Genomic DNA, 112,756 nt, shown 5'->3' with positions numbered 1-112,756 from the left:
TCGTCACCGTATTGCAAGCCCTTGACGGCGTCGCGTGTGATGGTGGTGTTGGTGGCGATGACGCCGTCGAGCTTGTGGCGCAGCAGTGCGTCGGCGATGTTCTTGATTTGCTCGCTGTCGATGTCCGGCGCGATCTTCAGCGCCACGGGTACGTAACGCTTGTGCAGGTCGGCCAGGCGCAGTTGCGCCTCCTTCAATTGCGACAGCAGGGCATCGAGTTCGGACGCGCCTTGCAGCTGGCGCAGGTTCTTGGTGTTGGGCGACGAGATGTTGACGGTCACGTAGCTGGCATAGGGATAGACCTTTTCCAGACAGTGCAGGTAATCGTCGGCGGCGCGTTCGATCGGGGTGTCGGCGTTCTTGCCGATGTTCAGGCCGAGCACGCCTTGCTTGCCTTGGTAGAAGCGCGATGCCTGCACATTGGCGACGAAGGCGTCGACGCCGCCGTTGTTGAAGCCCATGCGATTGATGATGGCGTGCGCGGCCGGCAGGCGGAACATGCGCGGTTTCGGATTGCCCGGCTGCGCGCGCGGCGTGACCGTGCCGATTTCAATCGAGCCGAAGCCGAGCGCCGCCAGGCCGTCGATGTAGGAACCGTCCTTGTCCAGGCCGGCGGCCAGGCCGACCGGATTGGGGAAGGTGACGCCCATGATCGTGCGCGGATCGGCGGCCGGCTTGCCGATGAAGCCGGTCAGGCCAAGCGCGGCGGCGCGGCGCAAGGCGGGCAAGGTCAGATGATGGGCGGATTCTGCGTCGAGGGAAAACAGCAGCGGACGGGCAAGGGCGTAAAGGAATTTATCGGACACGATGATGAGCTGGACAGGGGAGACGGCAATGAGCCGCAAGAAAAAGTGCCGCTATTTTAACGTGTCCGGGGTGCTTTTCCGCGCAAAACCGCTTCCAGGCTATTCGCGCAATGCGGTCCAGTTGCCGTCCTGCAATGCTTCCAGCGGCTGGAAGTTGGTCTTGTAGGCCATCTTGGCGCTTTCCTTGATCCAGTAGCCGAGGTAGACGTAGGGGATGCCAAGCTGGCGGGCTTGCTCGATCTGCCACAGGATGTTGTAGGTGCCGTAGGACGAGCCTTCGACATCGGGATCGTAGAAGGTGTAGACCGATGATAAGCCGTCGTCGAGCACATCGATGATGCTGACCATGCGCAGGGTGCCGTCGGCTTCGCGGAATTCCACCAGGCGCGTGTTGACCTTGCTCTGCAGCAGGAATTGCGCGTACTGGTCGCGGCTGTCCTGGTCCATGCCGCCGCCGGCGTGGCGCACCGACTGGTAGCGCAGGTACAGCTCGTAATGCTCGTAGGCGTAAGTCAGGTTGGTGACCAGCGTGACCAGCTCGCTGTTCTTGTTCCAGGCGCGGCGCTGGCTGCGGTTCGGGCTGAATTCGGCTGTCTTGATGCGCACCGGCGTACAGGCCTGGCAGCCGTCGCAATACGGACGATAGGTGAAGATGCCGCTGCGGCGGAATCCGGTCTTGACCAGTTCGGAATAGACATCGGCGTTGATCAGGTGCGACGGCGTGGCGACTTGCGAGCGGGCTTGCTGGTTATCCAGATAACTGCAGGGATAGGGAGCCGTTGCATAAAACTGCAACGTGGAAAACGGCAGGTCTTTGAGGTGCGTCATGGGCGTCCTGGTGTTGCAATCATTGGCAGCCGCTTCGCTGGGCGCGGCGGTGTAACGATTTCGTCACGATTCCCTGTAATTTACACTACTTTGAGGCGCTAGTAACTGCACCGGCCGCAGGGCTTCAAGCCAGGCGTCAGGCCGGGGGAAACAGGTCCAGCGGATGCCAGAAACCGATCTGCGGCGCCTCGATGGCTTGGCGCAGGTGTTTGATGAAGTCGCTGCGCGCAATCGGGATCGCACCCAGGGACGCCAGATGCGGCGTCTCCTGCTGGCAATCGATCATCTGCACGCCGTGGCGGCGCAGGAAATGCACCAGGTAGGCCAGCGCCACCTTGGAGGCGTCGGTCACGCGGGCAAACATCGACTCGCCGTAGAACATCTGGCCGATCGATACCCCGTAGGCGCCGCCGACCAGTTTTCCCTCCAGCCAGACTTCCGCCGAATGCGCATAACCGGCGCGGTGCAAGCCGCAATAGCCGTCGACGATGTCCTTGGAAATCCAGGTGCCGGCATCGTCGCGGCGCGGTCCGGCGCAGGCGCGCATGACGTCGCGGAAGGCCGAGTCGAAACGGATCTCCCAGCGCCGGTCGGTGTGGCGGCTGCGCTCGACCTTGCGCAGGGTTTTCCTGAGGCTGTCGGAGATGATGAAACGGTCGGTGTACAGCACCATGCGCGGATCGGTGCTCCACCACAGGATGGGCTGGCCTTCGGAGAACCACGGGAAGATGCCGTGGCGGTAGGCTTCGAGCAGGCGTTGCGGCGACAGGTCGGCGCCGGCGGCAAGCAAACCGGCCGGCTCGGCGAGCGCCTTGGAAACATCGGGGAAGGGCGAATCGACATCCAGCCAGGAAATCATGCGCGGTCCTCGCTCATTTCACGCTCTAGTCAGGCTGTTCCGGCTGCACCATGCGTTTGCGGATATCGTCGGTGTGCAGGCCGAAAACGCCGTCGCCGGTTTTGACCCTGGCAAGATCGGCAAAGAAGGAACGCAAAGTGTATTCCACCGTCGGGAAGGCGATCTCGGCCCAGGGAATCTCGTCCTCCCGGAACATCGTGACTTCCAGGCTTTCCGTACCGGCGGCGTAATCGAGGTCGAGCAGTTCGGCCAGGTAAAAGAAATGCACCTGATGCACGTGCGGCACGTTGATCAGCGAGAACAGCGCACCCAGCTTGATGCGGGCGCCGGCTTCTTCTTCGGTTTCGCGCTCGGCCGCCTCGGTGGTGGTTTCACTGTTTTCCATGAAGCCGGCCGGCAACGTCCAGTAGCCGTGACGCGGTTCGATGGCGCGCTTGCACAGCAGCACGCGCACTTCGCCGTCACGCTCCCAGACCGGGATCGAACCGACCACCATTTTTGGATTCTGGTAGTGAATGGCGCCGCAATTGCCGCAGACGAAGCGGGGGCGATTGTCATCGGGAGGAATCTGCAACGAAACCGGATGAGCGCATTCAGAACAAAATTTCATAAAAGGCGGCAGGCGTGTTTTTGTAGGAATGTCCGACGGCGAACAAGACGCCATCGTCTGTATGATGATTCACGGCAAATGCGAGGTAGAAGTGTATCACTGTCGCCAGGAGGGCTACTCTTTTATGCATGCATGCTTTCCCCAGCAAATTGCGATGCTTCTGCAAGGCGCGTGGGCCCTGAGGCACGTGCGCCATGCAAAGTATTCTCAGAGGAAGTTTGCACGGGAGTCGGATATGTCGTATAATCTATTTCTTCAGACGCGGGGTGGAGCAGTCTGGCAGCTCGTCGGGCTCATAACCCGAAGGTCGTAGGTTCAAATCCTGCCCCCGCAACCAAGATTCAGGCGAAAGCCCCGACTTCCAAAACGGATCGGGGCTTTTTGCTTTGTGGCGTGGACGACGTTGATCTGCATCCGCCGCGTCATGGGTTATTACGCCGCACCTGCGCAGTACAAACAAAAAAGCCACGCGAACGTGGCTTTTTTCATTTCTGCGCTCTCTAATACTAATACTGCGAGCATCGCCGGCATCGCCGCCGGCGCACCATCATGCCGTGACTTTGGCGCCGTCGCTTTGCACGATGGCGGTGGCGCCGTTGGTTTGCTTGGTTGCGGTGTTGGTGTCGGTCTTGATGTCGCCGCCGGCGTTGGCGACCAGCTTGGCGAAGTCGACGGTGGATTTGCGTTTGGATGCGGCTTGCTGTTGCGCGTGGACGTTGGCGGCAGCAGTGCTCGAAGATACGGTGTTGGTCATGTGGTCACCCCTATGAAAACTAATGGACGAAAAGCGAACGGACGAATTCTGTGTTCAGTTCCAGCGAAGCCAGTATAGGGGAGGACATCCGCGCGCCGGATGCCGTGCGGGAAAACTTACACAGCTTTACGAGCGTGAAGAGCCGGCGTCTGTTCCTTGCAACCACACTGCGAGCTCGGTTCGGGATCGTTCTCGTCATGGTCGTCGCTCTCCAGCGCCAGCATGGTTTCATACGCCTGCACCGCAGCGCGGCGATAGGCAAGGGAGTTGCTGCGGCGTTCGGCGGGCGAAGGGGCAATCGCGGGAGCTTTGACGATGCGACGCGACGTGGATGGCCGTGGCGGCAGTGGTGTAACCGGACGCTCGCGCGTGAGCCAGCTTACGAAAACAGGTAACAGCAGGATCGGCCAGAGCAGGAAAATGAATTGCATGACGTTGTGGGTGCTTGAAAGAGATGTCTTGCATTGTCTCCAGTCCGCGCGTCGCGCCATATAGGAAAAATCTCAAACTCCCGTGCCGCGGCGCGGGCGAGCAACGCATTGCAAGGCGGCAATGAGCCAGGGACAAGGAGTGGCGATTGTGTTCCAATGTCGGATCCCATTGTTGAGAGAGAACGTGATGAATTCATTGCGTCGCGCCGCGCGCCTGGCGCACCTGAGTGTGCTGTTGCAAGCCTTCGTTCTGGCATTGCTGCTGGCCGGCTGTCAATCCGTGCCGACCACGCCGGACGATGCCGCGCGCCAGAAAATCGACGGCTTGCTGATACTGATCGATCAGCGTCTCGACGTAGCCGTGAAAGTCGCGCAGACGAAATGGAATTCCGGTGCGCCGATCAATGATCCAGCGCGCGAGCGGCAGATACTCGATGACCTCACGACGTCGCTGAAGACCTCGGATGCGCAAGACAAGTCGTTCATGCGGCGCTTCTTCCAGGCGCAATTCGATGCGGGGAAAATCATCCAGCTTGCGCTGCATGCGCAATGGCGCCAGGAAGCGCATGCGCCTTTCGCCAATCCTCCCGATCTGGCGCGCGACATTCGCCCCGAGCTTGACCGCTTGACGCCATTGCTGATTGCCGCTGTGAATCAGGTGCGCCCGCTGCTGCAACAGCCGGCTGCGAAACGGTATCTGCAGCAACGCGCCGACACGCTGGTACGTGGCGACAGCAATGGCGCGGTGCGCGCGGAGGCGCTGCGGGTGTTGCTGGAGTAGTGTTGACGTTGTGCGGGCGAGCGCCGCTTCAGCGCTTGCTCAGTCCGGCACAAGCCTTGCGGCGCATCACGGGACTCGGCATGGCGACAATGTCGCTGCGCTGCATGCACGCGCCATAGCCTTGCGCATAGGATGCAAATTCGGCGCGTGCTGCGTCCTTTGGCAGCGCCACGAGGCGGGCGATGAAATCGCGGCTGCCGATTTCAAAATGCTGATAGTCGATCGGCTGTTTCCAATACCCGCCCCAGATCAGGAAGCCGTGCCGGAAGAAGACGTCCAGCACTTGTTCCGCCATGCCCAGCCTCGCTTCGCGTGAGACATACGCGCTCGCCGCCGGCGGCAGCACCATGACCTGTCCCGCTGCGTCCTTGCCAATGTACGGGTTCTGCAACGGATTGATGTCGATGGCGACGCCGTAGGCGTGCTTGGACCAGGCTCCGCCACCGGTGATTGGACGGCCGTTGAAGGCAGAACTGTTGTTGTGATCCATCGAGGCCTCATCGTCGCCGCGATAGACCTCCATCGGCTGCGCCCGCTGCAACGGGAAGTTTCGTTCCAGCAGTTCGGCGAAGATCGCCTGCACCTGCGGCGCAACGGCGTCGAGTACGACCATGCTGCCGTCGTCATGCAGCTCGCCCTGGAAATCGCGATAGGAGAACGTGACCAGCGCGAGGCGCTCGCAAGGCACGGGATTGGCCGCGCTCACTACCTGGTTTTCTTGCATCGCCGCGCATTGTCGGCTTGTCAACTGCGTGACGCCGGCCACGGCAATTCCGCTTGCCGCCAGGCCCCAGAGAGTAATCAGAGTGGCAAGAAAAAACGGCCGGCGCGATGGCGGGAAACAAGAGGGCATGAGCAGAAACGGAAAATTATCGGGAGGTTTTGTTGCGGATACTTACACAAAGATGCGCAATTCTCCTACAAGATGGCCGCGCCGGGGCGGGAACGATTGAATGTGAGGGTATCTAAATTTGTGGAGGTAGCAGGGGCTTGCTCAGTCCTTGCCGTACCCATTCTTGTTCAAACAACTCTTGGAGGCACTTATGCTAGTACGCCACGCAGTTTTAGCTTCAGTCATGTTTACAGCCCTGCTGGCTGGTTGCAACAAGCGCGATGAAGCGCCCGCCACGCCACCGCCGGCTACCGATTCGAGTGCGGCTCCGGCTCCGGCCACGCCAACTCCACCAGCGATGACGCCCCCACCGGCAGCGCCTGCCACTCCTGCACCGGATGCAGGCAGCAATGCAAGCACACCAGCAACGCCGCCGGCTGACGCAGGCGGCGCCAACGACAAGAAGCCTTAAGAAGCCGGTCGCATATCTGTAGCGCGAGGCCGCCGGCCAATGGCGGGCGGCACGCGGTCTTCAGTGAAATATGAAAGTATTGGACAAGGGTTTGGAAGAATTGCGAACTTTGTCCGCAAGAGGGAATCCTAAAAATGGTTGAACTGTTCCTTCAACCTCCCTCTTGAAAGGGATTTTGGCCCGCAGAACAGAGTCTGCGGGTCTTTTTTATGGGCGGACGGTTTTGCGGCCCGCCTCACAAGGCCATCGGATCTTCAGAACGCCGGCACCAGCGAACCCTTGAATTCGCTTTCGATGAAGCTGCGCACTTCCGGCGATTGATAGGCCTTCACGAGTTTCCTGGCCCATGGCTTGTCCTTGTCTTCCGTGCGCGTCACGATCAGGTTGGCGTAGCGGCCCTTGGCGTCTTCCACCGCAATGGTGTCGCGCTGCAGGGACAGGCCGGCCTTGACGGCGTAATCGTTATTGATCGATGCCGCCGCAAGGTCGTCCAGCGAGCGCGGCAATTGGGCGGCGTCCAGTTCGATCAGTTTCAGCTTCCGGGGGTTTTCGATCACATCGAGCGGGGTGGCGTTGACGCCGTTTTCACCGACGCCCGGCTTCAGTTTGATCAGGCCGTATTTTTGCAACAGCAGCAAGGCGCGGTTGCCGTTGGAGGGATCATTCTGGATGCCGATGGCGGCGCCTTGCGGCAGTTGATCGACGGATTTGTATTTCCTGGAATAGATGCCCAGCGGCGCAGTGATGGTCAGGCCGACCGGCGTCAGCTTGTAGCCGCGCGCCTTGATCTGGCTATCAAGAAAGGGCTGATGCTGGAAGGCGTTGGCGTCGAGGTCGCCGGCGTTGAGCGCTTCATTGGGCTGCAGGTAGTCGCTGAAGGTGACGATCTGGATCTCGAGGCCGTCGCGCGCGGCGACTTTCCTGACCACTTCGAAGGTCTGCTCGGCGTTGCCGACCGAGACGCCCACCTTGATCTTGTTTTTGTCCTGTGCCGAAACGGCATTGGCGCCCAGCGCCAGCAAAGCGAATAATATGGAAACCGACCAGCGACGCATTTTTTCTCCCGATGATACGTAGTGCCAGGCTCCGGAATGGGCGAGGCGAGCAAGGCGCGATGGTCACATATCGCCCGGCGCGGGAGAACGAAGGTTTTTGCATGTCGATATGCGCAAGCCGCATCGGCCGCAGATCGGTCTGTTTGTCTATCTATTTGTCCGCACTCTTCACCACCGCAATGATGGCCCCGAACGCCGGACCGATATCGGCTTCCAGCGAGGGATACATGCGCGAGATGTTGCCGTCGAGGTAGAGCGCGTCGACGCAGCCCAATCGGTCGCGCAGGAATAGCGCGAAATCATGGAAGCTGATAGGATTTCTGGCGATGGCCAGGATGACTTTCTGCGCGGGATCGATGCATACTGCGTTGCGCACGAACAGGTTGATCGAGCCCGGATCGAAGGCCGCGTTGATCTCGCCGTTGCGCAGCATCAGCGGCCCCGATTGCGTCGCATACACGGCCTGCGACAGCCAGCGCTCGCGGTCGCCGGCGAAGGTGGCCGTGTCGACAATGCGCGCGCGGTCTTCTTCGACCATGAACACGCCGTTGGGCTGCAGGTAGAAATTGCCGTAGGCGTCGCGCCGCGTGTTGAGTTTGCGCAGCGCCACGCCGCCTTCGACGTACAGCCCGAGCGGACGATGTTCCTTGTCGTAGATGCCTGCATTGGTAGCGCAGACCAGTTCCTTGCCTTGCGGGCGCAGCCAGTTGCGCAACGCCGAGAAGGTGCCGAAGACCTGGCCCGCAGGGTCCTTCCAGTACATGCGCAGGATGTCCTGCCGCAAATCGATCGTGCAGGTGTTGATGCTGATCTGCTGATAACGGTATTGGCGCAGCTCGGCCGCATCGGCGTGGGCAGCACGGAACAGGACGGCGGCGCACAGGGCCGCTGCGAGCAGTGGTAACAATCGGCGAGCAGGGTGAAATGGCTGGAGCATGCAGGCGAAGTCAGGCAGGCAAATCGTAAAGAATAACAAAGAGCGCTCAAGAAATCGCCTGAATTGCCGTAAAGAATCAAGTTCGCACGATGCATTCAAGCTTCACGGCGCCACTGTCCTGGCCGGGCGCAAGAAAAATAATACTGGAATGAAAACCTCATACGGAATCCGGCAAGCAGTCCTTCAACATCGCCGGCAAGCCACCAACGCCACAGGGGCAAATATAGCCCCGACGCTGTCTTCTGCTTTCTACCACGCTCCCCTGGCATCGCGGAGCGAGGCAATCGCACTTCCTTGATCCCTAAGAGCATCCCATGAAATGGTTTTACAACTTGAAAATCACCCACAAACTGTTGCTGTCGTTTGTGGCGGTACTGATATTGACGGCGCTTCTCGGCGTCTTTTCGGTCGCGCAGATTGCGCGCGTGAACCAGGCGTCCAACGACATCAGCACCAACTGGCTGCCGGCGATGCGCGCCGCGCTGCAAATGAAGGCCGCACTGAGCCGCGTCCGCGTCGCCGAACTGCAGCATATCCAGTCCGACAACGAAGAGGATTTCTCACGCTATGAGAAATCGATCGAAGGCCAACTGGCCGAGCTCAAGAAATTCGACAGCATTTATGCGCCACTGATTTCGGAGCCGGATGAGAAGATCATCTACCCCCAATTCAAGAAAAACCTCGCCGCTTACCTGGCTGAAAATCAGAAGATCGTAATGCTCGCGCGCGGCGGTCTCAGCGATGAGGCGCGCCTGCTGATTCGAGGCGACTCGACCAGGATCTACCTGGCGATGACCGAGCAGCTCGACCGCCTGAGCGGCATCAATGAAGCCGGCAGCGCCGTCGCCGATCAGACCGCCACCAGCACCTATGAAGCGGCGCGCATCTGGATCGTGGTGATCCTGGGCATCAGCGTGGCGCTCGGTTTGCTGCTGGCGTTCTGGGTGGCGGCGATGGTATCGCGTCCGTTGACGAACGCCGTCGAGATCGCCCAGCGGGTCGCCGCCGGCGACCTGACTGCGCGCATCGACGTCCAGTCGCGCGACGAGACCGGTCAGCTGATGGAAGCGCTCAAGGCCATGAACGACAGCCTGCTCAACATCGTATCGCAGGTGCGCACCGGCACCGACACCATCGCCACGGCGTCGACGCAGATCGCCAGCGGTAATCTGGACCTGTCGTCGCGTACGGAGGAGCAGGCCAGTTCTCTGGAAGAAACCGCATCGTCGATGGAAGAGCTGACCTCCACCGTCAAGCAGAATGCCGACAATGCGCGCCAGGCCAACCAACTGGCGGAATCGGCATCGGCCGTCGCGATCCAGGGCGGCAGCGTGGTCGGCCAGGTAGTCGACACCATGGGGGCAATCAACGAATCCTCGCGCAAGATCGTCGACATCATCAGCGTGATCGACGGTATCGCATTCCAGACCAATATCCTGGCTCTGAACGCGGCGGTGGAGGCGGCGCGCGCCGGTGAGCAGGGCCGCGGCTTCGCCGTTGTCGCGTCGGAAGTGCGCAGCCTGGCGCAACGCTCGGCCGCCGCCGCCAAGGAAATCAAGACTCTGATCGACGACTCGGTCGGCAAGGTTGATTCCGGCAGCAGGCTGGTCGAACAGGCCGGTGCGACGATGGCGGAAGTGGTTGCCAGCGTGAAGCGCGTCACCGACATCGTCGGCGAAATCAGTTCTGCCAGTCAGGAGCAGAGCGCCGGCATCGAGCAAGTCAACCAGGCCATCGCGCAAATGGACGAAGTCACCCAGCAGAATGCCGCGCTGGTGGAAGAAGCCGCTGCCGCAGCACAATCGCTGCAGGACCAGGCAACCACCTTGTCGGAAGTGGTCAGCGTGTTCAACATCGGCCAGGCGCAAGTCCGGGCCGCGAGCGGTGCAAAGAAGGCCGCGCCTGTCGCCGGGAGCGACCTCGGCATTACGCCGCGCATCACGCCGCGCACCACTGCACGGCAGCCCGGAAGCACGCCGAAACTGGTCGTTCCGAAGACGCCGGACAACGAGTCGGATTGGGAGCAATTCTAAGCATCCCGACAAGCCATCCGGAAACGCCGCACTGAGGAATTCAGGCGGCGTTTTTTTCTTGGGCGGCAAGGTTTTCGGGCGATTTCGGGGCGCTTTCGGGCCATTTCCGGCCATGCTGGGTGCGGCGCAACAAGCACGGATGTAGAAATATCGGGAAAGTTTTTTTTGTTTTTTGAACGAAAAATGTAAGGAATCTTGCCGGGACGCGCAAATATCGCAAATATGGGGGTGTCGGTATAAAAAAATCTGTCGTATATGACGGAAATGTTACACTCCTGCCCCATGGTGCCGGCATCGGCAAAGATGTCGCACCTTACCTATTACCTGCTCACGTTATTTACCTGTAACGCATAAATAAATTGGAGGAAATTCAATGAAAACCGCATTCCCTTTGAACCGCCGTCTGACAAAAATCGCCGTGGCCGTTGGTGTTGCCGTATCCGCCGTTTCGTTTGCCGGCGTTGCCCAGGCTGAAACCGTGAAGATCGCCATCGCCGGTCCGATGACTGGTGCAGTCGCCCAATACGGCGACATGGTCAAGGCAGGCGCACTGACCGCGATCGAGCAAATCAATGCAGCCGGCGGCGCTGGCGGCAACAAGTTTGAAGCAGTCCTGATGGATGACGCCTGTGAGCCGAAGCAAGCAGTTGCGGTCGCCAACAAGATCGTCAGCCAGGGCATCAAGTTCGTGATCGGTCATGTGTGCTCGGGTTCGACCATTCCTGCTTCCGATATCTATGAAAACGAAGGCGTCGTGATGATCACGCCGTCGGCGACTGCGCCTCAGCTGACCGAAGCCAAGCCGCACAAGTACATCTTCCGCACCATCGGCCGCGATGACCAGCAAGGTCCTGCCGCCGCCAAGTACGTGGTCGAAAAGCTGAAGCCGAAGAAGGCCGCCGTGCTGCACGACAAGCAGTCGTACGGTCAGGGCGTGGCGACTTCGGTCAAGGCCGGCCTGGACGCAGCGAAGATTCCCGTGGTCGTGTTTGAAGGCGTCAACGCCGGCGACAGCGACTATTCCGCCGTCATCACCAAACTCAAGTCGCAAGGCGTGGACTTCGTCTACTTCGGCGGCTACCACCCTGAAATGGGCCTGATCATGCGCCAGGCGCGCGAACAAGGCGTCAAGGCCGTGTTCATGGGCCCTGAAGGCGTCGGCAACAAGGACATCACGGCCATCGCCGGTCCTGCTTCCGAAGGCATGCTGGTGACACTGCCGGCCGACTTCGCCGCCGATCCTGCCAATGCCGCGCTGGTCAAGGCTTTCGCTGCGCAAAAGCGTGATCCTAACGGTCCGTTCCAGATGCCTGCCTACTCGGGCGTGAAGGTCATCGCCGATGCGATCACCGCCACCAAGTCGACCGATCCGACCAAGGTTGCCGCGTACATCCACGCCAATTCCTTCAAGACGCCGATCGGCACCGTGGACTACGACAAGAAGGGCGACCTGAAGTCGTTCAAGTTCGTGGTCTTCACCTGGCACAAAGACGCGACGAAGACTGAAGCCAAGTAATTTCCATCCCGGCTTGCAGTAGTCGTCCTTACTGACGTCCACCATGCAAATGCCCCATTGCGGTAAGAATGGGGCATTTGCACATCTATATTTGCCAGGTTTCCTATGAATGAACTGCTCCCTCAACTGACCCAGCAGCTTGTCAACGGGCTGAGTCTGGGCGCGATCTATGCGCTGATCGCCATCGGCTACACGATGGTCTACGGCATCATCGGCATGATCAATTTCGCGCACGGCGAAATCTACATGATGGGCTCCTATATCGGGCTGGTCACGCTCACCGCCATCGGCGTGCAGGCCGGCTATCCGCTGCCGCTGCTGCTGGGCGCCGCGCTGATCGTCTCGGTGGTGGTCACCGGCCTGTACGGCTGGACCGTCGAGCGCGTTGCGTATCGTCCGCTGCGCGGCGGACCGCGCCTGGTGCCATTGATTTCGGCGATCGGCATGTCGATCTTCCTGCAGAATTATGTGCAGATCGGCCAGGGCTCGCGCGACATGTCGGTGCCAGTGCTGATCTCGGGCGCCATCGAGTTCCAGATGGGCAGCGACTTCACCGTCACGATTCCGTATTCGCGCATGATCATCGTCGGCGTCACCTTGCTCCTGATGATCGGCCTGACGCTGTTCATCGCACGTTCGCGCATGGGCCGTGCCTGCCGCGCCTGCGCCGAAGACATGGGCATGGCGAACCTGCTCGGCATCGACACCAACCGCGTGATTTCCTTCACCTTCGTGCTGGGCGCGATGCTGGCGGCGGTGGGCGGCGTGCTGATCGCGCTGACCATCGGCAAGCTCAACCCGTATATCGGCTTCATTGCCGGCATCAAGGCGTTTACCGCGGCGGTGCTGGGCGGCATCGGCAGCATTCCCGGCGCGATGCTGGGCGGCGTGCTGCTGGGCCTGGCCGAAACCTTTGCCGCCGGCTACCTGCCGGCCGAGTACAAGGACGTGGTGTCCTTCGCCTTGCTGGTGCTGATCCTGTTGTTCCGTCCTACGGGTTTGCTGGGCAAGCCGGACGTGGAGAAAGTCTGATGCCGATTACACTTAAAAACGCCGTGGCGGCGGCGATCCTGACCGCCATCCTGACCACGCCGATGCTCGGCCTGCAGTTGCAGCTCGAAGGCTATCGCGTGGTACTCAATGCCCACTGGACCCCGGTGCTGATCGCCGTGCTGGTGGTGTTCGTGTTTCAGCTGATCAAGCCGACGCTGGCGCGCAGCACGAAGAAAGTGCGCCTGCCGGCGCTGCCGCAACTGCAGCCGCGCCAGCAGCGCTACGCCTTGCTGTTCCTCTTTGCGGTTGCGCTGGTGTGGCCGTTCTTCGGTTCGCGCGGCAACGTCGACGTGGTGACGCTGGCGCTGATCTACGTGATTCTCGGTCTCGGCCTGAATATTGTGGTCGGTTTCGCCGGCCTGCTCGATCTCGGCTATGTCGGTTTCTATGCGGTGGGCGGCTATACCTACGCCTTGCTGAACCAGTACTTCGGTTTCACATTCTGGGAATGCCTGCCGATTGCGGCCGGGATGTCGGCGCTGTTCGGCTTCATCCTCGGTTTCCCGGTGCTGCGTCTGCGCGGCGATTACCTGGCCATCGTGACCTTGGGCTTCGGTGAAATCATCCGCTTGCTGCTCAACAACATGACTTCGCTGACCGGCGGTCCCGACGGCGTCTCGGGGATTCCGAAACCGACCGTGTTCGGCATCGAAATGGCGCGCAGCGCCAGCGTCGAAGGCGGCACCACCTTCCACGACATGCTGGGCCTGACTTACCAGGGCGGCCACATGGTGATCTTCCTGTACTTCGTCGCGCTGCTGCTGGTGCTGTTCACGTATTTCGTGACCAGCCGCCTGATTCGCATGCCGATGGGTCGTGCGTGGGAAGCCCTGCGCGACGACGAAATCGCCTGCCGTTCGCTGGGCATCAATCCGACCAAGATCAAGCTGTCGGCATTTACGCTGGGCGCGGCGTTCGCCGGCCTGGCGGGCAGCTTCTTCGCCGCACGCCAGGGACTGGTGAATCCGGAATCGTTTACCTTCATCGAGTCGGCGCTGATCCTGGCGATCGTGGTGCTGGGCGGCATGGGCTCGCAGCTGGGCGTGATCCTGGCGGCGATCCTGCTGACCATCCTGCCGGAAGTGGCGCGCAGCTTTGCCGAATACCGCATGCTGATTTTCGGCCTGGTGATGGTGCTGATGATGATGTGGCGTCCGCAGGGCCTGTTGCCGGCGACGCGTCCTCATGTGGAGCTTCCACGATGACTGCGATGATGACAAACAATCAAACCTTGCTGGAAGTGTCCGGCTTGTCGATGCGCTTCGGCGGACTGCTGGCGGTTGACGGCGTGTCGCTGTCGGTGATGGAGCAGGAAGTCTTCGCCATCATCGGCCCCAACGGCGCCGGCAAGACCACCGTGTTCAACTGCATCAGCGGCTTCTACCAGCCGAGCAGCGGCGACATCAGCCTGGGCGGCGCATCGATTGCGCGCAAGCCCAGCCACGTCGTGGCGCAGCAAGGCCTGGTGCGCACTTTCCAGAACATCCGCCTGTTCAAGACGCTGAGCGTGGTCGAGAACCTGCTGGTGGCGCAGCACAATCAGATCAACAACAACCTGGTCTCGGGTTTGCTGAAGCTGCCCGGCTATCGCCGCGCCGAGAAGGAGGCGCTCGATCGCGCCGCCTACTGGCTCGAGCAGCTCGGCCTGACGGCGCTGGCCAATCGCGAAGCCGGCACCTTGTCGTACGGCCTGCAACGGCGCGTCGAAATCGCCCGCTGCATGATCACCAGGCCGCGCCTGCTGTTGCTGGACGAACCCGCGGCCGGCCTCAATCCGCAAGAGAAGCAGGAGCTGCAGCAGCTGATCGACCGTCTGCGCAGCGAACACGGCGTCGCCGTGCTGCTGATCGAACACGACATGAGCCTGATCATGGGCATTTCCGATCGCATCCTCGTGATGGAGCACGGCAAGCCCATCGTCACCGGTACGCCGGAGCTGGTGCGCAATGACGAGCGCGTGATCAAAGCCTACCTGGGAGAAGAATGATGTTGCAGTTTGAACAGGTACATACCCATTACGGCGCCATCGAAGCGCTGCATGGCGTATCGCTGAATGTGGAGAAGGGCGAGATCGTCACGCTGATCGGCGCCAACGGCGCCGGCAAGACCACCTTGCTGATGACCTTGTGCGGCAAGCCGCGCGCCTCGAGCGGCAAGATCATCTTCGAAGGCCAGGACATCACGCAGCGTTCGACGCATGAAATCATGCGCCTGGGCATGGCGATTTCACCGGAAGGCCGTCGTGTTTTCCCGAGCCTGACGGTACTGGAGAACCTCAAAATGGGAGCCTTTTTCGCCACCAATGACGCGATTGAAGAGGGCGTGCAGCACGTGTTCGGCCTGTTCCCGCGCCTGAAGGAACGCGCCAACCAGCGCGCCGGCACCATGTCGGGCGGCGAGCAGCAGATGCTGGCCATCGGCCGCGCGCTGATGAGCAAGCCGCGGCTGCTGCTGCTGGACGAACCGACGCTGGGCCTGGCGCCACTGGTGATTGCACAGATTTTCGAGATCATCCGCACCATTCGCGACCAGGGCGTGACGGTGTTCCTGGTCGAGCAGAACGCCAACAAGGCGCTGGGCGTGGCCGATCGCGGCTACGTGCTGGAAAACGGCCACGTCGTGCTGGCCGACACCGGCGCCAATCTGCTGGCCAACGATGCCGTGCGCAAGGCGTATCTGGGCCACGCTTAAACGGCATTGCCGGTTGCGGGTTGTCGAGTTTTTCGCAACGTGCGGCCGGCATTGTCGCGTGTTTTGCCTCCTGTGAAAAGTCGGCAGGGTCGGGTACAGTAGATCGCTTGCAGGGAGCCTGCATCAAGCCGATCACAGCGAGGGAAACACGTGTACCTACCCAGCCATTTTGCCGAATCCGATCGTGATGTCCTGCATCGCCTGATGCAGGCGCACCCCTTGTCGACGCTGACCACGCTGACGCCTTCCGGTCTCAACGCCGACCATATTCCGCTGTTGCTGAGTCCAGATGAAGGCGCACACGGCGTGCTGCGCGGCCACGTCGCGCGCGCCAATCCGGTGTGGCGCGAGCACGTGCCGGAGAGCGGCGCGCTGGCGATTTTCCAAGGCAGCGAGGCCTACATTTCCCCGGGCTGGTATCCCTCCAAAAAAGAAAACGGCAAGGCCGTGCCGACCTGGAATTACGCGGTCGTGCATGCCGCCGGCCCGTTGCGCATCGTCGACGATATCGAATGGCTGCGCGCGCAACTGACCCGCCTTACGGCGCGTCATGAAGCGGCGATGCCGCAACCGTGGTCGCCGGACGACGCGCCCGCCGACTACATCGAAAAAATGCTCAGTGCGGTGGTGGGTATCGAGATCGTCATCACTTCACTGACCGGCAAATGGAAGGTCAGCCAGAACCAGCCGGCGCAAAACAAGGCGGGCGTGGTCGCCGGTTTGCGCAGTCTCGGGCAGCCGGAAGCGGATGAGATGGCTGCGCTGGTGGCGAGCCGGGCAAAGACGGAATAGGGAAAAGGGCTGGCGGTTCAGGCGCTGCAGGTAGCGACCGACAGCACGACGCTGAGATAGCTGCCGTGGCGGTTGCGCGAGCGCGCCTTTTCCTTTTCCAGGCGGAAGATTTCCTGATAGTGCGATTGAATGCGCTGGCGCAGTTGCGTCAGGTCCTGCTCGGGAAGCGACGACAGCAGGGCTTGCGACTGCTGTTGCAAATCGCGGATCTGGCGGGTCAGTTGCCCTATGCGCTCGGAGATGTCTTCCACCACGGCAGAAGCGGCGTGGGCGGCGTATTTTCCGAATGGAGCGCTGGCAGGCATGGATTTCCCTCGCAGATATGAGTCCTGCTTCTTTTACGGCGCTTCAGGCGATTTCTTGAGGCCGAAATGCAAAACGGCGTGCCGGCAAGAGCGGGCACGCCGTCATGGCATTGATTTTTGATACCGTTAAATCACGCCGCGCCGGATCTGGTCCAGCTCGATCGATTCGAACAAGGCCTTGAAATTGCCTTCCCCAAAACCGTCATTGCCCTTGCGCTGGATGATCTCGAAGAAGATCGGTCCGATCAGCGTCTGCGTGAAGATCTGCAGCAGCAAGCCCTGGCCTTCGGTCGGTGCGCCGTCGATCAGGATCTTCAGTTCGCGCAGTGCAGCCAGGTCTTCCTTGTGGCCCGGGATGCGGCGTTCGACCAGGTCGTAGTAGGTATTGATGGTGTCCTGCAGCGGCACCTTGCGCTGATACAGCGTGCGAACGGTCCGGTAGATGTCGTCGGTGCCCAAGGCGATGTGCTGGATGCCTTCGCCGTTGTATTGCTTGATGAATTCCTCGATCTGCGACTTGTCGTCGGCGCTCTCGTTGATCGGGATGCGGATCTTGCCGCACGGGCTCGTCATCGCACGCGATTTCAGGCCGGTCAGCTTGCCCTCGATATCGAAATACTTGATTTCGCGGAAGTTGAACAGGCGCTCGTAGAACGACGACCAGATATCCATCGCGCCGCGCACGACGTTGTGGGTCAGATGATCGATATAGGTCAGGCCGACGCCGACCGGATTGCGCTCGACGCCGGGGAAAAATTCAAAGTCGATGTCGTAGATCGAACCGCGCTCGCCATAGCGATCCACCAGGTACAGCAGGGAGCCGCCGATGCCCTTGATGGCGGGGATGTTCAGCTCCATCGGACCGAGCTTGGCCGGCACGCCCTCGGCGCCCATTTCCAGCGCGCGCTTGTAGACCGCGGCGGCGTCCTTGACGCGGAACGCCATGGCGTTGACCGAGGCGCCGTGGACCTTGGCGAATTCGATGGCCTTGCTGTCAGGCTCGGCGTTGATGATGAAATTGATCTGGCCCTGGCGGTACAGCGTGACATTCTTGGAGCGGTGGCGAGCCACCGCGGAAAAGCCCATCGATTCCAGCACGGCGGCAATCGGCAGCGGATCCAGCGCGGCGTATTCGACGAACTCGAAACCGTCGGTGCCCATGGGGTTGTCGAACAGATCGGTGCTGCTGCGGGAGGAAGAAATTTGCGTGATTTGGCCCATCGTGGTCTCCTGATGTTCGGAGCGGGCCCGCGCAGTGTCGGCATGAATCCCTCGCACTCGCTCCGTGCTGGTATGTGTAAAGCCAGTTTATTGCAGGAGAAGTGCAAAATGTGATTGTTATTCGCGCATTATTCGCGGTATCATGCACAAATTGTTCAAATTTATGCATAAAAGAGGGCGTTATGAGCACAATCACCGTAGACCGGTTTGATCTGGCCTTGCTGGCCGAATTGCAGCGCGACGGACACATCACCAACAGCGCCCTCGGACAGAAAGTCCATCTTTCCACGTCGCAGATCAGCCGCCGCGTGCAGCGGCTGGAAGAAGCCCACGTGATCGAGCGCTACACCGCAGTGCTGGACCCGGCCGTGATCGGCCTCGGCGTCACTGCCTTCACCAATGTCACGCTGGACCGCCAGGGCGAAACGCGCGGCATCCAGTTCGAAGAAGCGGTGCAGGACATGCCGGAAATCATGGAGTGCTTTTCGATCACCGGCGAAGCGGATTATATCCTGCGCATCGTCGCCCCCGATCTGGCAGCGTTTTCCGAGTTCATGATGACGCGTTTGCTGCGTTTGCCCGGCGTCACCAACGTCAAGTCCAACATCACGATGAAGCAGGTCAAGCATTCGCACGTGCTGCCGCTGGACCACGTCACGCAACCGGCGCAAAGCCGCCAGCGCATCAAGTTTTCTTCCTGAGCGCTTCCTGAGTTCGTCCTGATTTGCTGCACCGGATTTGAAAGCAAGGCCCGGAGTGCCGGGCCGGTTCCTGCTTTCTATACTGCGATGACCGTGTAACCAAAAGGTGTCATCATGTTCAGTATGCCTACCCGCAAGACCAATTCTTCCCCGGCTGTTGCCAGGATCGCCGCCGGCCTCGACGACCAGCGCTGGCAGGCCGTCACGCAACGCGACAAGGCCGCCGACGGCACTTTTTATTACGCCGTGCGCACCACCGGCGTGTATTGCCGGCCATCGTGTCCGTCGCGCCAGGCGCGGCGCGAAAACGTCGCCTTCTACGATACCGGCGTGCAGGCCGAGCAGGCCGGGTTCCGCGCCTGCAAACGCTGCAAGCCGAACGAAGCCGCGCTGGGCGAACGCCAGGCGCAGGCCATCGCCACCGTGTGTCGCGCCATCGAACAAGCCGAAGACTTGCCGTCGCTGGATGAGCTGGCGCAGATCGCCGGCATGAGCCGCTTCCATTTTCATCGCGTCTTCAAGGAAAAAACCGGCGTCACGCCCAAGGCCTACGCCGCCGCACAGCGGGCGCAGCGTCTGCGTGCCGGACTGGTCCAGGGCGACAGCGTCACCAACGCCATGTACGACGCCGGCTTCAATTCCAGCGGCCACTTCTACGCCGAATCCAGCGGTCGCCTCGGCATGACGCCGAGCGCTTATCGCGCCGGCGGCAGCGGCGCCCGGATTCGTTTCGCGGTGGCGCAATGCTGGCTCGGCGCGATTCTGGTGGCGACCACGGAAAAAGGCGTCTGCGCCATCACGCTGGGTGATGATCCCGATCAACTGGTGCGCGATCTGCAAGACCAGTTCCCGCAAGCCGAGCTGATCGGCGGCGATGCGGCGTTTGAGAAACTGGTGGCCAAGGTCATCGGCTTCATCGAGTCGCCGCAAGGCGATCTCAACCTGCCGCTCGATGTGCGCGGCACCGCTTTCCAGCAGCGCGTGTGGCAAGCCTTGCGCGATATTCCGGCGGGGCAGCGCGTGACGTATTCGGACATCGCCGGGCGCATCGGCAGTCCGACAGCGGTGCGCGCCGTCGCCAGCGCCTGCGCCTCGAACGCGATTGCGGTGCTGATTCCTTGCCACCGCGTGGTGCGCATGGATGGTTCGCTGTCCGGCTATCGCTGGGGCGTGGAGCGCAAGCAGGCCTTGCTTGAGCGGGAAGGAGACGGCAAGTCGTGACAGGCGATCTGTTTGCCGCCTTGCGCGCGCCGACCATCGAACACATCGCCGACGGCGCGACCTGGCTGCGCGCCTATGCCGAGGACGACGCGGCGGCGTTGATCGAAGCCATCGCGCAGGTCACCGCGCAGGCGCCGTTCCGGCAGATGCAGACGCCGGGCGGTTACACCATGTCGGTGGCGATGAGCAATTGCGGTGAACTGGGCTGGGTAACGGACCGGCGCGGCTATCGCTACCAGCGCGAGGATCCGCTGTCGCAGCAACCCTGGCCGGAGATGCCGGCCATTTTCCTGGCGTTGGCCGAGCGTGCCGCAGCCGCCGCCGGTTTCCACAACTTCCTGCCGGATGCTTGCCTGATCAATCGCTACACGCCGGGTGCGCGCATGTCGCTGCACCAGGACAAGAATGAACGCGACATGTCCCAGCCCATCGTCTCGGTCTCGCTGGGCTTGCCGGCGACCTTCCTGTTCGGCGGCGCCGGGCGTGCCGACAAGCCGCTGCGCATGCGCCTCGAGAGCGGCGACGTGGTGGTGTGGGGCGGTCCGGCGCGACTGCGTTTCCATGGCGTCGACACGCTGGCGCAGGGAGCGCATGCACTGACCGGCGATTGCCGCTACAACATCACGTTCCGCAAGGCCGGCTGACGCCGCTCCGGGACCGGATGACCCAAAACGGGGCGTCAAAAGACAAGCAAGGCCAACAGGTCTAAAATTCCGGTTTCCCCCAAAATTATCAGACAGGCCATCATGGAGACAGCGCTCAATCCGCCGGAAATGCCGCAGGCAAACCAACAGCAGGCCGTCGAGAAGACCGGCTTCCGCGTTCTCGGTGCGATCAGCTTTTCGCACTTCCTCAACGACATGATCCAGTCGCTGCTGCTGGCGATTTATCCGCTGCTGAAGGGCAACTTCCATCTGAGTTTCGCCCAGATCGGCCTGATCACGCTGACCTTCCAGGTCACCGCCTCATTGCTGCAACCGCTGGTCGGCCTGTATACCGACAAGCATCCGAAACCGTATTCGCTGGCCATTGGCATGGGTTCCACCCTGTGCGGCCTGCTGCTGCTGTCGGTGGCGCCGAATTTCGGCGTGCTGCTGGTGGCCGCCGCCCTGGTCGGCACCGGTTCATCGGTATTCCACCCTGAAGCGTCGCGCGTGGCGCGCATGGCTTCGGGCGGTCGCCACGGCCTGGCGCAATCGCTGTTCCAGGTCGGCGGCAACGCCGGCAGCGCGATGGGGCCGTTGCTCGCCGCATGGATCATCATCCCGGGCGGCCAGCGCAGCATTGCCTGGTTCACCATTGCGGCGCTGATCGCCATGGTGGTGCTGCGCCAGATCGGCCATTGGTATCAGCGCCAGCAACTGGCCGGCAAGACCAAGCCGAAGAAGAAATCGCACGGCTTCGTCGAACTGCCGCGCAACAAGGTCATCATGGCGGTCGGCATTCTGTTGCTGCTGATTTTTTCCAAGTACTTCTACATGGCCAGCCTGTCGAGCTACTTCACGTTCTACCTGATCAGCAAATTCCAGCTGTCGGTGCAGGACGCGCAGATCCACCTGTTCGTGTTCCTGTTCGCGGTCGCCATCGGCACCGTGGCGGGCGGGCCGATCGGCGACCGCGTCGGCCGCAAAGCGGTGATCTGGGTATCCATTTTGGGTGTGGCGCCGTTCACGCTGATGCTGCCTTACGCCAATTTGTTCTGGACCGGCGTGCTCACGGTGATCATCGGCATGATCCTGGCGTCGGCGTTCTCGGCGATCCTGGTGTTTGCGCAGGAACTGATGCCGGGCAAGGTCGGCACCGTCTCGGGATTGTTCTTCGGTTTCGCGTTCGGCATGGGCGGCATCGGCGCCGCGCTGCTGGGCAAGCTGGCCGACGTCACCGACATTTTCTTTGTCTATCAGGTGTGCGCGTTTCTGCCGCTGATTGGTTTGCTGGCGGCTTTCCTGCCCAAGCTGGAGCGGGTGCCGGCCACGGCATAGTTTTTCTCCCGAGGTGTCCGGCTTCCCGATGGAAGCCGGACACCGTCCTGTTTTACGCCGCCTTCTTTTTTCCTGCCTTCGCATCCTTTTGTTCCTGCTGCAAGCGTTGCTGCAACAGCGCCAGCACGGCCGCTTCTTCCGGACTCAGCGCATGCATTTCCTGCACCAGGTTGTCGCGCACCTGGTCCTTGAGCCGGCTGGCCGTCATGCCGTCCAGATACGATGAAATCACGTCCGGATGGACGTAGCATTTGCGACAGATGGTGGGGGTGTTGCCGAGCTTCTTGGCGACATGTTCGATCGCTTGCACGATGTTTTTCTTGGCTTGCGCATGCGAGTCGAATTGCTGGAATTCATCCAGCGCCAGCGCCGCCAGCACCGTCCCGGCCCAGGTGCGGAAATCCTTGGCGGTGTAGTCTTCGCCCGTGATCTCGTGCAGGTAATCGTTGACGTCGCCGGAACCGATGGTGTGCGTCTCGCCTTCTTCGTCGAGATACTGGAACAGGTCCTGACCGGGCAGGTCGAGCAGTTTCCTGACGATGCGCACCATGTAGGGATCGTGCAGCTTGATCGAGTGCTGCACGCCGCTCTTGCCGCGGAAATGGAATTTGATGTCGGGGCCGTCGATCTTGACATGGCGGTTGCGCAGCGTGGTGATGCCGAAGGATTGGTTGTTGCGCGCGTACTCATCGTTGCCGACGCGCATCAGCGTAGCCTGCAGCAGGTACACCACGGTGGCCAGCACCTTCTGTTTGCTCAGGCCCTTTTTTTTCAGGTCGTGCTCAAGACACTTGCGGATCTGCGGCAGCGCATGCGCAAAAGCGATCATGCGTTGGTACTTGACCTCGTCGCGCACGATGCGCCAGCGCGCGTGATAGCGATATTGCTTGCGTTGCCTGGCATCGCGGCCGGTGGCCTGGATATGACCGTTGGCCCAGGGGCAAATCCATACGTCTTCCCATGCCGGCGGAACCGCCAGGGCCTTGATGCGGGCCAGCGTGGCGTCGTCGTCGATGGTTTTTCCATCGGCATCGGTATAGGTGAACTCGCCGTCGCTGCGGGTGCGCAGGATGCCTGGCGTGTCGTCGTTGACATAGCGCAGGCCGCTTTCGCGCGCCATTTGTTTGGCAGTGGGGACGGGCGGCGTCGTGGCGGGAGGGCAGTCGGCGTGACGCTGGGCTTGGGCGTGCATACGAAGGTCTTTCTTCAAGAGGACTTGCGTTTGCGGACAATGAAGGCGGCACCGATAGGCGTGGCGTCTTCGTTATTTTCGTTGTGGCGGCAGGGGGAATTCCCTGCGGCGGATCAATTATCGACTGATTGCCCGTGCGGTAATGTCAGCGTGCGCAGATAGCGCTTGTGAGACTTTTCCTACAGCCGGACACCAGCAGGAAAGGCATCCGCAAACGAAAAAGGCCGAAGCAAGGAGCTTCGGCCCGGCAGGCGGTGCTTGTATCGTATGTAATAGAAATGTACGTGAAGACTTGCCGCGCCTTACGCCGTGACCGCTGAAGAAAATTGCCGCTGCCCAAGATAGCGCGCCACCGATAAATCATCTGAAGCGATCGCCGGGCGCTTGCCCGAAATCAGATCCGCCAGCAAGCGGCCCGAGCCGCATGACATGGTCCAGCCGAGCGTGCCGTGGCCGGTATTAAGGAACAGGTTGTTCAGCGGCGTGGCGCCGACGATCGGGGTGCCATCCGGCGTCATCGGCCGCAGCCCGGTCCAGAAGCTGGCTTGCGCGGTATTGCCGGCGCCCGGGAACAGATCGTTGACCACCAGCTCCAGCGTGGCGCGGCGCTTCGGGTTGAGTTCCTTGTTGAAACCCACCACTTCCGCCATGCCGCCCACGCGGATACGGTTGTCGAAGCGGGTGACGGCGATCTTGTAGGTTTCGTCGAGGATGGTCGAGACCGGGGCGGCTTGCGAATCGACCACCGGCACGGTGATCGAATAGCCTTTCAACGGATAGACCGGGATGTCGACGATGCGGCGCATGAAATTGGCGGAGTAAGAACCCAGCGCCACCACGTAAGCATCGCCGCGCACCAGCTCCTTGCCGCACACGACCCCGTCGATATCGTCGCCGGCCACTGCCAGCGCCTGGATGTCCACGCCGTAGCGGAACTGCACGCCGAGCTCTTCGGCCATTTTCGCCAGCTTGGTGGTGAACAGCTTGCAGTCGCCGGTTTCATCGTTGGGCAGGCGCAAGCCGCCGGTCAGCTTGTGGCTGACTTTCGCCAGTGCGGGTTCGGCGCCGGCCAGCTGGTCGCGGCTCAACAGTTCGAACGGCACGCCGGTCTGGCGCAGCACGGCAATGTCTTTGGCCGCGCCGTCGAACTGCTCTTGCGTGCGGAACAGCTGCAACGTGCCTTGCTGGCGGCCTTCGTAATCGATGCCGGTGGCGGCGCGCAATTCGCGGAAACAGTCGCGGCTGTATTCAGCCAGGCGCACCATGCGTTCCTTGTTGACGGCATAACGGTCGGCGCTGCAATTACGCAGCATCTGCCACATCCAGCGCAACTGCTGGAACGTTCCGTCCGGGCGGATCGCCAGCGGTGCATGTTCTTCAAACATCCATTTCAGGGCTTTCAGGGGAATGCCGGGCGCGGCCCACGGCGAGGCGTAGCCGGGCGAGATCTGGCCGGCGTTGGCGAAGCTGGTTTCCAGCGCCGGACCCGGCTGGCGGTCGAGCACCGTGACCTGATGGCCGGCCTTGGCCAGATAGTAGGCGCTGGTGACGCCGATGACCCCGCTGCCCAGAATGACGACGCGCATGATGGATTCCCCGAAATGATGGTGAGTATGTAGAATATAAAACCATGATATTGGCAATCAACCAGTATTTGTTTTGGTATTAATGTTAAAAAACGAGAATAAATAATGAGAACTCAGCAGCTTTCAGTACGCACCCTCGACAAGCTGGACCGCCGTATCCTGGCGGTCCTGCAAAAGGACGGCCGCATCTCGATGAAAGACCTGGGAGAGCAGGTCGGCCTGTCGATCACGCCTTGCATCGAACGCGTCAAGCGCATGGAGCGCGACGGCGTCATCAGCGGCTACTACGCGCGTATCGATCCGGCCACGCTGGGTGCGACCTTGCTGGTGTTCGTCGAGATCACGCTCAATCACAAGTCGGGCAACATGTTCGAGCAATTCCGCCGCGAAGTGCTGCGCATCCCGGAGGTGCAGGAATGCCATCTGGTGTCGGGCGACTTCGATTACCTGATCAAGGCGCGCATCCGCGGCATGGCCGAATACCGCAAGCTGCTCGGCGATATCCTGCTGCAGTTGCCGGGCGCGGCGCAGTCGAAGAGCTACGTGGTGATGGAAGAGATCAAGGAAACCCTGGCGTTGCCGCTGGAAGAGTGAGGGTAATGAGGGGAGTGAGGCAATTTGCCAACGCAGTATTCTTTCAAGTCTTTTTAAAGTAGTTTTTTCAATCAGGAAAAAATCGGCAGGACCGTGTTGTTCTCGCGGCTTTCAACGATTTTCCAGCTGCACCATCTCGTCTCACGGCCGTGTTCTGCGGCCGATATTTCCTTTGCTTTCAGCAAGCCGTGCGCCCGTATTTTTGCGGCCTGCAACCGTCGTTTCGCGCCGCCCGCAATCTGCCCCGGTTTGGTGACGACCGGACTTTCCTCGCTCGATTTTGGAGCAGTGCAGCATTTATGTTACTTAATAACAGTCCTTGCTTTTTCTCCTTATCGTGCATGGGTAGAGAGGTTTGCTTGTTTTAATGCTCGTTTACTCATTGCTGCGGTAGAGATCGTGATATAAACTACCAAAAAATTTCAGCAAGCAATCCACAGCAAATAACAATGCCAATAAGAAATGAACAGCTGGACGCTGAGACCGCCGCAAGGCGTGTATCGCGACAGTTGGCGAAGCCAGGATTTTTAACCCAGCAGCATCGAGGAGAGGATGATGACAGTGCGAACTTTTTTACCGTCGTTCAACAAGGGCAGGCGTCTGCTATTTCAATGTGCAGTGAGCGCCGCCGTGTTGGTTGCGACGGGCGTATCGCCGCTGGCGCAGGCAGCTCCCGGTGGCGTCGCCAACCTGGCGATGGTGGCCGAGCCGCAAACGCTGGATCCGATGGCCTCGACCACCGATCTGGTCGCCACCATCATGCAGCACGTCTATGAACCGCTGTATACCTTCGACGCCAAGTGGGTCATCCAGCCGATGCTGGCGGAAAGCCTGCCCAAAGTGAGCGCCGACGGCAAGACAGTCACCATCGAATTGCGCAAGGGCGTCAAGTTCCACAACGGCAAGGAGATGAAGTCCGACGACGTCGTCGCTTCGCTCAAGCGCTGGATGGACATCGCGCCGCGCGGCAAGGCCGTATCGAAAGAGATCAAGAGCCTCGACGCCAAGGGGCCTTATACCGTCGTCCTGAGCATGCAGAACGCGTATGCGCCGCTGCTGGCGCACCTGGCGCTGCCATCCGGCTTCGCCGCGATCATGCCCAAGGAGTCCGCCGTCAATCCGCTCAAGGATTTCATCGGCACCGGTCCTTACCAGTTCAAGGAACGCAAACCTGACCAATACGTATTGCTGACCCGCTTCGACGGCTACAGCGCACGCAAGGAAGCGGCCAGCGGTTACGCCGGCAAGCGTGAAGCCCTGTTGTCCGAGCTGCGCTTCATTCCCGTGCCGAATCCGAACACCCGCGTGGAAGGCTCGCTGTCCGGCCAGTACCAGTTCGCCGATCTGCTGCCGGCCGAGGCTTCGCCGCGTCTTGCAGGCAAGTCCAATGTCGTGCCGGTCATCACCGCGCCGTTCGGGTTCCCGTACGTGGTGCTCAATACAGTGACCGGCCCGCTGCAAAAGCAGGGCGTGCGTCAGGCCATCCAGGCTGCGCTCAACATGAAGGAAATCATGACCGCCGGTTTCGGCGATCCGAAGTTCTTCTCCGTCGAAGGCAATCACTTCCCGAAGGGCTCGCCGTTCTATTCGATGGACGGGGTGGCCGCCTATAACCAGGCCAACGCCGCCAAGGCGCGCGACCTGGCTGCCAAGGCCGGGTACAAGGGCGAGCCGGTCAAGATCCTGACCAGCAAGCAGTACGAGTTCCACTACCGCATGGCGCTGGTCATGGGTGAAGAACTCAAGCTGGCCGGTTTCAAGGTGGACATGCAGGTGGTCGACTGGGCGACGCTGATCCAGCGCCGCAACGATCCGGCGCTGTGGGACATCTACATGACGCATTCGGCCTTCCTGCCAGAACCGACCTTGTCGCCGCCGCAGTTGAGCGATGGCGCACCGGGCGGCTGGAAGAGCGCCGGCAAGGACGTTTCGGTCACGGTGTTCTCGCACGAAATGGACCCGGCCCATCGCGGCGCACTGTGGGGCAAGGTGCAGAGCGTGGTCTACGACGAAGTGCCTTACATTCGCCTGGGCAGCTTCAACAGCCTGACCGCTCGATCCGCCAAGCTGCAGGGCTATGTGCCGATGCCATGGCCGTATTTCTGGAATACCAAGCTGGCTGACTGATCATTGCGATGAAGTTGGGCGTTCTGCCCGCCGGTAGAACGCCCAGCGGCAATGTCGTGTTTTTTGTACTGCAGAGGCAAGCGGTTTTCATCCTCGATGAAGCCGCTTGGCCGGCTGCATCCTTCTTTCCTTAACGGATTTCACGTTTATGTTACGTTACCTGTCAGGACGCTTCACCGGCATGGTGATCGTCATGCTGATCGTCGCCGTGCTGGTGTTCTTCATCACGCGCCTGGCGCCGGGCGATCCGGCTGCAATCATGCTGGGCGACCAGGCCACGGCGGCCGATATCGCCAAACTGCGTGCGCAGTACGGGCTCGATCAGCCCTTGCTCGTGCAGTTCGGCTTCTGGCTCAAGGAGCTGGCGCAGGGCAATCTCGGCCAATCGATTTTCTTGCAGATGCCCGTCACCGAAGCGCTGGCGTCACGCACCGAACCGACTTTCTTCCTGACCATTTTTTCGGTGGCGCTGGCCTGCCTGATCGGCATCCCGTGCGGCATCGTCTCGGCGGTGTGGCGCGGCCGCGCAGTCGATCAGATTTTCACCGGCGTCGCGATGCTGGGCGCCAGCATTCCGAGCTTCTGGTTCGGCCTGATCCTGATGCAGATATTTGCCGTCAAGATGGGCTGGTTCCCGGTGGCCGGCTACGGCGACCCGGGCGCCCCATTGCTGGATCGCCTGCATCACCTGCTGTTGCCGGCGGTGGTCCTGGGCGTGCTCAACTCGGCGCTGATCATTCGTTTCACCCGCGCCTCGATGCTCGACGTGCTGTCGGATGACTACGTGCGCACGGCGCGCGCCAAGGGCCTTAACGAGCGCCGCGTGATCCTGCGCCATGCCTTGCGCAATGCGCTCATTCCGGTAGTCACCGTGATCGGCCTGACGGCGGCGCTGATGATCGGCGGTGCGGTGGTGACCGAGACCGTGTTCGGTTTGCCGGGCGTGGGCAACCTGGTGGTGTCGGCGGTGCAGCGGCGCGACTATCCGGTGATCCAGGGCGCCTTGCTGGCGATTGCCGTGATCTACGTGCTGATCAACCTGGCCATCGATTTGCTGTACACGCTGATCGATCCGCGCGTGCGTTATTAATTCCTCGGAACCCAACTTCCCATGTTTGCTTTCCTTTCCAAATTCATGCGGCGCAAGCTGGTCATGTTCGGCGTGTTCACCTTGGTGGCGCTGACCTTGCTGGCGATCATCGTGCCGCTGACTTCTCCTTACGATCCGTCCGCGCTGGACATCATGGCGCGCCTGCAGGCACCGTCCGGCGCGCACTGGTTCGGCACCGACGAGTTCGGCCGCGACATCTTCACGCGCGTGCTGACCGGCGGCCGCTATTCGCTGACCATCGGTGCGCTGGTGGTGGTGGTGGCGCTGGCAGCGGGCGTGCTGATGGGCCTGTGCGCCGGTTTCTTCAAGCGCTTGGATGCGCCGATCATGCGCGTGGTCGACGCCATGATGTCGTTTCCCGACATCCTGCTGGCGATTGCGCTGGTGGCGATCCTCGGTTCGTCGCTGATCAACGTGGTGCTGGCGCTGGCGATCGTCTATACGCCGCGGGTAGCGCGCATCGTGCGGGCCTCGACGCTGGTGGTGCGCGAGCTGCTGTTCGTGGAAGCAGCGCGCGCCCTCGGCGTGTCGACTACACGCATCGTGTTTTTCCATGTGCTGGGCAACATCCTGTCGCCGATCCTGGTGCAGGGGACGTTCATTTTTGCCTACGCGATCCTGGCGGAAGCCGGCTTGTCCTTCCTCGGCGTCGGCGTACCGCCCGAACTGCCGACCTGGGGCACGATGATTTCATCCGGCCAGGCGTACGCCGAACAGGCGATCTGGCTCGTGGTATTTCCCGGCATTGCCATTGTCTTGTCGGCGCTGTCGCTGCAAATGGTGGGCGACGGCTTGCGCGACATGCTCGACCCGCGTCTGCGCAAGAGTCTTTGAGAGGTAGCTGATCATGCAACACATTATTGCGCCCAAGGGGGCGCCGCTGCTGGAGGTGGATAACCTGCAGACGCATTTCTTTACCGAGCAGGGCACCGTCAAGTCGGTCGACGGCGTCAGTTTCAGCGTCAATGCCGGCGAGACGCTGGCGGTGGTGGGCGAGTCCGGTTCCGGCAAGTCGGTGACCAGCCTGTCGATCATGGGCCTGATCCCGGCCGACGCCGGCCGCGTGGTCGGCGGCAGCATGCGCTTCAAGCGCCGCAACGGCGACACCGTCGATCTTGCGCGACTGTCGCAGAGCCAGTTGCGTCAATTGCGCGGCAATGAAATCGCGATGGTTTTCCAGGAGCCGATGACCAGCCTCAATCCGGTCTTCACGCTGGGCGAGCAGATCGCCGAGAGCGTGCGGCTGCATCTCGGCAAGAGTCACCGGGACGCCATGATCCATGCCCAGCGCATGCTGGAGCTGGTCGAGATTCCGGCTGCGGCGCGCCGCTTGTATGAGTATCCGCATCAGCTGTCGGGCGGCATGCGCCAGCGCGTGATGATCGCGCTGGCCTTGTCGTGCAATCCGACGCTGCTGATCGCCGACGAGCCGACGACTGCGCTCGACGTCACCATCCAGGCGCAAATCCTGGCGCTGCTGCAAAAACTGCAGCGCGAGACCGGCACCGGCATCCTGTTCATCACCCATAACCTCGGCGTGGTGGCGGAGATCGCCGATCGGGTCGCGGTCATGTATGCAGGCCGGATGGTGGAGCAGGGCAACGTGCCGCAGATTTTCGACAAGCCGCAGCATCCCTACACCACCGGCTTGCTCAATTGCCTGCCGGGGCGCAGCAAGCGCCATGCGGTCGCCGGCGAACGTCCGCGCCTGGCGGCCATTCCCGGTCAGGTCGCGAGTCCGTTGGCGCCGCCGCCGGGTTGTGCTTTCGAGCCGCGCTGCAGCCAGGCAAGCGACGTCTGCCGCCAGGCGATGCCGTCGCTGACGCTGGGGGCCGATGGCCACAATGTCCGTTGCATACTGAGGGAATCGGCATGAACAACGCCACAAGCACCGCCACAAACAACGCCATCGCTACACCTCTGGTCGAGGTGCGCAATCTGAAGAAGTATTTCAACGGCAAGCAAAAGGATGCGCCGATTCGCGCGGTCGACGACGTCAGCTTCACCATCGCCCCGGGCGAGGTGCTCGGCCTGGTCGGCGAATCCGGCTCCGGCAAGAGCACGGTCGGCCGCACCTTGCTGCGCCTGATGGAAAGCAGCGGCGGCGAAATCCGTTATCAGGGTGAGGAGATATCCACGCTTTCCCCTGCACGCATGCGCGCGCTGCGGCGCGAGATGCAGATCATTTTCCAGGATCCCTACGCCAGCCTGAATCCGCGCCAGCGCGTGCGCGACATCATCGGCGAGGCGCTCGATACCCACGGCCTGCATCGCGGTGCGGCGCGTGGGGCCCGCATCGCCGAACTGCTGCAACTGGTCGGCCTGCGCGCCGAGCATGGCGCGCGCTATCCGCATGAGTTTTCCGGCGGGCAGCGCCAGCGCATCGGCATCGCGCGTGCACTGGCGGTGGAGCCGCGTTTCATCGTCGCCGACGAGCCGGTGTCGGCGCTGGATGTGTCGATCCAGGCACAGGTGATCAACCTGCTGCAGGACTTGCGTCAGCGTTTCAACCTGGCGATGCTGTTCATTTCGCATGACCTTGACGTGGTGGAATACATCTGCGACCGCGTAGTGGTGCTGTATCTCGGCAAAGTGATGGAAATCGCCCCGGCGGCGGCCCTGTTCGAGCGGCCCCTGCATCCGTATTCGCAAGCCTTGCTGGCAGCTTCGCCGAAGCCGGAGTCGGACGCCCGCGAGCAGGCCCTGCTGCGCAAGCCTCTGCAAGGCGATTTGCCCAGCCCGGCCAATCCGCCGTCGGGGTGCGTGTTCCGCACGCGTTGTCCTTACGCACTGGAACTGTGCGCGGCGACGGTGCCGCAGTTGAAGGAAGTCGCGCCGGGCCGTTGGCGCGCCTGCCTGCGCGAAGACGTGCTGCTGTAGGAGGAGGGGGCTCTTCACGGAGCTCTTCGCTGTACTCTTTTTTATCGGGGCGTACTGTGTACGCCGTTCCGATCACGCTGCCTTAAACTGGTCACCATCTGAAATTGTATTGGTGGAGCACACATGGCCAAGGCTGGCAAAGCGAAGATCGAAACCTATAACAATCCCGCAGGCGGGTGGGGCGCGCTGAAGTACGTCGCGCTCAACCTGGTCAAGGAACATGTCGCCGACGGCAAGGGCCTGCGCACTTTGTTGTCGCAAAACCAACCAGACGGTTTCGATTGCCCCGGCTGTGCCTGGCCCGACCGCGAGCATACTTCGACCTTCGAGTTCTGCGAAAACGGCGTCAAGGCGGTGGCGGCCGAGGCTACCAAGAAACGCGTCACCAACGATTTCTTTGCGCGCCATACCGTCGCCGAGCTGATGCAGCAGTCGGACTACGAACTCGAAGATCATGGCCGCCTGACCGCGCCGATGGTCTACGACGCCGTCAGCGACAAGTACGTGCCGATCGCCTGGCCCCAGGCTTTCGAGCTGATCGCCCGGCATCTCAATGCGTTGCCCGATCCCGACATGGCCGACTTTTACGTGTCCGGGCGCGCCAGCAACGAGGCGGCGTTCCTGTTCCAGTTGTTTGTTCGTCAATACGGCACCAACAACTTCCCCGATTGCTCCAACATGTGCCACGAGCCGACCAGCGTCGGCTTGCCGGGCACGGTCGGCGTCGGCAAGGGCACCGTGCTGCTGGACGACTTCGACCTGTGCGACACCTTGTTCCTGTTCGGCCAGAATCCCGCCACCAATCATCCGCGCATGATGGGCGAGTTGCGCCATGCATCCAAGCGCGGCGCCACCATCGTCGCCATCAATCCGCTCAAGGAGCGCGGCCTGGAGCGCTTCGCCGATCCGCAAAGCAAGATGGAAATGCTGACCATGGGCAGCACCCAGATCAGTTCGATGTTCATCCATCCGACCCTGGGCGGCGACCTGGCGCTGATCAAAGGCGTCATCAAGCGCACCATCGAGCTCGACGACGAAGCCGTGGCGGCAGGCGCCGAGCGCGTGCTGGACGTGCAGTTCATCGCCGAGCACACTTCCGGCTTCGAGGAATTCGCCGCCGATGCGCGCGCCCAGAACTGGGAAGACATCATCGGCGAGTCCGGCGTCTCGCGTGCAGACATCGAAAAACTGACCCAGGTCTACGTGCGCGGCAAGGCCGTGATCGCCACCTGGGGCATGGGCCTGACCCAGCACAAGCATGCCGTCGGCACCATCCAGCTGTTGTCCAACATGATGATGTTGCGCGGGAATATCGGCCGTCCCGGCGCCGGCCTGTGCCCGGTGCGCGGTCACTCCAACGTGCAGGGCGACCGCACCGTCGGCATTGATGAGAAGCCGACCGACGCGTTCCTCGATCGGCTGGAGCAGGTGTTCGAATTCAAGGCGCCGCGCCACCACGGCAACGACACCGTGGGTTCGGTGATGGCGATGCTGGAAGGCCGCACCAAGGTCTTCATCGGGCTCGGCGGCAACTTCGCCATGGCCACGCCCGATACGCCGCGCACCTTCGACGCAATGCGCTCGTGCAACCTGACGGTGCATATCACCACCAAGCTCAACCGCAGCCATCTGGTGCACGGCAAGGACGCACTGATCCTGCCGACGCTGGGCCGTACCGAGATCGACCGGCAGGCCGGTGGTGCGCAAGGCGTGACGGTGGAAGACTCGATGAGCATGGTGCACGTCTCCTACGGGATCAACAAGCCGGCCTCGGAGCTGTGCATGTCGGAAACCGCGATCGTCGCGCACATCGCCGAAGCCACCATGAAGCATCGCAACAACGGCAAGAAGATCGAGTGGCTGTGGTACGCTGAAGATTATTCGCGCATCCGCGACGCCATCGAGAAAGTCTACGATTCCTTCAAGGACTACAACCAGCGCATCACCAATCCGGGCGGTTTCCATCTCGGCGTCGCTTCACGCGAACGCGTGTGGAAGACCGATACCGGCAAAGCCAATTTCGTGGTGCATGCGATTCCGCTGGATACGCCTATCCATCGCGCGCGCAAGATCCACGGCGACAAGCTGATGACGCTGATGACCACGCGCTCGCACGATCAGTACAACACCACCATCTATGGCATGGACGACCGTTATCGCGGCGTGTTCGGCCAGCGTCGCGTGATCTTCATCAACAAGCAGGATCTGGAGATGCTGGGTCTGAAGGATGGCGAATGGGTTGACGTGGTCAGCGTCTGGGACGACGGCATCGAGCGTCGCGCCGACGGTTTCCTGCTGGTCGAGTACGACATCCCGCGCGGTTGCCTGGGCAGCTACTATCCGGAAACCAATCCGCTGGTGCCGCTGGAGAGCTTCGCAGACAAGGCGCGCACGCCGACGTCGAAGTCGATTCCGGTGCTGCTGCATCGCGCCGCCGTGCAACACGCCAAGGTCGCGTAGACAAGCTCATGAACGAAGATCCGGAAGCCTTGCCGCCCGAGCTGGTGCGCATCCTGGACGAGTTGTACCAGGAGCACCAGCGCAGCGGCGCGCCGCTGTCGCTGGCGCGCCTGTCCAAGCGCACTGAACTGCGCATGAGCACATTGCGCAGGTTTTTGACGGCGCTGGAAGAGGCGGGGATTGCGACCGTGGTGGTCAACGATGACGGCACCGGCAACGCGACCCTGACCGCCACCGGGCTCAGGCTGCACGGTTAGCGGCGGCGCTAACTCAACTCCGCGACGATCTTTCCGATCGTCTTCAACGCTTTTTCGATCTCGGCCGACCACGTATAGCTGTAGTTGAGCCGGATGAAATTGCTGTACTGATTGGTGGCGGCAAAGATGCGCCCCGGTGCGATCGTGATGCCCAGCACCAGGCAGCGCCGGTACAACTCCATCGCTTCCACGCGCGGCGGCAGCTCTATCCACAGAATGTAGCCGCCGGCCGGCTCCGACACGCGCGTCCCCTCCGGAAAAAATCGCAGCACGAAATGGCGCATCAGGTCGCGCTGCTGCAGCAGGCCGCGCCGTACGCGCCGCAGGTGGCGTTCGTAGCCGCCTTGCGTCAGGTATTCGGCAATCGCGCGCTGCGGGATGGTGGGCGTAGCCAGCGTGTTGAGGAACTTGAGTTTCTCGACCTGGTTGCGGTAGCGTCCCGGGATCGCCCAGCCGACCCGGTAAGCCGAGCTCAGGCTCTTGGAAAACGACGAACAGTGCAGCACCAGGCCGTCGCGGTCATAGGTCTTGAGCGACGTCGGATGCGCAGCGCCGTAGAACAGTTCACTGTAGACCGCATCCTCGATCAGCGGCATGTCGTGCTGATGCGCGAGGTCGACCAGGCGCTTCTTGTTCGCGTCCGGCATCATCGAGCCGAGCGGATTCTGGAAATTCGGCATCACCATGCAAGCCGATATCTTCTGCGTCCGGAGCACTTCTTCAAGCGCATCGAGGTCCATGCCGGTCAGCGGATCGGTGGGGATTTCGACGGCGCGCATGCCCATGCGTTCGATCGCGTGCAGCATGGCGTAGAAGGTCGGGGTTTCGACCGCGATGGTGTCGCCCGGTTGCGCCACGGCCTGCAGGCAGAGGTTGATGGCTTCGGTGGCGCCGACGGTGATGATGATGTCTTCCGGATCGACGGCCAGGCCGGTTTCCAGGTAGCGCCGGGCGATCTGGCGCAACAGGTCGGGATGGCCCGGCGGCAGGTCGGTGAAGACGCTGAAGCTGTCGCTGTTGCGCGTGATGCGGCCGACGTACTGGCCGATGCGCTGCGACGGGAACAGCGCCGGATTCGGATAGGGCGAGCCGAGCGGGATGGTACCGTCCTGCTGGATGGTCCTGAGCGTGGCCAGCACCAGTCGGCTGACGTCAACTTCATGCGGCTGCTGGGTAGCGGGGTGCGAGGGCGGCAACAGCGTCACGGCGCTCGGCGTGCTCGCCGGCATAGCGGTCTTGCGTACGAAGTAGCCGGACTGCGGATGGCTTTCGATGATGCCGCGGCTTTCCAGCAATTCGTAGGCGCGCACGACGGTGGTCACACTCAGGCTGTGCTGCTGGCTGGCGACCCGCACCGAGGTCACGCGCTCGCCGGGTTGCAGCACGCCGGCGCTGATCGATGCCGCCAGTTCATCGGCGAATTTCTTGTAGAGCGGGATCTGGGGCGTTGTGGGTGTGCGCGGCATGCTTTTTTATATTGTGCTGTTATGCTTCTTGGGACGCATTCTACAGAAAGGCGCAGCACATGATCACTGTCCACCATTTGAACAACTCCCGCTCGCAACGTGTACTCTGGCTGCTGGAAGAGCTGGGGCTGGAGTACGACATCAAGTTCTACCAGCGCGATCCCAAGACCATGCTGGCGCCGAAGGAGCTGATGCAGGTGCATCCGCTCGGCAAGTCCCCGGTGATCACAGACGGCGACCTGACCATCGCCGAGTCCGGCGCGATCATCGAATACCTGGTCGAGCGCTACGGCGACGGCCGCTTCATCCCTGCAGCCGGCACGCAGGATCGCCTGCGTTATCGCTACTGGCTGCACTATGCCGAAGGCTCGGCGATGCCCTTGCTGCTGCTCAAGCTGATTTTCAGCCGCCTGCCGAAATCGGTGCCGGCGCTGATCCGGCCGGTGGCGCGCCTGATCTGCGGCGGCGTGCTGGGCCGCCTGGTCGAGCCGCAACTGAAGCGTCACTTGCACTATCTCGAAGGCGAACTGGCCCGCGGCGGCTGGTTTGCCGGCAGCAGCTTTTCTGCGGCGGACATCCAGATGAGCTTCCCGATCGAAGGCGCGCGTTCGCGCGGCGGCCTGGATGCGCACTACCCGAACCTGCTCAAATACCTCGAGGCGATTCACGCGCGGCCGGCTTATCAGCGCGCATTGCAGCGTGGCGGGCCGTACGAGTTGTTGCGCTGACCCTGCGCTAAATGGTCTTCACGTGAAAACGCCGCAGCGATCCTGCGGCGTTTTTCATTGGGTCATTGGGGCGGGGTCTTGTATCGGCGTGCAGCCGCATGTATCGCAAAGTAAATCCCTGATTTGGGTCTGTATTTTTTCTTATAGTAGAAGTTATAATGAGAATTATTATTATTTAGATGGCCTCAGCCGCTCGCAACACATCATGAAGCAAGCCTCCATCGCCGGGAAATTGCCTGACCAGAAGCGCCGCTCGTTCTGGCTCAGGCACCTGCATCAGTGGCACTGGATCAGTTCGGCGATTTGCCTGGTGGCAATGCTGCTGTTCGCCGCCACCGGCATCACGCTGAATCACTCGGCGCAGATCGAGGCGCACCCGCAGGTCTCCGGCAAGCAGGGGCAATTGCCGCATGATTTGCTGGTGCAGCTGAGCGCGCAGGAACACCGGGATAAAGACGCCGTACCGGCGCCGCTGGCGCGCTGGCTCGACCAGCAGTTCGGCATTGACGTCGGTCCGCAGCCCGGCGAGTGGTCGCCCGAAGAGCTGTATGTCTCGCTGCCGCGTCCGGGTGGCGACGCCTGGCTGCGCGTGGACCTCGGCAACGGCAAGATCGAATACGAAAAAACCGACCGCGGCTGGGTGTCGTACTTCAACGACTTGCACAAGGGCCGCAATACCGGCGCGGCATGGAGCTGGTTCATCGACATCTTCGCCGTCGCCTGCCTGGTGTTTTGCATTACCGGATTGTTCCTGCTGCAGCTGCATGCCGGCAACCGCCCGGTCACCTGGCCGCTGGTCGGTCTTGGGCTGGTGGTGCCGCTGGTGCTGGCGATCGTTTTCATCCACTGATTTTTTCCACGATTTTATTCACGAATGAGGTTGAGTCATATGCGCATGCTGGTTCCTGGTCTCTTGCCGACGGCGTTGTCGGCTGCCCTGACGGGCGTGGTGTCGTTGCCGGCGGTTGCGGCGGACCTGAATGTCAAAGTCGAAATCCCGCGACTGAATGTGGCCGAGTATCACCGTCCCTACGTCGCGGTCTGGCTGGAGCGTCCCGACCAGAGCGTCGCGGCCACGCTGGCCGTGTGGTACGACGTCAAGAAGAAGGACAAGGAAGGCGAGAAATGGCTGAAAGACCTGCGCCAATGGTGGCGTCGCACCGGCCGTGAAGTCCACATGCCGGTCGACGGCGTGAGCGGCGCCACGCGTCCCGCGGGCGACCAGCAACTGACCTTGAGCAGCGACAAGGGGCCGCTGGCGCAATTGCCTGCCGGGGACTACATCCTGATGGTCGAAGCGGCGCGTGAAGTCGGCGGCCGCGAAGTGGTCAAGGTGCCGCTGCAATGGCCGCCGAAGACTGCGCAAACCGCCAGGGGCAAGGGAGAATCCGAGCTCGGCGCCATCACGCTCGACTACAAACCTTAACGCCAGGGGACGACATGAAAACCTCTTTCAAACTCGCCGCGATGGCGATGACGCTGGCGATCGCTCTGCCGCTGCCGCTGCCGGCCAGCGCACACCGCACCTGGCTGCTGCCGTCGGCGACGGTATTGTCGGGCAATGATCCCTGGGTCAGCGTCGATGCTGCGGTGTCCAACGATCTGTTCTTCTTTGAAAGTTTCGCGCTGAAGCTCGACGGCCTGCAAGTGATTGCGCCGGACGGCACGTTCGCCAAGCCGGAGAATGCTTACACCGGCAAACTCCGCACCAGCTTCGATGTCCATCTGACGCAAGGCGGCACGTACAAAGTCGCGGTGTTGAGCAACAGTGTGTTCGGCACCTACAAGGACGCCGCCGGCCAGACCAAGCGCTGGCGCGGCACCGTCGAGACCATGAGCACGATCATTCCGGCCGATGCAAAAGATGTGCAGGTGACGCAGATGCAGGGCCGCATTGAAACCTTCGTCACTGCCGGCAAGCCGTCCAGAAAAGTGCTGGACCTGACCGGTACAGGACTGGAGCTGCAGGCCATCACGCATCCGACCGATCTGATCACCGGTGAAACCGCCGTCTTCCGCATGGTGCTCGACGGCAAACCGGCCGCCAGCCTCAAGGTGACGGTGGTGCCCGGTGGTACGCGCTATCGCGACAAGTTGAACGAACAGACGCTGACGACGGACACCGACGGAAAATTCAGCGTGACCTGGCCGGCGGCTGGTATGTACTGGCTGGAGGCCACGGTCAAGGACAACAAGCCCAACCTCAAGCCGGCCACGGATCGCCGCGCCAATTACACCGCCACCTTGGAAGTGCTGGCGCCATAAGTCGTACGCAGGCGTTCGCCGTACCGGCGGCGAGCGTTGTTGTACCGGCCGTCGCAGCGTGCTTGCATTGCTGGGGCGGCTTTCTCTTTTTGGAACTGAAGTTGTATTCCTCATGAATCGTGTCTTTATCCCTTTGAACCTGTCTGGGCCAGATCCGGTTCCCGCCGATGCGCTGGCCGGGAATCTCGCCGGTCAGACCATGGGTACGTCGTGGTCGGTCAAGCTGTTCCGTCCGCCGCAGCTTGATCTCCAGACGATCCGCGACGGTATTCAGCGACAGCTCGATCTGGTGATTGCGCAGATGAGCACCTGGAGCGCGACCTCGGACCTGAGCCGGTATAACCGGGCCGAGGCCGGCAGTTGGCATGTATTGCCGGCGCATTTCCTGCGCGTGCTGGACTGTGCGCTCAATATCGCCGAACGCAGCGGCGGCGCTTACGATCCCAGCGTCGGACCGCTGGTCAATTTATGGGGATTCGGTCCGGATCCGGCGAGCCTGGAGGCGCCCGATGCGGCATCGCTGGTGCAGGCGCGCGCACGTTGCGGCTGGCAACGCGTGCGCACCGACCGCACGCGCAACGCCCTGCTGCAGCCGGGCGGTTTGTACCTGGATTTCTCTTCGATCGCCAAAGGCTACGCCGTCGATCTGGTGGCCGGCTATTTGTGCAGCGTCGGCGTGCATAGTCATCTGGTTGAAATCGGCGGCGAGTTGCGCGGCCATGGCGTCAAGGCCGACGGTCAGCCCTGGTGGGTCGGTCTGGAGCAGCCGCCTGCGGCGGCCCCGGTCAATGGCGAACCCCGGATGCAAAGCATCGTCGCGCTGCACGGCCTGGCGCTGGCGACCTCGGGCGATTACCGGCGTTATTTTGAACACCAGGGGACGCGCTATTCCCACACCATCGATCCGCGCACGGCCCAGCCGGTTGCGCACGCGCTGGCCTCGGTTGCGGTGCTGCACGCCGACTGCATGACGGCCGACGCCTGGGCCACCGCGCTCATGGTGCTGGGCAACGAAGACGGCCTGGCGCTTGCACTGGAGGCCGGCCTGGCGGCGCTGTTCGTACGTCGCGACGGGGCGGGTTTCCGCGAAAGCATGACGCCCGCCATGCAGGCGATGCTGTCATGAGCAGGCGTGCGATCGCCGATTTTTTCCCGGGGCCGGGTTTGCCCGGCCTGGTTTGTGCGGTCGGTGCGACCGTCGCGGTGGCGCAAATGCGTTTGCTTGACGGCGCGGCCGGACGCCTGTTCGCCGCCGCGCTGGTGCTGATGCTTTATTGCGTATTCTGCCTTGTCGTCTTCGCCGGACATCGCCGCAAGCAGCAAGCCTTCGCGCGCTGGGAAGCCGGCGGCGCAGGCGCAGAAGCGGATGCCATCGTGGTGGCGTTCGCCAGTCAGACCGGATTTGCGGAGCAACTCGCGCTGCAGACTGCCCAGTCGCTGCAAGCCGCCGGCATGGCGGTGCGCCTGTGCGAACTGGGTCGACTGGACCTGGCGCAATTGCAATTGCAATTGGCGCAGCGCATCCTGTTCGTCGTCAGCACCACCGGCGAAGGCGATGCTCCCGACAGCGCCGCCGGTTTCGCGCGCAAGGTGATGGGACAGGAGGGCCGCTTCGAGGGCCTGCGTTATGGCGTGCTGGCGCTGGGCGATCGCAGCTACGGCCATTACTGCGCGTTCGGCCACGCGCTCGATGCCTGGCTGCGTCGCCATGGCGCGCAGGCCTTGTTCGACACGGTCGAAGTCGATGCCGGCGACAACGGCGCCTTGCGTCACTGGCAGCATCATCTGGGCGTCTTGAGCGGCCATACCGACATGGCGGACTGGAGCGCACCCACATACAAACGCTGGCGGTTGGCGCAGCGTCGCCTGCTTAACCCGGGCAGTGCGGGCGCGCCCGCTTTCCATCTTGCCCTGACGCCTGCAGACGCCCGACAAGCCCTGTCATGGCAAGCCGGCGACATCGTCGAAATCGGTCCACGCAACGCGCCTGCGAAAGTCGCTGCCTTGTTGCAGGCATTACAGATGGATGGACGGCAGGCGGTGCGTGACGAGACGCGCCAGACTTCGCTGAGCGAATTGCTGTCGCGTCGTCTGCTGCCCGACGATTTGCCGGCGTTGACGGCAATGCGCGCGTTGCCGTCAACGCCGCAGATGCTGGTCGAGCAATTGCGGCCGTTGCCGCATCGGGAATATTCCATCGCTTCGCTGCCGCAGGATGGCAGGCTGGAATTGCTGGTGCGCCAGACCGTGCTGGCCGACGGCAGCCTCGGTCTTGGTTCCGGCTGGCTGACCGCGCATCTGGGCGAAGGCGACGAACTGGATCTGCGCGTGCGGGAAAACCGCAGTTTCCATCCGCCGGCATCCGACATACCGCTGATCCTGATCGGCAACGGTACAGGTCTGGCGGGTCTGCGGGCGCATATGAAGGCGCGCATCGCCGCCGGCCGGCATCGCAACTGGCTGTTGTTCGGCGAGCGATCGGAGCAGCATGATTTCTTCCAACGCGAAGAAGTCGGGCGCTGGCGCGCGCAAGGCGTGCTGCAGCGACTCGATCTGGCGTTCTCACGCGATCAGACCGCACGCGTCTACGTGCAGGACAAGCTGCGCGAGGCCGGAGACGAGTTGCTGCGCTGGGTGGATGACGGCGCGGCGATCTATGTCTGCGGCAGCCTGGAAGGCATGGCGGCAGGCGTGGCGCAGGTCTTGCACGAGACGCTGGGCGAAGAAATGCTGGAGACCATGGCCGCAAGCGGCCGCTATCGCCGCGACGTGTACTGAACTCGCGACGCGCGCATCGGGATGTTGCGCTGGTGTACTTTTCTCCCGCGGCAGGCGAGAATGGGTGCATCGCGACTTCAAGAGATAAGAAAAATGAGTTTTTTCGCCAGTTTTTTATTGATCCTCTTGCTCGTGGTCATCAGCGCGTTTTTGTCCTGCGCCGAAATTTCCCTGGCGGCGTCGCGCAAGATCCGCCTCGAAATGCTGGCCAAGGAAGGCGACGACAACGCCTTGCGGGTACTGGCCCTGCAAGCGCAGCCGGGCAACTTTTTCACGGTGGTGCAGATCGGCCTGAACGCGGTCGCCATCCTCGGCGGCGTGGTCGGCGAGCCGGCGCTGACGCCGCACATGGCCGATCTGGTCGGGACTTTCTACCAGGGCCCGATGCTGGAAACCATCAGCTTCTCAATTTCCTTCCTGCTGGTCACCTCGTTCTTCATCCTGTTCGCCGACCTGATGCCCAAGCGCCTGGCGATGCTGGCGCCGGAGCGCGCAGCGATCGTGCTGGTCGGTCCGATGCTGGTGCTGGAGCGTTTGTTCAAGCCGCTGATCTGGTTCTTCAACGGCCTGTCGAAAATGTTCTTCACCCTGTTCGGCCTGCCGCAGGTACGCCATGACGTGATCACGCCCAACGAAATCCACGCCATCGTCGACGCCGGTGCGCAAGCCGGCGCGCTGCTGCGCCAGGAACATCACCTGATCGAGAACGTGTTCGAGCTCGAAAGCCGCTATGTACCCTCGGCCATGACCCAGCGCGAGAGCATCGTGTACTTCCTGATCACCGACACCGAAGAAATGCTGCGCCAGAAAATCATCGACCATCCGCATTCGCGTTTCCTGGTCTGTGAAAACAACATCGACGACGTGCTCGGCTACATCGACAGCAAGGACGTGCTCAAGCGCCTGCTCAAGGGCGAGCAGTTTTCGCTGCAGGACAAGGGACTGATCCACGTGCCGCTGTCGATCCCCGACAGCCTCAACCTGTGGGAGGTCCTGGAGCGCATGAAGGCGGTCGACGAAGACCTCGCGATCGTGGTCAACGAATACGCGCTGGTGGTCGGCATCATCAGCATTACGGACGTCACCAGCGTGCTGATGGGCAATCTGCTGAACCTGTCCTCGGAAGAACAGCAGATCGTCAAGCGCGACGAGAATTCCTGGCTCATGGACGGTCTCACGCCGCTGGCTGAAGTGATGAACGCGCTCGACATCGACGAGTATCCGAATCCGATGGGATACGAAACGCTGGCCGGCTTCATCATGTACATGCTGCGCAAGATCCCGAAGAAGACCGATTTCGCGCTGTTCTCCGAGTACAAGTTCGAAGTGGTGGACATCGAAGGCAATCGCATCAACCAGTTGCTGGTGACGCGCTACAAGGCGGAAAAAAGCGACAAGCCCGAACAAGAAAAAGTCTGATCGACCGGCCGGGTTTCATTCACAGGGGAGGGATTTCTTCGGAGTCAAGGATCCCTATGCATCACGTTACATCCATCATCGGCGCGCGCTCGCGCCGTTTTTGTCTTTTCCTTCTGTTTCTCTTTTTCGCGCACGGCGTCGCTACCGCCGAACGCGCGCCGGTCATGCTGGCCAACGTCTATCGTCCGGGTATTGCACTTGAGGATTATTGGGTCAGCGAAAAATACGACGGCGTGCGCGGCTTATGGGATGGACGTCGCCTGCTCACGCGTGGAGGAGAGACGATCCACGCGCCGGCCTGGTTTGTCGCCGGCTGGCCGGCTGTGCCGCTCGATGGAGAATTGTGGGCGGGACGCGGCGGCTTCCAGCAAGCGGTGTCGACGGTGCGGCAGCAGACACCCGACGACAAGGCCTGGAGCAAGATGCGTTTCATGGTATTCGACATGCCTGGCCAGGCCGGCGATTTCACTTCGCGCCTGCGCACGACGCGCAGCACCGTGCAGCAGATGAACTTGCCTTGGGTGCAGGCGGTCGAGCAGCGCAAGGTCGCCGATCATGCCGCCTTGCAGGCGCTGCTCGATCGCACCGTTGCACAGGGCGGAGAAGGTCTGATGCTGCATCGCGGATCATCGCTGTACCGCGCCGAACGCAACGACGACCTGCTCAAGTTCAAACCGTATGAAGACACGGAAGCGAGAGTGGTCGGGCATCTGCCCGGAAAAGGGAAATACGCCGGCATGCTCGGCGCCTTGGAAGTGGAAACGCCGGGCGGGGTACGCTTCAAGCTGGGCAGCGGCCTCACCGACGCCCAGCGTCGCGATCCGCCGGCAATCGGTGCACTGGTAACCTACCGCTATCGCGGATTCAACGATAGCGGCATCCCGCGCTTTGCGGTGTTCATGCGTGTCAGGGAAGAGTGATCAGCTGCGCAAGCCGGACGCATGATTGCGTTCGGAAATCTGCGTATTGAGCGTCCAGAAATCGTACAGCACGCCGATCAGGAACAGGCCGCCGGTGAACAGGTAAATGATGCCGCTGACCCATTTGCCCATGTACATGCGATGCACGCCGAAGAAGCCGAGGAAGGTCAGCAGCAGCCACGCCACCGAATAGTTGATGCCGCCGCCGCTGAAGCGCTGGTCGGCCTCCTTGTCCATGGAAGGGATCAGGAACAGGTCGATGATCCAGCCGATACCCAGCAGCCCCAGCGTGAAGAACCAGATGGTGCCGGTCAGCGGCTTGCCGTAGTAAAACCGATGCGCTCCGGTGAAACCGAAAATCCACAGCAGGTAGCCGATGGTCTTGCTATGCGTGTCGTGGACGGGCATGCCTGAACCGGCTCCAGTCCCGATGGCCGCGTTTGTTCTCATGTTCATGCAGTTTCCTCTCGTTGTCTTGTTGAAATGTCCCGGCGGGCGGGCAGATGGCTTGCGCGTCGCCCTCATTGTCTTGGGGAGCGGAAAGCGGGATTAGTTCCTGGACAGGTTCCGACGCCGTCTTGGTCAGGAGTGCAGACGGTTGGCTGCGCTGAGGACTGCAAGTATCGACGCTGTCACGATATTGACGTGTCGCGCTGCACCGAAACGCGTGCCGGCCACACCTGGTGATGCCGCCTCGACGATAGCCCAGGCCTGGGCCTGTGCGCCGCTGCCGATGCTGCGTTCTTCGTAGCTGTCGATGCGCAGTCCTTCCAGTCCCGCCAGTCCCGCCAGTCCGCTTCGCAGGGCATTCACCGTGGCGGCGATGGGACCGTTGCCGGTGCCGTTCAGGTGGATCGCGATACCGTCCACAGCCAATTCCAGCAGGATTTCCTGAGTGGCGTCCGGATTGCTCAGTTGATGGCTGAGGTAGCGGACGCGTCCATTTTGCGTGGAGGAGGCAAGATAGGTCCTTTCAAACAGGTTCCATAAGGCGGCGCTGCTGATTTCGGTTTCGCTGGCATCAGCGTGTTTCTGCACGATGGCGCTGAACTCCACCTGCATGCGGCGCGGCATGACAATGCCATGATCGCGCTCCAGCAAAAAGGCGATGCCGCCTTTTCCCGATTGGCTGTTGACGCGCACGATGCTGTCGTAGGTGCGGCCGATATCCTGCGGATCGATCGGAAGGTAGGGGACGCGCCACAAGCCATCCGGTTTCTGCGCCGCGAAGCCTTTCCTGATCGCGTCCTGATGTGAGCCGGAGAACGCGGTGAATACCAGATCGCCGACGTAAGGATGGCGCGGATGGATGGGCAGGGCGGTGCAGTTTTCAGCCACGCGCGCGACCGCAGCGATGTCGGAGAAATCGAGCTGCGGATCGATGCCGTTGGCGTACAGGTTGAGCGCCAGTGTTACGACGTCGAGATTGCCGCTGCGCTCACCGTTGCCGAACAGGCAGCCTTCGACGCGTTGGGCGCCGGCCAGCAGCGCCTGTTCCGCGCAAGCCACGCCGGTGCCGCGATCGTTGTGCGGATGCACGGACAGCACCACATGCTCGCGGCGCGGCAGGCGCCGGTGCATCCATTCGATCTGGTCGGCGAAGACGTTGGGTGTGCTGACTTCCACGGTGGTCGGCAGATTGATGATGACCGGTCGGCCTGGACCGGCGTCCCAGGTTTCGATGGCGATACTGCAGGCCTGCAGCGAGACATCGAGTTCAGCCATGCAAAAAGTTTCAGGCGAATACTGCAAGATCCATTCGGTTTCCGGATGTTGCGCAGTGAGGTCTTTCAGCAGGCGCACGTTGCGTTCGATCAGCTGCATCACTTGCGGCACGCTCAGGCCGAACACCACTTCGCGCCACAGCGGCGCCACGGCGTTGTAGAAATGCACGATGGCGCGGGGCGCGCCCTGCAGCGATTCGATGGTGCGCACGATCTGTTCTTCGCGCAATTGCGTCATGACCATCGGCGTGACGTCGGCCGGAATATGCCTGCCGGTGATCAGCGTACGTACGACGTCGAAATCGGTTTGTGAACCGGCTGGGAAGCCGACTTCGATTTCCTTGAAGCCGAGCCTGACCAGTTCGTGGAACAAGGTCAGTTTGCGTTCGCTGTTCATCGGTTCGAACAAGGCCTGGTTCCCGTCGCGCAGATCGGTGGACAGCCAGACCGGCGCTTTTTCGATGGTGCGCGAAGGCCATCGGCGGTCAGGAAGATCGATGGCGGGAAGGGCGCGGTATTTGGTGTGAGGATGAGCAATCATGATATCGGTCTGTGCGGTCTGTGGAGAGGATGAACGGAGCATCAGCGATAGCCGGCGCGTGCGCCGAACAGGGGCTGCTGCACGATCTGCGTCAGCAGCACGCCGGCCAGGCTGACGCCACCGCCGATGAGGTGATAGGCGTGCATGCTTTCGTTCAGCCAGAGAATGGCGAACAGCGCCGTCAGCACCGGCAACAAGTTGATGAAAATGCTGCAGCGGCTGGGACCGAGTTTCTTCACACCTTCGATCCACAGGAACGACAGCAGGATCGACGAGCCGATACCGGAGTACGCGATCAGCGGCAGCGTGCGTGCATCCAGCGCCGCGGCGCCGGCCGGTAGCAGCAGGAACTGCGGCAGCATCAGTACGAGCGCCGCCACAGCCTGCACGTACACTGCCTGCCAGACCGGTACATTCATCTTCCAGCGGCGCAGCAGTACACCGTAGAGCGCGTAAGAGAATGCCGCCAGCAGCATCAGTGCGTCGCCCCGATGCACGCCTTCATGCATCGCCGCGCCGAGGTCGCCGTGTCCGACCAGATACAGCAACCCGGCGAACGACAGCAGGCCGCCCGCAGCCATGCCGACCGTGACCGCTTCACCCAGTACGAGGACGCTCAAGAGCGCCGTCAACAGCGGAATCAGCGCGGTGACGATGGCCATGTTGGTGGCCGTGGTGCTCTCTGCGGCACGATAGGACAGGCTCTGGAACAGCGCCATCGCCAGCAATCCGGACAATGCCAGTTGCCACCAGTGGCGTCGGATCTGGATGCGGTTGCGCCACAACGGGCGCAGCATGAACGGACTCATGAGCAGCAACACCAGGATCAGTCGATAAAAGGTGATGGCGGCCGGAGAAATTGCGGAGGCTGCCATTTTCGAGACGATGACGTTGCCGGCCCAGAGCACGATGGCGAGGAAGGGATAGAGATAGGAGGTCAGTGGCATGGCGGTTTGGATGATGTCGGACAAGGAATTGCAAACAGGAGGGCTCATCTTGCTGGGAAACGCCAAGTCCGTCGCGTGCTAACATGCCTGAAGTTGTCGCAAAAGTGACAATCTTGCGAACGGATTGCATGGACACCTCCAACTACCACCACATGATCAATGCCAATGCTCCCGCTGCGGCGCTGGCGATCGACTATCCGCACGGTCATGTGATCGAACCGCACCGGCACGCTTACGCGCAGCTGCTGTACGCCATCGAAGGCGTGCTGGTGGTGGAAACCGCAGCGGGGCGGTGGGTGGTGCCGCCCACGCGCGGCGTGTGGCTGCAACCGGAAGTCGACCATCAGGTGCGCATGCGCGGCGACGTCAAGATGCGCACCGTATTCGTCAACATGCAGGAGTTGCCCAACCTGCCGCAGGACAACTGCGTGCTCGACATTCCGCCGCTGTTGCGTGAACTGATCGTCGCTGCGGTAGGCATCGGTCCTGCGCTTGCATCCGACAGCCGCGACTGGCATCTGCTGCGCCTGCTGGTGCACGAACTGCGCTCGGTGCCGGTGCTGCCGCTGTACCTGCCGCTGCCTGCCGACCGCGGCCTGCGCGTGATCTGCGAGGCGCTGATGGCGCAGCCCGACGACGATGCCACTGTCGACATGCATGCGCAGCAGCTGGGCATCGCCACGCGCACTTTTCATCGTCTGTTCCTGCGCGAAACCGGCATGCGTTTCAGTCACTGGCGGCAGCAGGCGCGGTTGCTGCTGGCGCTGGAAAACCTGGCGCGCGGCGACAAGATCATCGACGTCGCACTCGACCACGGCTACACCAGCCAGAGCGCATTCGCGGCGATGTTCAAGAAACATTTCGGGATTGCGCCGAGTCGTTTTTTCCGCTGAGTCTTGCCGATGCACGCGCGCCGACGCGACGCTTATTTCCTCGCTGTAACGCACAAGCGGCAACTAGTGTAAACTTCCCCCACCTTAGAAGGCTGTCAGAAGCAACGGTCGGGCAATGTCTGGCAACATCAGGCAACACAACGCCCCAACCGCCCGCCGAAACAGCCCGAACACTTTCCTGTCGTACCGCATCGTGTCCCCCTCGCTTATCGTTCCGCTCATCGTCGGCTGTGCTCTGTTCATGGAAAACATGGACGTCACCGTCATCGCCACTTCCTTGCCTGCGCTCGCGCGCGATCTCGGCCAGGATCCGATCACCCTGAAACTGGCGCTGACCTCTTACGTGGTCAGTCTCGGCGTGTTCATCCCGATTTCCGGCTGGGTCGCGGACAAGGTGGGCGCGCGCACGATTTTCCGTTCGGCGATGATCACCTTCATGACGGGGTCGATCCTGTGCGCCTTGTCGGACTCGCTGCTGACCTTCGTCGCCGCACGTTTCCTGCAAGGCATCGGCGGCGCCATGATGGTGCCGGTGGGGCGCATCATCATCGTGCGTTCGGTATCCAAGGCCGAACTCGTCAAGGCCATCAGCTACCTGACCTTGCCCTCGCTGATGGGGCCGGTGATCGGGCCGCCGCTGGGCGGCTTCATCACCACGTATTTCCACTGGCGCTGGATTTTCCTGATCAACATTCCGATCTGCATCCTCGGCCTGTATCTGGCCGGACGCTACATCCAGAATTTCCGTGAGGAAGATCCGGCGCCGCTGGACATGAAGGGCTTCCTGCTGACTGCCTGCGGCGGCGGGGTGGCGATGCTCGGCTTTTCGCTGATCGGCAACCACCTTGTTCCGCAGGCGTGGCCGATCATCATGTGCGTGGCCGGTTCGGTGGCCCTGTTCTTCTACTTCCGTCACGCCATGCGCACCGAGTACCCCTTGCTCGATCTGCGCCTGCTGAAGATCCCCACCTTGCGCGCCAGCGTGCTTGGCGGCTCGCTGTTCCGCGTCGGTCTCGGCGCGGTGCCGTTCCTGCTGCCGCTGGCCTTGCAGGAAGGCCTCGGGCTCAATCCTTTCGAAGCCGGCACGATTACCTGCGCCTCCGCCTTCGGCGCCATGTTCATGAAGGCGCTGGCATCGATGGTGCTGCGCCGCTATGGTTTCCGCACCGTGCTGATGGGCAACGCGGTATTGGCCGGCATGGCGATCGCTTCCTACGGCATCTTCTCTTCGCACACGCCTTATTACGTGATGCTGCTGGTGGTGCTGCTGGGCGGCTTCTTCCCTTCGCTGCAATTCACCTGTCTCAACTCGATTGCCTACGCCGACATCAGCAACCGCGACGCCGGCCGCGCCACCAGCCTGGCCAGCGTGGTGCAGCAATTGTCGCTGGGCATGGGGGTGACCATCGCCGGCCTGGTGCTGCAAATCTCGAATTACCTGCAAGGCCACGCGACCATCGTCGAGGCCGATTTCTGGCCGGCATTCCTGGTGGTGGGGTTGTTCTCGGTGGCGTCGGTGCCGGTGACGGCGCGCCTGCCCAAGAACGCCGGCCTGGAACTTACGCGCCGCCATGGCAGCGGCGCCGACAAGTGACATGAAACCGAAGCGAGATAAAACCGACGTGCTTCGATAGGCAGTCTGTGAGGAGCGTATTATGATGGCGCGTCTTCTTCCTCCGGAGTTCTCATGCTGCCCCTCAAGAAATTCAAACACGCTCCCGTCGTTGCCGCCCTGGTGCTGACCAGCACGCTGGCGTTCGCGGTGTCGCTGTCCGACCTCAGTAACCAGGACGCCACCAGCGGCCTGAAAGCCGCTCTGGAGAAGGGCGCCAATGTCGCCGTCTCGAAGCTCGGCGTGGAAAACGGATTCCTCAACAACGACAAGGTCAAGATTCAGTTGCCGGGTCCGCTGCAGCAAGCCATGCCGTTGCTCAAGATGACCGGCCAGGGCCAGAAGCTGGATGACCTGGTGGTGTCGATGAACCGCGCGGCCGAGTCTGCCGTGCCGCTGGCCAAGCCGCTGCTGGTCAATGCAGTCAAGTCGATGTCGGTCACGGACGCCAAGAACATCCTGTCGGGAGGTGAGACCTCGGTAACCGATTTCTTCCGCCAGAAGACTGCCACGCCGCTCGGTGAAAAATTCCTCCCCATCGTCAAGAACATCACCGATAAAAACGGCCTCTCCGCCAAGTACAACAGCACCATGGGCCAGGTCGCCAAGACCGGCCTGGTGTCGGGTGACCAAGCCACGGTCGAGGGTTACGTGACGCAGCGTTCGCTGGACGGCTTGTTCTACATGATCGGCGAGGAAGAGAAGGCGATCCGCCGCGATCCTGTCGGCGCCGGCAGCGCGATCATCGGGAAGGTGTTCGGCGCGCTCAAATAAGCGTTGATTTTTGCGCGCAACCCTCCGAAAACCGGCCTTTTTGGCCGGTTTTTCGTTTCTTCAGATCGACCGGTTATGACTTCCTCAATTGTCATTTCTGGACTTCATTAAGCAAGTCGGTTATACTGCCGTCTGTCCTGGCGACAACACTTGTTCAACTACTAAGTAATTCCTGATCCGTTCACGGATCGTCTCGTTTTCCGGCATGCCGATTCATCGCCGCCGGATGCATAAATTGTCGATTGCGCCTCAGTGCCGGTCGATTCCATCGCTGCCTCGGCAGCACCGGTTCGTATCCAAACGATTAGCCCTGCGAGGGCGGCGAACCACTACAAATAGTCAAAGCGCTGTCGCGGTTTCGATATCGGCATTTCATTGATCTCGACCATGGCGGCCACACAGGGGGAACCATGACGCGAAATTTCCGCAACGTCATCGGTGGCGCAGCCGCGGTCACAGCCGTTTCAGTGCTCGCCGTGGCCGGCCTGATCCAGTGGATCGGGGTGGACGTCATCATGCAATATCGCAACGACCTGATCTACTACACCGGCAAGCATCTGCAGCTGGTTGCATGGTCGATGTTGCTGGCAATCGCCGTCGGCGTTCCGGCCGGGGTGGCGCTGAGCCGACCGGCACTGGCGCGCCGCGCCGAGTATTTCATCCAGGTCTTCAACATCGGCAACACGATTCCGTCGATTGCCGTGCTGGCCCTGGCGCTGGCGTTCTTCGGCATCGGCAACTGGCCGACCATCCTGGCGCTGTGGCTGGCCTCGCTGCTGCCGATCGTGCGCAATACCTTCGAAGGCCTGAAGAACGTCCCGGCGCCGCTGCGCGAAGCCGCCAAAGGCATCGGCATGAAACCTTACCAGGTGCTGTTGCGCGTCGAGCTGCCCAATGCCTTGCCGATCATTGTCGGCGGCATCCGCACCGCGCTCGTGATCAATGTCGGCACTGCGCCGCTGTCGATGCTGATCGGCGGCGAAAGCCTGGGCGGCCTGATCTTCCCGGGCATCTACCTGAACAACCATGGCCAGCTGTTGCTGGGCTCCGCAGCGACCGCCTTGCTGGCGCTGCTGCTGGACGCGATCGTCACGCTGCTGTCGCACTGGTACCTGTCGCGTCGCGGCCTGGCTTGAAAAAGGAACCATCATGAAACCATTCCGTTTTATCCATGCATCAGCCCTTGCCCTCGCTCTTTGCATGCTGATGCCGGGGCCGGCCACGGCCGCCACGCTGGTTGTCGGCGGCAAGAACTTCACCGAGCAATTGATCCTGTCGTCGATGACTGCGCAGTACCTGCGCGCCAAAGGCTATGACGTCGATCTCAGGAACGGGCTCGGCTCGACCCTGATGCGCAAGGCGCAGGAAAGCAAGCAGCTCGACATCGTGTGGGAATACACGGGCACGTCGCTGATCGTCTACAACCACGTCGACGAAAAGCTCGATGCAGACACCACCTATGCACGCGTCAAGGAGCTCGACCAGAAAATCGGCCTGACCTGGCTCAACGAGTCCGGCCTCAACAACAGCTATGCCTTTGCCATGCCGCAAAAGCTGGCCGACGAACAAGGCATCAACACGCTGGACGATCTCGCGCAGCACATCACGCAGGAGCAGCAGGCTGGCGGCAAGCCTCGGCTGGTAGGCGTGGACTATGAATTCGCGTCGCGTCCCGACGGTCTCGAGCCGATGCAGAAGCTCTACGGCTTCCAGCTCGACCGCAGCGAGGTCAAGCAGATGGATCCGGGATTGGTCTACACCGCCTTGCGCAACGAGCAGCTGTATGCCGGCCTGACGTATTCGTCGGACGGCCGCATCAAGGGCTTCAATCTGAAACTGTTGGAAGACAACAAGGGCTACTTCGCCGCGTACAAGGCGACGCCCGTGGTGCGCGAGGAAGTGCTGCAGGAGCATCCGCAGCTGGCCGGCCAGCTGAACGCCTTGTCCGCCGCCATCGACACGGAAAAGATGACCGACATGAACAAGCGCGTCGACATCGACCAGGAGCCGATCGGCAAGGTCGTCACCGAATTCCTGCAGCAGCAGGGACTGATCTGAGGAGCCGGCCATGAACCTGATTGATTACCTCACCGCCGACTGGCACAACATCCTCAACCTGACCCTGCAGCACCTCCGGCTGGTCGGCGTCGCCGTCAGCCTGGCCATCGTCATCGGCGTGCCGCTGGGCATCCTGATCACGCGGCATCGCTGGCTGGCCACACCATTGCTCGGCCTCGCCACGGTGGTGCTGACCTTGCCGTCGATCGCGCTGTTCGGCCTGATGATTCCGGTGTTCTCGCACTTCGGCGCCGGCATCGGACCGCTGCCGGCGATCACGGCGGTGTTCCTGTATTCGCTGCTGCCGATCATGCGCAACACCTTCCTCGCGCTCGACAACATCGACAGCGGCATCCGGGAAGCCGGCATCGGCATCGGCATGACGTTCTGGCAGCGCCTGCGCATGGTCGATCTGCCGCTGGCGATGCCGGTGATTCTTGGCGGCGTGCGCACGGCGGTAGTGATGAACATCGGCGTGATGGCAATCGCCGCCGTGATCGGCGCCGGCGGCCTGGGCGTGCTGATCCTGCATGCGATCAGCCAGAGCAACATGCAAAAACTGGTGGTGGGCGCCGTGCTCATCAGCGTGCTGGCGATCCTCGCCGACGTGCTGCTGCAAGGCCTGCAACGACTTCTGACTCCGAAAGGACTGCAAAAATGATAGAACTCGAACAACTCAGCAAAACCTATACGCAAAAAGACGGCACCCTGGTCAGGGCGGTCGACTCGGTCAGCCTGAAGGTGGCCGAAGGCGAGATCTGCGTCTTCCTCGGCCCGTCCGGTTGCGGCAAGACCACCACGCTGAAAATGATCAACCGCCTGATCGCACCGACTTCCGGACGCGTGCTGCTCAATGGCGAAGACACCACCGGCATCGACGAAGTCAGCCTGCGCCGCCACATCGGTTACGTGATCCAGCAGATCGGCCTGTTTCCCAACATGACGATCGAAGAAAACATCACCATCGTGCCGCGCCTGCTGGGCTGGGACAAGAAGCGCTGCCGCGAGCGCGCGACCGAACTGATGGCCATGGTGGCGCTGGATCCGGCGAAATTCCTCAAGCGCTATCCGCGCGAACTGTCGGGCGGCCAGCAACAGCGCATCGGCGTGATCCGTGCGCTGGCGGCCGATGCGCCGGTGCTGCTGATGGACGAACCGTTTGGTGCGGTCGATCCGATCAACCGCGAGTCGATCCAGAACGAGTTCTTCCAGATGCAGCGTCAGCTCAAGAAGACCGTGATCATGGTCAGCCACGATATCGACGAGGCCATCAAGCTTGGCGACCAGGTGGCGATTTTCCGCGCCGGCAAGCTGGTGCAGTTCGATCATCCGGACACCTTGCTGGCGCGTCCCAAGGACGATTTCGTCAGCGCCTTCGTCGGCCAGGACCATACGCTCAAGCGCCTGCTGCTGGTGCGCGCGGGCGACGCCGCGACGACGCCGGCGACGGCGCGTCCGGGCTTGCCGCTGCAGGATGCGATGAACTTGATGGATGACCAGGATGCGCGCTATCTGACGATCACCGACAACGACAATCGTGCGCTCGGCTACATCAGCCGGCGCGATATCCGCAGCGCAGGCACGCAGGGCGTCAGCGGCGACAAGGTCAGGCCCTTCAATCTGAATGCGGCGCCGGATGAGAACCTGCGCGTGGTGCTGTCGAAGATGTACAAGCACAGCGCCAGCTGGATGCCCGTCATCGACGCAGAGGGAAAATATCTTGGAGAAGTGACGCAGGATTCGATTGCCGACTATCTGAGTTCGGGCAAGTCGCGCGGCCAGAGAATGGCGGCCTGAGCCAATTGACGGCAATAAAAAGCCCCGGATGTCCGGGGCTTTTTTACGTCACAGCAGGCGGTGCATGAACACCGCTTTGCCGGAAGAGGGATTCAGTTCGTAGCCGACGAAACCGGTGGATGCATAAAGCGAACGCGCCACCGTATTGCCTTCCAGGACTTCCAGGGTGATCTTGCAGCAGCCGAGCTCGCGTGCGCAAGCGTCGACCGCCTGCATCAACTGTTTCGCAATGCCGCGTCCGCGATAGGCGGGCGCCACGGCGAAGTCGTGGATGTTGAGCAGCGGCTTGCAGGCGAAGCTGGAAAAGCCTTCGATGCAATTGGCGAAGCCGGCAGCCTGCTCGCCGTCGAATGCCAAGAACACATGGACGGCGGGGCGCTTGCGTAATTCGTCGATCAGATGGGTGCGGACGAAATCACTGATGCCTTCGCCGCCTCCCATCAGGTCCGATGCATACGCATCGAGCATCTCGAGTATGGCGACGCCGTGTCGCGGATTGTTGAGATCAGCTTTGACGACGTCGATCAATTCGGATGCCTTTCTGCGCAATACGTTCGGAAGCGATTATTTTACCTGCCGCGACCGCCGGAGCGGTGGGTCGATGCAGGACGCGCAGCAGGACCGCGGCTCTGCGCCGGACCTGCGCCTTGCGGCTTGGCAGGACCGCCTTGACGCGGCTTGGCGGCTTGCGCCTGGCCTTGGCCCTGACCGCCGGTCTTCGGCTGCTGGGAACGATTGCCGCCGCCACCGCCACCTTGTGGACGACGCCCGCCGCCGCCACCGCCGCGATGACCTTCGCTGCGCAGCTGGATCGGTTGCGGTTTGGCCTTCGGATCGGGTTCGAAGCCGGGCACGATTTCAACCGGGATCTCGCGCTTGATGAAACGCTCGATGTCGTGCAGCAGATCACGTTCATCGACGCAGACCAGCGATACGGCGGAACCGGTAGCGCCGGCGCGGCCGGTGCGGCCGATGCGGTGGACGTAATCTTCGGAGACGTTCGGCAGATCATAGTTGACCACGTGCGGCAGCTGGTCGATGTCGATGCCGCGTGCAGCGATATCGGTAGCGATCAGCGCTTGCAGCTTGCCGTCCTTGAAGTCGGCCAGGGCGCGGGTGCGCGCTGCCTGGCTCTTGTTGCCGTGGATCGCCATGGCGGTGATCTCGTCGCGCGCCAGCTGTTCGACCAACTTGTTGGCGCCGTGCTTGGTGCGGGTGAAGACCAGCACCTGGTTCCACTGGTTGGTCTTGATCAGATGCGCCAGCAGCGGATGTTTCTTGTCGCGGTCGACCGGGTGGATCTTCTGGCCGATCACTTCCACGGTGGAATTGCGACGCGCCACTTCGATCATTGCCGGCGAATTCAGCAGGCCATCGGCCAGCGCCTTGATTTCGTCGGAGAAGGTGGCGGAGAACAGCAGGTTCTGGCGCTTCTTCGGCAGGACCGCGAGGATCTTTTTGATGTCGCGGATGAAACCCATGTCCAGCATGCGATCGGCTTCGTCCAGGATCAGGACTTGCACGTTGCGCAGGTCGACCGTGTTTTGCTGCATGTGGTCGAGCAGGCGGCCGGGCGTGGCGACAAGGATATCGACGCCTTGCTTGAGCAGGCGGATTTGCGGATTGATGCCGACGCCGCCGAAGATGCAGGCCGAAGTCAGCGGCAGGTATTTGCCATAGACGCGTACGCTTTCTTCGACCTGCGCCGCGAGTTCACGCGTCGGGGTCAGGATCAGCGCGCGGATCGGCACGTGGCCGTTGACCTTGACGCGCTCGACGGAAGACAGGCGCTGCAGCAGCGGCAGCGTGAAGCCGGCGGTCTTGCCGGTGCCGGTTTGTGCGCCGGCCAGCAGGTCGCCGCCACCGAGTACGGCAGGCACGGCTTGCATCTGAATTGGTGTGGGCGTGGTATAGCCTTGTTCGGTTACGGCACGAACGATTTCCTCGGAAAGACCGAGAGATGAGAATGACATAGTGGGATTTTAAAAATATCGGCCTGTCGCCGCAGTGGGCGCCAGTCGCAGGCAAACGGGTTGAAACGTCGGGAAGACAGCGGACTTTGACTGGAGAATGTGCCGCACGGGGCGCAGTATAACAGGTGCTGGGAAGGGCCGTGGATAAATCTTGGCCGGCGTCATGCAGCACAGGCCGCACGACGCCGTGCCGGGCTGACGCCGCTCAGGCGTCCAGCAGGCGCAGACCGATGGTGCCGCCGATGATCAGTGCGATACACAGCAAACGCAGCGGCGACAAGGCGTCGTTGAACAGGTAGATGCCGAGCACCGCGACGCCGACCGAGCCGGTGCCGGTCCAGATCGCATAGGCGGTGCCGGCCGGCAGGCTGCGCATGGCCAGCGTCAGGAACAGCACGCTGCAGGCGGCTGCGCCGACGCCGATCAGGCTGGGCGTGAGCCGGGTCCAGCCGTTTGCGTACTTGAGCGCGATCGCCATGATGATTTCCACTACACTTGCCAATGACAGGAATACCCAGGCCATTATTTTCCTCCGTGAATTGAACAGGCGCTCAGCATAGGCACGGAGAACGAGCCCAACAAGAAGGCACTTTTTGGTAACCATGAAACCGGTAAAAAAACTCTCCGCCGAAGAACCGCAAACCGATATCTACAGCCTCGCCTGTCCGTCGCGCAAGGCGCTCGAACTGGTCGGCAGCAAATGGGCCTTGCTGATTTTCCCGGCGCTGGCGGCGGGGCCGATGCGCAACAGCGCGCTGCTGCGCAAGATCGAAGGCATCTCGCAGAAAATGCTGACCCAGACCCTCAAGGAGCTGGAGCGCAACGGCCTGGTGACACGCTGCAACCTGGAGACGGCGGCGCCGCACGTGGAGTACGAACTGAGCGCGCTGGGAGAATCGCTCAGCGACACGTTGATCGCGTTGGACAACTGGGCCGAACGTCATCACGCGGATTTGCAGCGCGCGCGTGAACAATTCGACAATGAAAAAACCGGCGAACAGGCCGCCGGTCGTCTGGTGCACAAACTCAAATAAGGTTGAAGGGGCGAAGACTCATCCGCGCGCTTGTCCGGAGAGAAAATCCAGCAGCGGCGGCAGCACCAGCTTGCTCTGCATCAGTCCGCCGAAATGCGTCACGCCGGGCAGCGACACGAAGCGGGCGCGCGGCAGCAATTTTACGCAGCGCTCGACGGCTGCGTGGCGCGCATCGGCGTCGCCGCAAAACATCAGGCAGGGCAGGTCGATCAGCGGCAACAACTCGTCCATCGAGATTCGCGGTTGTTGCGCGGCGGCGGCCAGCGCCAACAGGTCGTTAGCCCGGATCAGCATTTTCACCTGAGGCGAAATGCGTTCGTTGAGCACGCTTTCAAACGCCGCGATGAAGGCATTTGCATCGGCGCCGTCCAATCCCTTGAAGGCATCCCAGCTGGCGTCGGCATACGGATGCGCAGCACCCAGCATCAGCGATTGCAGACGTTCGCGCGCATGCCGCACCATGCCGTAACCGATCCAGCCGCCGAGCGAATAGCCGCAGTAATGCACCTTGTCGATACCGAGGTCGTCGAGTACGGCGACCACATCGGCGCTGCGTTGCTGCAGCGTATATGCCGCCGTCTCATGTGGCTTGTCGCTGAGGCCGTGTCCCAGGGCGTCGAGCGCGATGACGCGATAGTGTTGTTGCAGCACTTCGGTGAAGCCGAAGAAGCGCCAGGCTTGCGAGCTGCTGGTGAAGCCGTGGTGGAGGAACAGGTCAGGACCCTGGCCGCTGACTTCGTAATGGATGCGCCGTCCGGCGCTGATGGCAAATGGCATGGAGTGGAAGGTTCAGGCCTGATCGGGTTTGCACTTGTTGAGCAGCGCCTGCGAGCGGCTGCGGATTTCTTCATTGGAGAGATCTTCCTTGTGCGTCGCGATTGACCAGATATGGCCATAAGGATCGCGCAGCATGCCCGAGCGGTCGCCGTAGAACTGATCCTGCACGGCGCGCAGTTTGGCGGCGCCGGCGGCGATGGCCTGGGCGAATACGGCATCGACGTCGTCGACATAGATCAGCATGCTGACGCCGGCGCCGCCGAGCGTCTTGGGGCAATGGATGCCCATCTCGATGAATTCGTCGGCGAGCATGACGCGGGCATTGCCGATCTGTATTTCGGCATGCCAGATTTTGTCGTGTGGACCGTCGATGCGGAGGACTTCGGTGGCGCCGAACGCCTTCTCGTAAAACTTGATGGCGCTGGCCGTGTCGGCGACGATCAGGTAAGGCGTGACGCTGGTATAGCCTTCCGGGGTGGGATTGACTGCCATGTTCGTCTCCTTGGGTGGCTGGGAAGCGCTGCAAACTGCATTGCTTCCCTGGCGTGACTTGGTGACTGCTCCGGCTCTGCGGCCGGATTGTGATGCGGAAACTTCAGTCTGAATTCTAGGCGAATTCAGACAGCAAATTGACTTGCTGCGAGAAAATCTTTGGATTGCCGGCCAGGACGTCGCCCTTGTACAGATAATCCGCTTCGCCCTTGAAGGTGCCGACGATGCCGCCTGCTTCCGTCACCAGCAGCGAGCCGGCTGCGATGTCCCAAGGCTTCAGGCCTTTTTCGAAGAAACCGTCGAGACGGCCGGCGGCGACGTAAGCCAGGTCCAGCGCGGCGGCGCCCGGACGACGCAGGCCGGCGCAGCTTTCGGTCATGATCTTGAACATCTTCATGTATTCGTTAAGGCCGTCCATGTCGCGGAACGGGAAGCCGGTGCCGATCAGGCCATCGGCGATCTTGTCGCGCTTGCTGACGCGGATGCGCTTTTCGTTCAGGTAGGCGCCGGCGCCTTTGGAAGCGGTGAACAGGTCGTTGCGGGTAGGATCGTAGACCACGGCTTGCGTGATCTGGCCGCGCTGCTGCAGCGCGATCGAGACGCAGTATTGCGGGAAGCCGTGGATGAAGTTGGTGGTGCCGTCGAGTGGATCGATGATCCAGACGTTTTCATTTTCGTCGTGCAGGTTGGCCGATGGGCCGGACTCTTCCGCCAGGATGGCGTGGTCGGGATACGCGGTCTTCAGGACCTCAATGATGGCGTCTTCCGCCGCTTTGTCGACTTCGGTGACGAAGTCGTTGTGCTGCTTCTTGGTGACCTTGAGCAGCGAGACGTCGAACGACGCGCGATTGATGACGGCGGCACCGCGGCGAGCAGCCTTGATCGCCGTATTGAGCATTGGGGGGATAAGCATCCTGAGGGTTCCGTTAAAATGGCGTCTTCGCCGCCGGTTTCGTTACCGTCGGGAGAAGTTGCACAACAATGAAATTAATGAGCGGTGGAGCGTTCGAGAGTTGTCAATTTGATATTGATGTTGACATGGCCATGCCTGTTTCAGGCGGGCTTACGAAGTTTTCGAACGTGCGAATACCGCTATTTTAAATGAACACGCCCAAAATCGATAATTCTGTTTTCAAGCGCCTCCGTTTCGTGTTGGTGGAAACCAGCAGTCCAGGCAATATCGGCGCGGCCGCCCGCGCCATCAAGACCATGGGTTTCGGCGAGCTGGTGCTGATCAATCCACGCTTTCCCAATGCAGTCGAGGAAGAGGCTGCCGTGGCCTTCGCCAGCGGCGCGCAGGACGTGCTGTCCGGTGCGCGCATCGTGTCGAGTATCGAGGAGGCGTTGCAGGATTGCAATTTCGCCGCCGCCATCAGCGCGCGGCTGCGTGAGTTTTCGCCGCCGGTGGTTTCGCCGCGCGCGATTGCCGGGCAGATTGCCGGCGACGTCGGACTCAAGGCTGCGATGATCTTCGGCAACGAGCGTTTCGGCCTGCCCAACGAGCTGGTGCAGAAATGCAATGTGCTGATCAACATCCCGGCCAATCCTGATTACTCCTCGCTCAACCTGGCGCAGGCGGTGCAGGTGCTCGCCTATGAATGCCGCATGGCCGAGCTGGGCGACCGCGTGCAGGCCGGCGATATCGGCTTCCAGGGCGAGATGGCGGGCGTGGCGGAGATCGAGGGCATGTTCCGCCATCTCGAAGAAGCGCTGGTGGCGATTGAGTTCCTCAAGCCGGACAGCCCCAAAAAATTGATGCCGCGCCTCAAACGCCTGTTTGCGCGCACGCAGCTGGAAACCGAAGAGGTCAATATCCTGCGCGGCATCGCCCGCCAGATACTGACGCCAAAACAAGACAGAAAGCCCAAGCAATGAGCAAGTTGACCCTGGATCGCATCCTCCAGTCGCAAGGTTTCGGATCGCGCAAATATTGCCGTTCGCTGATCGAAGACGGCGAAGTCGCCATCAACGGCGAAGTCGTCGACGACTACCGTTTTACACCTGACACCGACGGACTTGCGTTCACGCTGTTCGACGAAGAGTGGACGTATCGCGAACACGTCTACATCGCCCTGAACAAGCCCGCCAATTTCGAATGTTCGCGCAAGCCCAGCCATCACCCCGGCGTGCTGACGATTTTGCCGGAACAATTTTCGTGGCGCGACGTGCAGCCGGTCGGCCGCCTCGACCATGACACCACCGGCTTGCTGCTGATGTCGGATGACGGGGCGTTCATCCATGCGCAATCTTCGCCCAAGCGCCATGTGCCCAAGGTCTACGCGGCCACCACGCACGACGCCGTCACGGACGAGCTGATTGCGCAGTTGCTGGGCGGCGTGCAGCTGCACGACGAGCCGGCGCCGCTGGCGGCCGTAACTTGCCGCAAGCTCGACGCCCATCTGCTGGAAATCGTGCTGGAGCAAGGCAAATACCATCAGGTCAAGCGCATGCTGGCGGCGGCCGGCAACCATTGCAGCGCCTTGCGCCGCACTGCCATCGGCGGTTTGCAGCTGAATGCGCTGGATCTGGAAGAGGGCGAGTGGTGCTATCTCGATGCGGCGCAGCTGGGTTTGCTGGTGCCGGCCTGACGCGGTAGTTCATTCCGCAAGAAGAATGGCCGCGGCTGGAATCCAGCGGCGGCCATCCGGTGCGCGGTGACGAAGTTCAGTGACGCGTATCCGTCTGCGGTACGGTGTCCGCAGGAGTTTCGGCACGGAAGATTTGCGCGCAATCAACTGCATCGAACTCGTAATGCAGTCCGCAGAAATCGCAATCGACGCTGAGTTTTTCCTGCGTGGAAAGCGCATCTTCGACTTCAGCCTGGCCGAGCATCTTGAGCATGTTGCCGACCTTTTCGCGCGAGCAAGTGCAGTGGAATTCCGGATGCGAAGGCTCGAAGACGCGGATGGTTTCTTCCCAGAACAGGCGATGCATCAGCGTTTCGATATCGGTGCTCAGCAGTTCTTCGCTGCGCAGCGTGTTGCCCAGCATCGACAGCCGGTTCCAGGTTTCCAGCTCTTCTTCGGGCGCCGCCTTGCCGACGTCCTTGCCGCCATGATTCGGCAGCTTTTGCAGCAGCAGGCCGCGCGATACCTTGTCGTCGGCGGCGAGCCACAGCTTGGTGTCGAGCTGTTCGGAGCGCAGCATGTAGTTTTCAATCACCGTTGCCACCGTATCGCCATCCAGCGGTACGACGCCCTGGTAAGCCTGCTGGCCCGGCATCTTGTCCTTCGGATCGAGCGTGATGGCAAAACGGCCTTCGCCGTTGGCGTTGACCAGCTGCATCAAAGTGGCGTCGTCGGCTACATCTGCGTCCTCGACCAGCTTGGCGGTGGCGCGCAGGCGCAGTTCGGAGTCGCATTCGACCACCAGCAGCCGGACCGGACCGTCGCCATGGATCTGCATGACGACCATGCCGTTGAACTTGAGGTTGGCCGACAGCAGCGCCGCGGCCGACAGCATCTGGCCGAGCAGCGCCTTGACCGCCACCGGATAGTCGCGGCGCGCCAGCACCTGTTGCCAGGTTGCGGAGATTTCCACCAGTTCTCCGCGAACCGGCGCATTTTCCACCATGAATTTTTGCAGCGTATCTTTCATTGTTTCTTTCTTGTTGCTCACTCGGCAAGAAGCGGCATGCGCCGCAACGTGCTGTCGTGCTGTTGCCTTGCTTCGAGACGCTTCAGGCGATGCGTTTGAGACTGGTCTTGAACAATTGCGCGCGTTCGACATAACTGTCGGTGCCGGCGCGCATGCGGGCGATATCTTCTTCGCTCAGGGTGCGCACGGCCTTGGCCGGCGAACCGATGATCAGCGAGTTTTCCGGGAATTCCTTGCCTTCGGTGACCAGCGCACCGGCGCCGACCAGGCTGTTCTTGCCGATCTTCGCGCCGTTGAGCACGATGGCCTGGATGCCGATCAGGGCACCTTCGCCAATGGTGCAGCCGTGCAGCATGGCCTGGTGGCCGACCGTCACGTTCTTGCCGATATGCATCGGATAGCCGACGTCGGTGTGCAATACTGCGCCTTCCTGGACGTTGCTGTTTTCGCCGATGGTGATTAATTCATTGTCGCCGCGGATGCTGACGTTGAACCACACGCTGGCGTGCTCTTCGAGCTTGACCTTGCCGACCACCACGGCCGACTCCGCCACCCAGGCGGTTTCCGCGATTTCCGGCGTGTTTTCTTCCAACTTGTAAATTGCCATAATAAAATTGTCTCCTCGGTTATTCGGGGACACAGACATCCATATTGGGACAAACTGTGTTCCATCAACCCGCCATTTTACCGCTGCTGCCATAAATCATCGTGAATCCATCGCCGCCCCCTGATTTTCCTGAGAACAAGTTTTCCGCCGGGACCGAATTGCGCCGCGCCGCGCTGCATTGGCTGGTCCACACCGGCGGCGCCGCCAAGGCGGCTGGCGTGCGCGTCATGTCGCAGGCCTGGCATGCCGGCACTCTGATGCTGGACCGCGATGCCACATTGTTTGCCGATGCCGCCGTGCCGGGCCGGCCGGCGCATCCCGAACTGGTGTCGCCGCTGCTGGTGAAGTCGCGCTCGATGCGTACCGAAGAGGGGCGCGCGGCGATGATCCATGCGCTGGCGCACATCGAATTCAATGCCATCAATCTGGCGCTTGACGTGATCTGGCGTTTCCCTGGCATGCCCGAGGCGTTCTACGCCGATTGGCTCAAGGTGGCCGACGAAGAGGCCTATCACTTCTCGTTGCTGGAGTCGCATTTGCAGGTGCTCGGTTGCGCCTACGGTGATTTCACCGCGCATAACAGCCTGTGGGACATGGCCGAAAAAACCAAGGACGACATCCTGGCCCGCATCGCGCTTGTGCCGCGCACGATGGAGGCGCGCGGCCTGGATGCCGCGCCGCCGGTGCGCAACAAGCTGGCGCAGGCCGGCGACCACGCGGCGGCGGCCATCCTGGACATCATCATGCGCGATGAAATCGGCCATGTGGCCATCGGCAATCGCTGGTACGGCTGGTTGTGCGAGCAACGCGGACTCGATCCGATCGCGACGTTTGCCCGCTTGACGGTCGAATTCAAGGCGCCGGTGATGCGCGGGCCGTTCAACATGGAGGCGCGCCGCGCGGCAGGCTTCACCGAAGCTGAACTCGCCTTGATGTGAGACGAAGGGCGCCGGGAAATCCGGTTGTTTTGACGAAGAATTATTACTGTTTTTACGTTTTGGATACCGCGCTGTCTGGGCATCGTGCTATCGTGGGCCGGCATGATTTTCCGGGATTTTTTCCGCTGTTTTTTTGTGAGAGGATGCTATGAAATTGATCAAAGTGATCGGCGCTGCGTTGGCAATCGGCGCAGTGGGACTGGCGATCTCAGCCTGCCAGAAAAAAGAAGAAACGCCCGGACCGGCGGAAGCCATGGGCAAGCAGATCGACAGTGCGGTGAAGAACGCCGGCGATCAGGCGGCGGTGGTGGCCGACAAGGCGCAGGAAAAGGCGGCGGAGGCGGGCCAGAAGATCGATCAGGCCGTCGGCGACATGAAGGCCGGCGCCAAGGATCTGACGCAGAAGGCCGGTGAGAAGATGGAAGCCGCAGGCCAGAAAATCCAGGACACCGCGAAAGAAGCGCAGAAGTAATTTCCTGCTCGCGTCACCGGAACCCGCATGTCGCCATGCGGGTTTTTTTATATCCCGGCTTTGTGAATTTCCGCGATGACGCGGGCCTGGATGCCGGGATCGAGCGCCAGCGCGACGTGGCCGATGCCGCTGATGGGGATATTTTCGGCGCCGGGCAAGTGCGAGGAGATTTGCGGCGAGACGATATTGTCGTGGTGCGAATAGATCGACAGGATGACGGCGCGCGTGGCCGGTTCTTCGGTGGCGGCGAGTTTTTGCAGCCACTCGCTGCTGGTGCCTTCTTCGGCGCGGCCGAGCCAGTTCATTTCGCCGCAGTTGATGCCGATGCCGAAGTTGGCGATGGTGGTGCCGTGATGCGGCGTTCCCAGCGTGATGACCTTGGCGATGTTGGCGCAGCCGTGGTCGCGCAGGTACGCGCGCGCCGCCAAGCCGCCCATGCTGTGGGCGACGATGACGATCTTGTCCTGGCCGCTTTCGGTCACCAGGCGCTGCACCGCTTCATGGACCAGCGGCGCGTAGCCGTCAATGCTGCCGAACACCGGCTCCATGTCGACTGCGTAATGCGTGATGTGGGCTTCTTCCAGCGCCTTGCTCATCCAGTGCCAGTAGCCGCTGTTGCAGCCGTAGCCATGGATCAGCAACACTGGCAATGAGGTGGTGTCGGTATAGATGCGCTTGTCGAAACGCTGGAACGGCATGCCCCACGAAGAACACACCATGGTCGCGCAATATTCGCCGGCAAACAGCCGGAATATGCCGGGCCAGCTCAGTTCGGGCGTGTGCGCCGATTTGGCGCGGTTGGGCCAGGTCAGAAAAAAGCTGTTGGCCGTGATCGAGGCGCGGAACAGCCCGACCATCGCCAGGCTGAGGATGATGGCGAGCGGGACATTGGTGACATGCAGCTTGACGAGCAGGAGGTAGAACAGGGCAGCGACGCCGAACTGGGTCAGCAGCAGGGTTCTGGCAATGCGGGCGATCATGCAGCGACGGCCTCTTGATTGTGGTCGAAAGGACTAGCGTAACAGGATTGCATGACCGTTTTATTGCAGCGCGGCTTATTGTTTCTTTTTGGGCGGATTCAAATCCACGATCCGCGTGCCGGCCAGGCGATCGTGCAAGAACTGGCGTTGCGGATCGGCGTAGATCAAGGCGGCCCAGACCACAGCGTTGATGGCCGGGATCCAGATCAGCATCCAGCCCTTGGCGCCCAGTGCCCAGGCCAGCGCCAGTCCCGGCAGGAACCACAGCCAGCTGAGCAGGAAGCGCACCAGTGCGCGCCATGCGTTGACCGGGGCACCGTCAGTGCGGGTCAGGCGAATGCGCCAGGTCTTCATCGCCAGCGTCTGGCCGCCGCGGTTCCAGAACCAGATAAAGTACAGGCCGAGGATGACGAACAGCCAGCTTTCCAGCGCATGGCGCAGGTAAAGCGCGTGGCGCTGTTCGAGTACGGTGGAGAAGATCAGGGTCGAAATGAACACCACGCCGAACAGCAGCATGGATTCGTACACCATGCTGCACAGACGGCGGCGCAGGGATGGCGTGGGCAGGGCGGATGTGGTTGCAGGCGTCGGTGCGGAGCTCAAGGCGGTCTCTTCTCTTGGTGGCAAGTAGTCATGTGAAGGCGCATACACGCCGGGATGCATGATACGCGAACCAGGCGCGGACCGATGCGCAAAGTGAGATCCGGCGACGACGCAAAAACGCCATGCCGGCGTGTTGTGCGCGGACATGGCGTTTTGTATTTGCGAATCTCTTTGCGAGGCCTCGGCCCCGGACGATTTACTTGACCTCAGCCGGTGTTGCGGATGCCGGCGTAACCTGCGCCGGCGGAGGCACCAGAGTCTGCTCCAGCGCTTCAGGCGGCAACTGGATGGTCGGCGCAGCCTTGGCCTGGGTCGGCGGCAGCGCGGCGACATGCTTGGGCAGCTTGGCCTGTGACAGTTTCTTCTTTTGTTCGTCGGACAATTGCTGGTATTCCTTCCATTGGGCGGACCTCTTGTCGGCGTCCAGCTTTTTGGCGCGGGTATAGCTTTCGCGTACGGAACGGCGTTGCACTGGCGTCAGCTTGACCCAGTCACGCATGCGCTCCTGCATGCGTTCCTGTTCGGCAGGGCTCATGGCGGCGAACTTGTTGCCGATGACCAGCCATTTCTCCTTGCTGTTGAATTCCATTTTCTTCCATTCGCCTGCCAGCGGCGCGAGCGCGTGCTGCTGCGCGGGCGTCAGCTCGCTCCAGGTCGGCTTGGATTCGGGTCTCTTGGCCATTTTGGAAGGCGTGGCCGGGACAGGCGCAGGCTGCTGGGTTGCAGCCGTGGTGCTAGGACCTTGCGCATGCACCGCCTTGCACGTCAGGACGGACAGGCCGGCCAGTGCGACGACTGCGGCAACGGCAAAACTCAGAATGTTGCGTGCTGCGGTACTCATGGAAGTCCGGGTGCCTGCCATCAATTATTCGCCTTGCTGCGCCAGATAGGCGTTGAAACCGTGATCGAGATAGGCCGACAGCGGCAGTTCATCCGACAAGACGCCGGCGTCGATTTCGGCCAGGGCGCTGATGCGCTGCTGGTGTTCGTGCTCATACAAACCGGCAAACAGCATCACGCCGGCCAGCAGCGGGATGGCGACGCCGAGGCGGCCCAGCCAGGAAAACGACGATGACGGCGTGAAACTGCCGCCGGAGGCGCCGGCCAGCACGAATTGGGGCGCTACGGCGCGAACCGGTGCGGTCTTTTTCTTGCGGGCAAGCGCAACACGGCGCGCTTCCGCCAGGCTTTGCGTGGTCGATTCGGGCAGGTGTTCCAGATTGGCGTCCAGAGCGCGCTTTACCCGGTAAGCAAATTGTAGTTCTTTGTTGTTCATAAAGTGATTCCTTTGGCCCTGAGAGCTTGAGCCAGGGCGTGTGTTGCGCGAGAACAATGAGTTTTGACGCTGCCCTCTGAGCATCCCATTGCGGCAGCTGTCTCGGCGACATCCATGTCTTGCCAGTAACGCATGAGAAAGGCTTCCCGTTGACGGGTCGGAAGTTTTTGTACTTCGGCGTCGATCAAGGCGAGCGTTTGTTCGCGTTCAACCTTGTCTGCGCTGGATTCCGAGGCTTGGGTGCCTTCTTCGGCCTCATAGCTTTCGAGCAGGTCGAAGTCTTCCTGGTTCTCGTTGTCGCGGCCGATGCTGGAAAACAGGCTGACCCAGGTGGTGCGCACTTTTTCCCGGCGGAAAAAGTCATGGATGGTGTTTTGCAGGATGCGCTGAAACAGCAGGGGAAGTTCGTTGGCCGGCTTGTCGCCGTATTTCTCGGCCAGCTTGATCATCGCATCCTGGACAATATCGAGCGCCGCTTCATCTTTTCGCACGGCATACACAGCCTGCTTGAAGGCGCGGCGTTCGACATTTTCGAGAAAATCGGAGAGTTCTTTGTCAGTTGCCATGCAATACGGCTTGTCGATGAGCAGCCGGGAATAAATGAATCGAATGCAATTCCGACGGGTATGTTGGTGGAATGTACGGATTTGTAACAGAGCGCATGCTAGCAAAAAAGCCCTTGTTTGTGGTGGTGTTTATCGGAAAAGCACAATTACAGGGCGGTTTTGCGGGCTGCCGCACTAAATTCGCTTGACCAAAATGATGCGACGCATTAACGTGTCAGTCCGCTTCATCAACATGAAGTTCTATGGTCTTTACCGTGGCTACGCATAATGTAGCGATTGTCAAAGACGCGCTTTATTTAAAAAGCTGTTTGTTCTAACCCGCGCCACAAGCGCGAGAAATTCGTAACGGTGTGCTTGCACCAAGGCTGAACGAGTCGCGCTGAGCGGCATTTTGAACCTCACTACGGTTGAGGCGCAGAAATGACGTGACCGCACAAAGAAGGGATGCCGGAGGACGCAGGTCGATCAGTGCGATTTCGCCAGGAGAGAACATCCGATCAATCTCCAATGGACCTTGAAAGGAAGTAGTAATGAGTGCAGAAAACCTCACCGGTGCGGAGATACTCGTCCGTTGCCTGGCTGAAGAGGGCGTTGAGCATGTCTTCGGTTATCCTGGTGGCGCCGTGCTTTACATTTACGACGCTATCTTCAAGCAAGACAAATTCCAACATATCCTGGTACGCCACGAGCAGGCTGCGGTGCATGCAGCGGATGCCTATTCGCGCAGCTCCGAAAAAGTCGGCGTCTGCATCGTGACCTCCGGTCCCGGCGTCACCAATGCGGTGACCGGCCTGGCGACCGCGTACATGGATTCGATCCCGATGATCGTGATTTCCGGCCAGGTGCCTTCGACCGCCATCGGTCAGGACGCCTTCCAGGAGTGCGACACCGTCGGCATCACGCGTCCCTGCGTCAAGCACAACTTCCTCGTGAAGGATGTGAAGGACCTCGCAGAGACGATGAAAAAAGCTTTCTACATCGCCACCACCGGCCGTCCAGGCCCGGTGCTGATTGATATTCCGAAGGATATTTCGATGCACACCTGTGCCTACGAGTATCCGAAAACCGTCGAAATGCGTTCGTACAAGCCGGTCGACAAGGGCCATTCCGGCCAGATCCGCAAGGCGCTGCAACTGTTGCTGACTGCCGAGCGTCCGATGATCTACACCGGCGGCGGTGTGATCCTCGCGAATGCCGCTCCCGAGCTCAACAAGCTGGTGGATCGTCTCGGCTTCCCTTGCACCAACACGCTGATGGGCCTGGGCGCTTACCGCTCGACCAGCGACAAGTTCGTCGGCATGCCGGGCATGCACGGTACCTACGAAGCCAACATGGCGATGCAGCACAGCGATGTGATGATCGCCATCGGGGCGCGCTTCGATGACCGCGTGATCGGCAATCCTAAACACTTCGCTTCCAACGCGCGCAAGATCATTCATATCGACATTGATCCCTCGTCGATTTCCAAGCGCGTCAAGGTCGACATCCCGATCGTCGGCAACGTCAAGGACGTGCTGCAGGAATTGCTGACCCAGCTGGACGCCGCCGAAACCAAGCCCAATGCGCCTGCATTGGCGAACTGGTGGAAGCAGATCAACAAGTGGCGCGAGCGCGACTGCCTGAAGTTCGCGACTTCGGACGAGTTCATCAAGCCGCAGGCCGTGATCAAGAACGTCTGGGACATCACCAAGGGCGATGCCTTCATCACGTCCGACGTCGGCCAGCATCAGATGTGGGCCGCGCAGTACTACGGTTTCGACAAGCCGCGCCGCTGGATCAATTCCGGCGGCCTGGGCACCATGGGCGTCGGCCTGCCGTACGCCATGGGCGTGCAAAAGGCCAACCCCGATGCGACCGTCGCCTGCATCACCGGCGAAGCGTCGATCCAGATGTGCATCCAGGAGCTGGCGACTTGCAAGCAGTATCACCTGACGCCAAAGATCATTTTGCTGAACAACCGTTTCCTAGGCATGGTTCGCCAGTGGCAGCAAATCGATTACGGTTCGCGCTACTCCGAGTCGTACATGGATTCCCTGCCTGACTTCACCAAGCTGGCCGAGTCCTATGGCCACGTCGGCATGAAGATCGAGAAGCCGGGCGATGTGGACGGTGCGCTCAGGGAAGCGTTCGGCATGAAAGACAAGCTGGTCTTCATGAACTTCATTACGGATCAAACCGAAAACGTCTGGCCGATGGTCAAGGCGGGTAAGGGTTTGACTGAAATGCTCTTGGGTTCGGAGGATCTGTAATGCGCCATATTGTTTCTGTACTGCTGGAAAACGAAGCCGGCGCTCTGTCCCGTGTGGTGGGCCTGTTCTCCGCGCGCGGCTATAACATCGAAACCCTGACTGTTGCACCTACCGAAGACGCCACGTTGTCGCGCATGACCATCGTGACCAGCGGCTCGGACGACGTGATTGAACAAATCACCAAACACCTGAACCGCCTGATCGAGGTGGTGAAGGTCGTGGATCTGACTGAAGGCGCGCATATCGAGCGCGAACTGATGCTGATCAAGGTACGTGCCGTGGGCAAGGAACGTGAAGAAATGAAGCGCACTGCGGACATCTTCCGCGGCCGCATCATCGATGTCACCGAAAAGACCTACACCATCGAATTGACAGGCAACAAGGGCAAGCTGGACGCGTTTATCGACTCGATCGACCGTGCGGCGATTCTTGAGACTGTGCGTACCGGCGGCTCCGGCATCGGCCGCGGCGAACGGATCCTCAAGGTCTGAGGCACGAACATCGTTGGTAACCCTGTTTGATATTCATCAGCCATTCATCATCCATATTTTAAAAATTAGTTAATAGGAAAAATCATGAAAGTTTTTTACGATAAAGACGCAGACCTGTCCCTGATCAAGAACAAGAACGTGACCATCATCGGTTACGGTTCGCAAGGCCACGCCCACGCACAAAACCTGAATGACTCCGGCTGCAAGGTCACGGTTGCGCTGCGCAAGGATGGCGCCTCGTGGAACAAGGCCAAGAACGCCGGCCTGAACGTTGCCGAAGTCAACGAAGCCGTCAAGGGTGCCGACGTCATCATGATCCTGCTGCCGGATGAAAACATCGGCCAGGTCTATGCAGAAAACGTTGCACCGCACGCCAAGCAAGGCGCCACAGTCGCGTTCGCCCACGGCTTCAACATCCACTACGGTCAAGTCGTGCCGCGCGCCGATCTGGACATCATCATGATCGCGCCGAAGGCCCCAGGCCACACCGTGCGTTCGACCTACACCCAGGGCGGCGGCGTGCCGCACCTGATCGCCGTGTACCAGGACAAGTCCGGCACCGCCCGTGACGTCGCCCTGTCGTACGCCACCGCCAACGGCGGCGGCCGCGCCGGCATCATCGAAACCAACTTCCGCGAAGAAACCGAAACCGACCTGTTCGGCGAACAAGCGGTTCTGTGCGGCGGCGCCGTGGAACTGATCAAGGCCGGTTTCGAAACGCTGGTGGAAGCCGGCTACGCGCCGGAAATGGCGTACTTCGAATGCCTGCACGAACTGAAGCTGATCGTCGACCTGATCTACGAAGGCGGCATCGCCAACATGAACTACTCGATCTCGAACAATGCGGAATACGGCGAATACGTGACCGGCCCGCGCATCATCAACGAAGAGAGCAAGAAGGTCATGAAGCAAGTGCTGAACGACATCCAGACCGGCGAATACGCCAAGAGCTTCATCCTGGAAAACAAGGCCGGTGCGCCGACCTTGCTGTCGCGTCGCCGTATCAATGCTGAGCATCAAATTGAAATCGTCGGCGAGAAGCTGCGCGCGATGATGCCTTGGATCAAGGCAAACAAGCTGGTTGATCAGTCGAAGAACTAATCGGTCTCTGTATCGATGAGGAAAAGGACGCTCCGGCGTCCTTTTTTTATTCTCTGCTACTTGCGAGTAACAAACCTGTTGCAATGCTTGCATCTTGTCACAATCGCATTCTTCCTCCGAAGAACTAAGCGTGCTGCAAGGCGTCCAAACGCCCGTATTCCTTGCCGCTTTCATTTGTGCCTTCCTCTGCAAGGCGGTGGGAAACTCATTAATCCGTTTTATTTTGGAGAATCCATGTCGCGCTCAAGCCAACTATTATTCGCCGCCGTACTCGCCACTGCCACGATGGCGGCACATGCGCAATCCGTTCAAACCACCGGCACCATGGTGGTCATTCCCGCCTCGGGCGAACTCGTCGTGCCCAACGATGAAGCGCGCGCCACCCTGAACGTGGAAGAGCAGGACAAGGACAAGGCCGCCGCCGCGTCGCGCGTCAACAAGAAGATGAAGCAGGGCATCGACATCGTGAAGCGGCAGGACCCGCAAGCGCAGCTCAAGACGCGCGGCTACTACACCTATGCGGTCTACGCCGAGGATCCGCGTCCGACCAACAAGCCGCGTCCCATCGTCGGCTGGCGTGTGGGTCAATACCTTGACGTCACTACCACCAATCTGGAGGGCCTGCCCCGGACCGTGGCGGCAGCGCAGGGCGTGCTGGGACTCAACAACCTGCAATTCGGGCTGAGCCCGGCTGCCACCCGGAAGCTGGACGCCGACCTGATCAACGCAACCTTCAAGAATCTCAACGAGCGTATTGCATCGATTGCCGGCGCCATGGGGCGTCGCGGCAATGATGCCGTCCTGGAGACGGTGGACTTCGAAGGCTCGGGCAACTATGCTCAGAACGCTCCGGCGCCCAAGGCGATGATGATGCGTGCAATGGCCGATGCTCCCGCACAGGAAGCCGTGGCCGAGCCGAGTTTCGAGCCGGGTGACACCACCATCGGCATGCATCTGGTCGGCAAGGTGCGTTTCAAGTAGTTGATGTGATGACATCGGGCGGCTTGCGGTGCGAGTCGTCCGATGCTCTCTCATGCACCGGCTGCTGCTGCGCCGTGATTCTGTCTTGCGTCTCTCTTGCGTCTCTCTTGCGTCTCTCTTGCGTCTCTCCGCCCCAGTCCTTCGTTCCCATCGCCATTGTTCGCGCCGATCGTGCTAATCGCGATAAAATAGGCCCTTTATCAGAACAAGAATGGCTACCTCAGGCCACCAGGTCCCTCCGTTTTCCTCCGGCCGGAATCTCTGGCTGTCATTCGCTGTCAACGGGTAAATATCCGTTGATTTAACTTGCGGTGCGTTACATTTCTTAGGCGCTCGTCTAGAATAAGCACGCTTTAACATTTGAAAACTATCAGCGACTATCGGAGCAACGTTGAACAATCACTATCCACATCCTATTATTGCCCGCGAAGGCTGGCCTTTTCTGGGCATTGCCGTTGTCGTCGCCGTTGTCGTTACCCTGATCGGGGGAGCATGGTCGATTCCCTTCTGGATCATTGCCTTGTTCGTCCTGCAGTTCTTCCGCGATCCTCCTCGCACCATTCCGCAAAATCCGAATGCCGTGCTGTCGCCTGCCGACGGCCGCATCGTGGTGGTTGCCAAAGCGCATGATCCCTACACCAATCGTGAAGCGCTTAAGATCAGCGTGTTCATGAACGTGTTCAACGTTCACTCCAACCGCGCCCCGGTGGACGGCAAGATTGAGACCGTGCAGTATTTCCCCGGCAAATTCGTCAACGCCGACCTCGACAAGGCTTCGCTGGAAAACGAGCGCAACGCGCTGGCCATCACCGCAGCCAACGGCCAGAGCGTGACATGCGTGCAAGTGGCGGGCCTGATTGCGCGCCGCATCCTGTGCTACGTCAAAGCCGGCGACGTGCTGGCGCGCGGCCAGCGTTACGGCTTCATCCGTTTCGGCTCGCGCGTTGACGTCTACCTGCCGCTGACGGCAACCCCGAAAGTAAGTGTCGGTGAAAAAGTCTCGGCCACGGAAACCATCCTGGCTGAATTCTGATCACCCGACGCATATTGGACAGACTTCCTATGGCAACTTTCCGCAGACGCAAAAACAAGGGCGCGATTCCGTTTCCGAAATCCTTGCGCAGCCATAAGGCGCCGATGTATCCGGCCCAGCTGGAGGACGCCGACGGCGCGCCGATCGTGCGTCCGCGGCGCTCGCGCGGCATTTACCTGCTGCCGAATGCATTCACGACAGCGGCGCTGTTCTGCGGCTTCTACGCTATCGTGATGGCGATGAACCTGAAGTTCGATCATGCCTCCATCGCCATTTTCGTCGCGATGGTGCTGGACAGCCTGGATGGCCGCGTCGCCCGCATGACCAATACGCAAAGTGAATTCGGCGCCCAGTACGACAGCTTGTCCGACATGGTGTCGTTCGGCGCGGCACCGGCGCTGGTGGTGTATGAATGGTCCCTGCGCGGCATGGGCAAGCTGGGCTGGCTGGCGGCGTTCGTGTATTGCGCCGGCGGGGCATTGCGCCTTGCGCGCTTCAATACCAACATCGCGGTGGTCGACAAACGTTACTTCCAGGGTCTGCCAAGTCCTGCGGCTGCGGCGCTGGTGGCCGGTTTTGTCTGGCTGATGGACGACCTGCGTTTCGCCGGCACCGACCTGAGCTGGGCGGCGTGGATCATTACCTTGTATGCCGGCATCACGATGGTGACCAATGTACCGTTCTACAGTTTCAAGGACATCAATTTCCGCAAGCCGGTGCCCTTCATCGCAGCCTTGCTGGTGGTGGTGCTCCTGGTGGTGATCTCCAGCGATCCGTCCAAGGTACTGTTCGGCCTGTTCGTCCTGTACGGCTTGTCCGGCTACATCGTGTACGCCTGGCGCAAGATCAAGGGCAAGCCCGTCAGTATTGTGCAGACGGAACACGAAGAGAAATAGTCCGCATGGACGATGAAAGCCGCCGCTGCGTGAGCCCGGCGGTTTTTTTTCGCCGCCGGCTCTGCCGCAAGGCCGAGTTGTCACTGTTGCATCGAAAATCAGCCGGGTTGCTGCTAAGCTGAACAGAGGGGCTGATTCAGCCGTTGAGGATCCGCATGGCCATTGCAATCAACAGTTCGTTTACCGCCAGCGTGCCGGCTGCCTACGGAGGCAGTACGCCGGTGATCGACCTCGGCCTGAGCCCTGCGGCAATCAGCACGGCGGTGGCGCTGACCAGGGCCGGATCGGTGGTTGTCAGCATCAGCGGCGCGCCGGCCGGATCGGTGACGTACACGGCTGCCGGTCTACTGCGCGAGATCTCTTTTGCCGGCGTATCCGGCCAAAGGCCGCCGCCGCAAGTTGTGCCGCAAGAGCGGAAATCTTCCCAGGCTGCCAACTCGGCATCCGCAGATTTGCCACGGAACGATGGCCGGGAGCCCGACCAGGCCCAACCCGCAGTGGACGGCGTCTACAACGGCAGCGGCGTGTTCACGCCCACCAGCGGAGTCTCGCCCCAGTTTGCTGCAGTACTGCGCAGCGATCCCGGCTTGTCGGCCGTCGCAATAGCGGCCAACGACTCGTTCGCCTCGGGCGTTGTCGGCACGCTGGTGTCGACCAGCGCCTGATTATTTTTCTTCCCGAGTGTCCTGCTTGTGCAACTCGTCCGCGCTGATGGCGGTGGCAATGCGTCGCCGCAGTGCTGCATCCTGAGCGATTTTTTCACTGAGCCGATGATCCACGCCGGGCAAGTCGATCAAGCGCCGGAAGCGCGTCGACTGCGCCGCGTCCATCAGCAGGTCGGCGACCTCATGCGGAATCACGGCATCGTCGAGCGCGCGGATGATCGTCAGGCCGCCGCGATAACTGCGGATCAATTCCAGCGTTTCCGCATCGCGCCAGCTGCCGGGTCGGCGTAGCGCCGCGGAAAACGCCGGACCGAACGGCAACGCGAAGGCCATCCGATCGTAAATCGCTCCGACCATCAAGACGACATGGCCGATGCCGCTGGCATCCTTGCAAGCCAGGCGGATGGCGATTTCGCCGCTCATGCTGACGCCGGCGACGGTGTGGATATGGTGTCCGGGATCGAAGTGCTGCAACACTTGTTCGGCCTGGCGCAGGCGTTTCTGCAGCGAGCCCGGTGCGTTCGCGCTGCTTTCGCCGTGGCCGGAAAAGTCAAACGCGATGCTGCCGAGGCCGAGCGTCGCCAGCTCTTCCCGCAGGATGCGCTGGCGTTGACGATGGCTTTGTCCTGCGCCATGCAGGAACAGTACGCCCGGCGCGTTCACTGCAGCCGTTGCGCTCAGGATGTCGCCGGCGATGGTCTCGCCGTCGACCTCCAATTCAACCCGCCGCTCGTTCATTCAGGAGAACTTTGCCGCCGTTCGTGGCCCGGCGTCTTGGCGTAATAGGAACGCTTGTCCTCGTACATCAGCGCATCCGCTCGCTGCACCGTCGCTTCCAGGCGCTCGCCGTGCTGGCTGGTGGCACTGCCCATCGACAGGCTCAGCGGCGAACCGGAGTAATACTGGTTGTTGATGTCGATCAGGCTCTGGATGTTCTCCATCATGGCCGCGACGCCGCGTTCATCGGTGGCCGGCATCAGGATGGCGAACTCGTCGCCGCCGATGCGCGCCGCATGGATCGGCCGGTCGGCGGCCTTGCCGAGCACTTCGCCGATGCGGCGCAGCAGGGCGTCGCCGGCAGCATGGCCGAGCTGGTCGTTGACGTCCTTGAGGCCGTTGAGGTCGGCCATGATGATGCTGACCGGGAACGGTCCCTTGCGCTCCAGGCGATTCATTTCATCGACCATGAAAGCGCGGTTGTGCAGCTTGGTCAGCTCATCGTGCTTGCCCAGGAATTCGAGATAGGCTTCGGCCTTCTTGCGCGCGGTGATGTCGGTCAGCGAGACCAGCACGAGGTCCCAGTTCTCTTCGTGGCCGGGGAAGACCGAGAACTGCAGATGCACGTGCAATTGATCGCCGTTGAGGGCGTAATTCACCACCTCGCGCTGGTGGAACAGGTTGCCGTGCCACAGCTCGGTCAGCTGTTCGCAGAAATGCGGCCGCATGTCGTCACGGAATACTTCGCTCAGGCGCGACAGCAAGGTCTGCTTGTCGGGCGCATGGAACATCGTCAGCGTCTGCTGGTTGACGTCGATGACGCGGATCTCTTGCATGCAGCGCTCGACGAACTCCGGATGCACGTCGGTGAACACGCGGAAGTCCTTGATGCCGATCTGGCGCAGGTCGCCGAACAGGCGCTTGACCGCGCTGAAATCCTCCACCCACAGCGAAATCGGCGAATACTCGAACAGCCCGCGCGCATAGTCTTCGCTGTGCGTCAGCTTGCGCCGTGCGGTTTCGCGCTCGGTGACGTTTTCCACCGCCAGCAGCACGCGCTCCCAGCTGTCTTCATGGCCGGGAAGGATGCGCGCGTTGAGCTGGATGTCGAGGCGCTTGCCGGACAAGGTGTAATTGACGCTGTGACTGGAAAATTCGTGTTTGCCTTCCCACACCTGCAGCAGCTCTTCGATATGCGTGTGCAGCATGTCGTCGCGGAATACCCTGTCGAGGTTGGCGATCAGATGTTCCAGATTGTCGGCCTCGAACAATTGCAGCGTCTTGCTGTTCACTTGCAGGACGCGGATGTTCAGGGTGCATTCGTGGACGCGCGACAAGTCGGCTTGCAGATAGCTGCGCAAATCGGTGACGCCGGCTTCACGCCAGGCATCGAGCAGTTTCTTGACGCCGCTGAAATCTTCCAGCCACATGGAGACGGGAGCCAGCTCAAACATCTCCGCATTGACGAATTCGCCGCCGGCGGCGGCATTGTCGGGGGGGCGGCTTTGATTCTGCATAACGGGGAAGAAAGGTGGGTGATGCATTAGTGTAATGCCTTTAATGCAATGCACCCACATTCTTCGATGTCAATTTGCGGATTTCTTGATGTAAATTATGCAATTTTGCGAGTTCGATCTTCGCGGGAAATTCCTAGCGCGGCGCCAGCAATTGTACCGCCATGTGGCGCAAGCGACGGACCGGCACCATCGCGAGGCGAACCAGGGATTCCAGCGAAAAATAGCGCGCCGGTTCGCTCGCGTAATGCAGCACGTCGGCCGCCCGCGTTGCATGCAAACAAATCCAGCCGCCGCGCTCGATCTGGTAGTGCTGGCCTTCGTGGATGGTGAGCAAGGTTCGCAGGACGGCGTCGGACAGCCATTCGGGCGACTCGCGCAAGCGGATGCTGCCGGATTCCACCACCAGCACGGTGTCGCGGCGGCTCCACAAGTAATAGCTTTGACCGGCGCTGAGCTGGATCCGGGTCGGGGCAGTCTGGCGGCTTTCGGTTGTGTGCATGATGTTTTCCCTGTTGGTTGGCGTAGGAACAGTCTAGGCAGGTCCGGCCTTGCGAAACAGGCACAGGCTGTTGTCATGTGAATCGAAACAGCAGGCGTTTTTCCGATCTGTTATCGTCTGTTTTTGATTGCTCTGTATCTATCGCCGCCGTCGCGGAACGCTGAAGATTCATCCATGGATATGCAACCACCTCCTTTCGCCGCCGCTACGGCCACACCAGCGCCGGCACCGGCCTTGCCGATCTACCGGCGCCTGGCCGAACACTATCTGTCGGCAATCCAGTCCGGCACCCTGGCTCCCGGCGACCGCATGCCGTCGGTGCGCGACCTGATGCGCCAGCACCATGTGAGCCTGTCGACCGCGTTGCAGACCTTGCGCCATCTGGAAGAGGGCGGCTGGCTGGAAGCGCGTCCGCGCTCCGGCTATTTCGTGCGCCAGCCGCGTCGCGCCGCCATCCGACCGGTGGGCGAACCGAATGTTCTGGCACCGCTCGACCCGGCGCAATACGTCGGCATCCACGAGCAGGTATCCGATTTCATCGCGCGCCGGCAGTTGCAGGCGCCCGCCATTGATCTGAGCGGCATGAGCTGCGCGCCGGAGTTGTATGCGGTGGAAGCGCTCAAGAACGCCGCCATCCGCGCCTTGCGCGAGCAGCCCTCCCTGCTGACCAGCCCCATGCCGATCAACGGCAATGTCACCTTCCGCCAGGTGGTCGCGCGGCGGGCGCTCAACGCCGGCATCCGCATTGGCGCCGACGACGTGGTGGTCACGCACGGCTGCATAGAGGCGCTCAACCTAGCGCTGCGTGCAGTGGCGCAGGCGGGCGACACCATCGCGGTGGAGTCGCCGACCTACTTCGGCCTGCTGCAGACGCTGGAAAGCCTGGGCATGCGCGCACTGGAAATTCCGACCAGCCCGCAAACCGGTATTTCGATCGAGGCACTGGAACTGGCCATCCAGACCTACGGCAACATCAAGGCGGTCGTGGTCGTGCCGACGCTGCAGAATCCGCTCGGCTGCATCATGCCGGACAGTCACAAGGAACGCCTGGTGGCGCTGTGCGAGCGCTGTGCAGTGCCGCTGATCGAAGACGACGCCTACAGCGAACTGGCCGACGGCGACGTCGCGCCGAGCGCAGCCAAGGTCTGGGACCGCAGCGGCAACGTGATCTATTGCGCCTCGCTCAACAAGGTGCTGGCGCCGGGCATGCGGCTGGGCTGGATGACCAGCGGCAAATGGCATGAACGGGTCAAGATGCTCAAGTTCGCTTATACCCGCGCCAACGAGGAATGGACGCAGATCACCGCCGCCAACTACATGGGCTCGCCGGCCTACGACCGCCACTTGCGGCGCTTGCGCGGCAACCTCAAGGAGCAGCGCGAACAGATGGCGGAAGCGATCGCCGGCTACTTCCCGTCGGAAACGCGTCTGAGCGTGCCTGACGGCGGCGTCGGCCTGTGGGTGGAGTTGCCGCGCGGGCTGTCGTCCAAGGCCGTGTTCGCGGCTGCGCTTGATCAGGGCATCGGGGTGTCTCCCGGCGTGATCTTCTCCAACTCGGACCGTTTCGATCACTACCTGCGCCTGTGCTGCGGCAAGCCGTTCACCCATGAACTGGACCAGGCCCTGCGCAAGCTGGGAGGGATTGTGGAGCGCTTGCCGGGCTGACGGACTGGGCGAGGTCTTGAAGCGGCCATCGAAAAAAGCTTTCCCGTTGCGGCCGGAAAGCTTTTTTTTGCTTCCCTGAAGAAAACTTGTAAGATTGCGTTCGATCCCCGCGACAAAGCAGCACTTGCTGACTGGCGTGCCGTGCTGATGGAGGATGTACGGATTGCGCATCGCTGCCAGACAAGCTTATTCCAGGGCCTGCCAACAGGCCCTCCTTCAGAACAAGTTACAGGAACAGCATATGCAGTCTCTTTCTCAAGGCGGGGCGGATGCGGCGCTGTTGCAGCTGCTGCAGCAGGCGATCGGCTTCCACACTTCCGGCGATCTGCCCCGGGCCGAGCGGATCTACCGTGAAGTGCTGGCGCAGGATCCGGTGCATCCGATAGCCTTGCACTACCTCGGCATTTTCTTGCATCAGAACGGCCAGCATGACGAAGGCGTGCAGAGCATCCGTCTGTCATGCGCGCTGCAGCCGGACAATGCGGCCTGGCACAACGACCTCGGCAACGTGCTGTTCGCGTTGCGCGAATTCGAAGAAGCCTCCGAAGCCTATCAGGCCTCGCTCGACGCCGATCCGCACGACCACGTGGTATGGAACAATCTCGGTTCTTCCCAACTGCAGCACAACGACACTGAAGGCGCGATCGCGTCTTTCAAGCAGGCCGTCGCGCTGTCGCCCGAGTTCGGCCCGGCCCTGATCCACCTTGGCAATATCTACGACGCCGCCGGCGACAAGATGACCAGCTCGCACTACCAGTGTCGCGCCTTCGTGCTGCCGCCGCTGGAAGGAAAATCGAAGGAGATGCTGGGCATTTCCTTTTACTTCCTCGGTCGCCTGCAAGAGGCCGCCGATGTCTACCGGGATTGGATGGAAGACGAGCCCGGCAATCCGATTGCCGCGCACATGTACGCTGCCTGCTCGCAGATTGAAGTGCCGGGCCGGGCTTCAGACAGCTATATCGAAAAGCACTTCGACCGCTATGCGGAGACCTTCAACGCCAATCTGGTCGGCAGCCTCGGCTATCGCGGTCCGCAACTGATGGCGCAGGGGCTGGACATCATCGCCGCCGCCGGCAAGCAATACGATGTGCTCGATCTCGGCTGCGGCACCGGCCTCTGCGCGCCCATCGTCGCGGCGTATGCGCGTTCGCTGACGGGCGTCGACCTGTCCGGCAAGATGCTCGATCAGGCGCGCGCGCGTGGCGGCTATGACCGGCTGATCAAGCAGGAAATCACGGAATTCATGGTCACACAGCCGCAGGCGTTTGACCTTGTGCTGGCGGCTGACACGCTGATTTATTTCGGCAGCCTGGATAAGGTGTTCCATGCTGTGGCGACCTCGCTCAGGAGCGCCGGCCATTTCATGTTCACTGTGGAAGCCGTTGCGGAGGACGCCGGGCAGGTGGCCGGTTTTCAATTGCATCCGAGCGGCCGCTATCGTCACGGCGCCGACCATGTCGCTCGTTGCCTGGCCGACGCCGGTCTCAGTCTGGTCAGCATGACCGATGTGACGTTACGCGAAGAAATTCGTCAGCCTGTCAAAGGCATGCTGGTGGTCGCGCAAAAAGCCTAGCGCCGGAGACAAAGCAACTGACGAAAAAAGAGCGGCGGGCCTGGGCCTCGCCGCTCTTTTCATTTGTGCCGCTTGCGTGCGTTCCAGTCAGCTCAGGCCGTTCAACACCGCGCGCACCTGTTCCGCAGTCGGAATCGGCGCGACCGCGCCGTAGCCGGTAGTGGAAATGGCTGCCGCGACATTGGCGTAGCGCGCCGCCTCGAACGGATCCTTGCCGTCGACCAGTTGCGCAATGAAGGCGCCGCCGAAACAGTCGCCCGCGCCGGTGGCATCGATGGCATCCACCGGATATGCGGCCACCATGCGGCGTTCGGCGGCAGTGGCGACATAGCAGCCTTCCTTGCCGAGTTTGAAGGCAACCAGCTTGACGCCGTACCCCAGCAACTTGTCGACGATGGCGTCGCGGTCTTCGAGGCCGGTGAGGGCGCTGACGTCTTCCCAGCTCGGCAGGCAGATGTCGCACAGCGCGAAAGCTTCGGCCATCTTGACGCGTGCGCGTTCCAGCGGCCACAGGCGCAGACGCAGGTTGGTGTCCAGCGAGGTCAGCGTGCCGTTCTTGCGCGCGTGCGCCATCGCCGCCAGGCCGGCGTCGCAGGCGCTTTCGCTGATGGCCAGGCTGATGCCTGACAAATGCAGCACCTTGGCTTCGGCAATCGCTTGCAGCGGCAGTTGCGCCGCCGTGTAGCGGCTGGCGGCGGAGTTCGAACGCAGGTAGGTGAAGTGATGGCCGGCGTCGTCGTGCGTGACGAAATACACCCCCGACGGCACATTCGGCACCACGCTGACGCAGGCGTCGTCGACGCGCTCGCTTTTCCACAGCGCCTGCAGGCTCTTGCCGAAATGATCGTCTCCGACCGCGCTGACGTAGGCGGTGTCGGCGCCCTGGCGCGCCGCCGCTATGCAGAAGTTGGAAGTGTCGCCGCCGAAGCCTTCCAGGTAATAGCGCGGGTTTTCGATGCTCTGGTTGAACTCCACCATCGCTTCGCCGTAGGCGAGGATTTTCTTGCTCATGATGTCAAAGGGCTGGGTCAAAAATCTAAGGGCTCAGAAGAAGGTCTGGACGATGTCGAGAACGTTGAATTTGGCGTCCAGCACCGGCAGGTGACGCCACTTGTCGAACGTCAGGCAAGGGTGAGAAATATCGAAGGCGATCATGTCGCCGACACGGATATCGTCGCCCGGCGCAATCTTGAGGTAGGCGTGCTGGTCCATCATGCCGGTGACTTCCCAATGCGCAGGCGACTCCGCCGGCACGGTGTCCTGGCCCGGACGGAAGCGCCTGACCGGCAGCGGCAGGCCGGCGTCGAAGGCGGCGTCGCGTTTGCCTAGCGCGATGATGGCCTTGTCGACTTCCGGAACGGATTGCACGTATGCCCACAACTGCAGGGCCGGCAGCAGTTCGCTGCGCATCTTGCGTGCGACCGGGTTGCGGGTCTGGATCTGTTCCTGTGCAGCGCGATAGATGCCGACGTCATGGGTGAGGTAGCAGCCGGGGCGCAGCACCACATCCAGCGGCACACCGATGTCGGCGCCGGCGAATTCTTCCGCGACGACGTCATACCAGGCCGAGCCGGCGCCGGTCAATACGGCCGGCTTTTGCGCCGTGCGATGGCTCAGGTAGCCTTGTTGCGCCAGGTCCTTGGCGCATTGCACCGCGCGCTGCAGGAACAGGCGGATATCGGCTTCTTCCTTCAGCACGCCTTCATAGACTTCGATGCCGGAGAGCGCGATACTGCCTTCCCAGCGCTTGACGGCGGCTAATACTGTACTTTGCTGCTCATTGTCGCGCACGCCGGTGCGCCCGCCGACCGGGCCCAGTTCCAGCAGGACGTTGAGGGTTTGCTTTTTCTCCGAGAAGAAGCGGCCGAGCTGATCGACCAGTTCGGCGGAATCGACCAGGCAAAAGAACTCGAACGACGGATCTTCCAGCAGGCGTGAGACGATCTGCATGTTCTGCTTGCCGACCAGTTGATTTGCCATCAGTACGCGGCGCACGCCGTGGTGATAGGCAACATTGGTTTGATGCGCGGTTGCCAGCGTGATGCCCCAGGCGCCCGTGGCGAGCTGGCGCGCAAACAGCTTCGGCGCCATGGTGGTCTTGCCGTGCGGCGCCAGCTTGACGCCGTATTCCGTCACGAAGCGCTGCATCCAGTCGAGGTTGTGGGTGAGGCGCTCTTCGTACAGCACGGCGGTCGGCAGGCTCAGGTCTTCCTTGAGGAGATTCCAGGGCAGGGCGTTGGCGGCGTCGGGCGCCAGCGGGGCGTTCAGCGTACCGATTCCCTTGTTGAGCGGATCGATGATGCCACTTTGCCATTCTTTCTGGTAGTTTGTATCACTCATCTTGAATTTCTCCTCAAAAATTTGATTTGACGTAATCATAGTCCTGAATTTACTATGTTGGAAGTGTGTTATAAACTAACACGAAAAAATTATTGCGCCTCCGATAGCAGGTTTTTAACGGCGATTCCGGCCGGGCGCTCCTCCACAATTCGAGACTTCATTCCACAGCCATGGCACAAGCTTTCGACATCGTTTCACGCATTACCGAGCGCAGCGGCCAGTTGCGCCTGGCGGAGCAAAAGGTCGCCGAGGCGATCCTGAGCGATTTGTCCTTTGCCGCCAGCGCCAGCATCGGCGAACTTGCGCTCAAGGCCGGTGTCAGTCTGGCAAGCGTGACGCGATTTGCCAAGGCCATGGGCTGCCGCGATGTGCGCGAATTCAAGTTCATGCTGGCGCAGGCCGTGGCAGTCGGACAACGTTTCTTCGATGGCGTCAAAACCATTCCGTCCGGACAACCGCCGGAACTGATCGACGTCGTCTATAACGACATCCATGCCGTGCTGGAAGTCAATCGCGCACTGATCAATTCCGACTCCCTGACGCGCGCCGCAGAACTGCTGCGCGACGCGCGCATGATCTATTCGTTCGGCATGGGCGGCGGCTCCACCATGATGTCCGACGAAGCGCGCTATCGCTTGGTGCGGCTGGGCCGCCCGGTGGCGACTTACCATGATGCCCTGTTGCAGCGCATGGTGGCGGCGACGCTGGACAAGAACGATGTGCTGCTGGTCTTTTCGACCACGGGCAACGTGCCGGAGTTGCTGACCAATTGCGAGGTCGCCAAGGAATACGGCGTCAAGATGGTTGGCATCACCGCACTCGGCTCGCCGCTGGCGGGCATGGTCGACGTGCTGTTGCCGATCAAGGCGCTGGAGACCGATTTCATTTTCAAGCCGTCGTCGTCGCGCTACGCGATGATGATGGCGCTGGACCATCGGCGTCGATCCGCTGGGCGGCGCAGGCGTACATTACTGGGGCGCCATCGCCGATCGCTACGACCTCCGGCTGACCGTCGTCAATCGCGAAGTGGATCCGACTTTCCGCTTCGTGCCGCTGGATTGGGACGCGCAGATCCGCATGGATCCCTCGTCGCAATACGCCATGCGCGAACTGATTTCGCTGAAGGACAAATTCGACATCGCCTTCGCCTGCGATACCGATCATGATCGCCACGGCATCGTCACCAAGAGCGTCGGCCTGATGCCGTCGAATCATTTCCTCTCGGCCGCCGTATCGTATCTGTTTCAGCATCGTCCGGAATGGCGCGCCGACACGGGCGTTGGCAAGACGCTGGTCAGCAGCCAGATGATCGATCGCGTGGCCGCACAATTGCACCGGCCGCTGCAGGAAATGCCGATCGGCTTCAAATGGTTCGTCGACGGCCTGCAGGACGGCAGTCTCGGCTTTGGTTGCGAAGAGAGCGCCGGCGCCTCGTTCCTGCGTTTCGACGGTACGCCGTGGAGCACCGACAAGGACGGCATCACCGCCGCCTTACTGGCCGCCGAAATGACGGCGCGCACCGGCCGCGATCCCGGCGAAATCTACCGGGGCCTGACCGAGCAACTGGGCCTGCCGTGCAATGGCCGCATCGAAGCAGCGGCAACGCCGGAGCAGAAAAAACTGTTGTCGAAACTGTCAGCCGACAACGTGCATTCCACGCAGCTGGCCGGCGAAGAAATCCGCCAGATCCTCACCACCGCACCGGCCAACGACAAGGCCTTCGGCGGCGTCAAGATCGTCAGCGACAATGGCTGGTTTGCCGCACGTCCGTCCGGCACCGAACACATTTACAAAATCTACGCCGAAAGCTTCCGCGACGAGAAGCATCTCGACAGCATCTTTTACGAAGCCCAGGAAATCGTCAGCGCTGCGCTCGCAGCCGGCTGATCGCGTTTTCCTTTGCTCAGGCGGCATGGGGCTTGCGCTTCATGCCGCCTCTCATTCCAGCCTCTGATTTCAGCCGATCCTCCTACAGGGAAATAAGTGCCTGTCCTGCTGGCAGGCGGTCCCGTCTTGCCTAAGATGGACCATCCGTCATGTTCAAACGTCAAGGAGTTCATCATGCCCAAAGGCGATAAATCTTCCTATACCGACAAGCAAAAGCGGCAGGTCGCACATATCGAAGCCGGCTATGAAAAGCGCGGCGTCAGCCACAAGGAGGCCGAGCGCCGCGCCTGGTCCACCGAAAACAAGATTTCGGGCGGCGGCCGCAAGTCGGGTTCGGCGCGCAAGTACTAGGCCTCAGGCGCTTCCCATGTTTGCCGAGAGCATGATTCTGCACGCCGTCATTGAAAGCGAAACTGAAAGCGAAGCGCGCAATGAACAGGCGGACCAGCAGGCGAACCAACCAGCCAAGGAGAACCGCATGCCCACCATTACCGAAAAGCCCGCAGCCCAACAGAGCCAGTCGCAAAGCCAGCAGCAAGGGCAGGAAATCTTGCACTCCGACCGGCAACAGGCTCGCAGCAATTTCGTCGATCCGCTCGGGCGTCCCATTTACCAGGGCACGCCGCGTTTTACCGATCAGCAAGCCGGAGGCGACCTGACGGGCGACGAGTCGGACGCACGCGACGATAACTATGTTGAAACCGGCACCGGTCAGAATTTTCGCGATGTCTCCGCGCACGCGAGCGAACTGCCGCCGGTCTCGGCCGAGCTGTTGCGCTCTGCTGCGGTCGCTCCCGCAGTGCGAATGTCGGCTCCGGCGCCTGCGCCTGCCAGAGCGACTCCCGTTGAATCGGTCGAGCCGGACGGCACGGAAGATCCGGGCGCCAATGCCGATGACGGCCTGGTTCCGCGCAAGGACGACGGAGCAGCGTCCGAGCACCACTGAGGCTACATTTTCTGCGGCGTTTGCGTAATTCACGCCTCACACATCATGCACTGGCGGCAGCTGACCTCCCTGGAAGTCAGCTGCCGTTTTCACATGTTCCGACCGGAGAAAAAGCATCGACATTCCCACCGTCTATTTCCTGATCGCCGGCATCCTGCTGATGTTCATGGTGTTCCTCGAATCGGTGCTCGAGCGACTGCCGTTCAATGCAGCCATGCTGTACTTGCCGATCGGCTGGCTGTTGGGCTCCTCCGGCATCGGCCTGATCCGCATCGATCTGCAGTCGCACGCCGACGTGCTGACGGTGATTACGCGCGTGGCCTTGTTGCTGTCGCTGTTTACGGTCGGCCTCAAATTGCGCGTGGCCTTTCGCGGCGAAGGCAGTCGATTGTGGTGGTTGCCGTTGCGGCTGGGCGTGCTGTCCATGCTGATCACGGTGCCTCTGCTGGCGCTCTGTATCGCTTTCCTGGTCGGGTTGCCGTTCGCGGTGGCCATGCTGCTCGCAGCCATCCTGGCGCCGACCGACCCGGTGCTGGCGTCCGACGTGCAGATCCAGGATGTCGACGATCCCGATCAGCTTCGCTTCGGGCTGAGCGGCGAGGGCGGTCTCAATGACGGCAGCGCATATCCCTTCGTGCTGCTGGCGCTGATGCTGCTGGGCGTCACCGATGACATCGTCCCGGCAAATCACTTCAGCTGGTTCGTGGCCTGGGGCGTGATTGCCGGTATCGGTTGCGGCGCGCTGGCGGGCTGGGCCTTGTCGCGCGCCGTATTGTTCGCGCGCCAGCGCTTCGGCCTTGCGCTGGGCATGGAAGAGTTCATGGCGATCGGCATCATCATGCTGTCCTACGGCGCGGCGGAACTGATCCACGGCATCGGCTTCCTGTCGGTATTTGCCGCCGGCCTGGCAATGCGCCAGGTGGAGTCCGCCAGCAGCGGCGACAAACCGGCCGGAGAACTCATTGCAGCCGCGCAGGACAGCGGCAAGAGCGCCGCTGCCGTGCATCCCGAACAGGCGCCGGTTTATCTGACCGAAACGGTACTTGGCTTCAACCAGCAGCTGGAGCATTTCGCCGAGTTTTTCATGGTGCTGCTGATCGGCATCCTGCTGTCCGAATACGGCTTGTCGAGAGAGGGCGTCCTGATTGCCGGACTGCTGTTTTTCGTCGTCAGGCCGATGGCGGTCTGGCTCGGCTTGCTGGGCTCCGGCACAGAAACCTCGCATCGCTGGCTGATCGCCTGGTTCGGCATCCGTGGCGTCGGCTCGCTCTACTACCTGTGCTTCGTGCTCCAGTTCTGGCATGACAAGCTCAACGCCCGCATTGCGCAGGATGTGTTGACGGTACTGGCCTTGTCCATCCTGTTGCACGGCATTTCATCGACGCCGCTGATGCATTTGTACTGGCGTAAACGGGTCGCTGCGGAGGAAGTGATCGACAGGTGAAAGGGAATTTAAAGTAATAAAACTACATTTACTACATCGACATTTTTTACTTTGATTCAAGATATTGCGGTGTAAACACGGATATTTAGCGTCTAAATCGCTGGAAATAGTTAACCTCCTGTGCCAGAATAAATAAAAACTAGTAAAACTACATAAAATAACGCCGACTGACTTGCATTCTGTTCAAGCTTGTTGCTCACGTCGGCGCCAGACCAGAAACACAGGAGACGCATGAGATTTTCCCATCTGAGGATAGGCCACCGGCTGTCGCTTTGCTTTGGCGTCATTCTGGTGCTGATGGCTGCCGTCACCGCGCTGGCGGGCTTGTCCGCACAACGTGCGCAAGAGCAGCTGGCCGCCGCACTCAGCCACACCAACGGCAAATCCGAAATCGCCGCGCTGATGCGCCAGAGCCTGTTTCGTCAAGGCCAGGCTGCACGCAATGTCGGCACGCTGACCGATCTCAATGCCATGCAAAAGGAGATGGCGCGCATCGGCATCGAACGCAAGCAATACCGTGTCAATCAGGACGCCTTGCTCAAGCTTGGCGTCACCGCCGAAGAGCGCGTCATCATCAACGACATGGCGGCTTACGATAGCCGCAGCGAGCCTTTCATCCGGCAAGCGGAAGAGTTTGCCGCCGGTTTCAACGCCGGCCAGGCCACCAAGTTGCTCAATACCGAAGTGGCGCCGTTGCAGAGCCAATGGCTGGAAGCGATCGACAAGCTGGTCAAGCTGGAGCAGGGCCAGATCCAGCGCGACCTGGACGATTTCGCGCAGAGCGGCCGCCGCACCACCCTGGCGACGATTGCGATTTGTGCAGCGGCGATGCTGCTCGCGGTGCTGGTCGCATGGCGTCTCAATCGCAGTATCACGCGTCCGCTCAACGAAGCCGTCAGGCTGGCTTCGCGCGTGGCGGCAGGCGACCTGACGGCGCACATCACCGCCGGTGGACGAGATGAAACCGGGCAGTTGCTGAGCGCGCTGGGGAGCATGAATCAAAGCCTGCTGCAAACCGTCAGCGAAGTGCGCGACGGCACTCAAGGCATCTTCCGCGTATCGCAGCAGAACGCTGCCGGCAACACCGATCTGGCGGCGCGCACCGACGCGCAGGCCAGTTCCCTGCAGCAGACCGCAAGCGCCATGGCGGAACTGGCCGGCATCGTCGGTCGCAACGCGGAGCAAATCGGCGACGCCAACCGGCTGGCGCAATCGGCGGCGGATGTGGCTTCACGCGGCGGGGAAATCGTCTCTTCCGTGGTCGGCACGATGACCTCGATCAAGGACAGTTCGCGGAAAGTGGTCGACATCATTTCCGTCATCGACGGCATCGCCTTCCAGACCAACATCCTGGCGCTCAATGCCGCAGTCGAGGCGGCGCGCGCCGGCGAACTCGGCCGCGGGTTCGCGGTGGTGGCAACCGAAGTGCGCCAGCTGGCCATGCGCAGCGCAGCGGCCGCCAAGGAAATCAAATTGCTGATCGGCGATTCGGTCGAGCGTATTGATGCCGGCAGCCGCCAGGTTGACGATGCAGGGCGCACCATGCGCGACATCGTCGATTCGGTTGAGCACGTGGTCGGCATCATGGATGAAATCGCCGCCGCCAGCGACGCCCAGCATAGGGGCATCGCCGATCTCAACCAGTCAATTGCCGGCATCGATGCCGTCACCCGCACCAACGCCACCCTGGTGGCGGAAGCGGCTGTCGCCACCGCCGACATGCAGGAACAGGCGCGCAAGCTGTGGGATGCCGTCAGCGCGTTTCGGGTCGGTTCCGACGCGGAAGTTGGCGAGTTGCAATTACTGGAGATCCCGCCGGAGCCGGCCCTGCAATTGGCTCAACGCCATCCATCGCTGATCGAGGCGGCGCCCGCGTAAGAGTTGCGGAAGCCCGAAAAAGTGTTTGTCCTATACGCAGCGCCCGCGTCAGCGGGTAGCCTGTCGCTGTGACGTGAACGGTCGGCGTCGTTATTTTCGCCGCCGGCCGGCGTCGTTGTGAGCTCGAATCCGGGCTTCAATTGCAGCAGAAAGGACATTCCATGCACAAGCCACAAGACATCCCGCCGGTAGAAGTGCCGCCGCTGGATCCGAACCCGCCGCAGGATCCGATTCCTCACCAGAACCCGCAGTGAGGAGGCGCGCGTATGCATACACCGCAAGAGACGCCTCCCACCCCGCCGCCGCCCAAAGACATCCCGCCGGACGAATACAACCCGGTGGAAGATCCTCCGCTCAATCCGCCCGAGCCCGCCATTCCCGAGCCGCCGGAGACGCCGGTCAGGATGGCAGGGCGCAGGCGGAGTCATGCAATTTAGTAACGTTCACTCATGTTCAGTAATGATCTACCAGAGGAGTACCACATCATGGCAACCAGCACCCTGGATCCGGACGTCCTGCCGACCTCGGATCGACAATTGAGCAAAGGTCACGACAATCACGCGCTTGGGCCGGGCGACAGCTCGGACAGCGGCAGCGACATGATGAACGTCGCCACCGAAGCAGACAGCGATTCGCACGGCACCGGCGAACGCGCCTCGGTTGAGCGCGGCACGCGCGACCGCGCTCCGGAACTGCCGGAGTCGGTCGGGCAGGTCGCCAGCGACGATGACAGCGGCGAAGACATCGTCGCCGCTGACGAGCGCGAGCTCGGGAAGCAGACCGACAGCGTCAAGGAGTCGAAGAAGATCAAGCGCGACAAGGACCTGGACGATGCTCTGGAAGATACCTTTCCCGCCAGCGATCCCATCAACCTGACGCCCGAACCGCCCAAAAAGGTGGGCAGGGCTCCCAGTCAATAACAGAATCACGCAGTAATCCAGACTTCTCCTGAAGTCCGCAGCGGGCCGGTTTTCCATCTTGGAAACCGGCCCGCAAGCGTTTCTGCAAGCCGCTCCCGGGTTGCCAGAATCGTGCGCGGCACCTATACTGCGCGGGTAGCATTGCCTTGGGTATCCGGTGGATGGTCATTCACCGGATTTAATCGGGAAGTCGGTGCGTTTGTCGGTCAATTTCAGCGAATTTCGTCTATGTGGCGATTTCGATGCGATTTTGGACCGGCAGGCAAATCCAACGCTGCCCCCGCAACGGTAAGCGAATCAGCGAATCTGCATCCAGCCACTGTGCACCGGTGTTGTCACCACTGCATGGGAAGGCGCAGATTCCGATTCCGGCGAGATTATTGCTCGCCGTGGATCATTCGCAAGCCCGGAGACCGGCCCAGGACATAACGACTTGTTTTGTATCGCGGAGGGCGATCGACGGACTGCTTCCCGGAATGCTGTTTCCTTGCACCCCGCGTGGTTTCCTGATTTTCCTTCGTAACGGTTCCGCCGTGCCGCCTTTGCGCCGCAGGCGGTTGGTTTCAATCCGGCTCAGGCCCATCCGAAGGAAGACACATGGCAATCATCACCGGCGCATCCGCCAACGACACCGACACACTCGACTCCTCTTCCGGTTCGCGACTCTGGCGCGATCGCATCCTGCCCGGCCTGACTGCATTCGTGTTTGGCGCCGCACTGATTTATGCCGCCGGCTTCGCCTCCGCCGTCGAGCTGCACAACGCCGCGCATGACGGCCGCCATTCGGCCGGCTTTCCTTGCCACTAAAAAGCAGGCGGAACCCCGATGATCAATTTCGCAGTATTGCGACGGATTGCCTCCGTCGTCCTGTTGGCCGGCGCGTTGGCGGGCCTGTTGCTGACTGCCGTGCAGCAGTTGCAGGTTTCCCGCATCATTTTGCAGGCGGAAGTCTACGAAGAAGCCGCTGCCGCCAAGGCGCATGAGCAGGCGCACGCCGCCGCAGCGGCCGGCGCACCTGCCGCCGCGGAAGCCCACGAGCACGAACATGAGCACGAACACGAACACGGCGACGAATGGGAGCCCGCCAACGGCTTCGAGCGCACCGCCTACACCGTGCTGGCCAACGTCAGCATGGCGATCGGCTTCGGCTTGTTCCTCGCAGCCGCCATCGTCGTCAGCGGCAGGAAAGTGAGCTGGCGTTCCGGGTTGCTGTGGGGCGTGGCCGGTTATCTGGTGTTCTTCGTCGCGCCGTCGCTGGGCCTGCCGCCGGAAGTGCCTGGCACCGTGGCCGCGCCGCTGCATGCGCGCCAGCTGTGGTGGATCATGACGGCCGGATTGACTGCCGGTGGCCTCGGCCTGGGCGTGTATGCGCGTCATTGGGCGCTCAAGCTGCTGGGGCTGGTGCTGCTGGTCGTGCCGCATCTGGTCGGCGCTCCGCATCCTGCGGCGCCGGGGGGAGCAGCGCCGGAGGAACTGGCGCAGGCGTTCATCCACGCGACAGCCTTGGCCAACGGCGTGTTCTGGCTGGCGCTGGGCGGGCTGACCGGATATTTCTACAAAAAATTCGCCTGAAGTTCGGCTTGTCATCTCGGATGCCGATCCGGCCAGCGATGGCCGGATCGGCATTTTAGCCATTAAAGAAAGTCCATGAGAACCCACCACCGCCATGTCCTGATGTGCACAGGTCCGCGCTGCACCGAAGACGGCGTGCTGGCCGAAGCCATGTTCGCCGTGCTGGGCGAGCAGATCGATGCGCGTCCCGAATTGCGCGTCAAGCGCACGCGCACCCACTGCATGGTGGCCTGCAAGGCGCAGGCGCCGGTCGTGGTGGTGTATCCCGAAGGCGTCTGGTATCGCTGCGAGGATGCCGCCGCCATCGAACGCGTGGTGGTCGAGCATCTCGAAGGCGGGCAGGAAGTCACCGACCTGATCTTCCATCGCCTGGGTAGCGGCGACGTCAACCCCGAGGAACTCGAACATGTCTGAGCGCGCCACGCAAGCCGCGGCGCCGGTATGCGCGCCCGCACGCATTGCGGTGCTGACGCATGCATCCACCGACCTTGCAATCCTGAATCACGCGTTGACGCAATTGCCTGCCGATTTCCCGGCTACCATCGGCATCAACCTGCAAGGAGTGGAAAACGAAGCGCGCATGAGCGAGCTGCTGCAGGCCGAACTGGCCGACGCCGACATCATCGTGCTGCGCATCCTGGGCCGTCTCGGCAGCGTCGCTGGTTTCGCCGAATTGCTGCGTCACGCGCAACGCCAGGGGCGTCATCTGATCGCGCTCAGCGGCGCCGGCGAACCCGACGCCGAACTGGCGGCGGTATCGACCGTACCGGCCGACGTGCTGCGCGAGGCGCTGGCGTATTTCCACGGCGGCGGCAGCGTCAATCTGGCGCAGTTTTTACGCTTCGTGTCGGATCGCCTGCTGTTGACCGGCTTCGCCTGGGAGCCGGCGGTCGCCTTGCCCGATCACGGCATCTATCATCCGGATCTTGAGCAGGATGCCGGCATTGTCGACTGGCTTCAACTCAGGCTGGCGTCGCGCATCGACGCTGCCGGCCGCCGCAAACCGGCAATCGGCATCATCTTCTATCGCGCCCACTGGATGAGCGGCAACACGCGCTTCATCGATGCGCTGGTGACCTCGCTGGAGCGGCGCGGTATGGATGTGTTGCCGATTTTCACCGCCTCGCTGCGCACCTCGGCGGCGGATTCCGATCTGCCGGCGGCGCTGGGATACTTCCGCGGCGAGCAAGGCGCGCACGTCGACGTGCTGATCAACACCACGTCCTTCGCCATGGGTGAAATCACCCCGGGCGGACCCACGCCTGCAGGCTGGTCGGTCTCGGTGCTGGAGAAACTCAACGTGCCGGTGCTGCAAGCCATGACCAGCGGCATGACGGAGGAACAATGGAACATCTCCACGCGCGGCATGAATCCGCTCGACGCCGCCATGAACGTGGTGCTGCCGGAATTCGACGGCCGCATCATCAGCGTGCCGCTGTCGTTCAAGGCCCAGGCGGCGGGCTCGTCGGGCGACGTGGTGGAATTCCGTCCGGTGGCCGACCGCGTCGAACGCATCGCCGGCCTGGCGGCGCGCTTCGCCCGGTTGCGCGCGCTCGACAATGCCGACAAGCGCATTGCTTTCATTTTCACTAACTCCAACAGCAAGGCCTCGCAGATCGGCAACGCCGTCGGCCTCGACGCACCGGCCTCGCTGATGCGCATCCTCGAATCCATGCGCGACGCCGGCTACGCCATCGGCGATTTGCCCGAGAGCGGCAGCGCCTTGATCCATACGCTGGTGGATCGCTGCTCCTACGACAACACCTATCTCACCAGCGAGCAGTTGCAGCACGCCGTCGGCCGCGTGTCGGCGCAGCGCTATGCAGAATGGTTCGCCGAATTGCCGCAAGCACTGCAGCAAAAGATCGAGGCGCAATGGGGCGCCGCGCCCGGCGTCGCCTACGTCCATGACGATCATCTTGCCTTTGCCGGCGTCGAGCTGGGCAACGCCTTCGTCGCCTTGCAGCCGCCGCGCGGTTACGGCATGGACCCGGATGCGATCTACCATCAACCCGACCTGCCGCCGACGCACCATTACTACGGCCTGTACCGCTGGCTCAGCGACGAATGGGGTGCGGACGCGATCGTCCACGTCGGCAAGCACGGCACGCTGGAATGGCTGCCGGGCAAGGGCGTCGGCCTGTCGGAGAATTGTTTCCCCGATGCGCTGCTGGGCGACATGCCGCTGTTCTATCCCTTCATCATCAACGATCCGGGCGAAGGTTCTCAGGCCAAGCGGCGCGGCCATGCGGTCGTGGTCGACCACCTCACGCCGCCGATGACCACGGCAGACAGTTACGGCGCGCTGGCGCAGTTGACGCAACTGGTCGACGAGTACTACCAGGTCGAAGTGCTGGACCCGTCCAAGTTGCCGCTGCTGCAGCAGCAAATCTGGGAATTGGTCAAACAGACCAATCTCGACAGCGACCTGCAGATGAAGCTGCTCCATCATGATCATGACCACGATGAGGAACACGGCCATCACCATCATCACGGTCACGCGCATGGGCATCACCACCACGATCACGATGACCATGATCATGACCATTCTCACGACCACAGCCACGAAGGTGAATTGCCCGAAGCGCTCAACGGCATGGGCGGCTCCGACGTCGCCCACCTGATCGAAGACCTCGACGGCTATCTGTGCGAACTCGGCGCGGCGCAGATCCGCGACGGCCTGCACATTCTCGGCCGTGCGCCGGATGCGGCGCAGATGCCGGACATGCTGGTATCGCTGACGCGCCTGCCGAACCAGGACATCCCCGGCCTGCAGGAAGAAATGGCGCGCCTGTTCGGCCTCCGGCTCGACATGCTGCTGGAGAACAAGGGACAGCGCCTCAACGCCGACAGCGCGCTGGCGCGCATCGCCGGTCGCGCCGTGGTCACGCGCGCCGACGCCATCGAAGCCATCGACGATTTGTGCGTACGGCTGCTGCAGGCGCTGCAGGACGGCGATTACCAGGCAGACGCCATCGACGGCATTTTGCAATCCATGTTCGGCGACCTCAGCATCGACAAGCCGCGCCTGCAAACCGCCTCCTTGCGCCAACCCGGCAGCATGATCGGCCAGATGAAGATGCAGGCGCGCGCCAAACCTGCCGCCGCAGCACCGGTGACCGCGAAAGCAGCGGAATCGGCGGCGGACAAGTTCGCCGCCTTGCGCCGCATCCTCGATTTCACCTGCCGCCGGCTGCTGCCCAACCTGCGCCGCGCCGGCGATGAAATCGGCAACCTGCTGCTCGGCCTGGAAGGCGGCTACGTGCCCGCCGGTCCGAGCGGTTCGCCCACGCGCGGCATGGCCCACATCTTGCCGACCGGGCGCAATTTCTATTCGGTCGATCCGCGCAGCGTGCCGTCGCAATCGGCCTGGCGCGTCGGCCAGCAACTCGCACGCGAGGTATTGGAAAGGCATTGGCGTGAAACCGGCGGTCATCCGGAGAGCGTCGCCATCAGCATCTGGGGCACCAGCGCCATGCGCACCCACGGCGACGACGTGGCGCAGATCCTGTGCCTGCTCGGGGTGCGTCCGGTATGGCGCCCCGGCAATCGCCAGGTGTCCGGCATCGAAGTGGTGCCGCTGCAGGAATTGCAGCGTCCGCGTATCGATGTCACGACGCGCATCAGCGGATTCTTCCGTGACGCCTTCCCGCAACTGATCGACCTGATCGACGACGCCGTCAACGCCGTCATCGCGCTGGACGAGCCGCCCGAGCAGAACTTCGTGCGCAAGCATTACCTGCAGGAGCTGGGCGAATGGATAGGCAAAGGCATCGGCGAGGACGAGGCGCAGGAGCGCGCCGCCTATCGCATCTTCGGCGCCAAGCCCGGCAGCTACGGGGCGGGCATCCTGCCGCTGATCCAGGAAAAGAACTGGCAGGCCGATGCCGATTTTGCCGAGGCCTACATCAACTGGGGTGGCTACGCTTATGCGCGCAAGCTCGGCGACAAGCAGGGCAGCGATCAGCGCGATGCTTTCCGCACGCGCCTGTCGGGCGTGCAGGTGGCCTTGCACAATCAGGACAACCGCGAGCACGACATCTTCGACAGCGATGACTACCTGCAATATCACGGCGGCATGATCGCGACGATTCGCGCCCTGACCGGCCAGCAGCCGCGCCATTATTTCGGCGACAGCCACGATCCGGCGCGCGCCCAGGTGCGCGACCTCAAGCAGGAGACGCTGCGGGTGTTCCGCTCGCGCGTGGTCAATCCGAAGTGGCTGGACAGCATCCGGCGCCACGGCTACAAGGGCGGGCTGGAGTTGACCGCAACGGTCGATTATCTGTTCGGTTACGACGCCACCGCGCAAGTGATGGACGACTGGATGTACGAGCAGCTGGCGCAGACTTACGCCTTTGATCCGGGCATGCAGCGCTTCCTCGAAGACGCCAATCCCTGGGCGCAGAACGCGATTGCCGAACGCCTGCTGGAAGCGGCCAGCCGCGGCATGTGGAAAGAGCCGCAGGCGCAGACGCTGGAAGACTTGCGCCAGCTTTACCTGAAGAGTGAAACCTTGCTGGAGACGCGCGGCGAAACCCCGCGCGGAGTCTGATATGAGCCATCCCGTGTTGCCGCCGTCATTTCCGTTTTCCGCCATCGTCGGCCAGCCGCAGCTCCGCAATGCCTTGCTGCTGTGCGCGGTCGACACCACGCTGGGCGGGGTCCTGATCCGCGGCGACAAAGGCACCGCCAAGAGCACGGCGGCGCGTGCGCTGACGGCGGTGTTGCCGCCGGTCGAACGCATCGCCGGTTGTGCCTTCAACTGCCTGCCGGGCCAGCCTGCCGAACATTGCGCCGTGTGCCGCAGCGATGCCGCTGCCGTGCCGGCGATTGTATCGGCGGCGGTGCCGTTCGTGACCTTGCCGCTGGGCGCCACGGAAGATCGCGTGCTTGGCACGCTCGACCTGCAGCGCGCCTTGCAGGGAGAAAAGAACGCCTTGCAACCGGGCCTGCTGGCCGCCGCGCATCGCAGCATCCTCTACATCGACGAAGTCAACCTGCTGCCCGATCATCTGGTCGACGTGCTGCTCGACGTCGCCGCGATGGGCGTCAATTCGGTGCAGCGCGAAGGTTTGTCGGTATCGCATCCGGCGCGCTTCACGCTGATCGGCACGATGAACCTGGAGGAAGGCGACCTGCGGCCGCAACTGCTCGACCGCTTCGGCCTGATGGTGGAAGTCGTCGCGCCGCGCGACAAGAAGCTGCGTGCCGAAGTCGTGCGCCGCCGCCTGGCGTATGAAGCGGATCCGGCTGCTTATGCTGTGCAATGGCAAGCCGAACAGGACGCCTTGCGCGTCCGCATCGCTGCGGCGCAGGCCTTGCTGCCGCAGGTCGTGCTGAGTGATGCCTTGCTCGACCTGATCAGTCATTTGTGCTGCGAATTCGAAGTCGCCAGCCTGCGCGCCGACATCGTGATGCACAAGACCGCACGTGCATTCGCCGCGCTGGATGGCCGTGGGCAGGTCACGCCGGAAGACGTGCGAGCCGCCGCCGAACTGGTATTACCGCATCGCCGCCGCCGCAAGCCCTTCGAGCAACCCGGCCTCGACAAGGACAAGCTCGACGACCTGATGCAGCAGGCCGCGCCGCCGTCGGAACCGCAGGACAGCGATGGCGGGCAGCAGTCGGATACGCCTGACGAAGGCAATGAGCAATCGGCCGGCGGCGACAGCCAGCAGGTATTAGCCGCCGACGACGTCGGCGAGGCGCGCCGGCTCAATGTCGATGCTCCGGCCAACAATGTCTCCACGCTCGCAGGCCGCCGCAGCGACTCCGCCGACGCCACCCGCGGTCGCATGATCCGCGCCGTGCCGGACAGCAATCCTGCCAGTCTTGCTGTCGGCGCCACCCTGCGCAGCGCCGTGTTGCGCAATGCGGCGCAAGGGGGGGAAGGGAGGGGCGAGGGCGCGGTGCTGCAATTGCAAGCCGGCGACCTGCACGGCAAGGTCAAGGCGGGCAAGACCGCCAACCTGATCCTGTTCGTGGTCGACGCATCCGGCTCGATGGCGGCGCAACGGCGCATGGAGGCGGTGAAGGGCGCAGTGCTGGCCTTGCTGACCGACGTCTATCAGCGTCGCGACCAGGTGGCGGTGATCGGTTTTCGCGGCGACAAGGCATCCTTGCTGCTGGCGCCGACACGCAGCGTCGATCTGGCGGAACAAGGCTTGCGCGAATTGCCGACCGGCGGCCGCACGCCTTTGCCGCATGCGTTGCAGCTGGCCTTGCAGACGCTGGAACAGTCATCCGGCGTTGCTCCGCCGCTATTGGTTCTGCTCAGCGATGGCAAGGGCAACGTCGCGCTTGAAAACGGCGGCGATCCGTGGCGGGAGTCGCTGGCGCTGGCCGATCAGCTGGCCGCGCGCGGTACGCCTGCGCTGGTGCTCGATACCGAAACCGGCTACGTTCGCCTGGGTCGCGCGGCGCAACTGGCGCAGGCGCTCGGGGCGGAATGCATGACGCTGGAAGAGCTGACCGCCGACAATCTGGCGCTGACGATCCGCGCCCGCATGGCTCAATAGAATTAATTAAGGAACAACACATGATTATCTGCATAGGAGCAGGTCCCGGCGACATCGGCTACCTCACCCAGCGCGGCGCCGAGCTGATTCGCAATGCCGACGTCGTGGCCGGTTTCGACGCCGTCGTCAACGTGGTGCAAAGCATCATCCCGGCGACAGCGGAGGTCGTCCTCATGAACTATCGTGACCAGGTCGCGCAACTCGATCTGGTTGCCGCGGCGCATCATGCCGGCAAGCGCTGCGTGGTGGTGTTCATGGGCGACATCCATTTCAGCGGCTTCCAATACCTGGAACGCGTCGAACGCGCCTGCGGCCATCCGGTCGAGACCTTGCCCGGTATTTCCTCGGCGCAAATCCTGGCCTCGCGCGCCAAGGTCTGCTTCGATGAAACCACCTTCATCACCTTCCACCGGCGCGGCGACCTGACGCCGTTCAAGCGCCATCTGGTGCATGTCCTCAATGACGGCCGCAATGCGATTGTGATACCGTGTCCATGGGATGCAGCGCGCTCCTTCATGCCGCGCCATATCGCGGCTTATCTGCTGGAAAACGGCGTGCAGCCCGATCATCCGACCGAAGTCTGGGAAAACCTCACGCGCGGCGAAGCAGAGTGGCACGGCACCCTGGCCGAATGCGTGGACAAGGAGTTCACCGACATGAGCATCATGCTGATTCGCACCCCTACACCGATGGACAGCCAGATCGAACCGCCTCCGGAAAAGCCTGCGGAGGCGGCGTGAACGCGGCTGCCGATATCGCCGATATCGCCGGCATTGCCGGAGTTGTTGACGACAAGGCAAGCTACGGCATCGTGATCGCCGGTCATGGCAGCCGCGACGCCGACGCCGTGCGCGAGTTCGAAGCGCTGGTCGACATCGTGCGCGCCCGCGCGCCCGGCCGCGTGGTGACGCACGGCTATCTCGAATTTTCCAGTCCGACCATCAGCGAAGCCGTCGACGCCAATCTGGCCGCCGGCAGCAGGCAGGTGGCGGTGGTGCCGGGCGTGCTGCTGGCCGCGCGCCATGCCAAGAACGACATGCCGGCCGAAGTGCTGGAACTGGCGCGTAGGCATCCCGAGATCGACTTCCATTTCGGTGCGGCGATGAACCTGCATCCGCAGCTGCTGCAACTGGCGCAGGAGCGCATCCTCGCCGCCGAAGCGCAATCGGCGCAAACCATCCGTCGCGACGACACTTGCCTGGTGCTGGTCGGGCGCGGCACCACCGACCCCGACGCCAACGGCGAAGTATCGAAGCTCGCCCGCATGCTGGAAGAAGGCATGGGCTTCGGCGGCGTCTACGTCTGCTATTCAGGCACCGCCAAACCGCTGGTCGCCGACGGTTTGCGCGCGGCCGCCTTGCTCGGTTTTGCGCGCGTCGTGGTGTTGCCGTTCTTCCTGTTCGACGGCGTACTGGTCAAGCGCATTTATGCCGCAGCGGATGATTTGCAGCAGCGCGAGCCGGGCCTGGAAGTGCTCAAGGCCGGCTATCTGGGTGTGCACCGGCACGTTGCCGACGTCTTGCTCGAGCGCGCGCGCGAAGCCGTCGAAGGCCGCGCGGCGATGAATTGCAGCCTGTGCAAATACCGCGTGCAGATCGTCGGCTTCGAGGAGCAGATCGGCGAACCGCAGCGCGCCCATCATTTGCAGGTGCGCGGCTTGCTCAATCGCGAGACGCTCGCGGCCGAAGCGAAAGTCGATTTCCCACCCTATGTGCCGCATCCGATCGAGAAGGAAAGCTTCGAGATCATCGCCGCCGGTCGCGACTGGTCGGTGTTTCCGCCGGCGCACCTGACGGCGCTGCAACGGCTGGTGCACACCAGCGGCGACTTCGACGCGGTCGACGACATCTATTTTTCATCCGGTGCGATCGAGGCAGGCATCCGCGCCATCCTGCGCTGCAAGCGCGTGGTGACCGACGTGACGATGGTGCAGACAGGCCTGAAGCGCGCACTGGTCGAGCAGCTCGGCGTCGAAACCTGGTGCGGCGTGCATGATCGCGAGACCCATCTGCTGGCGCAGGCGCAGGGCATCACGCGCTCCGCCGCGGGCGTGCGCCGCGCGTGGGAAAAATTCGGCAACGACATCATTCTCGCCATCGGCGACGCACCGACCGCGATCGTCGAGACCACGCGCCTGATCCGCGAGCATGGCTGGCGGCCGCAGCTGGTGATCGGCTTGCCGGTCGGCTTCGTCGGCACGCGCGAAAGCAAGGACGAGCTGCGCCGCTGCCTGCAGGTGCCGCGCATTACCAACAGCGGTACGCGCGGCGGATCGCCGTGGGCGGCGACAGTGGTCAACGCCTTGATGATCGACGCCATCGGACAGGTCATCGCCGCACAGGCGGCGGAGCTGAAAACAGATGCAGGAGCTTGAGCGCGCCGAATTCGACCTCACCGTGCCGGCCCCCAACGGTCTGCGGCGTGGCAGGACGACCGGCAGCTGCGCCACGGCGGCAGTGAAGGCGGCGTTGACGATGCTGTTGTGCGGAGAGCGGATCGACAAGGCCGAAGTCAGCCTGCCGGACGGCAAGCATTACCTGCTGGTGCCGATACAGGATGTGCAGAAACTGGACGACAAGCGCATCCGCGCGGAAGTACTGAAGGACGGTGGCGACGACCCGGACAACACGCACGGTGCGACGATTTTCGCCGAAGTGGCGCGCAACGATACGGGAGACATTCGCTTCAAGGCGGCATCCGGCGTCGGCACCGCAACCCGGCCCGGTTTGCGCGTAGCGGTAGGTGAAGCGGCCATCAATCCGGTGCCGCGCCAGATGATGCGGCTGGCGGTGGCGGAAGTGCTGGAAGAGTTGAACGTGAATGGCGAGACCGGCTTTGATCTCGCCATCGGTTGCGAAGACGGCCAGAAGATTGCGCAGAAAACCTTCAATCCGCGTCTCGGGATCGTCGGCGGGATTTCCATCCTCGGCACGTCGGGCATTGTCGAACCGATGTCGCTGGCGTCATGGATCGCGTCGATAGAAGTGTATATCCGCGTCGCCCTGGCGGACGACAGCAAGCCGAACGGCGTGGCGACTTGCGTGGCGTACCTGCCCGGCAAGATCGGCCGCACTTTTGCGCGTGACGAGCTGGGCTTGCCGGAAGCGCGCTCGGTGCAGATCGCCAACTTCCTCGGCGACGCGCTCGACTTCACGCAGTCGGCGCTGGCCGAGCAGGGCGCGGAACTGGATGTGTTATGGCTGGCGGGTCATCCCGGCAAGCTGGCCAAGGTGCTCGACGGCGTATGGGATACGCATTCGAGCAAGAGCAATATGGCGATGGGCGGTGTAGCCCGCGTGGCGTCGGAACTGGCGGCGGAGTTCGGGTTTTCCGCAGCACTGATCGCCGAGATAGAAAGTGCAAATACGGTGGAAGCAGCAATCGAACGTTTGAGGCAGGAGTCCGGATCGGCCGCGCTGTGGCGCGCCATCGAAGCGCGCATCGCCGCACTGGCGCAGACGCGCGTGCCGGCGGTGAAACGCGTCGAGGTGCGTCTGTTCGATCTCGACGGCAATTTGCTGGGAGGTCGTGCATGAACGCAAACAATGAACTCGGCATGTTCTGGGGCATCGGCGTCGGTCCCGGCCCGGCAGGCTATCTGCCGCTGGCGGCGATGCAGGCTTTGCAGCAGGCCGACCTGATTTACGTGCCGCGCGCCAGGAGCGCCGACACCTCGGTCGCGCTGCAATGCCTGGAAGGCGTCGCCGTCGCGCCGGAGCGGCTGCGCGAAGTCGAGTTCAACATGGACCCCGACCGCAACGTGCTGCGCGAGCACTACGCGCAACTGGCGCAGGACATCGCCGCCGAATTGCAGGCCGGGCGCAGCGTCGCCTACCTGACCATCGGCGACACGCTGACGTATTCGACCTACGGCTATGTCCTGGCGGCGTTGAAGGATCTGCTGCCGGCGTTTCCACACCGGACTTTTCCCGGCATCACCAGCTATGCGTCGGCGGCTGCGGCGCTGGACTGGCCGCTGGGCGTGGGCAAGGAACGCACGCTGATCCTGCCGTGCCCGGACGATCCGGCGACCTTGCAGCAGGAGATCGAAACCCACGACATCGTGGTGCTGATGAAAGTCGGCGCGCGCCTGCCATGGGTGCTGGCTCTGCTGAAGGAAATGGGCATCGCCGAACACTGCGCCTTCGCCCGGCGCATCGGACTGGATGGCGAAGTATTGGCGAACGACTTGCGCGAACTGGAAGCAGGCGACCGGGACCATGCCGTTAGCGGCTACCTGGCGACCATGCTGATTCGCAAAACTGCATTGGAAAAGAGGCATCAAGGATGAAAGTTTATTTCGTAGGCGCCGGTCCCGGCGCTCCCGACCTGATCACGCTACGCGGCGCGAAGCTGCTGGGCAGCGTGCAGATGGTGCTGTACGCAGGTTCGCTGGTGCCCACCGAGATGCTCCAGCATTGTCGTCCCGACGCCGAGCTGATCGACACCGCCGAGCTCGACCTGGAGCAGCAACAGGCATGTTACGAGCGTGCGAAAGCGCAGGATCTTGACGTGGTGCGCCTGCACTCCGGCGACCCGGCCATCTACGGCGCGACCGCCGAGCAGATGCGGCGTCTGGAGGCGCTGGGGATTGCCTACGAAGTGGTGCCGGGCGTGTCTTCGTTCACTGCCGCCGCATCGGCGGTGTCGGCGGAACTGACCAAGCCGGAGGTGTCTCAGAGCGTGATCCTGACGCGCGTTTCCGGCCGCGCCTCGGCCGTGCCGGAGCTGGAATCGATCGCGCGCCTGGCTGAACATCAGGCCACCATGTGCATCTTCCTGTCCGGTCCGCATCTGAAAAAGATCGTCGCCGATCTGCGCCTGCACTATCCCGACAGCACGCCGGTGACGCTGGTCTATCGCGCCACCTGGCCCGATCAGCGCGTCTATCAGGGCACGCTGGCGACCGTGCTGGAGGAAACCAAACGCGGCGCCTGGAACCTGACTACGATGATGCTGGTCGGTGCGGCGCTGGACAAGGGCCGGCAGGTTGAATCGAGCCTGTATTCCAAGGATTTCACGCATCTGTTCCGCGTAGTGAAGAAGAACAAGGACAAGGAAAAAAACAAGAGCGCCGCAGAACCCGAGGAAATTTCCGTCAACGGAGACGAGGTCTGACCATGAGCAATTCCCTGCACAACACGCAAACAAATTCTCTCGGCATCTGGCTCGTGCGGGCGGAGAGCGAAGCCCTGGCGGCGCGTTTGCAGGGACAGCTTGGCGGCACGCTGTACCGGCCGTGGCTCAATGCGGGCATTCCGCAGAAGCAGCAATTCCGCGCGTCCTATCGCCATCAGGGCCAGTGGATCATGCTGGCGGCCAGCGGCGTGGCGGTGCGGTTTCTGGAAGGCCTGCCGCAAGACAAACTGACCGATCCGCCGGTGGTGCTGCTCGATGAAGCCGGACGCTTTGCGGTGTCATTGCTCGGCGGTCACGAAGGTGGCGGCAACCGTCTCGCCTATCGCGTCGCCAACGTGGTGGGCGCCGTGCCGGTGATCACGACCGCGACCGAAGCCTTGAAACCGCTGGTGCTGGGCATCGGCTGCCGCAAGAACGTGCTGGTGGAAAAGATCGCCGCCGCCGTGACGCATGCGCTGGACCTGATCGGCCGGCCGTTGGGCGAGGTGCGCGAAGTGGCGACCATCGACCTGAAAGCGGAAGAACCCGGCCTGCTGACCTTTTGCGCCGCCAACGAATTGCCCTTGCGCGTGATCTCCGCCTCGGACGTCGCTGCGCGCGGTTGGGTGACGGCGCCGTCGGAATGGGTGCAGAAGAACGTCGGCGTCGACGGCGTGTGCGAGCCGTGCGCGCTGATCGCCAGTCCGCGCGGCGTGCTGGCGCTGCCGAAGACCGCGCTGGAAGGCGTGACTGTGGCGATCGTGGAAGACATCGGTTTGCCTGACGTAGAGAGTCGGGTGGAATAGCAATGAACAAGATGAAATTGAAAAAGAAAGTAGTGTTATGAGTGGAGTATTGAATCTGGTGTCGGTCGGTCCCGGTTTCGGCGACCTGATCGTGCCGCGCGCCATCGCCGCCTTGCGCGACAGCAATGTCATCGTGGCCTACGAGTTGTATTTGCGATGGATCAGTTCGCATATCGAGGGCAAGGAGATCCACACGCCGCCGCTGACGCAGGAGCGCGAACGCGCCTTGCTGGCGATCGAGAAAGCGCGCAGCGGTGAAAAGGTGGCGTTGATTTCCAGCGGCGACATCGGCATCTACGCCATGGCGGCGCTGGCCTTCGACGAGATGAAGGATGGCGACGACTACGAAGTCAACCTCATCCCGGGCGTGACGTCGGCCAATGCATGCGCGTCCTTGCTGGGCTCGCCGCTGTCGCACGACTTCGCCACGCTGAGTTTGTCGAACCTGCTGTGCCCGTGGGAGTGGATCGAGAACCGCGCGCGCCACATCGCCCAGGCCGATCTGGCCTGCGTGCTGTACAACGTGCAAAGCGCCGGCCGCCAGGAAGGCGTGTACCGCATCCTCAAGCTGATGCTGGAATCGAAGGCGCCGCACACGCTGTGCGGCGTGGTGAAGAACGCCTATCGCCCCGGCCAGGAAGTGAGCATCCATCGCCTCGATGAGTTGCCCTCGCTGCAATTCGACATGCTGACCAGCATCGTGATCGGCAACCGGTTCACGCAGCGCAAGCGCGGCTATATCTTCACGCCGCGCGGCTATAACGACTGGCACGACGAATCCGCCGCGGCAGCGGAAGAACCGGTGCTGCCGTCGCAGGCCGTATGGGTCTTCGCCGGCACCAGCGACGGCAACGCGCTGGCACGGAAACTGGCCGCACAAGGCCATCAGGTAGTGGTCTCCACGGCGACCGAATACGGCGGCGAGCTGGCCTTGCAGGATTGCCCGGGCGTCACGGTCTGGGCCGGTCGCCAGGGCGTGGAAGCGCGCAAACAGGCGCTGCTGCGCCATGAGGCGCGCGCGCTGGTCGACGCCACGCATCCGTATGCGACGCTGATGTCGCAGCAACTGATGGGCTTGTCGCAAAGCCTCGGCATTCCCTATCTGCGCTACGAACGTCCGAGCGGCATTGCCGCCGATGCGCTGGTGTGCGGCTCGATGGAAGAGGCTGCAGGCCAGGCGATGGACAAGGGAGAGCGCATCTTCCTGGCTACCGGTTCGAAAGATATCGCGGCTTTCCTGCAAGCGCCCGGCGCCGATCGCAAGCAGTGGTTCGTGCGCGTCACCGCCGAGCCGGAGTTCATCCAGCGCGCCATCGATCTCGGTATCCCGCGCAGCCGCATCTGCGCGATGCAGGGACCATTTTCACAGGGCTTCAATGAAGCCTTGTGGCGCGATTGGAATATCGATTGCGTGGTGACCAAGGATTCCGGCGACGCCGGTGGTTATCGCGCCAAGGCCGACGCGGCGAAAGCGCTGGGCATTCCGCTGCTGACGGTGCGCCGTCCCGCGCTCGACTATCCGCTGCAGGCCGCTACGCTGGAAGACGCTTCGGCACAGGTCGGGCGCTGGTTGCAGGGAGGCAAGCCCGCATGAGCCTGCCGTCGTCTCCGCCGAATTTGCAGCTGAACCTGCAGCCGAATTTGCAGCCAATACCGGTGACGATCGTCACCGGTTTCCTCGGCGCCGGCAAGACCACCTTGCTGCGCAGCTTGGTGCAGCGTCGCCAGGCGCGCCGGCTGGCCTTGCTGATCAACGAGTTCGGCGAAGCGACGATCGACGGCGACCTGGTTCGCGCCACCAGCGGCGATGCAGGCGGGCAGGTGCGCATCCATGATTTCTCTCATGGCCTGATCGCCTACGGCGACGACGAACATTTTGTGCCGACCATGCTGGCGCTGGCGGCGCGCCGTGCGCAGGTGGATCATGTGCTGATCGAAACCTCCGGACTGGCCTTGCCGACCGCCGTCATGGAAAGCCTGCAGACGCCCGCGCTGGCGGCGCATTTCATCCTCGACGCGACGCTGGCGGTGGTCGATACGCCTTTGCTGCTGGACAATCGCTTCCGTCGCGGAAGCGGAGCCGATGGCGCAGTGGCCGACATGTTCGAGCGCCAACTGGAATACGCAGACGTGGTTGTGCTCAACAAGATCGATGATCTCAATGAAGATCTACTGCTCGACGCGGAACATCGCGTGCGCGCTTGTGCGCCCAACGTCCGCTTCCTTGAACTGGCGTACAAAGCACAACTCGACATTCGCCTCGCGCTCGGCCTGCGGCTACACCAGCCGACCTTGCAGGCGCATCAGCACACCTACACCCACGTGCGCATGCCCGGTGCGGAAGCAAGCGTGCTGAGCGATCAGGGACGCCTGAACGGCCATGCGCATTCGGGGCTGGGCGCGCACAGCCACGGTGTGGCCACGCACCGGCATTTCCATGAACAGGATCCCGGCTGGCTGTCGTTCACGCTGCGCAGCCAGTCGCCGCAACCGGCCGACAAGCTGAGACAGGCCATCGCCGAAGCGGCCAGGTCGGAGCCCATCCTGCGCACCAAGGGCTTTGTCCGCACGCTGGAAGGCAAGCGGCCGCAACTGGTGCAGGGCGTGCGCACGCGCGTGACGATCAACACCGATGCCGCCAATGAAAATGCAGAAACCGACAAGTCCGAACTGGTCTTCATCGGTTATCACCCGAGCCGCAGCAAGGTCGCCGCCTTGCTATCCGAACTCACCGGTACACATTGGAAATGAACGGGTCCAACAACAAGCCGCTGGCGGCGTTGCACCGCCTTGCCGTACAACCGTACTGTCTGCGGCAGTGCGCCTTGCCAGCGACTTGTTGTTGAACCCTTGGAGAACGAGAGGACATTGAATGAAAACCGACCCGGAATCCCACAAGCGCATGACCCAGCGGCACAAGGAAGGCTTCGAGAAAAAGAAGGCTGCCGCGCAAAAGGAAAAAGGCCTGCTGATCGTCAACACCGGCACAGGCAAGGGCAAGTCCAGCGCCGCCTTCGGCATGGGCATGCGCATCCTCGGCCATGGCATGAAACTGGGCGTAGTGCAGTTCATCAAGGGCGCCTTGTACAGCGCCGAGCGCGATTTTCTCGGCGGCCACGCCAACTGCGATTTCCACGTGGTCGGTTCCGGCTACACCTGGGATACGCAAGATCGCGACGCCGACATGAAGACCGCCGCCCACGGCTGGGCCGAAGCGGTGCGCATGATTCGGGATCCGTCCTACGACATGGTGATCCTGGACGAGATGAACATCGTGCTCAAGTACCAGTATCTCGACCTGCAGGAAGTGCTCGACGTCTTCGCCGCGCGCCGCGAGATGCTGCACATCGTCGTCACGGGCCGCCATGCGCCCGACGCGCTGATCGAACTGGCCGACCTGGTCAGCGAGATGCGTCCGCTCAAGCATCCGTACAAGGAGCAGGGCATCAAGGCGCAAAAGGGCGTGGAGTTCTGATCATGCCGATATCGTCACCGGCCGAGGTTTCATCGGGCTCATCTGCGGCGTTGTGCCCGGCGCTGTTCATCACGGCGCCCGGATCGAATCACGGCAAGACCACCGTGACGGCGGCGCTGGCGCGCTGGCATCGTTCGCAGGGGAGCCGGGTGCGCGTGTTCAAGACCGGGCCGGACTTCCTTGACCCCACCATCCTTGAACGCGCCAGCGGCAATCCGGTGTATCAGCTCGACCTGTGGATGATGGGCGTGGCGGAATGCCGCCGCCTGCTGCATGACGCCGCGCAACAGGCCGATCTGATCCTGGTGGAAGGTGTGATGGGCCTGTTCGACGGCGAGCCGTGCAGCGCGGACCTGGCCGAACTGATGAAGATTCCGGCCGTGGCGGTAGTCGACGTCGCCGGTGTGGCGCAGACGCTGGGTGCGATCGGTTACGGGCTGGCGCATTACCGGCCCGGCTTCCCGCTGCAGGGTCTGTTCGCCAACGGCGTCGCCAGTCTGCGTCATGAAGAAATGCTGCGCCAGGGCATGCCGCACGGCATCAACTATCTGGGCGGCATGCCACGCAATCTGCAATTCAAGCTGCCGGAGCGCCATCTCGGCCTGGTGCCGGCGGCCGAAGTCAGCGATCTCGACCGGCGCATCGATGCCGCCGCCGTGCTGATCGGCGCCACCGAACTGGCGCGCATGCCGACGCCGGTCGAGTTTGCAGCGCCGGAGGCGGAGGTGCCGGCGCCGCCGCAACTTCTGGCGGGACAGTGCATTGCCGTGGCCCGCGACAAGGCGTTTTCCTTCATCTATCCCGGCAACCTCGATTTGCTGCGCAAGCTCGGCGCCAGCCTGGTGTTCTTTTCGCCGCTGCACGATGCCGTGCTGCCGCCGGCCGACAGCGTGTACCTGCCCGGCGGTTATCCTGAATTGCACTTGCAGGAACTACAGGGCAACGTCGCCATGAAGCAGGCCTTGATCGAGCATTGTGCCGCCGGCAAACCGCTGTACGCAGAATGCGGCGGCTTGCTCTACCTGCTGGAGAGTCTCAGCGACAAGGATGGCGCGCGGGCGCAGATGCTCGGCGTGCTGAGCGGCCGCGCGGTGATGCAGCGGCGTTTGCAGGGGCTGGGTTACCAGAGCATCGCGCTGCCGCAGGGGACGCTGCGCTGCCATACCTTCCATTACTCGACCACGGTGTCGGCGCTGGTCCCGGCCTACATCGGCGAGCGCCTGTACGACACCTCAGCAGGCGAGCGCGTGTATCGAATGCGTGGCGTGACGGCGACGTATCTGCATGCCTACTTTGCGTCCTCACCGGAAGCGGCGGCGGCGTTGTTCCTGCCGCAGCTGGAGACAGAGGCTACGGCATGAGCCATCGCTACGACCAAGCTGATATCGACACTGTCTATCGCGTGATTGCGGAGCGGCGCGACATCCGCCATTTCTTGCCGGACGGGATTGATCCTGCCTTGCTGCAGCGGCTGCTGGAAGCGGCGCATCTGGGACCTAGCGTGGGCTTCATGCAGCCGTGGCGTTTCATCCGTATCACCGACCGCAGCCGGCGCGACGCCATTCACGCATTGGTTGAAGAAGAACGCATCCTGACCGCGCAAGCGCTGCATGAGCGTGAAGACGAATTCATGCGCCTCAAGGTGGAAGGCATCCGCGAGTGCGGCGAGCTGCTGGTGGCGGCATTGATGGACGATCGCGAACGCCACGTGTTCGGACGCCGCACCTTGCCCGAGATGGACCTGGCCTCGGTCGCCTGCGCGATCCAGAACATGTGGCTGGCTGCGCGCGCCGAAGGCATCGGCATGGGCTGGGTGTCGCTGTTCGACGCCGGCAAGCTGGCCGCGCTGCTGGAAATGCCCGCAGGCGCAAAGCCGGTGGCGGTGATCTGCCTGGGTCACGTGAAGGAATTCTATGCACGCCCGATGCTGGAGCAAGAGGGTTGGGCGAAGCGGCAATCACTGGACGACCTGGTGTTTAGCGACGCGTGGGGAAACAAGGAAAAGAAACAATGAATCAGCGGACAACCCGTACCCTGGTATTCGGCGGCGCACGCTCGGGCAAGAGCGCGCAGGCCGAACGCTTGGCGGCAGCAGACGGAAAACCGGTAATCTACATTGCCACGGCCGCCGTCGGCGACGACGAAATGGCGGCGCGCATCGCCTTGCACCGGCAACAACGCAGCGCGCAATACGCCCATTGGGAAACCGTGGAAGAACAGCTCGCGCTGGGCGACGCCGTCGCACGCGCCAGCCGGCCCGGCAACGTCGTGCTGGTGGATTGCCTGACCGTATGGCTGTCGAACCTGCTGTTCAGCGAACAACGGGAATATCCCGACGTCGGCCGTATCGAAGCGCCGGCACGCTTTGCGGCGGAGCGCGAACGCTTCCTGCAAGCGCTGTCGCAGGCGCCGGGCGACGTGGTGCTGGTGTCCAACGAAGTCGGCATGGGCATCGTGCCGCAGGGTGCGATCTCGCGCTGGTTTGTCGATGAAGCGGGGCGTCTGAATCAAGCTGTCGCCGCGATCTGCGAGCGCGTGCAGTTCGTTGCCGCCGGCCTGCCGCTGGAGCTGAAAGGATGCGCATGCTGAGCGCTTTCAACGCCTTCGACCTGACCTTGCTGGCGCTGCTGATGACGGCCGGTGTGGCGCTTGACCGGCTGCTGGGCGAGACGCCGCGCTGGCATCCGCTGGTCGGCTTCGGCCGTTACGTCCAGTTCATCGAGCGGCGCCTGAACCGCCAACCGGGCAGCCATGCACGCGGCGTGTGCGCCTGGCTGCTGGCGGTGCTGCCGCCGGTGGCGCTGGCTTGCGCCGCGACCATCCTGCTGGCGCGCCAGTCGCTGTGGCTGGCTGCCGCCTGGCATGTGCTGTTGCTGTATTTCTGCATCGGCCTGCGCAGCCTGCGCGATCACGCCATGCCGATTGCGGCGGCGCTGAAAGACGGCGACCTGGCGGCGGCGCGTGCATTGACCGGCCGCATCGTCAGCCGCGACACCTCGCAGTCGCAGGAAACCGACCTGGCCAAGGCAGCGGTGGAATCGCTGTTGGAGAACGGCAATGACGCCGTCTTCGGCACCTTGTTCTGGTTTGCCGTTGCCGGCGGTCCCGGCGCCTTGCTGTTCCGCCTGGCCAATACGCTCGACGCCATGTGGGGCTATCGCACTCCGCGCTTTCTCGCGTTCGGCTGCGCGGCGGCGCGCATCGACGATGCACTCAACTGGATTCCCGCGCGGCTGACTGCGCTGTCGTATGCGGTGCTGGGCAACTGGCGGCAGGCGCGGACGTGCTGGCGCGAACAGGCGCCGGCATGGAGCAGCCCAAACGCCGGTCCGGTGATGGCGTCCGGCGCCGGTGCGCTCGGACTGGCGCTGGGCGGTGCGGCGGTGTATGACGGCGAAGTCGAACAACGGCCGCCGCTCGGCGTCGGCCGCGACGCGGTTGCCGGTGACATTGCGCGCGCCTGGACCATGGTCTCGCGCACGGCCATGCTCTGGTTGACAGTCATGCTGGCGACGGCGATGTTGTTGTCCACGCTGTTGTCCTTCGGAGCACCTCATGCTTGAACACGGCGGCAACCTCAACGATGCGGTGATCCGCTACGGCATCGCGCGCGACGGCTGGCTCGATCTGTCGACCGGCATCAATCCCGATTTCTATCCCGCGCCGGAATTACGCCCCGATGCCTGGCATCGTTTGCCGGAAGCCAGCGATGCGCTGGCTGCGGCTGCATGCGCCTATTACGGTGCGCCGCAGATGCTGCCGGTGGCGGGCACCCAGGCTGCGATCCAGGCGCTGCCGCAACTGCGCTTGCGCGAGCATGGCGTTGCGCGCGTCGTGGTTGCCGCACCGGCATATGCCGAGCATGCGCATCGCTGGCAACAGGCCGGACACGCGATGCGCGAAGCGGACTATGCCGATTTGCCTGGCGCCGTCGATACCTGCGACGTGATGGTGGTGTGCAATCCGAATAATCCGACGGGCGCGCGCGTTGCGGGCGAAGTCCTGCTCGCTTGGGCCCGGCAGCTGGCGGCGCGGGGCGGCTGGCTGGTGGTCGATGAGGCGTTCGGCGACACCACGCCGCAGTTGAGCGTGGCCTCGCACACCGGTGCGCAGGGCGGATTGATCGTGTTGCGTTCGGTCGGGAAATTCTTCGGACTGGCCGGCGTGCGGCTCGGATTTGTGGCTGCGCAGGCCCCTATCCTGGACGGCTTGCGTGAGTGGCTGGGGCCATGGTCGGTCAGCGGACCGGCGCAGCAGATCGGCATCGCCGCCTTGCGCGACACCGACTGGCAACAGAGCACGCGCATGCGTTTGCTGGCTACCGGCGAGCGTTTGCAGCGCTTGTTGGCCGCCCACGGCATCACGTCGAGCGGCAGCGCCATGTACCAGTGGTGGCCGGAGCCGAACGCCGTCGCCTTCCATGATTGCATGGCGCGGCAGGGCATCTGGGTGCGGCTTTTTACGCGCGGTGCGGGCGGCATCCGTCTCGGCCTGCCTCCTGACGAAGCGGGTTGGCAGCGACTGCAACAGGCGCTGCAGGTGTGGCGTGAACAGACTGAGCAGACCGAACGCGCGGAGCGCACGGCATGACATTTCCTTTCCACACGCTGATGGTGCAGGGGACGACGTCCGACGCCGGCAAGAGTACGGTGGTGGCGGCATTGTGCCGCTTGCTGCATCGCCGGGGCGTCAAGGTGGCGCCGTTCAAGCCGCAGAACATGGCGCTCAACAGCGCCGTGACCAGCGACGGCGGCGAGATCGGTCGCGCCCAGGCCTTGCAGGCCCAGGCTGCCGGCATCGCGCCGCACACCGACATGAATCCGGTGCTGCTCAAGCCGTCCAGCGACACCGGCGCGCAAGTGATCGTGCACGGCAAGGTGCGCGCCGACATGAACGCGCGCGACTATCACCGCTACAAGACCAGCGCCATGGAAGCGGTGCTGGAGTCCTATGCACGCCTGCGCGCGCAATACGAAGTGGTGCTGGTGGAAGGCGCCGGCAGCCCGGCCGAAATCAATCTGCGCGCGCGCGACATCGCCAACATGGGTTTCGCCGAGGCCGTCGATTGCCCGGTCGTGCTGGTGGCCGACATCGATCGCGGCGGCGTGTTCGCCCATCTGACCGGCACGCTGGCTTGT

The 112,756-nt window shown here is 62.1% G+C and carries 111 protein-coding genes, 1 tRNA gene, 1 pseudogene and 1 riboswitch (2 of these 114 only partly in view); of the genes and pseudogenes, 78 read left to right on the top strand and 35 right to left on the bottom strand.

All coding sequences use genetic code 11. The features are described from left to right. The 4 genes from F506_RS14310 to F506_RS14295 form a co-directional block, all read right to left on the bottom strand. Positions 1-806, bottom strand: the 5' portion of a protein-coding gene (locus tag F506_RS14310; RefSeq protein WP_053201639.1) for a quinone-dependent dihydroorotate dehydrogenase. Its footprint begins 229 nt before the window's first position; only the first 806 of its 1,035 coding nucleotides appear in the window; it begins with the start codon at positions 804-806; its stop codon lies beyond the left edge, outside the window. A 99-nt stretch (positions 807-905) separates the two neighbouring features. Then, the gene (locus F506_RS14305) at positions 906-1,634 is read right to left on the bottom strand and encodes an arginyltransferase (protein ID WP_053198472.1); all 729 of its coding nucleotides are present in this window, start codon (positions 1,632-1,634) and stop codon (positions 906-908) included. Positions 1,635-1,770: 136 nt separating this feature from the next. Continuing rightward, positions 1,771-2,493, bottom strand: coding sequence for a leucyl/phenylalanyl-tRNA--protein transferase (gene aat / locus F506_RS14300; protein WP_053198467.1), 723 nt, complete (start codon positions 2,491-2,493; stop codon positions 1,771-1,773). A gap of 25 nt (positions 2,494-2,518) precedes the next feature. Next, complete coding sequence (locus tag F506_RS14295) at positions 2,519-3,103, bottom strand: NUDIX hydrolase (RefSeq protein ID WP_053198465.1); 585 nt, start codon at positions 3,101-3,103, stop codon at positions 2,519-2,521. 260 nt (positions 3,104-3,363) lie between these two features. Between F506_RS14295 and F506_RS14290 the strand changes: the two genes are divergently transcribed. Further along, positions 3,364-3,440, top strand: a tRNA-Met gene (locus F506_RS14290). 210 nt (positions 3,441-3,650) lie between these two features. Here F506_RS14290 and F506_RS14285 read toward each other — a convergent pair. Both F506_RS14285 and F506_RS14280 read right to left on the bottom strand, forming a co-directional pair. Next, entirely contained in the window at positions 3,651-3,857 is a 207-nt protein-coding gene (locus F506_RS14285; RefSeq protein ID WP_053198463.1) for a hypothetical protein, read from the bottom strand. Positions 3,858-3,973: 116 nt separating this feature from the next. Beyond that, complete coding sequence (locus F506_RS14280) at positions 3,974-4,288, bottom strand: hypothetical protein (RefSeq protein ID WP_053198462.1); 315 nt, start codon at positions 4,286-4,288, stop codon at positions 3,974-3,976. A gap of 187 nt (positions 4,289-4,475) precedes the next feature. Here F506_RS14280 and aroQ point away from each other — a divergent pair, with 187 nt between their 5' ends. Further along, positions 4,476-5,069, top strand: coding sequence for a gamma subclass chorismate mutase AroQ (gene aroQ, locus F506_RS14275; protein ID WP_053198460.1), 594 nt, complete (start codon positions 4,476-4,478; stop codon positions 5,067-5,069). A gap of 28 nt (positions 5,070-5,097) precedes the next feature. Here the strand turns inward: aroQ and F506_RS14270 are convergent, their stop codons facing one another. After that, on the bottom strand, positions 5,098-5,793 hold the full coding sequence (locus tag F506_RS14270; RefSeq protein WP_053198459.1) for a M15 family metallopeptidase: 696 nt from the start codon (positions 5,791-5,793) through the stop codon (positions 5,098-5,100). A gap of 352 nt (positions 5,794-6,145) precedes the next feature. Here F506_RS14270 and F506_RS22720 point away from each other — a divergent pair, with 352 nt between their 5' ends. Next, entirely contained in the window at positions 6,146-6,373 is a 228-nt protein-coding gene (locus tag F506_RS22720; protein ID WP_235471159.1) for a hypothetical protein, read from the top strand. 254 nt (positions 6,374-6,627) lie between these two features. On the opposite strand, the gene F506_RS14265 is transcribed toward F506_RS22720, so the two are convergent. Then, positions 6,628-7,428, bottom strand: coding sequence for a MetQ/NlpA family ABC transporter substrate-binding protein (locus F506_RS14265; RefSeq protein WP_144424059.1), 801 nt, complete (start codon positions 7,426-7,428; stop codon positions 6,628-6,630). A gap of 151 nt (positions 7,429-7,579) precedes the next feature. Next, complete coding sequence (locus F506_RS14260) at positions 7,580-8,335, bottom strand: phosphodiester glycosidase family protein (protein ID WP_327063275.1); 756 nt, start codon at positions 8,333-8,335, stop codon at positions 7,580-7,582. A 344-nt stretch (positions 8,336-8,679) separates the two neighbouring features. Between F506_RS14260 and F506_RS14255 the strand changes: the two genes are divergently transcribed. The 7 genes from F506_RS14255 to F506_RS14225 all read left to right on the top strand — a co-directional run bounded on the left by F506_RS14255 (position 8,680) and on the right by F506_RS14225 (position 16,450). After that, positions 8,680-10,398, top strand: coding sequence for a methyl-accepting chemotaxis protein (locus tag F506_RS14255; protein ID WP_053198457.1), 1,719 nt, complete (start codon positions 8,680-8,682; stop codon positions 10,396-10,398). Positions 10,399-10,771: 373 nt separating this feature from the next. Beyond that, positions 10,772-11,914 (top strand): branched-chain amino acid ABC transporter substrate-binding protein, encoded by a 1,143-nt coding sequence (locus F506_RS14250; RefSeq protein WP_053198455.1) that lies wholly within the window; start codon positions 10,772-10,774, stop codon positions 11,912-11,914. 105 nt (positions 11,915-12,019) lie between these two features. Further along, positions 12,020-12,946: a high-affinity branched-chain amino acid ABC transporter permease LivH gene (gene livH / locus F506_RS14245; RefSeq protein ID WP_053198453.1), complete on the top strand. Its 927-nt coding sequence runs from the start codon at positions 12,020-12,022 to the stop codon at positions 12,944-12,946. Beyond that, positions 12,946-14,172 (top strand): high-affinity branched-chain amino acid ABC transporter permease LivM, encoded by a 1,227-nt coding sequence (locus F506_RS14240; protein WP_053198451.1) that lies wholly within the window; start codon positions 12,946-12,948, stop codon positions 14,170-14,172. The genes livH and F506_RS14240 overlap by 1 nt, the downstream gene beginning before the upstream one ends. Before the next feature lie 8 nt (positions 14,173-14,180). Continuing rightward, positions 14,181-14,954, top strand: coding sequence for a high-affinity branched-chain amino acid ABC transporter ATP-binding protein LivG (livG, locus tag F506_RS14235; protein WP_407638185.1), 774 nt, complete (start codon positions 14,181-14,183; stop codon positions 14,952-14,954). Beyond that, the gene (locus F506_RS14230; RefSeq protein WP_053201628.1) at positions 14,954-15,658 is read left to right on the top strand and encodes an ABC transporter ATP-binding protein; all 705 of its coding nucleotides are present in this window, start codon (positions 14,954-14,956) and stop codon (positions 15,656-15,658) included. The genes livG and F506_RS14230 overlap by 1 nt, the downstream gene beginning before the upstream one ends. Before the next feature lie 150 nt (positions 15,659-15,808). Then, a complete protein-coding gene (locus F506_RS14225; protein ID WP_053198449.1) occupies positions 15,809-16,450 on the top strand; it encodes an FMN-binding negative transcriptional regulator in 642 nt (213 codons plus the stop codon). Between the two features lie 17 nt (positions 16,451-16,467). Here F506_RS14225 and F506_RS14220 read toward each other — a convergent pair whose 3' ends face one another. After that, positions 16,468-16,755, bottom strand: a complete 288-nt coding sequence (locus F506_RS14220) for a hypothetical protein (protein WP_053198447.1) — start codon at positions 16,753-16,755, stop codon at positions 16,468-16,470. Positions 16,756-16,881: 126 nt separating this feature from the next. Further along, a complete protein-coding gene (hppD, locus tag F506_RS14215; RefSeq protein WP_053198446.1) occupies positions 16,882-17,976 on the bottom strand; it encodes a 4-hydroxyphenylpyruvate dioxygenase in 1,095 nt (364 codons plus the stop codon). A gap of 182 nt (positions 17,977-18,158) precedes the next feature. On the opposite strand from hppD, the gene F506_RS14210 reads away from it, so the two are divergent. The 4 genes from F506_RS14210 (at position 18,159) to F506_RS14195 (ending at position 21,880) form a co-directional block, all read left to right on the top strand. After that, positions 18,159-18,677 carry an Lrp/AsnC family transcriptional regulator gene (locus tag F506_RS14210; protein WP_016835679.1) on the top strand — a complete coding sequence of 173 codons (519 nt, stop codon included), beginning with the start codon at positions 18,159-18,161 and terminating at the stop codon, positions 18,675-18,677. 123 nt (positions 18,678-18,800) lie between these two features. After that, on the top strand, positions 18,801-19,898 hold the full coding sequence (gene ada / locus F506_RS14205; protein ID WP_053201625.1) for a bifunctional DNA-binding transcriptional regulator/O6-methylguanine-DNA methyltransferase Ada: 1,098 nt from the start codon (positions 18,801-18,803) through the stop codon (positions 19,896-19,898). Then, complete coding sequence (gene alkB, locus F506_RS14200) at positions 19,895-20,542, top strand: DNA oxidative demethylase AlkB (RefSeq protein ID WP_053198443.1); 648 nt, start codon at positions 19,895-19,897, stop codon at positions 20,540-20,542. Before ada ends, alkB begins: the two co-directional genes overlap by 4 nt. Positions 20,543-20,671: 129 nt before the next feature. Further along, positions 20,672-21,880, top strand: a complete 1,209-nt coding sequence (locus tag F506_RS14195; protein ID WP_144424182.1) for an MFS transporter — start codon at positions 20,672-20,674, stop codon at positions 21,878-21,880. A 52-nt stretch (positions 21,881-21,932) separates the two neighbouring features. Here the strand turns inward: F506_RS14195 and F506_RS14190 are convergent, their stop codons facing one another. Both F506_RS14190 and F506_RS14185 read right to left on the bottom strand, forming a co-directional pair. After that, positions 21,933-23,072 carry a DNA topoisomerase IB gene (locus tag F506_RS14190; RefSeq protein ID WP_053198440.1) on the bottom strand — a complete coding sequence of 380 codons (1,140 nt, stop codon included), beginning with the start codon at positions 23,070-23,072 and terminating at the stop codon, positions 21,933-21,935. A 302-nt stretch (positions 23,073-23,374) separates the two neighbouring features. After that, positions 23,375-24,658, bottom strand: coding sequence for a D-amino acid dehydrogenase (locus F506_RS14185; protein WP_053198438.1), 1,284 nt, complete (start codon positions 24,656-24,658; stop codon positions 23,375-23,377). 105 nt (positions 24,659-24,763) lie between these two features. Between F506_RS14185 and F506_RS14180 the strand changes: the two genes are divergently transcribed. The 8 genes from F506_RS14180 (at position 24,764) to F506_RS14145 (ending at position 34,087) form a co-directional block, all read left to right on the top strand. Beyond that, positions 24,764-25,252: an Lrp/AsnC ligand binding domain-containing protein gene (locus tag F506_RS14180; protein ID WP_053198436.1), complete on the top strand. Its 489-nt coding sequence runs from the start codon at positions 24,764-24,766 to the stop codon at positions 25,250-25,252. Positions 25,253-25,807: 555 nt separating this feature from the next. Further along, positions 25,808-27,379: an ABC transporter substrate-binding protein gene (locus F506_RS14175; RefSeq protein ID WP_053198434.1), complete on the top strand. Its 1,572-nt coding sequence runs from the start codon at positions 25,808-25,810 to the stop codon at positions 27,377-27,379. 148 nt (positions 27,380-27,527) lie between these two features. Then, positions 27,528-28,469, top strand: a complete 942-nt coding sequence (locus F506_RS14170) for an ABC transporter permease (RefSeq protein ID WP_053198432.1) — start codon at positions 27,528-27,530, stop codon at positions 28,467-28,469. Positions 28,470-28,490: 21 nt separating this feature from the next. Continuing rightward, positions 28,491-29,324 (top strand): ABC transporter permease, encoded by an 834-nt coding sequence (locus F506_RS14165; protein WP_053198429.1) that lies wholly within the window; start codon positions 28,491-28,493, stop codon positions 29,322-29,324. A 13-nt stretch (positions 29,325-29,337) separates the two neighbouring features. Continuing rightward, on the top strand, positions 29,338-30,366 hold the full coding sequence (locus F506_RS14160) for an ABC transporter ATP-binding protein (RefSeq protein WP_053198427.1): 1,029 nt from the start codon (positions 29,338-29,340) through the stop codon (positions 30,364-30,366). Beyond that, positions 30,363-31,370: an ABC transporter ATP-binding protein gene (locus tag F506_RS14155; RefSeq protein ID WP_053198425.1), complete on the top strand. Its 1,008-nt coding sequence runs from the start codon at positions 30,363-30,365 to the stop codon at positions 31,368-31,370. Before F506_RS14160 ends, F506_RS14155 begins: the two co-directional genes overlap by 4 nt. Before the next feature lie 123 nt (positions 31,371-31,493). Continuing rightward, positions 31,494-33,830 (top strand): FdhF/YdeP family oxidoreductase, encoded by a 2,337-nt coding sequence (locus F506_RS14150; protein WP_053198424.1) that lies wholly within the window; start codon positions 31,494-31,496, stop codon positions 33,828-33,830. A gap of 8 nt (positions 33,831-33,838) precedes the next feature. Continuing rightward, entirely contained in the window at positions 33,839-34,087 is a 249-nt protein-coding gene (locus F506_RS14145) for a helix-turn-helix domain-containing protein (RefSeq protein WP_053198421.1), read from the top strand. Between the two features lie 8 nt (positions 34,088-34,095). Here F506_RS14145 and F506_RS14140 read toward each other — a convergent pair whose 3' ends face one another. Next, positions 34,096-35,553 (bottom strand): aminotransferase-like domain-containing protein, encoded by a 1,458-nt coding sequence (locus tag F506_RS14140; RefSeq protein WP_053198419.1) that lies wholly within the window; start codon positions 35,551-35,553, stop codon positions 34,096-34,098. A 59-nt stretch (positions 35,554-35,612) separates the two neighbouring features. On the opposite strand from F506_RS14140, the gene F506_RS14135 reads away from it, so the two are divergent. The 8 genes from F506_RS14135 (at position 35,613) to F506_RS14100 (ending at position 43,663) form a co-directional block, all read left to right on the top strand. Further along, the gene (locus tag F506_RS14135; protein WP_053198417.1) at positions 35,613-36,281 is read left to right on the top strand and encodes a glutathione S-transferase; all 669 of its coding nucleotides are present in this window, start codon (positions 35,613-35,615) and stop codon (positions 36,279-36,281) included. Positions 36,282-36,486: 205 nt separating this feature from the next. Further along, a complete protein-coding gene (locus F506_RS14130) occupies positions 36,487-37,131 on the top strand; it encodes a PepSY-associated TM helix domain-containing protein (protein ID WP_053198416.1) in 645 nt (214 codons plus the stop codon). Between the two features lie 39 nt (positions 37,132-37,170). Next, positions 37,171-37,707, top strand: a complete 537-nt coding sequence (locus F506_RS14125; RefSeq protein ID WP_144424180.1) for a DUF2271 domain-containing protein — start codon at positions 37,171-37,173, stop codon at positions 37,705-37,707. Positions 37,708-37,721: 14 nt separating this feature from the next. After that, positions 37,722-38,546: a DUF4198 domain-containing protein gene (locus tag F506_RS14120; RefSeq protein ID WP_053198412.1), complete on the top strand. Its 825-nt coding sequence runs from the start codon at positions 37,722-37,724 to the stop codon at positions 38,544-38,546. Between the two features lie 112 nt (positions 38,547-38,658). Further along, positions 38,659-39,672: an FAD:protein FMN transferase gene (locus tag F506_RS14115; protein WP_053198409.1), complete on the top strand. Its 1,014-nt coding sequence runs from the start codon at positions 38,659-38,661 to the stop codon at positions 39,670-39,672. Next, on the top strand, positions 39,669-41,324 hold the full coding sequence (locus F506_RS14110) for a sulfite reductase subunit alpha (RefSeq protein ID WP_083457887.1): 1,656 nt from the start codon (positions 39,669-39,671) through the stop codon (positions 41,322-41,324). The genes F506_RS14115 and F506_RS14110 overlap by 4 nt, the downstream gene beginning before the upstream one ends. A gap of 93 nt (positions 41,325-41,417) precedes the next feature. Then, positions 41,418-42,743 (top strand): hemolysin family protein, encoded by a 1,326-nt coding sequence (locus F506_RS14105; protein WP_053198407.1) that lies wholly within the window; start codon positions 41,418-41,420, stop codon positions 42,741-42,743. A 56-nt stretch (positions 42,744-42,799) separates the two neighbouring features. After that, positions 42,800-43,663 (top strand): DNA ligase, encoded by an 864-nt coding sequence (locus F506_RS14100; protein WP_268762576.1) that lies wholly within the window; start codon positions 42,800-42,802, stop codon positions 43,661-43,663. Here F506_RS14100 and F506_RS14095 read toward each other — a convergent pair whose 3' ends face one another. The 3 genes from F506_RS14095 to F506_RS14085 all read right to left on the bottom strand — a co-directional run bounded on the left by F506_RS14095 (position 43,664) and on the right by F506_RS14085 (position 46,875). Beyond that, on the bottom strand, positions 43,664-44,119 hold the full coding sequence (locus F506_RS14095) for an NINE protein (RefSeq protein ID WP_053198405.1): 456 nt from the start codon (positions 44,117-44,119) through the stop codon (positions 43,664-43,666). It lies immediately after the preceding gene. A gap of 126 nt (positions 44,120-44,245) precedes the next feature. After that, a complete protein-coding gene (locus F506_RS14090; protein ID WP_053201620.1) occupies positions 44,246-45,928 on the bottom strand; it encodes a 2-isopropylmalate synthase in 1,683 nt (560 codons plus the stop codon). 41 nt (positions 45,929-45,969) lie between these two features. Continuing rightward, complete coding sequence (locus F506_RS14085) at positions 45,970-46,875, bottom strand: DMT family transporter (RefSeq protein WP_053201617.1); 906 nt, start codon at positions 46,873-46,875, stop codon at positions 45,970-45,972. A gap of 128 nt (positions 46,876-47,003) precedes the next feature. On the opposite strand from F506_RS14085, the gene F506_RS14080 reads away from it, so the two are divergent. From F506_RS14080 to F506_RS14050, 7 genes are all read left to right on the top strand, one after another. Beyond that, on the top strand, positions 47,004-47,768 hold the full coding sequence (locus F506_RS14080; protein WP_053198403.1) for an AraC family transcriptional regulator: 765 nt from the start codon (positions 47,004-47,006) through the stop codon (positions 47,766-47,768). A 250-nt stretch (positions 47,769-48,018) separates the two neighbouring features. Continuing rightward, positions 48,019-49,362: an MFS transporter gene (locus F506_RS14075; RefSeq protein ID WP_235471158.1), complete on the top strand. Its 1,344-nt coding sequence runs from the start codon at positions 48,019-48,021 to the stop codon at positions 49,360-49,362. A 93-nt stretch (positions 49,363-49,455) separates the two neighbouring features. Continuing rightward, complete coding sequence (locus F506_RS14070) at positions 49,456-50,154, top strand: DUF4197 domain-containing protein (protein ID WP_053198401.1); 699 nt, start codon at positions 49,456-49,458, stop codon at positions 50,152-50,154. 410 nt (positions 50,155-50,564) lie between these two features. Further along, positions 50,565-51,290 (top strand): ABC transporter permease, encoded by a 726-nt coding sequence (locus F506_RS14065; protein WP_053198399.1) that lies wholly within the window; start codon positions 50,565-50,567, stop codon positions 51,288-51,290. 13 nt (positions 51,291-51,303) lie between these two features. Beyond that, the gene (locus F506_RS14060) at positions 51,304-52,212 is read left to right on the top strand and encodes a glycine betaine ABC transporter substrate-binding protein (RefSeq protein ID WP_053198398.1); all 909 of its coding nucleotides are present in this window, start codon (positions 51,304-51,306) and stop codon (positions 52,210-52,212) included. A 10-nt stretch (positions 52,213-52,222) separates the two neighbouring features. Further along, the gene (locus tag F506_RS14055) at positions 52,223-52,873 is read left to right on the top strand and encodes an ABC transporter permease (RefSeq protein ID WP_053198396.1); all 651 of its coding nucleotides are present in this window, start codon (positions 52,223-52,225) and stop codon (positions 52,871-52,873) included. Next, on the top strand, positions 52,870-54,009 hold the full coding sequence (locus F506_RS14050; RefSeq protein WP_053198394.1) for an osmoprotectant ABC transporter ATP-binding protein OsmV: 1,140 nt from the start codon (positions 52,870-52,872) through the stop codon (positions 54,007-54,009). Before F506_RS14055 ends, F506_RS14050 begins: the two co-directional genes overlap by 4 nt. A 48-nt stretch (positions 54,010-54,057) precedes the next feature. Here the strand turns inward: F506_RS14050 and F506_RS14045 are convergent, their stop codons facing one another. The 3 genes from F506_RS14045 to F506_RS14035 all read right to left on the bottom strand — a co-directional run bounded on the left by F506_RS14045 (position 54,058) and on the right by F506_RS14035 (position 56,505). After that, positions 54,058-54,537, bottom strand: coding sequence for a GNAT family N-acetyltransferase (locus tag F506_RS14045; RefSeq protein ID WP_053198392.1), 480 nt, complete (start codon positions 54,535-54,537; stop codon positions 54,058-54,060). 41 nt (positions 54,538-54,578) lie between these two features. Then, complete coding sequence (locus F506_RS14040) at positions 54,579-55,982, bottom strand: DEAD/DEAH box helicase (RefSeq protein ID WP_053198390.1); 1,404 nt, start codon at positions 55,980-55,982, stop codon at positions 54,579-54,581. A gap of 205 nt (positions 55,983-56,187) precedes the next feature. After that, positions 56,188-56,505: a DMT family transporter gene (locus F506_RS14035; protein WP_029362995.1), complete on the bottom strand. Its 318-nt coding sequence runs from the start codon at positions 56,503-56,505 to the stop codon at positions 56,188-56,190. A gap of 79 nt (positions 56,506-56,584) precedes the next feature. Between F506_RS14035 and F506_RS14030 the strand changes: the two genes are divergently transcribed. Continuing rightward, complete coding sequence (locus F506_RS14030) at positions 56,585-57,016, top strand: winged helix-turn-helix transcriptional regulator (protein ID WP_053198389.1); 432 nt, start codon at positions 56,585-56,587, stop codon at positions 57,014-57,016. Between the two features lie 18 nt (positions 57,017-57,034). Here the strand turns inward: F506_RS14030 and F506_RS14025 are convergent, their stop codons facing one another. The 3 genes from F506_RS14025 to F506_RS14015 all read right to left on the bottom strand — a co-directional run bounded on the left by F506_RS14025 (position 57,035) and on the right by F506_RS14015 (position 59,198). Then, positions 57,035-57,793, bottom strand: a complete 759-nt coding sequence (locus F506_RS14025) for an alpha/beta fold hydrolase (protein ID WP_053198387.1) — start codon at positions 57,791-57,793, stop codon at positions 57,035-57,037. Positions 57,794-57,805: 12 nt separating this feature from the next. Beyond that, positions 57,806-58,285 carry a VOC family protein gene (locus F506_RS14020; protein WP_053198385.1) on the bottom strand — a complete coding sequence of 160 codons (480 nt, stop codon included), beginning with the start codon at positions 58,283-58,285 and terminating at the stop codon, positions 57,806-57,808. Between the two features lie 115 nt (positions 58,286-58,400). After that, entirely contained in the window at positions 58,401-59,198 is a 798-nt protein-coding gene (locus F506_RS14015) for an inositol monophosphatase family protein (protein ID WP_029362996.1), read from the bottom strand. 188 nt (positions 59,199-59,386) lie between these two features. Here F506_RS14015 and F506_RS14010 point away from each other — a divergent pair, with 188 nt between their 5' ends. Continuing rightward, complete coding sequence (locus F506_RS14010) at positions 59,387-60,160, top strand: RNA methyltransferase (RefSeq protein ID WP_053198383.1); 774 nt, start codon at positions 59,387-59,389, stop codon at positions 60,158-60,160. Then, entirely contained in the window at positions 60,157-60,873 is a 717-nt protein-coding gene (locus F506_RS14005) for a pseudouridine synthase (protein WP_053198381.1), read from the top strand. Before F506_RS14010 ends, F506_RS14005 begins: the two co-directional genes overlap by 4 nt. Before the next feature lie 76 nt (positions 60,874-60,949). Here the strand turns inward: F506_RS14005 and hslO are convergent, their stop codons facing one another. Then, positions 60,950-61,882 carry an Hsp33 family molecular chaperone HslO gene (gene hslO, locus F506_RS14000; protein WP_053198379.1) on the bottom strand — a complete coding sequence of 311 codons (933 nt, stop codon included), beginning with the start codon at positions 61,880-61,882 and terminating at the stop codon, positions 60,950-60,952. An 82-nt stretch (positions 61,883-61,964) separates the two neighbouring features. Further along, a complete protein-coding gene (locus F506_RS13995; RefSeq protein ID WP_053198376.1) occupies positions 61,965-62,489 on the bottom strand; it encodes a gamma carbonic anhydrase family protein in 525 nt (174 codons plus the stop codon). A gap of 95 nt (positions 62,490-62,584) precedes the next feature. Here F506_RS13995 and F506_RS13990 point away from each other — a divergent pair, with 95 nt between their 5' ends. Then, on the top strand, positions 62,585-63,427 hold the full coding sequence (locus tag F506_RS13990; RefSeq protein WP_053198374.1) for a ferritin-like domain-containing protein: 843 nt from the start codon (positions 62,585-62,587) through the stop codon (positions 63,425-63,427). A 148-nt stretch (positions 63,428-63,575) separates the two neighbouring features. Further along, positions 63,576-63,899: a hypothetical protein gene (locus F506_RS13985; protein WP_053198372.1), complete on the top strand. Its 324-nt coding sequence runs from the start codon at positions 63,576-63,578 to the stop codon at positions 63,897-63,899. A 47-nt stretch (positions 63,900-63,946) separates the two neighbouring features. Here F506_RS13985 and F506_RS13980 read toward each other — a convergent pair whose 3' ends face one another. From F506_RS13980 to F506_RS13960, 5 genes are all read right to left on the bottom strand, one after another. Further along, positions 63,947-64,879 carry an esterase/lipase family protein gene (locus tag F506_RS13980; RefSeq protein WP_053198370.1) on the bottom strand — a complete coding sequence of 311 codons (933 nt, stop codon included), beginning with the start codon at positions 64,877-64,879 and terminating at the stop codon, positions 63,947-63,949. 75 nt (positions 64,880-64,954) lie between these two features. Continuing rightward, the gene (locus F506_RS13975; protein ID WP_407638184.1) at positions 64,955-65,482 is read right to left on the bottom strand and encodes an RDD family protein; all 528 of its coding nucleotides are present in this window, start codon (positions 65,480-65,482) and stop codon (positions 64,955-64,957) included. Between the two features lie 196 nt (positions 65,483-65,678). Next, positions 65,679-66,323, bottom strand: coding sequence for a DUF3106 domain-containing protein (locus F506_RS13970; protein WP_053198365.1), 645 nt, complete (start codon positions 66,321-66,323; stop codon positions 65,679-65,681). A 24-nt stretch (positions 66,324-66,347) separates the two neighbouring features. After that, entirely contained in the window at positions 66,348-66,758 is a 411-nt protein-coding gene (locus F506_RS13965; protein WP_053198363.1) for a DUF3619 family protein, read from the bottom strand. Next, on the bottom strand, positions 66,755-67,324 hold the full coding sequence (locus F506_RS13960) for an RNA polymerase sigma factor (protein WP_053198362.1): 570 nt from the start codon (positions 67,322-67,324) through the stop codon (positions 66,755-66,757). Before F506_RS13960 ends, F506_RS13965 begins: the two co-directional genes overlap by 4 nt. Before the next feature lie 530 nt (positions 67,325-67,854). Between F506_RS13960 and F506_RS13955 the strand changes: the two genes are divergently transcribed. The 7 genes from F506_RS13955 (at position 67,855) to F506_RS13925 (ending at position 74,740) form a co-directional block, all read left to right on the top strand. Next, positions 67,855-69,573: an acetolactate synthase 3 catalytic subunit gene (locus F506_RS13955; RefSeq protein WP_053198360.1), complete on the top strand. Its 1,719-nt coding sequence runs from the start codon at positions 67,855-67,857 to the stop codon at positions 69,571-69,573. Beyond that, positions 69,573-70,064 (top strand): acetolactate synthase small subunit, encoded by a 492-nt coding sequence (ilvN, locus tag F506_RS13950; protein ID WP_007882202.1) that lies wholly within the window; start codon positions 69,573-69,575, stop codon positions 70,062-70,064. The genes F506_RS13955 and ilvN overlap by 1 nt, the downstream gene beginning before the upstream one ends. An 84-nt stretch (positions 70,065-70,148) precedes the next feature. After that, positions 70,149-71,165: a ketol-acid reductoisomerase gene (ilvC, locus tag F506_RS13945; RefSeq protein ID WP_016832337.1), complete on the top strand. Its 1,017-nt coding sequence runs from the start codon at positions 70,149-70,151 to the stop codon at positions 71,163-71,165. Between the two features lie 234 nt (positions 71,166-71,399). Next, positions 71,400-72,146 carry an SIMPL domain-containing protein gene (locus tag F506_RS13940; RefSeq protein WP_053198357.1) on the top strand — a complete coding sequence of 249 codons (747 nt, stop codon included), beginning with the start codon at positions 71,400-71,402 and terminating at the stop codon, positions 72,144-72,146. A gap of 391 nt (positions 72,147-72,537) precedes the next feature. Further along, on the top strand, positions 72,538-73,179 hold the full coding sequence (locus tag F506_RS13935; protein WP_016832346.1) for a phosphatidylserine decarboxylase: 642 nt from the start codon (positions 72,538-72,540) through the stop codon (positions 73,177-73,179). 29 nt (positions 73,180-73,208) lie between these two features. Then, the gene (gene pssA / locus F506_RS13930; RefSeq protein ID WP_053198355.1) at positions 73,209-74,075 is read left to right on the top strand and encodes a CDP-diacylglycerol--serine O-phosphatidyltransferase; all 867 of its coding nucleotides are present in this window, start codon (positions 73,209-73,211) and stop codon (positions 74,073-74,075) included. A 155-nt stretch (positions 74,076-74,230) separates the two neighbouring features. Then, positions 74,231-74,740 (top strand): hypothetical protein, encoded by a 510-nt coding sequence (locus tag F506_RS13925; protein ID WP_053198353.1) that lies wholly within the window; start codon positions 74,231-74,233, stop codon positions 74,738-74,740. On the opposite strand, the gene F506_RS13920 is transcribed toward F506_RS13925, so the two are convergent. The 3 genes from F506_RS13920 to F506_RS13910 all read right to left on the bottom strand — a co-directional run bounded on the left by F506_RS13920 (position 74,741) and on the right by F506_RS13910 (position 77,473). Further along, positions 74,741-75,478, bottom strand: a complete 738-nt coding sequence (locus F506_RS13920) for an alpha/beta fold hydrolase (protein ID WP_053198351.1) — start codon at positions 75,476-75,478, stop codon at positions 74,741-74,743. It abuts the gene before it with no gap. Further along, entirely contained in the window at positions 75,475-76,974 is a 1,500-nt protein-coding gene (locus tag F506_RS13915; RefSeq protein WP_053198349.1) for a sensor domain-containing diguanylate cyclase, read from the bottom strand. Before F506_RS13915 ends, F506_RS13920 begins: the two co-directional genes overlap by 4 nt. A 133-nt stretch (positions 76,975-77,107) precedes the next feature. Further along, positions 77,108-77,473 (bottom strand): hypothetical protein, encoded by a 366-nt coding sequence (locus tag F506_RS13910; RefSeq protein ID WP_053198347.1) that lies wholly within the window; start codon positions 77,471-77,473, stop codon positions 77,108-77,110. Between the two features lie 174 nt (positions 77,474-77,647). On the opposite strand from F506_RS13910, the gene F506_RS13905 reads away from it, so the two are divergent. Further along, positions 77,648-79,138, top strand: a complete 1,491-nt coding sequence (locus F506_RS13905) for an aminotransferase-like domain-containing protein (RefSeq protein ID WP_053198345.1) — start codon at positions 77,648-77,650, stop codon at positions 79,136-79,138. Positions 79,139-79,379: 241 nt separating this feature from the next. Beyond that, entirely contained in the window at positions 79,380-80,711 is a 1,332-nt protein-coding gene (locus tag F506_RS13900; RefSeq protein ID WP_053198344.1) for a tetratricopeptide repeat protein, read from the top strand. 87 nt (positions 80,712-80,798) lie between these two features. Here the strand turns inward: F506_RS13900 and F506_RS13895 are convergent, their stop codons facing one another. Next, the gene (locus F506_RS13895; RefSeq protein WP_053198341.1) at positions 80,799-81,722 is read right to left on the bottom strand and encodes a sugar kinase; all 924 of its coding nucleotides are present in this window, start codon (positions 81,720-81,722) and stop codon (positions 80,799-80,801) included. Between the two features lie 33 nt (positions 81,723-81,755). Continuing rightward, complete coding sequence (locus tag F506_RS13890) at positions 81,756-83,051, bottom strand: amino acid deaminase (RefSeq protein WP_053198340.1); 1,296 nt, start codon at positions 83,049-83,051, stop codon at positions 81,756-81,758. A gap of 170 nt (positions 83,052-83,221) precedes the next feature. Between F506_RS13890 and F506_RS23575 the strand changes: the two are divergent. From F506_RS23575 to F506_RS13755, 27 genes and pseudogenes are all read left to right on the top strand, one after another. Beyond that, positions 83,222-84,037: pseudogene (locus tag F506_RS23575) on the top strand (MurR/RpiR family transcriptional regulator); the annotation flags it as partial. Continuing rightward, the gene (locus F506_RS23570) at positions 83,985-84,938 is read left to right on the top strand and encodes a phosphohexomutase domain-containing protein (protein WP_407638243.1); all 954 of its coding nucleotides are present in this window, start codon (positions 83,985-83,987) and stop codon (positions 84,936-84,938) included. The pseudogene F506_RS23575 and the gene F506_RS23570, both read left to right, overlap by 53 nt. Positions 84,939-85,112: 174 nt before the next feature. After that, positions 85,113-85,289 carry a hypothetical protein gene (locus F506_RS23495; protein WP_053198337.1) on the top strand — a complete coding sequence of 59 codons (177 nt, stop codon included), beginning with the start codon at positions 85,113-85,115 and terminating at the stop codon, positions 85,287-85,289. Positions 85,290-85,305: 16 nt separating this feature from the next. Continuing rightward, on the top strand, positions 85,306-85,884 hold the full coding sequence (locus F506_RS13870) for a hypothetical protein (RefSeq protein ID WP_053198335.1): 579 nt from the start codon (positions 85,306-85,308) through the stop codon (positions 85,882-85,884). A 166-nt stretch (positions 85,885-86,050) separates the two neighbouring features. Continuing rightward, positions 86,051-87,328 carry a cation:proton antiporter gene (locus tag F506_RS13865; RefSeq protein ID WP_235471157.1) on the top strand — a complete coding sequence of 426 codons (1,278 nt, stop codon included), beginning with the start codon at positions 86,051-86,053 and terminating at the stop codon, positions 87,326-87,328. Positions 87,329-87,559: 231 nt separating this feature from the next. Then, entirely contained in the window at positions 87,560-89,206 is a 1,647-nt protein-coding gene (locus tag F506_RS13860; protein ID WP_053198331.1) for a methyl-accepting chemotaxis protein, read from the top strand. Between the two features lie 485 nt (positions 89,207-89,691). Next, the gene (locus F506_RS13855) at positions 89,692-90,126 is read left to right on the top strand and encodes a hypothetical protein (RefSeq protein ID WP_053198329.1); all 435 of its coding nucleotides are present in this window, start codon (positions 89,692-89,694) and stop codon (positions 90,124-90,126) included. A 131-nt stretch (positions 90,127-90,257) separates the two neighbouring features. Continuing rightward, positions 90,258-90,562, top strand: a riboswitch (cobalamin riboswitch). Positions 90,563-90,723: 161 nt separating this feature from the next. Beyond that, positions 90,724-90,933, top strand: coding sequence for a CbtB domain-containing protein (locus tag F506_RS13850; protein ID WP_053198327.1), 210 nt, complete (start codon positions 90,724-90,726; stop codon positions 90,931-90,933). Positions 90,934-90,951: 18 nt separating this feature from the next. After that, positions 90,952-91,698 (top strand): CbtA family protein, encoded by a 747-nt coding sequence (locus tag F506_RS13845; protein ID WP_200907675.1) that lies wholly within the window; start codon positions 90,952-90,954, stop codon positions 91,696-91,698. Between the two features lie 75 nt (positions 91,699-91,773). Beyond that, positions 91,774-92,112 (top strand): (2Fe-2S) ferredoxin domain-containing protein, encoded by a 339-nt coding sequence (locus F506_RS13840; RefSeq protein ID WP_167552704.1) that lies wholly within the window; start codon positions 91,774-91,776, stop codon positions 92,110-92,112. Further along, positions 92,105-96,253 carry a cobaltochelatase subunit CobN gene (locus tag F506_RS13835; RefSeq protein WP_053198322.1) on the top strand — a complete coding sequence of 1,383 codons (4,149 nt, stop codon included), beginning with the start codon at positions 92,105-92,107 and terminating at the stop codon, positions 96,251-96,253. The genes F506_RS13840 and F506_RS13835 overlap by 8 nt, the downstream gene beginning before the upstream one ends. A gap of 1 nt (position 96,254) precedes the next feature. Continuing rightward, positions 96,255-98,219, top strand: a complete 1,965-nt coding sequence (locus F506_RS13830; protein ID WP_053198321.1) for a putative cobaltochelatase — start codon at positions 96,255-96,257, stop codon at positions 98,217-98,219. Between the two features lie 20 nt (positions 98,220-98,239). After that, positions 98,240-98,959 (top strand): cobalt-precorrin-7 (C(5))-methyltransferase, encoded by a 720-nt coding sequence (locus tag F506_RS13825; RefSeq protein ID WP_053198319.1) that lies wholly within the window; start codon positions 98,240-98,242, stop codon positions 98,957-98,959. A gap of 32 nt (positions 98,960-98,991) precedes the next feature. Next, positions 98,992-100,593 carry a precorrin-8X methylmutase gene (locus tag F506_RS13820; RefSeq protein WP_053201613.1) on the top strand — a complete coding sequence of 534 codons (1,602 nt, stop codon included), beginning with the start codon at positions 98,992-98,994 and terminating at the stop codon, positions 100,591-100,593. Then, positions 100,580-101,755: a cobalt-precorrin-5B (C(1))-methyltransferase CbiD gene (gene cbiD, locus F506_RS13815; protein ID WP_053196909.1), complete on the top strand. Its 1,176-nt coding sequence runs from the start codon at positions 100,580-100,582 to the stop codon at positions 101,753-101,755. The genes F506_RS13820 and cbiD overlap by 14 nt, the downstream gene beginning before the upstream one ends. Next, positions 101,752-102,510 (top strand): precorrin-2 C(20)-methyltransferase, encoded by a 759-nt coding sequence (gene cobI, locus F506_RS13810; RefSeq protein WP_053198317.1) that lies wholly within the window; start codon positions 101,752-101,754, stop codon positions 102,508-102,510. Before cbiD ends, cobI begins: the two co-directional genes overlap by 4 nt. Beyond that, the gene (cobM, locus tag F506_RS13805; protein ID WP_053198315.1) at positions 102,507-103,337 is read left to right on the top strand and encodes a precorrin-4 C(11)-methyltransferase; all 831 of its coding nucleotides are present in this window, start codon (positions 102,507-102,509) and stop codon (positions 103,335-103,337) included. Before cobI ends, cobM begins: the two co-directional genes overlap by 4 nt. A 2-nt stretch (positions 103,338-103,339) precedes the next feature. Beyond that, positions 103,340-104,143, top strand: coding sequence for a cobalamin biosynthesis protein (locus F506_RS13800; RefSeq protein WP_053198313.1), 804 nt, complete (start codon positions 103,340-103,342; stop codon positions 104,141-104,143). Positions 104,144-104,180: 37 nt separating this feature from the next. After that, positions 104,181-105,737 (top strand): precorrin-3B C(17)-methyltransferase, encoded by a 1,557-nt coding sequence (cobJ, locus tag F506_RS13795; protein WP_053198311.1) that lies wholly within the window; start codon positions 104,181-104,183, stop codon positions 105,735-105,737. Next, positions 105,734-106,894 carry a CobW family GTP-binding protein gene (locus F506_RS13790; protein WP_053198309.1) on the top strand — a complete coding sequence of 387 codons (1,161 nt, stop codon included), beginning with the start codon at positions 105,734-105,736 and terminating at the stop codon, positions 106,892-106,894. Before cobJ ends, F506_RS13790 begins: the two co-directional genes overlap by 4 nt. 121 nt (positions 106,895-107,015) lie before the next feature. After that, on the top strand, positions 107,016-107,618 hold the full coding sequence (gene cobO, locus F506_RS13785; RefSeq protein WP_053198307.1) for a cob(I)yrinic acid a,c-diamide adenosyltransferase: 603 nt from the start codon (positions 107,016-107,018) through the stop codon (positions 107,616-107,618). Positions 107,619-107,620: 2 nt separating this feature from the next. Beyond that, positions 107,621-108,979, top strand: coding sequence for a cobyrinate a,c-diamide synthase (locus tag F506_RS13780; protein ID WP_053198305.1), 1,359 nt, complete (start codon positions 107,621-107,623; stop codon positions 108,977-108,979). Further along, positions 108,976-109,632, top strand: coding sequence for a 5,6-dimethylbenzimidazole synthase (gene bluB, locus F506_RS13775; protein WP_053198302.1), 657 nt, complete (start codon positions 108,976-108,978; stop codon positions 109,630-109,632). The genes F506_RS13780 and bluB overlap by 4 nt, the downstream gene beginning before the upstream one ends. Then, positions 109,629-110,207 (top strand): bifunctional adenosylcobinamide kinase/adenosylcobinamide-phosphate guanylyltransferase, encoded by a 579-nt coding sequence (gene cobU, locus F506_RS13770; RefSeq protein ID WP_053198300.1) that lies wholly within the window; start codon positions 109,629-109,631, stop codon positions 110,205-110,207. The genes bluB and cobU overlap by 4 nt, the downstream gene beginning before the upstream one ends. Further along, the gene (cbiB, locus tag F506_RS13765; RefSeq protein WP_053201611.1) at positions 110,201-111,181 is read left to right on the top strand and encodes an adenosylcobinamide-phosphate synthase CbiB; all 981 of its coding nucleotides are present in this window, start codon (positions 110,201-110,203) and stop codon (positions 111,179-111,181) included. Before cobU ends, cbiB begins: the two co-directional genes overlap by 7 nt. Continuing rightward, the gene (gene cobD / locus F506_RS13760; protein WP_053198298.1) at positions 111,174-112,208 is read left to right on the top strand and encodes a threonine-phosphate decarboxylase CobD; all 1,035 of its coding nucleotides are present in this window, start codon (positions 111,174-111,176) and stop codon (positions 112,206-112,208) included. The genes cbiB and cobD overlap by 8 nt, the downstream gene beginning before the upstream one ends. Further along, positions 112,205-112,756: the 5' end (the start) of a cobyric acid synthase gene (locus tag F506_RS13755; RefSeq protein WP_053198296.1), read on the top strand. 906 nt of this gene lie beyond the right edge of the window; only the first 552 of its 1,458 coding nucleotides appear in the window; its start codon is at positions 112,205-112,207; its stop codon lies beyond the right edge, outside the window. Before cobD ends, F506_RS13755 begins: the two co-directional genes overlap by 4 nt.

Origin of the sequence: Herbaspirillum hiltneri N3 (assembly GCF_001267925.1) — a bacterium.
GTDB lineage: Bacteria > Pseudomonadota > Gammaproteobacteria > Burkholderiales > Burkholderiaceae_D > Herbaspirillum > Herbaspirillum hiltneri.
This window is presented reverse-complemented; position numbering and strand designations above follow the sequence as displayed.

What these genes read in the sequence shown, in the direction of transcription:
- F506_RS14305 (WP_053198472.1), bottom strand. Translation starts at nt 1,634, where the DNA reads ATGACGCACCTCAAAGACCTGCCGTTTTCCACGTTGCAGTTTTATGCA.
- aat (WP_053198467.1), bottom strand. Translation starts at nt 2,493, where the DNA reads ATGATTTCCTGGCTGGATGTCGATTCGCCCTTCCCCGATGTTTCCAAG.
- F506_RS14295 (WP_053198465.1), bottom strand. Translation starts at nt 3,103, where the DNA reads ATGAAATTTTGTTCTGAATGCGCTCATCCGGTTTCGTTGCAGATTCCT.
- F506_RS14285 (WP_053198463.1), bottom strand. Translation starts at nt 3,857, where the DNA reads ATGACCAACACCGTATCTTCGAGCACTGCTGCCGCCAACGTCCACGCG.
- F506_RS14280 (WP_053198462.1), bottom strand. Translation starts at nt 4,288, where the DNA reads ATGCAATTCATTTTCCTGCTCTGGCCGATCCTGCTGTTACCTGTTTTC.
- aroQ (WP_053198460.1), top strand. Translation starts at nt 4,476, where the DNA reads ATGAATTCATTGCGTCGCGCCGCGCGCCTGGCGCACCTGAGTGTGCTG.
- F506_RS14270 (WP_053198459.1), bottom strand. Translation starts at nt 5,793, where the DNA reads ATGCAAGAAAACCAGGTAGTGAGCGCGGCCAATCCCGTGCCTTGCGAG.
- F506_RS22720 (WP_235471159.1), top strand. Translation starts at nt 6,146, where the DNA reads ATGTTTACAGCCCTGCTGGCTGGTTGCAACAAGCGCGATGAAGCGCCC.
- F506_RS14265 (WP_144424059.1), bottom strand. Translation starts at nt 7,428, where the DNA reads ATGCGTCGCTGGTCGGTTTCCATATTATTCGCTTTGCTGGCGCTGGGC.
- F506_RS14255 (WP_053198457.1), top strand. Translation starts at nt 8,680, where the DNA reads ATGAAATGGTTTTACAACTTGAAAATCACCCACAAACTGTTGCTGTCG.
- F506_RS14250 (WP_053198455.1), top strand. Translation starts at nt 10,772, where the DNA reads ATGAAAACCGCATTCCCTTTGAACCGCCGTCTGACAAAAATCGCCGTG.
- livH (WP_053198453.1), top strand. Translation starts at nt 12,020, where the DNA reads ATGAATGAACTGCTCCCTCAACTGACCCAGCAGCTTGTCAACGGGCTG.
- F506_RS14240 (WP_053198451.1), top strand. Translation starts at nt 12,946, where the DNA reads ATGCCGATTACACTTAAAAACGCCGTGGCGGCGGCGATCCTGACCGCC.
- livG (WP_407638185.1), top strand. Translation starts at nt 14,181, where the DNA reads ATGACAAACAATCAAACCTTGCTGGAAGTGTCCGGCTTGTCGATGCGC.
- F506_RS14230 (WP_053201628.1), top strand. Translation starts at nt 14,954, where the DNA reads ATGTTGCAGTTTGAACAGGTACATACCCATTACGGCGCCATCGAAGCG.
- F506_RS14220 (WP_053198447.1), bottom strand. Translation starts at nt 16,755, where the DNA reads ATGCCTGCCAGCGCTCCATTCGGAAAATACGCCGCCCACGCCGCTTCT.
- hppD (WP_053198446.1), bottom strand. Translation starts at nt 17,976, where the DNA reads ATGGGCCAAATCACGCAAATTTCTTCCTCCCGCAGCAGCACCGATCTG.
- F506_RS14210 (WP_016835679.1), top strand. Translation starts at nt 18,159, where the DNA reads ATGAGCACAATCACCGTAGACCGGTTTGATCTGGCCTTGCTGGCCGAA.
- ada (WP_053201625.1), top strand. Translation starts at nt 18,801, where the DNA reads ATGCCTACCCGCAAGACCAATTCTTCCCCGGCTGTTGCCAGGATCGCC.
- F506_RS14195 (WP_144424182.1), top strand. Translation starts at nt 20,672, where the DNA reads ATGCCGCAGGCAAACCAACAGCAGGCCGTCGAGAAGACCGGCTTCCGC.
- F506_RS14190 (WP_053198440.1), bottom strand. Translation starts at nt 23,072, where the DNA reads ATGCACGCCCAAGCCCAGCGTCACGCCGACTGCCCTCCCGCCACGACG.
- F506_RS14185 (WP_053198438.1), bottom strand. Translation starts at nt 24,658, where the DNA reads ATGCGCGTCGTCATTCTGGGCAGCGGGGTCATCGGCGTCACCAGCGCC.
- F506_RS14180 (WP_053198436.1), top strand. Translation starts at nt 24,764, where the DNA reads ATGAGAACTCAGCAGCTTTCAGTACGCACCCTCGACAAGCTGGACCGC.
- F506_RS14175 (WP_053198434.1), top strand. Translation starts at nt 25,808, where the DNA reads ATGACAGTGCGAACTTTTTTACCGTCGTTCAACAAGGGCAGGCGTCTG.
- F506_RS14170 (WP_053198432.1), top strand. Translation starts at nt 27,528, where the DNA reads ATGTTACGTTACCTGTCAGGACGCTTCACCGGCATGGTGATCGTCATG.
- F506_RS14165 (WP_053198429.1), top strand. Translation starts at nt 28,491, where the DNA reads ATGTTTGCTTTCCTTTCCAAATTCATGCGGCGCAAGCTGGTCATGTTC.
- F506_RS14160 (WP_053198427.1), top strand. Translation starts at nt 29,338, where the DNA reads ATGCAACACATTATTGCGCCCAAGGGGGCGCCGCTGCTGGAGGTGGAT.
- F506_RS14155 (WP_053198425.1), top strand. Translation starts at nt 30,363, where the DNA reads ATGAACAACGCCACAAGCACCGCCACAAACAACGCCATCGCTACACCT.
- F506_RS14150 (WP_053198424.1), top strand. Translation starts at nt 31,494, where the DNA reads ATGGCCAAGGCTGGCAAAGCGAAGATCGAAACCTATAACAATCCCGCA.
- F506_RS14145 (WP_053198421.1), top strand. Translation starts at nt 33,839, where the DNA reads ATGAACGAAGATCCGGAAGCCTTGCCGCCCGAGCTGGTGCGCATCCTG.
- F506_RS14140 (WP_053198419.1), bottom strand. Translation starts at nt 35,553, where the DNA reads ATGCCGCGCACACCCACAACGCCCCAGATCCCGCTCTACAAGAAATTC.
- F506_RS14135 (WP_053198417.1), top strand. Translation starts at nt 35,613, where the DNA reads ATGATCACTGTCCACCATTTGAACAACTCCCGCTCGCAACGTGTACTC.
- F506_RS14130 (WP_053198416.1), top strand. Translation starts at nt 36,487, where the DNA reads ATGAAGCAAGCCTCCATCGCCGGGAAATTGCCTGACCAGAAGCGCCGC.
- F506_RS14125 (WP_144424180.1), top strand. Translation starts at nt 37,171, where the DNA reads ATGCGCATGCTGGTTCCTGGTCTCTTGCCGACGGCGTTGTCGGCTGCC.
- F506_RS14120 (WP_053198412.1), top strand. Translation starts at nt 37,722, where the DNA reads ATGAAAACCTCTTTCAAACTCGCCGCGATGGCGATGACGCTGGCGATC.
- F506_RS14115 (WP_053198409.1), top strand. Translation starts at nt 38,659, where the DNA reads ATGAATCGTGTCTTTATCCCTTTGAACCTGTCTGGGCCAGATCCGGTT.
- F506_RS14110 (WP_083457887.1), top strand. Translation starts at nt 39,669, where the DNA reads ATGAGCAGGCGTGCGATCGCCGATTTTTTCCCGGGGCCGGGTTTGCCC.
- F506_RS14105 (WP_053198407.1), top strand. Translation starts at nt 41,418, where the DNA reads ATGAGTTTTTTCGCCAGTTTTTTATTGATCCTCTTGCTCGTGGTCATC.
- F506_RS14100 (WP_268762576.1), top strand. Translation starts at nt 42,800, where the DNA reads ATGCATCACGTTACATCCATCATCGGCGCGCGCTCGCGCCGTTTTTGT.
- F506_RS14095 (WP_053198405.1), bottom strand. Translation starts at nt 44,119, where the DNA reads ATGAACATGAGAACAAACGCGGCCATCGGGACTGGAGCCGGTTCAGGC.
- F506_RS14090 (WP_053201620.1), bottom strand. Translation starts at nt 45,928, where the DNA reads ATGATTGCTCATCCTCACACCAAATACCGCGCCCTTCCCGCCATCGAT.
- F506_RS14085 (WP_053201617.1), bottom strand. Translation starts at nt 46,875, where the DNA reads ATGCCACTGACCTCCTATCTCTATCCCTTCCTCGCCATCGTGCTCTGG.
- F506_RS14080 (WP_053198403.1), top strand. Translation starts at nt 47,004, where the DNA reads ATGGACACCTCCAACTACCACCACATGATCAATGCCAATGCTCCCGCT.
- F506_RS14075 (WP_235471158.1), top strand. Translation starts at nt 48,019, where the DNA reads ATGGACGTCACCGTCATCGCCACTTCCTTGCCTGCGCTCGCGCGCGAT.
- F506_RS14070 (WP_053198401.1), top strand. Translation starts at nt 49,456, where the DNA reads ATGCTGCCCCTCAAGAAATTCAAACACGCTCCCGTCGTTGCCGCCCTG.
- F506_RS14065 (WP_053198399.1), top strand. Translation starts at nt 50,565, where the DNA reads ATGACGCGAAATTTCCGCAACGTCATCGGTGGCGCAGCCGCGGTCACA.
- F506_RS14060 (WP_053198398.1), top strand. Translation starts at nt 51,304, where the DNA reads ATGAAACCATTCCGTTTTATCCATGCATCAGCCCTTGCCCTCGCTCTT.
- F506_RS14055 (WP_053198396.1), top strand. Translation starts at nt 52,223, where the DNA reads ATGAACCTGATTGATTACCTCACCGCCGACTGGCACAACATCCTCAAC.
- F506_RS14050 (WP_053198394.1), top strand. Translation starts at nt 52,870, where the DNA reads ATGATAGAACTCGAACAACTCAGCAAAACCTATACGCAAAAAGACGGC.
- F506_RS14040 (WP_053198390.1), bottom strand. Translation starts at nt 55,982, where the DNA reads ATGTCATTCTCATCTCTCGGTCTTTCCGAGGAAATCGTTCGTGCCGTA.
- F506_RS14035 (WP_029362995.1), bottom strand. Translation starts at nt 56,505, where the DNA reads ATGGCCTGGGTATTCCTGTCATTGGCAAGTGTAGTGGAAATCATCATG.
- F506_RS14030 (WP_053198389.1), top strand. Translation starts at nt 56,585, where the DNA reads ATGAAACCGGTAAAAAAACTCTCCGCCGAAGAACCGCAAACCGATATC.
- F506_RS14025 (WP_053198387.1), bottom strand. Translation starts at nt 57,793, where the DNA reads ATGCCATTTGCCATCAGCGCCGGACGGCGCATCCATTACGAAGTCAGC.
- F506_RS14020 (WP_053198385.1), bottom strand. Translation starts at nt 58,285, where the DNA reads ATGGCAGTCAATCCCACCCCGGAAGGCTATACCAGCGTCACGCCTTAC.
- F506_RS14015 (WP_029362996.1), bottom strand. Translation starts at nt 59,198, where the DNA reads ATGCTTATCCCCCCAATGCTCAATACGGCGATCAAGGCTGCTCGCCGC.
- F506_RS14010 (WP_053198383.1), top strand. Translation starts at nt 59,387, where the DNA reads ATGAACACGCCCAAAATCGATAATTCTGTTTTCAAGCGCCTCCGTTTC.
- F506_RS14005 (WP_053198381.1), top strand. Translation starts at nt 60,157, where the DNA reads ATGAGCAAGTTGACCCTGGATCGCATCCTCCAGTCGCAAGGTTTCGGA.
- hslO (WP_053198379.1), bottom strand. Translation starts at nt 61,882, where the DNA reads ATGAAAGATACGCTGCAAAAATTCATGGTGGAAAATGCGCCGGTTCGC.
- F506_RS13995 (WP_053198376.1), bottom strand. Translation starts at nt 62,489, where the DNA reads ATGGCAATTTACAAGTTGGAAGAAAACACGCCGGAAATCGCGGAAACC.
- F506_RS13985 (WP_053198372.1), top strand. Translation starts at nt 63,576, where the DNA reads ATGAAATTGATCAAAGTGATCGGCGCTGCGTTGGCAATCGGCGCAGTG.
- F506_RS13980 (WP_053198370.1), bottom strand. Translation starts at nt 64,879, where the DNA reads ATGATCGCCCGCATTGCCAGAACCCTGCTGCTGACCCAGTTCGGCGTC.
- F506_RS13970 (WP_053198365.1), bottom strand. Translation starts at nt 66,323, where the DNA reads ATGAGTACCGCAGCACGCAACATTCTGAGTTTTGCCGTTGCCGCAGTC.
- F506_RS13965 (WP_053198363.1), bottom strand. Translation starts at nt 66,758, where the DNA reads ATGAACAACAAAGAACTACAATTTGCTTACCGGGTAAAGCGCGCTCTG.
- F506_RS13960 (WP_053198362.1), bottom strand. Translation starts at nt 67,324, where the DNA reads ATGGCAACTGACAAAGAACTCTCCGATTTTCTCGAAAATGTCGAACGC.
- F506_RS13955 (WP_053198360.1), top strand. Translation starts at nt 67,855, where the DNA reads ATGAGTGCAGAAAACCTCACCGGTGCGGAGATACTCGTCCGTTGCCTG.
- ilvN (WP_007882202.1), top strand. Translation starts at nt 69,573, where the DNA reads ATGCGCCATATTGTTTCTGTACTGCTGGAAAACGAAGCCGGCGCTCTG.
- ilvC (WP_016832337.1), top strand. Translation starts at nt 70,149, where the DNA reads ATGAAAGTTTTTTACGATAAAGACGCAGACCTGTCCCTGATCAAGAAC.
- F506_RS13940 (WP_053198357.1), top strand. Translation starts at nt 71,400, where the DNA reads ATGTCGCGCTCAAGCCAACTATTATTCGCCGCCGTACTCGCCACTGCC.
- pssA (WP_053198355.1), top strand. Translation starts at nt 73,209, where the DNA reads ATGGCAACTTTCCGCAGACGCAAAAACAAGGGCGCGATTCCGTTTCCG.
- F506_RS13925 (WP_053198353.1), top strand. Translation starts at nt 74,231, where the DNA reads ATGGCCATTGCAATCAACAGTTCGTTTACCGCCAGCGTGCCGGCTGCC.
- F506_RS13920 (WP_053198351.1), bottom strand. Translation starts at nt 75,478, where the DNA reads ATGAACGAGCGGCGGGTTGAATTGGAGGTCGACGGCGAGACCATCGCC.
- F506_RS13915 (WP_053198349.1), bottom strand. Translation starts at nt 76,974, where the DNA reads ATGCAGAATCAAAGCCGCCCCCCCGACAATGCCGCCGCCGGCGGCGAA.
- F506_RS13910 (WP_053198347.1), bottom strand. Translation starts at nt 77,473, where the DNA reads ATGCACACAACCGAAAGCCGCCAGACTGCCCCGACCCGGATCCAGCTC.
- F506_RS13905 (WP_053198345.1), top strand. Translation starts at nt 77,648, where the DNA reads ATGGATATGCAACCACCTCCTTTCGCCGCCGCTACGGCCACACCAGCG.
- F506_RS13900 (WP_053198344.1), top strand. Translation starts at nt 79,380, where the DNA reads ATGCAGTCTCTTTCTCAAGGCGGGGCGGATGCGGCGCTGTTGCAGCTG.
- F506_RS13895 (WP_053198341.1), bottom strand. Translation starts at nt 81,722, where the DNA reads ATGAGCAAGAAAATCCTCGCCTACGGCGAAGCGATGGTGGAGTTCAAC.
- F506_RS13890 (WP_053198340.1), bottom strand. Translation starts at nt 83,051, where the DNA reads ATGAGTGATACAAACTACCAGAAAGAATGGCAAAGTGGCATCATCGAT.
- F506_RS23495 (WP_053198337.1), top strand. Translation starts at nt 85,113, where the DNA reads ATGCCCAAAGGCGATAAATCTTCCTATACCGACAAGCAAAAGCGGCAG.
- F506_RS13870 (WP_053198335.1), top strand. Translation starts at nt 85,306, where the DNA reads ATGTTTGCCGAGAGCATGATTCTGCACGCCGTCATTGAAAGCGAAACT.
- F506_RS13865 (WP_235471157.1), top strand. Translation starts at nt 86,051, where the DNA reads ATGGTGTTCCTCGAATCGGTGCTCGAGCGACTGCCGTTCAATGCAGCC.
- F506_RS13860 (WP_053198331.1), top strand. Translation starts at nt 87,560, where the DNA reads ATGAGATTTTCCCATCTGAGGATAGGCCACCGGCTGTCGCTTTGCTTT.
- F506_RS13855 (WP_053198329.1), top strand. Translation starts at nt 89,692, where the DNA reads ATGGCAACCAGCACCCTGGATCCGGACGTCCTGCCGACCTCGGATCGA.
- F506_RS13850 (WP_053198327.1), top strand. Translation starts at nt 90,724, where the DNA reads ATGGCAATCATCACCGGCGCATCCGCCAACGACACCGACACACTCGAC.
- F506_RS13845 (WP_200907675.1), top strand. Translation starts at nt 90,952, where the DNA reads ATGATCAATTTCGCAGTATTGCGACGGATTGCCTCCGTCGTCCTGTTG.
- F506_RS13840 (WP_167552704.1), top strand. Translation starts at nt 91,774, where the DNA reads ATGAGAACCCACCACCGCCATGTCCTGATGTGCACAGGTCCGCGCTGC.
- F506_RS13835 (WP_053198322.1), top strand. Translation starts at nt 92,105, where the DNA reads ATGTCTGAGCGCGCCACGCAAGCCGCGGCGCCGGTATGCGCGCCCGCA.
- F506_RS13830 (WP_053198321.1), top strand. Translation starts at nt 96,255, where the DNA reads ATGAGCCATCCCGTGTTGCCGCCGTCATTTCCGTTTTCCGCCATCGTC.
- F506_RS13825 (WP_053198319.1), top strand. Translation starts at nt 98,240, where the DNA reads ATGATTATCTGCATAGGAGCAGGTCCCGGCGACATCGGCTACCTCACC.
- cbiD (WP_053196909.1), top strand. Translation starts at nt 100,580, where the DNA reads ATGCAGGAGCTTGAGCGCGCCGAATTCGACCTCACCGTGCCGGCCCCC.
- cobI (WP_053198317.1), top strand. Translation starts at nt 101,752, where the DNA reads ATGAACGCAAACAATGAACTCGGCATGTTCTGGGGCATCGGCGTCGGT.
- cobM (WP_053198315.1), top strand. Translation starts at nt 102,507, where the DNA reads ATGAAAGTTTATTTCGTAGGCGCCGGTCCCGGCGCTCCCGACCTGATC.
- F506_RS13800 (WP_053198313.1), top strand. Translation starts at nt 103,340, where the DNA reads ATGAGCAATTCCCTGCACAACACGCAAACAAATTCTCTCGGCATCTGG.
- cobJ (WP_053198311.1), top strand. Translation starts at nt 104,181, where the DNA reads ATGAGTGGAGTATTGAATCTGGTGTCGGTCGGTCCCGGTTTCGGCGAC.
- F506_RS13790 (WP_053198309.1), top strand. Translation starts at nt 105,734, where the DNA reads ATGAGCCTGCCGTCGTCTCCGCCGAATTTGCAGCTGAACCTGCAGCCG.
- cobO (WP_053198307.1), top strand. Translation starts at nt 107,016, where the DNA reads ATGAAAACCGACCCGGAATCCCACAAGCGCATGACCCAGCGGCACAAG.
- F506_RS13780 (WP_053198305.1), top strand. Translation starts at nt 107,621, where the DNA reads ATGCCGATATCGTCACCGGCCGAGGTTTCATCGGGCTCATCTGCGGCG.
- bluB (WP_053198302.1), top strand. Translation starts at nt 108,976, where the DNA reads ATGAGCCATCGCTACGACCAAGCTGATATCGACACTGTCTATCGCGTG.
- cobU (WP_053198300.1), top strand. Translation starts at nt 109,629, where the DNA reads ATGAATCAGCGGACAACCCGTACCCTGGTATTCGGCGGCGCACGCTCG.
- cbiB (WP_053201611.1), top strand. Translation starts at nt 110,201, where the DNA reads ATGCTGAGCGCTTTCAACGCCTTCGACCTGACCTTGCTGGCGCTGCTG.
- cobD (WP_053198298.1), top strand. Translation starts at nt 111,174, where the DNA reads ATGCTTGAACACGGCGGCAACCTCAACGATGCGGTGATCCGCTACGGC.